105 protein-coding genes and 4 pseudogenes are annotated in these 111,910 nt (G+C 64.8%); 52 read left to right on the plus strand and 57 right to left on the minus strand.

All coding sequences use genetic code 11. The annotated features are described in order from the left end of the window. Positions 1-186 precede the first annotated feature (186 nt). From EAV90_RS06745 to EAV90_RS06755, 3 genes and pseudogenes are all read right to left on the minus strand, one after another. Positions 187-378: pseudogene (locus EAV90_RS06745) on the minus strand (inorganic phosphate transporter); the annotation flags it as partial. A gap of 25 nt (positions 379-403) precedes the next feature. Continuing rightward, a complete protein-coding gene (locus EAV90_RS06750; protein ID WP_122404190.1) occupies positions 404-1,846 on the minus strand; it encodes a UdgX family uracil-DNA binding protein in 1,443 nt (480 codons plus the stop codon). Next, positions 1,846-3,081 (minus strand): putative DNA modification/repair radical SAM protein, encoded by a 1,236-nt coding sequence (locus EAV90_RS06755; RefSeq protein ID WP_122404189.1) that lies wholly within the window; start codon positions 3,079-3,081, stop codon positions 1,846-1,848. Before EAV90_RS06755 ends, EAV90_RS06750 begins: the two co-directional genes overlap by 1 nt. 161 nt (positions 3,082-3,242) lie before the next feature. Here EAV90_RS06755 and EAV90_RS06760 point away from each other — a divergent pair, with 161 nt between their 5' ends. The 3 genes from EAV90_RS06760 to EAV90_RS06770 are packed head-to-tail and all read left to right on the plus strand — an operon-like array spanning position 3,243 to position 8,894. After that, the gene (locus EAV90_RS06760; RefSeq protein WP_122404188.1) at positions 3,243-4,031 is read left to right on the plus strand and encodes an ImuA family protein; all 789 of its coding nucleotides are present in this window, start codon (positions 3,243-3,245) and stop codon (positions 4,029-4,031) included. After that, positions 3,928-5,523 carry a Y-family DNA polymerase gene (locus tag EAV90_RS06765; RefSeq protein WP_162500364.1) on the plus strand — a complete coding sequence of 532 codons (1,596 nt, stop codon included), beginning with the start codon at positions 3,928-3,930 and terminating at the stop codon, positions 5,521-5,523. Before EAV90_RS06760 ends, EAV90_RS06765 begins: the two co-directional genes overlap by 104 nt. Beyond that, on the plus strand, positions 5,520-8,894 hold the full coding sequence (locus tag EAV90_RS06770) for an error-prone DNA polymerase (protein ID WP_129142951.1): 3,375 nt from the start codon (positions 5,520-5,522) through the stop codon (positions 8,892-8,894). The genes EAV90_RS06765 and EAV90_RS06770 overlap by 4 nt, the downstream gene beginning before the upstream one ends. 204 nt (positions 8,895-9,098) lie before the next feature. Here the strand turns inward: EAV90_RS06770 and EAV90_RS06775 are convergent, their stop codons facing one another. Both EAV90_RS06775 and EAV90_RS06780 read right to left on the minus strand, forming a co-directional pair. Further along, positions 9,099-9,869: an SDR family NAD(P)-dependent oxidoreductase gene (locus EAV90_RS06775; protein WP_122404186.1), complete on the minus strand. Its 771-nt coding sequence runs from the start codon at positions 9,867-9,869 to the stop codon at positions 9,099-9,101. 182 nt (positions 9,870-10,051) lie between these two features. Then, entirely contained in the window at positions 10,052-10,339 is a 288-nt protein-coding gene (locus EAV90_RS06780) for a hypothetical protein (protein WP_129142952.1), read from the minus strand. 109 nt (positions 10,340-10,448) lie between these two features. On the opposite strand from EAV90_RS06780, the gene EAV90_RS06785 reads away from it, so the two are divergent. From EAV90_RS06785 to EAV90_RS06795, 3 genes are all read left to right on the plus strand, one after another. Then, positions 10,449-11,849, plus strand: a complete 1,401-nt coding sequence (locus EAV90_RS06785) for a CoA transferase (RefSeq protein ID WP_122404184.1) — start codon at positions 10,449-10,451, stop codon at positions 11,847-11,849. A 145-nt stretch (positions 11,850-11,994) separates the two neighbouring features. Continuing rightward, positions 11,995-13,239, plus strand: coding sequence for an efflux RND transporter periplasmic adaptor subunit (locus tag EAV90_RS06790; RefSeq protein WP_122404183.1), 1,245 nt, complete (start codon positions 11,995-11,997; stop codon positions 13,237-13,239). A 29-nt stretch (positions 13,240-13,268) separates the two neighbouring features. Next, complete coding sequence (locus EAV90_RS06795) at positions 13,269-16,385, plus strand: efflux RND transporter permease subunit (RefSeq protein WP_122404182.1); 3,117 nt, start codon at positions 13,269-13,271, stop codon at positions 16,383-16,385. A 3-nt stretch (positions 16,386-16,388) separates the two neighbouring features. Here EAV90_RS06795 and EAV90_RS06800 read toward each other — a convergent pair whose 3' ends face one another. The 5 genes from EAV90_RS06800 to EAV90_RS06820 all read right to left on the minus strand — a co-directional run bounded on the left by EAV90_RS06800 (position 16,389) and on the right by EAV90_RS06820 (position 21,191). After that, positions 16,389-17,351: an amidohydrolase family protein gene (locus EAV90_RS06800; protein WP_122404181.1), complete on the minus strand. Its 963-nt coding sequence runs from the start codon at positions 17,349-17,351 to the stop codon at positions 16,389-16,391. 51 nt (positions 17,352-17,402) lie between these two features. Then, positions 17,403-17,960 carry a P-loop NTPase family protein gene (locus EAV90_RS06805; protein WP_122406759.1) on the minus strand — a complete coding sequence of 186 codons (558 nt, stop codon included), beginning with the start codon at positions 17,958-17,960 and terminating at the stop codon, positions 17,403-17,405. Between the two features lie 24 nt (positions 17,961-17,984). After that, positions 17,985-19,415: a TolC family outer membrane protein gene (locus EAV90_RS06810; RefSeq protein ID WP_122404180.1), complete on the minus strand. Its 1,431-nt coding sequence runs from the start codon at positions 19,413-19,415 to the stop codon at positions 17,985-17,987. A gap of 188 nt (positions 19,416-19,603) precedes the next feature. Then, positions 19,604-20,383, minus strand: a complete 780-nt coding sequence (locus tag EAV90_RS06815; RefSeq protein ID WP_122404179.1) for an enoyl-CoA hydratase — start codon at positions 20,381-20,383, stop codon at positions 19,604-19,606. Between the two features lie 145 nt (positions 20,384-20,528). Then, entirely contained in the window at positions 20,529-21,191 is a 663-nt protein-coding gene (locus tag EAV90_RS06820; protein WP_122404178.1) for a hypothetical protein, read from the minus strand. A 292-nt stretch (positions 21,192-21,483) separates the two neighbouring features. On the opposite strand from EAV90_RS06820, the gene EAV90_RS06825 reads away from it, so the two are divergent. Together EAV90_RS06825 and EAV90_RS06830 are read left to right on the plus strand one after the other, a co-directional pair. Beyond that, positions 21,484-22,029, plus strand: a complete 546-nt coding sequence (locus tag EAV90_RS06825; protein ID WP_122404177.1) for a sigma-70 family RNA polymerase sigma factor — start codon at positions 21,484-21,486, stop codon at positions 22,027-22,029. Positions 22,030-22,031: 2 nt separating this feature from the next. Continuing rightward, complete coding sequence (locus tag EAV90_RS06830) at positions 22,032-22,670, plus strand: NrsF family protein (protein WP_122404176.1); 639 nt, start codon at positions 22,032-22,034, stop codon at positions 22,668-22,670. A gap of 102 nt (positions 22,671-22,772) precedes the next feature. Here EAV90_RS06830 and EAV90_RS06835 read toward each other — a convergent pair whose 3' ends face one another. Then, a complete protein-coding gene (locus EAV90_RS06835; RefSeq protein WP_122404175.1) occupies positions 22,773-23,873 on the minus strand; it encodes a DUF2336 domain-containing protein in 1,101 nt (366 codons plus the stop codon). A gap of 62 nt (positions 23,874-23,935) precedes the next feature. Beyond that, positions 23,936-24,286 (minus strand): annotated as a pseudogene (locus EAV90_RS06840) (GGDEF domain-containing protein); the annotation flags it as partial. A 563-nt stretch (positions 24,287-24,849) separates the two neighbouring features. Between EAV90_RS06840 and EAV90_RS06845 the strand changes: the two are divergent. The 4 genes from EAV90_RS06845 to EAV90_RS06860 all read left to right on the plus strand — a co-directional run bounded on the left by EAV90_RS06845 (position 24,850) and on the right by EAV90_RS06860 (position 28,946). Continuing rightward, positions 24,850-25,419, plus strand: a complete 570-nt coding sequence (locus EAV90_RS06845; RefSeq protein ID WP_162500363.1) for a sigma-70 family RNA polymerase sigma factor — start codon at positions 24,850-24,852, stop codon at positions 25,417-25,419. Next, positions 25,416-26,111, plus strand: coding sequence for a hypothetical protein (locus EAV90_RS06850; protein ID WP_122404173.1), 696 nt, complete (start codon positions 25,416-25,418; stop codon positions 26,109-26,111). The genes EAV90_RS06845 and EAV90_RS06850 overlap by 4 nt, the downstream gene beginning before the upstream one ends. A 16-nt stretch (positions 26,112-26,127) precedes the next feature. Further along, the gene (locus EAV90_RS06855; protein ID WP_129142953.1) at positions 26,128-27,834 is read left to right on the plus strand and encodes a S8 family serine peptidase; all 1,707 of its coding nucleotides are present in this window, start codon (positions 26,128-26,130) and stop codon (positions 27,832-27,834) included. A gap of 485 nt (positions 27,835-28,319) precedes the next feature. After that, positions 28,320-28,946 carry a TIGR03809 family protein gene (locus EAV90_RS06860; RefSeq protein WP_129142954.1) on the plus strand — a complete coding sequence of 209 codons (627 nt, stop codon included), beginning with the start codon at positions 28,320-28,322 and terminating at the stop codon, positions 28,944-28,946. A 131-nt stretch (positions 28,947-29,077) separates the two neighbouring features. On the opposite strand, the gene EAV90_RS06865 is transcribed toward EAV90_RS06860, so the two are convergent. From EAV90_RS06865 to EAV90_RS06940, 16 genes are all read right to left on the minus strand, one after another. Further along, positions 29,078-30,445, minus strand: coding sequence for a TIGR03808 family TAT-translocated repetitive protein (locus EAV90_RS06865; RefSeq protein WP_129142955.1), 1,368 nt, complete (start codon positions 30,443-30,445; stop codon positions 29,078-29,080). A 96-nt stretch (positions 30,446-30,541) separates the two neighbouring features. Next, the gene (locus EAV90_RS06870) at positions 30,542-31,195 is read right to left on the minus strand and encodes a pyroglutamyl-peptidase I (RefSeq protein ID WP_129142956.1); all 654 of its coding nucleotides are present in this window, start codon (positions 31,193-31,195) and stop codon (positions 30,542-30,544) included. Continuing rightward, on the minus strand, positions 31,192-32,181 hold the full coding sequence (gene meaB / locus EAV90_RS06875) for a methylmalonyl Co-A mutase-associated GTPase MeaB (protein ID WP_129142957.1): 990 nt from the start codon (positions 32,179-32,181) through the stop codon (positions 31,192-31,194). The genes EAV90_RS06870 and meaB overlap by 4 nt, the downstream gene beginning before the upstream one ends. 51 nt (positions 32,182-32,232) lie before the next feature. Next, the gene (locus EAV90_RS06880; RefSeq protein WP_129142958.1) at positions 32,233-33,744 is read right to left on the minus strand and encodes a tripartite tricarboxylate transporter permease; all 1,512 of its coding nucleotides are present in this window, start codon (positions 33,742-33,744) and stop codon (positions 32,233-32,235) included. A 4-nt stretch (positions 33,745-33,748) separates the two neighbouring features. Beyond that, positions 33,749-34,252: a tripartite tricarboxylate transporter TctB family protein gene (locus EAV90_RS06885; protein ID WP_129142959.1), complete on the minus strand. Its 504-nt coding sequence runs from the start codon at positions 34,250-34,252 to the stop codon at positions 33,749-33,751. A 75-nt stretch (positions 34,253-34,327) separates the two neighbouring features. Beyond that, complete coding sequence (locus EAV90_RS06890; RefSeq protein WP_129142960.1) at positions 34,328-35,320, minus strand: tripartite tricarboxylate transporter substrate binding protein; 993 nt, start codon at positions 35,318-35,320, stop codon at positions 34,328-34,330. 130 nt (positions 35,321-35,450) lie between these two features. Beyond that, positions 35,451-36,224: a DUF3298 and DUF4163 domain-containing protein gene (locus EAV90_RS06895; RefSeq protein WP_129143085.1), complete on the minus strand. Its 774-nt coding sequence runs from the start codon at positions 36,222-36,224 to the stop codon at positions 35,451-35,453. A 32-nt stretch (positions 36,225-36,256) separates the two neighbouring features. After that, complete coding sequence (locus EAV90_RS06900; protein ID WP_122404164.1) at positions 36,257-36,553, minus strand: nucleotidyltransferase family protein; 297 nt, start codon at positions 36,551-36,553, stop codon at positions 36,257-36,259. A 37-nt stretch (positions 36,554-36,590) separates the two neighbouring features. Then, entirely contained in the window at positions 36,591-38,747 is a 2,157-nt protein-coding gene (gene scpA / locus EAV90_RS06905; protein ID WP_129142961.1) for a methylmalonyl-CoA mutase, read from the minus strand. A gap of 23 nt (positions 38,748-38,770) precedes the next feature. After that, complete coding sequence (locus EAV90_RS06910) at positions 38,771-39,235, minus strand: GFA family protein (protein WP_122404163.1); 465 nt, start codon at positions 39,233-39,235, stop codon at positions 38,771-38,773. Continuing rightward, entirely contained in the window at positions 39,232-41,103 is a 1,872-nt protein-coding gene (locus EAV90_RS06915) for a methylmalonyl-CoA mutase family protein (protein ID WP_129142962.1), read from the minus strand. The genes EAV90_RS06910 and EAV90_RS06915 overlap by 4 nt, the downstream gene beginning before the upstream one ends. 81 nt (positions 41,104-41,184) lie before the next feature. After that, positions 41,185-41,676 (minus strand): 2-amino-4-hydroxy-6-hydroxymethyldihydropteridine diphosphokinase, encoded by a 492-nt coding sequence (folK, locus tag EAV90_RS06920; RefSeq protein ID WP_122404161.1) that lies wholly within the window; start codon positions 41,674-41,676, stop codon positions 41,185-41,187. Position 41,677: 1 nt separating this feature from the next. Next, positions 41,678-42,046, minus strand: a complete 369-nt coding sequence (gene folB / locus EAV90_RS06925; RefSeq protein WP_018315750.1) for a dihydroneopterin aldolase — start codon at positions 42,044-42,046, stop codon at positions 41,678-41,680. Further along, positions 42,043-42,903, minus strand: a complete 861-nt coding sequence (folP, locus tag EAV90_RS06930; protein WP_129142963.1) for a dihydropteroate synthase — start codon at positions 42,901-42,903, stop codon at positions 42,043-42,045. The genes folB and folP overlap by 4 nt, the downstream gene beginning before the upstream one ends. 191 nt (positions 42,904-43,094) lie before the next feature. Then, positions 43,095-43,502: a DUF4332 domain-containing protein gene (locus tag EAV90_RS06935; RefSeq protein WP_122404159.1), complete on the minus strand. Its 408-nt coding sequence runs from the start codon at positions 43,500-43,502 to the stop codon at positions 43,095-43,097. A gap of 25 nt (positions 43,503-43,527) precedes the next feature. Further along, complete coding sequence (locus tag EAV90_RS06940) at positions 43,528-43,893, minus strand: DUF2267 domain-containing protein (RefSeq protein ID WP_129142964.1); 366 nt, start codon at positions 43,891-43,893, stop codon at positions 43,528-43,530. 349 nt (positions 43,894-44,242) lie between these two features. Here EAV90_RS06940 and EAV90_RS06945 point away from each other — a divergent pair, with 349 nt between their 5' ends. From EAV90_RS06945 to EAV90_RS06955, 3 genes are all read left to right on the plus strand, one after another. Next, entirely contained in the window at positions 44,243-45,862 is a 1,620-nt protein-coding gene (locus EAV90_RS06945) for a helicase HerA-like domain-containing protein (RefSeq protein ID WP_122404157.1), read from the plus strand. A gap of 173 nt (positions 45,863-46,035) precedes the next feature. After that, entirely contained in the window at positions 46,036-47,364 is a 1,329-nt protein-coding gene (locus tag EAV90_RS06950; protein ID WP_164936816.1) for a glycosyltransferase family 87 protein, read from the plus strand. Positions 47,365-47,388: 24 nt separating this feature from the next. Beyond that, the gene (locus EAV90_RS06955; protein WP_122404155.1) at positions 47,389-48,783 is read left to right on the plus strand and encodes a M20/M25/M40 family metallo-hydrolase; all 1,395 of its coding nucleotides are present in this window, start codon (positions 47,389-47,391) and stop codon (positions 48,781-48,783) included. 128 nt (positions 48,784-48,911) lie between these two features. On the opposite strand, the gene EAV90_RS06960 is transcribed toward EAV90_RS06955, so the two are convergent. Together EAV90_RS06960 and EAV90_RS06965 are read right to left on the minus strand one after the other, a co-directional pair. After that, on the minus strand, positions 48,912-49,691 hold the full coding sequence (locus tag EAV90_RS06960; protein ID WP_122404154.1) for a class II aldolase/adducin family protein: 780 nt from the start codon (positions 49,689-49,691) through the stop codon (positions 48,912-48,914). Positions 49,692-49,879: 188 nt separating this feature from the next. Then, the gene (locus EAV90_RS06965; RefSeq protein WP_122404153.1) at positions 49,880-51,529 is read right to left on the minus strand and encodes a glycosyltransferase family 39 protein; all 1,650 of its coding nucleotides are present in this window, start codon (positions 51,527-51,529) and stop codon (positions 49,880-49,882) included. A gap of 302 nt (positions 51,530-51,831) precedes the next feature. Here EAV90_RS06965 and EAV90_RS06970 point away from each other — a divergent pair, with 302 nt between their 5' ends. Together EAV90_RS06970 and EAV90_RS06975 are read left to right on the plus strand one after the other, a co-directional pair. After that, on the plus strand, positions 51,832-52,692 hold the full coding sequence (locus EAV90_RS06970; protein ID WP_122404152.1) for a DUF308 domain-containing protein: 861 nt from the start codon (positions 51,832-51,834) through the stop codon (positions 52,690-52,692). 146 nt (positions 52,693-52,838) lie between these two features. Next, complete coding sequence (locus tag EAV90_RS06975) at positions 52,839-53,255, plus strand: Ros/MucR family transcriptional regulator (protein ID WP_122404151.1); 417 nt, start codon at positions 52,839-52,841, stop codon at positions 53,253-53,255. Between the two features lie 139 nt (positions 53,256-53,394). Here EAV90_RS06975 and EAV90_RS06980 read toward each other — a convergent pair whose 3' ends face one another. After that, the gene (locus tag EAV90_RS06980) at positions 53,395-53,823 is read right to left on the minus strand and encodes a SufE family protein (RefSeq protein WP_122404150.1); all 429 of its coding nucleotides are present in this window, start codon (positions 53,821-53,823) and stop codon (positions 53,395-53,397) included. Between the two features lie 68 nt (positions 53,824-53,891). After that, positions 53,892-54,332, minus strand: a complete 441-nt coding sequence (locus tag EAV90_RS06985; protein WP_129142966.1) for a DUF5330 domain-containing protein — start codon at positions 54,330-54,332, stop codon at positions 53,892-53,894. Between the two features lie 411 nt (positions 54,333-54,743). Here EAV90_RS06985 and EAV90_RS06990 point away from each other — a divergent pair, with 411 nt between their 5' ends. The 3 genes from EAV90_RS06990 to EAV90_RS07000 are packed head-to-tail and all read left to right on the plus strand — an operon-like array spanning position 54,744 to position 57,718. Next, entirely contained in the window at positions 54,744-56,627 is a 1,884-nt protein-coding gene (locus tag EAV90_RS06990; protein WP_162500361.1) for a PAS domain-containing sensor histidine kinase, read from the plus strand. Beyond that, entirely contained in the window at positions 56,620-57,321 is a 702-nt protein-coding gene (locus EAV90_RS06995) for a peptidoglycan-binding domain-containing protein (protein WP_129142967.1), read from the plus strand. The genes EAV90_RS06990 and EAV90_RS06995 overlap by 8 nt, the downstream gene beginning before the upstream one ends. Before the next feature lie 52 nt (positions 57,322-57,373). Continuing rightward, positions 57,374-57,718, plus strand: coding sequence for a DUF1491 family protein (locus EAV90_RS07000; protein WP_129142968.1), 345 nt, complete (start codon positions 57,374-57,376; stop codon positions 57,716-57,718). Between the two features lie 155 nt (positions 57,719-57,873). On the opposite strand, the gene EAV90_RS07010 is transcribed toward EAV90_RS07000, so the two are convergent. Beyond that, the gene (locus tag EAV90_RS07010; RefSeq protein ID WP_129142970.1) at positions 57,874-58,851 is read right to left on the minus strand and encodes a DUF2336 domain-containing protein; all 978 of its coding nucleotides are present in this window, start codon (positions 58,849-58,851) and stop codon (positions 57,874-57,876) included. A gap of 252 nt (positions 58,852-59,103) precedes the next feature. On the opposite strand from EAV90_RS07010, the gene EAV90_RS07015 reads away from it, so the two are divergent. Together EAV90_RS07015 and EAV90_RS07020 are read left to right on the plus strand one after the other, a co-directional pair. Next, the gene (locus EAV90_RS07015; RefSeq protein ID WP_122404144.1) at positions 59,104-59,292 is read left to right on the plus strand and encodes a hypothetical protein; all 189 of its coding nucleotides are present in this window, start codon (positions 59,104-59,106) and stop codon (positions 59,290-59,292) included. A 16-nt stretch (positions 59,293-59,308) separates the two neighbouring features. Beyond that, positions 59,309-60,070 carry a hypothetical protein gene (locus EAV90_RS07020; protein WP_122404143.1) on the plus strand — a complete coding sequence of 254 codons (762 nt, stop codon included), beginning with the start codon at positions 59,309-59,311 and terminating at the stop codon, positions 60,068-60,070. A 48-nt stretch (positions 60,071-60,118) separates the two neighbouring features. Here EAV90_RS07020 and EAV90_RS07025 read toward each other — a convergent pair whose 3' ends face one another. Then, on the minus strand, positions 60,119-61,006 hold the full coding sequence (locus EAV90_RS07025; protein ID WP_129143086.1) for a LysR substrate-binding domain-containing protein: 888 nt from the start codon (positions 61,004-61,006) through the stop codon (positions 60,119-60,121). A 134-nt stretch (positions 61,007-61,140) separates the two neighbouring features. Between EAV90_RS07025 and EAV90_RS07030 the strand changes: the two genes are divergently transcribed. The 5 genes from EAV90_RS07030 to EAV90_RS07050 all read left to right on the plus strand — a co-directional run bounded on the left by EAV90_RS07030 (position 61,141) and on the right by EAV90_RS07050 (position 66,850). Further along, positions 61,141-61,902: an SDR family NAD(P)-dependent oxidoreductase gene (locus EAV90_RS07030; RefSeq protein ID WP_129142971.1), complete on the plus strand. Its 762-nt coding sequence runs from the start codon at positions 61,141-61,143 to the stop codon at positions 61,900-61,902. A 17-nt stretch (positions 61,903-61,919) separates the two neighbouring features. Next, positions 61,920-62,765 carry a transketolase gene (locus tag EAV90_RS07035; RefSeq protein ID WP_129142972.1) on the plus strand — a complete coding sequence of 282 codons (846 nt, stop codon included), beginning with the start codon at positions 61,920-61,922 and terminating at the stop codon, positions 62,763-62,765. Beyond that, complete coding sequence (locus tag EAV90_RS07040; RefSeq protein ID WP_129142973.1) at positions 62,762-63,772, plus strand: transketolase family protein; 1,011 nt, start codon at positions 62,762-62,764, stop codon at positions 63,770-63,772. The genes EAV90_RS07035 and EAV90_RS07040 overlap by 4 nt, the downstream gene beginning before the upstream one ends. A gap of 163 nt (positions 63,773-63,935) precedes the next feature. After that, on the plus strand, positions 63,936-64,961 hold the full coding sequence (locus tag EAV90_RS07045; RefSeq protein ID WP_129142974.1) for a TRAP transporter substrate-binding protein: 1,026 nt from the start codon (positions 63,936-63,938) through the stop codon (positions 64,959-64,961). Then, entirely contained in the window at positions 64,958-66,850 is a 1,893-nt protein-coding gene (locus EAV90_RS07050; protein WP_129142975.1) for a TRAP transporter large permease, read from the plus strand. The genes EAV90_RS07045 and EAV90_RS07050 overlap by 4 nt, the downstream gene beginning before the upstream one ends. Before the next feature lie 19 nt (positions 66,851-66,869). On the opposite strand, the gene EAV90_RS07055 is transcribed toward EAV90_RS07050, so the two are convergent. From EAV90_RS07055 to EAV90_RS07065, 3 genes are all read right to left on the minus strand, one after another. Beyond that, entirely contained in the window at positions 66,870-67,448 is a 579-nt protein-coding gene (locus EAV90_RS07055) for an amino acid synthesis family protein (protein ID WP_129142976.1), read from the minus strand. Positions 67,449-67,456: 8 nt separating this feature from the next. Further along, on the minus strand, positions 67,457-68,320 hold the full coding sequence (locus EAV90_RS07060) for a fumarylacetoacetate hydrolase family protein (protein ID WP_129142977.1): 864 nt from the start codon (positions 68,318-68,320) through the stop codon (positions 67,457-67,459). A gap of 93 nt (positions 68,321-68,413) precedes the next feature. Continuing rightward, a complete protein-coding gene (locus EAV90_RS07065; protein WP_063690882.1) occupies positions 68,414-69,115 on the minus strand; it encodes an FCD domain-containing protein in 702 nt (233 codons plus the stop codon). A 108-nt stretch (positions 69,116-69,223) separates the two neighbouring features. Between EAV90_RS07065 and EAV90_RS07070 the strand changes: the two genes are divergently transcribed. The 6 genes from EAV90_RS07070 (at position 69,224) to EAV90_RS40055 (ending at position 74,426) form a co-directional block, all read left to right on the plus strand. Then, positions 69,224-70,216 (plus strand): zinc-dependent alcohol dehydrogenase family protein, encoded by a 993-nt coding sequence (locus EAV90_RS07070; protein ID WP_129142978.1) that lies wholly within the window; start codon positions 69,224-69,226, stop codon positions 70,214-70,216. Between the two features lie 11 nt (positions 70,217-70,227). Next, positions 70,228-71,130 (plus strand): VOC family protein, encoded by a 903-nt coding sequence (locus EAV90_RS07075; protein WP_122404135.1) that lies wholly within the window; start codon positions 70,228-70,230, stop codon positions 71,128-71,130. A 130-nt stretch (positions 71,131-71,260) separates the two neighbouring features. Then, complete coding sequence (locus EAV90_RS07080) at positions 71,261-72,238, plus strand: tripartite tricarboxylate transporter substrate binding protein (protein ID WP_122404134.1); 978 nt, start codon at positions 71,261-71,263, stop codon at positions 72,236-72,238. A gap of 485 nt (positions 72,239-72,723) precedes the next feature. Further along, entirely contained in the window at positions 72,724-72,957 is a 234-nt protein-coding gene (locus tag EAV90_RS07090; RefSeq protein ID WP_122404133.1) for a hypothetical protein, read from the plus strand. A gap of 42 nt (positions 72,958-72,999) precedes the next feature. After that, positions 73,000-73,887, plus strand: coding sequence for a DUF1259 domain-containing protein (locus tag EAV90_RS07095; RefSeq protein ID WP_129142979.1), 888 nt, complete (start codon positions 73,000-73,002; stop codon positions 73,885-73,887). A gap of 221 nt (positions 73,888-74,108) precedes the next feature. Continuing rightward, on the plus strand, positions 74,109-74,426 hold the full coding sequence (locus EAV90_RS40055) for a hypothetical protein (protein ID WP_181956122.1): 318 nt from the start codon (positions 74,109-74,111) through the stop codon (positions 74,424-74,426). Positions 74,427-74,613: 187 nt separating this feature from the next. On the opposite strand, the gene arsC is transcribed toward EAV90_RS40055, so the two are convergent. The 4 genes from arsC to EAV90_RS07120 all read right to left on the minus strand — a co-directional run bounded on the left by arsC (position 74,614) and on the right by EAV90_RS07120 (position 76,645). Next, entirely contained in the window at positions 74,614-75,024 is a 411-nt protein-coding gene (gene arsC / locus EAV90_RS07105; protein WP_129142980.1) for an arsenate reductase (glutaredoxin), read from the minus strand. Then, positions 75,021-75,722: an aquaporin gene (locus tag EAV90_RS07110; RefSeq protein ID WP_129142981.1), complete on the minus strand. Its 702-nt coding sequence runs from the start codon at positions 75,720-75,722 to the stop codon at positions 75,021-75,023. The genes arsC and EAV90_RS07110 overlap by 4 nt, the downstream gene beginning before the upstream one ends. Further along, positions 75,722-76,081 carry an ArsR/SmtB family transcription factor gene (locus tag EAV90_RS07115; RefSeq protein WP_122404129.1) on the minus strand — a complete coding sequence of 120 codons (360 nt, stop codon included), beginning with the start codon at positions 76,079-76,081 and terminating at the stop codon, positions 75,722-75,724. Before EAV90_RS07115 ends, EAV90_RS07110 begins: the two co-directional genes overlap by 1 nt. A gap of 159 nt (positions 76,082-76,240) precedes the next feature. Then, complete coding sequence (locus tag EAV90_RS07120; RefSeq protein ID WP_129142982.1) at positions 76,241-76,645, minus strand: GFA family protein; 405 nt, start codon at positions 76,643-76,645, stop codon at positions 76,241-76,243. Between the two features lie 419 nt (positions 76,646-77,064). Between EAV90_RS07120 and EAV90_RS07125 the strand changes: the two genes are divergently transcribed. Continuing rightward, complete coding sequence (locus EAV90_RS07125) at positions 77,065-78,666, plus strand: hypothetical protein (RefSeq protein WP_129142983.1); 1,602 nt, start codon at positions 77,065-77,067, stop codon at positions 78,664-78,666. Positions 78,667-78,688: 22 nt separating this feature from the next. Further along, a complete protein-coding gene (locus EAV90_RS07130; protein WP_129142984.1) occupies positions 78,689-79,255 on the plus strand; it encodes a hypothetical protein in 567 nt (188 codons plus the stop codon). A gap of 107 nt (positions 79,256-79,362) precedes the next feature. Here EAV90_RS07130 and EAV90_RS39330 read toward each other — a convergent pair whose 3' ends face one another. After that, positions 79,363-79,869 (minus strand): hypothetical protein, encoded by a 507-nt coding sequence (locus EAV90_RS39330; RefSeq protein WP_164936817.1) that lies wholly within the window; start codon positions 79,867-79,869, stop codon positions 79,363-79,365. Between the two features lie 110 nt (positions 79,870-79,979). Beyond that, entirely contained in the window at positions 79,980-81,368 is a 1,389-nt protein-coding gene (locus EAV90_RS07145; RefSeq protein WP_129142986.1) for an MFS transporter, read from the minus strand. 65 nt (positions 81,369-81,433) lie between these two features. On the opposite strand from EAV90_RS07145, the gene EAV90_RS07150 reads away from it, so the two are divergent. Next, a complete protein-coding gene (locus EAV90_RS07150; protein WP_245509469.1) occupies positions 81,434-82,384 on the plus strand; it encodes a LysR substrate-binding domain-containing protein in 951 nt (316 codons plus the stop codon). 534 nt (positions 82,385-82,918) lie between these two features. Here the strand turns inward: EAV90_RS07150 and EAV90_RS07155 are convergent. Genes EAV90_RS07155 through EAV90_RS07165 form a run of 3 tightly spaced genes read right to left on the minus strand, consistent with a single transcriptional unit; the run spans position 82,919 to position 86,367 of the window. Then, positions 82,919-83,503, minus strand: coding sequence for a DUF1254 domain-containing protein (locus tag EAV90_RS07155; RefSeq protein WP_129142987.1), 585 nt, complete (start codon positions 83,501-83,503; stop codon positions 82,919-82,921). Beyond that, positions 83,500-84,078, minus strand: a complete 579-nt coding sequence (locus tag EAV90_RS07160; protein ID WP_122404120.1) for a DUF1214 domain-containing protein — start codon at positions 84,076-84,078, stop codon at positions 83,500-83,502. The genes EAV90_RS07155 and EAV90_RS07160 overlap by 4 nt, the downstream gene beginning before the upstream one ends. A 9-nt stretch (positions 84,079-84,087) precedes the next feature. Beyond that, positions 84,088-86,367 carry a transglycosylase domain-containing protein gene (locus EAV90_RS07165; RefSeq protein ID WP_122404119.1) on the minus strand — a complete coding sequence of 760 codons (2,280 nt, stop codon included), beginning with the start codon at positions 86,365-86,367 and terminating at the stop codon, positions 84,088-84,090. A gap of 292 nt (positions 86,368-86,659) precedes the next feature. Here EAV90_RS07165 and EAV90_RS07170 point away from each other — a divergent pair, with 292 nt between their 5' ends. After that, positions 86,660-87,175, plus strand: a complete 516-nt coding sequence (locus EAV90_RS07170; RefSeq protein WP_122404118.1) for a YcgN family cysteine cluster protein — start codon at positions 86,660-86,662, stop codon at positions 87,173-87,175. Positions 87,176-87,330: 155 nt separating this feature from the next. Further along, entirely contained in the window at positions 87,331-88,911 is a 1,581-nt protein-coding gene (locus tag EAV90_RS07175) for an MDR family MFS transporter (RefSeq protein WP_122404117.1), read from the plus strand. 3 nt (positions 88,912-88,914) lie between these two features. On the opposite strand, the gene EAV90_RS07180 is transcribed toward EAV90_RS07175, so the two are convergent. From EAV90_RS07180 to ku, 6 genes and pseudogenes are all read right to left on the minus strand, one after another. Then, positions 88,915-91,410 (minus strand): GAF domain-containing sensor histidine kinase, encoded by a 2,496-nt coding sequence (locus EAV90_RS07180; protein WP_129142988.1) that lies wholly within the window; start codon positions 91,408-91,410, stop codon positions 88,915-88,917. A 108-nt stretch (positions 91,411-91,518) separates the two neighbouring features. Continuing rightward, positions 91,519-93,153 (minus strand): thiamine pyrophosphate-requiring protein, encoded by a 1,635-nt coding sequence (locus tag EAV90_RS07185; protein ID WP_129142989.1) that lies wholly within the window; start codon positions 93,151-93,153, stop codon positions 91,519-91,521. 768 nt (positions 93,154-93,921) lie between these two features. Beyond that, positions 93,922-94,297, minus strand: a pseudogene (locus tag EAV90_RS07195) (thymidine phosphorylase); the annotation flags it as partial. A 164-nt stretch (positions 94,298-94,461) separates the two neighbouring features. Then, positions 94,462-94,626 carry a Flp family type IVb pilin gene (locus tag EAV90_RS07200; RefSeq protein WP_122404114.1) on the minus strand — a complete coding sequence of 55 codons (165 nt, stop codon included), beginning with the start codon at positions 94,624-94,626 and terminating at the stop codon, positions 94,462-94,464. Positions 94,627-94,909: 283 nt separating this feature from the next. Next, positions 94,910-95,146, minus strand: a complete 237-nt coding sequence (locus tag EAV90_RS07205) for a hypothetical protein (RefSeq protein ID WP_129142990.1) — start codon at positions 95,144-95,146, stop codon at positions 94,910-94,912. Between the two features lie 58 nt (positions 95,147-95,204). Continuing rightward, on the minus strand, positions 95,205-96,188 hold the full coding sequence (gene ku, locus EAV90_RS07210; RefSeq protein ID WP_129142991.1) for a non-homologous end joining protein Ku: 984 nt from the start codon (positions 96,186-96,188) through the stop codon (positions 95,205-95,207). A 231-nt stretch (positions 96,189-96,419) separates the two neighbouring features. Here ku and EAV90_RS39335 point away from each other — a divergent pair, with 231 nt between their 5' ends. The 13 genes and pseudogenes from EAV90_RS39335 (at position 96,420) to EAV90_RS07270 (ending at position 108,728) form a co-directional block, all read left to right on the plus strand. Next, on the plus strand, positions 96,420-96,575 hold the full coding sequence (locus EAV90_RS39335) for a hypothetical protein (RefSeq protein WP_162832009.1): 156 nt from the start codon (positions 96,420-96,422) through the stop codon (positions 96,573-96,575). Positions 96,576-96,788: 213 nt separating this feature from the next. Then, positions 96,789-97,463: a response regulator transcription factor gene (locus tag EAV90_RS07215; protein WP_129142992.1), complete on the plus strand. Its 675-nt coding sequence runs from the start codon at positions 96,789-96,791 to the stop codon at positions 97,461-97,463. Positions 97,464-97,557: 94 nt separating this feature from the next. Next, positions 97,558-98,934 (plus strand): sensor histidine kinase, encoded by a 1,377-nt coding sequence (locus tag EAV90_RS07220; RefSeq protein ID WP_122404111.1) that lies wholly within the window; start codon positions 97,558-97,560, stop codon positions 98,932-98,934. A 163-nt stretch (positions 98,935-99,097) separates the two neighbouring features. After that, a complete protein-coding gene (locus EAV90_RS07225) occupies positions 99,098-100,498 on the plus strand; it encodes a hypothetical protein (RefSeq protein ID WP_129142993.1) in 1,401 nt (466 codons plus the stop codon). A gap of 99 nt (positions 100,499-100,597) precedes the next feature. After that, the gene (locus tag EAV90_RS07230) at positions 100,598-100,867 is read left to right on the plus strand and encodes a hypothetical protein (protein WP_162500360.1); all 270 of its coding nucleotides are present in this window, start codon (positions 100,598-100,600) and stop codon (positions 100,865-100,867) included. A 131-nt stretch (positions 100,868-100,998) separates the two neighbouring features. Further along, complete coding sequence (gene ccmI, locus EAV90_RS07235) at positions 100,999-102,105, plus strand: c-type cytochrome biogenesis protein CcmI (RefSeq protein ID WP_129142994.1); 1,107 nt, start codon at positions 100,999-101,001, stop codon at positions 102,103-102,105. 37 nt (positions 102,106-102,142) lie between these two features. Beyond that, on the plus strand, positions 102,143-102,652 hold the full coding sequence (gene ccmE, locus EAV90_RS07240) for a cytochrome c maturation protein CcmE (protein WP_129142995.1): 510 nt from the start codon (positions 102,143-102,145) through the stop codon (positions 102,650-102,652). Then, positions 102,649-104,628: a heme lyase CcmF/NrfE family subunit gene (locus EAV90_RS07245; protein WP_122404108.1), complete on the plus strand. Its 1,980-nt coding sequence runs from the start codon at positions 102,649-102,651 to the stop codon at positions 104,626-104,628. Before ccmE ends, EAV90_RS07245 begins: the two co-directional genes overlap by 4 nt. Positions 104,629-104,632: 4 nt before the next feature. Continuing rightward, positions 104,633-105,115 carry a cytochrome c-type biogenesis protein gene (locus EAV90_RS07250; protein ID WP_129142996.1) on the plus strand — a complete coding sequence of 161 codons (483 nt, stop codon included), beginning with the start codon at positions 104,633-104,635 and terminating at the stop codon, positions 105,113-105,115. A gap of 212 nt (positions 105,116-105,327) precedes the next feature. Further along, positions 105,328-105,504, plus strand: a pseudogene (locus EAV90_RS07255) (methyl-accepting chemotaxis protein); the annotation flags it as partial. 221 nt (positions 105,505-105,725) lie between these two features. Beyond that, positions 105,726-107,303 (plus strand): Do family serine endopeptidase, encoded by a 1,578-nt coding sequence (locus EAV90_RS07260; RefSeq protein ID WP_129142997.1) that lies wholly within the window; start codon positions 105,726-105,728, stop codon positions 107,301-107,303. A 274-nt stretch (positions 107,304-107,577) separates the two neighbouring features. Continuing rightward, a complete protein-coding gene (locus EAV90_RS07265) occupies positions 107,578-108,258 on the plus strand; it encodes a response regulator transcription factor (RefSeq protein WP_122406751.1) in 681 nt (226 codons plus the stop codon). A gap of 86 nt (positions 108,259-108,344) precedes the next feature. Next, entirely contained in the window at positions 108,345-108,728 is a 384-nt protein-coding gene (locus EAV90_RS07270) for an ATP-dependent DNA ligase (protein WP_129142998.1), read from the plus strand. A 69-nt stretch (positions 108,729-108,797) separates the two neighbouring features. Here the strand turns inward: EAV90_RS07270 and EAV90_RS07275 are convergent, their stop codons facing one another. The 5 genes from EAV90_RS07275 to EAV90_RS07295 all read right to left on the minus strand — a co-directional run bounded on the left by EAV90_RS07275 (position 108,798) and on the right by EAV90_RS07295 (position 110,865). Further along, the gene (locus EAV90_RS07275) at positions 108,798-109,034 is read right to left on the minus strand and encodes a hypothetical protein (RefSeq protein WP_129142999.1); all 237 of its coding nucleotides are present in this window, start codon (positions 109,032-109,034) and stop codon (positions 108,798-108,800) included. A 174-nt stretch (positions 109,035-109,208) separates the two neighbouring features. After that, the gene (locus tag EAV90_RS07280; protein ID WP_129143000.1) at positions 109,209-109,451 is read right to left on the minus strand and encodes a hypothetical protein; all 243 of its coding nucleotides are present in this window, start codon (positions 109,449-109,451) and stop codon (positions 109,209-109,211) included. Continuing rightward, a complete protein-coding gene (locus tag EAV90_RS07285) occupies positions 109,444-109,809 on the minus strand; it encodes a hypothetical protein (protein ID WP_129143001.1) in 366 nt (121 codons plus the stop codon). The genes EAV90_RS07280 and EAV90_RS07285 overlap by 8 nt, the downstream gene beginning before the upstream one ends. A gap of 227 nt (positions 109,810-110,036) precedes the next feature. After that, complete coding sequence (locus EAV90_RS07290; protein ID WP_129143002.1) at positions 110,037-110,396, minus strand: ASCH domain-containing protein; 360 nt, start codon at positions 110,394-110,396, stop codon at positions 110,037-110,039. 220 nt (positions 110,397-110,616) lie between these two features. Then, entirely contained in the window at positions 110,617-110,865 is a 249-nt protein-coding gene (locus tag EAV90_RS07295; protein WP_129143003.1) for a hypothetical protein, read from the minus strand. A gap of 477 nt (positions 110,866-111,342) precedes the next feature. On the opposite strand from EAV90_RS07295, the gene EAV90_RS07300 reads away from it, so the two are divergent. After that, on the plus strand, positions 111,343-111,768 hold the full coding sequence (locus EAV90_RS07300; RefSeq protein WP_129143004.1) for a hypothetical protein: 426 nt from the start codon (positions 111,343-111,345) through the stop codon (positions 111,766-111,768). Positions 111,769-111,910: the final 142 nt, after the last annotated feature.

The raw sequence follows: 111,910 nt of genomic DNA on the forward strand, positions 1-111,910 counted from the left end.
TGCCGCAGCCGCAAGGATCACGCCGCCGAAAATCTCGCCCTCATCCGCAAGCTGGCCATCAATACCCTGCAGGCAACGCCCGGTCCTGCCCGCATCAGCCACAAAATGCTCCAAGCCAGATGGAATAGACTTCCTTCTCTCCGCCCTCGCCCATATGCGATAGCCCTAGTAAGAACGGGGAGAGGGAGAGATCACCTTGGATGCCGCGTCGGACGTTTTCTGGAACTGGGCGACTTGGGATTCCGGCAGCGCGCGGTTGAGCGCATAAGCAGTCGGCACGGTGCCGATCAGGATCAGCATGATCAGGCCCATGCCCTTCTGGCCGTCGTTCGAGCCGTGCGCGAAGCTGACGCCGGTGCAGGTTGCTATCAGCAGGCCGCCGCTCTGGTTTCCCTGCCAATACTCAGGCGGCCCGTGCAGCCTTCTTCTGCAAGCCGGCAGCGATCTTCAAATCATCGACAAAGCGCTGATACTCCAGCACCTTGGATTCCGGATCGGGCAGCCGCAGCAGATAAGACGGATGCACCGTCACCAGCGCCTTGCGTCCGTCGGGAAGGTCCATGAGCCGGCCGCGGTTCTTGCCGATCGGGGTGATCTTGCCGAACACGCTTTGCGCGGCGGTGGCGCCCATCGCCACGATGAGATCCGGCTGGATTGCCGAAACTTCCCGCTCATACCATTGCCGGCACGCCCGGATCTCAGGTGTGTTCGGCTTCTGGTGCAGGCGGATCTTTCCGCGCGGCACGAATTTGAAGTGCTTCACGGCATTGGTGACATAGACCTTCTTGCGGTCGACGCCGGCCTCCTCCAGCGCGCGGTCGAGCATCTGTCCGGCCGGACCGACAAAGGGATGGCCGGCGAGGTCTTCCTTGTCGCCGGGCTGCTCGCCGACCAGCATGACGTTGGCGTTCTTCGGGCCCTCGCCAAACACGGTCTGCGTCGCATCCTTGTAGAGATGACAGGCGCGGCAATGGGCGGCTTCCTCGCGGAGCATTTCGAGATCGTCGGCAGCTGGCTTGCGTTTCATCGGAGCCTCCGGCCGCTTCTGAGGCTTATGCGGATCGGTTGCGGCATTGGCGATCATGGCGCCGGTCATGCGCTCGGCGTCCTCTATCAAGGGCTTAATGATCGAAGCCTCGGGCAGGTTCCTCCAATATTTCTTCGGCATCTCGGCCTGCATCGCCTTCACCTTGAGCCGGGCCGGATTGAAGATGCTGGCGTAGTAGCGCCGCCAGGTTTCCTCCAGCCGGTCATCGCCCGGTGCCTCGCTCTTGCTGACACCCGGCGTGAACGAGAGCGCGTGGCCGTCCCAATGCGCGCATAGATCGGGCGTCAGGATCGACCAGGGCATGTCGACAAAGCGCTTGGCGAAGAACGGCGCGGCGAGCTCGACGATGTGATGCTCCGGCTCGAACCAGGCGACGTAATGGGCCTGGCGTTCGCGGCCGATCTCGCGGAAGCGGACGAAGGCATGCATCTTGTGCTCGTCGCGATAGACCGCTCTCGCCATGGAAGTGACCTGCGCGACATCAGGGTCGGTTGCGACCTCGATGAGATCGTGGTTGTCCTTCAGCCGGAACAGCAGACGATAGAGGATCGCAAAACGCTCGACATCGCGGTGCAGAATTGCGGCCTTGGCGAGCTCGACGAATTTTGCGGATACGTTGAAGGTGCCGTCGTTCACCTCGAGGATCGGAGACGGCGCGGATGGCGCGAATAACTCTGCTTCGCCGCCTCGCACGGTCCAGGTGACATCGCGCGGCTCCACATGATGTAGTACGAGCGTACGCGCGGCTTTGCGCCAGCCGCCGAAATCGGTTTCGGTGTCGAGGATGATGTACTGCATCAGAAGCCAAATCCCAGTTGCGTTGCTTTCGGCCTGAATCGTTCGATCAGCCCGGCAGCGTCGAGCTGATGCGGTGAGGGGCGGTGATCGCTGAGGACGATGAACGGCAGCGCCTTGTTTCGCGGCACGTGCAGTCGCGTGAGATCGGCCACGCGGATCGTGCTGGTGCGCCGCGTCGCGATGATACGTTCGACCGCCTTGGTGCCGAAGCCCGGCACGCGCAGCAGTTCCTCGCGGCTGGCGCGGTTGACGTCGAGGGGGAAGCGGTCGCGATGGCGCAGCGCCCAGGCGAGCTTTGGATCGATGTCGAGCGGCAGCATCGCGCTGTCGTCGACGATCTCGCCGACGTCGAAGCCGTAGAACCGCATCAGCCAGTCGGCCTGGTAGAGCCGGTGCTCGCGCAGCAGCGGTGGCTGTATCAGTGGCAAAGCGCGGCTCGCATCGGGGATCGGGCTGAAGGCGGAGTAGTAGACGCGCCGCAGCCGGTAGGCGCCGTAGAGATTGGCACTGGTGTGGAGAATGGTGTGATCGGAGGCCGCGTCGGCACCGACGATCATCTGCGTGCTCTGGCCGGCCGGCGCGAAGCGCTGCGGTTTTGCCTTGGTTTTTGCGCTGCGGCTGTCCTCGGCTTCGTCGAGCTTGAGCCGCAGCCGGCCCATGGTGCGGCGGATCGCGCGGACGTCCTTCTCCGGCGCGAATTGCTGCAGGCTCGTCTCCTCAGGCATCTCGATGTTGATGGAGAGGCGGTCGGCATATTTGCCGGCCTCCGCGATCAGCGCGTCGTCGGCTTCGGGAATGGTCTTCAGGTGGATGTAGCCGCGGAAGTGATGCTCCTCGCGCAGTTTTCGCGCGACGCTGACCACCTGCTCCATGGTGTAGTCGGGGCTGCGGATGATTCCGGAGGAGAGGAACAGGCCCTCGATGTAATTGCGCCGGTAGAAGTCGAGCGTCAGCTTGACCACCTCCTCGATGGTGAAGCGGGCGCGTGCTACGTTCGAGGAGGCGCGGTTGACGCAATAGAGACAATCGTAATTGCAGGCGTTGGTCAGCAGTACCTTGAGCAGGGAGATGCAGCGTCCGTCCGGCGCATAGGAATGGCAGATGCCCATGCCTGGCGCGGTCGAGCCCATGCCCTTGCCGTCGCTGGAATCCCGTTTCTCGGTGCCGCTGGAGGCGCAGGACGCGTCGTATTTGGCGGCATCCGCCAGAATCTCCAGCTTGCGTTGTACGTCCATCCTGGAATCCCCTTGATTCAGCTCATGAATCCCTGAGCGCGCAATTCGATTGACTCTGTGGCCGCCGTTAGCTTTATATTAGAACATATCATGAACAAATGAGCCAGCCGTTGGTTCTTCTTTTGAGGACCACGGCACCAATCTCTGAAGGAGCGGCGAGCATGAGCGGCGCACGTGGAAGCGCGCTTGCGATCTTGCGCGGCCAGATCGAGCGCATCGAGACCGCGGAGGTCGCGCATCAGCACGAGCGCGTCGCGCTCGGCCATAGCGAGGCCGACGCTGCGCTGAAGGGCGGGCTGGCGCGCGCGGCAATCCACGAGGTGTTTTGCGAAGGACGCCAGGGCGCGGCCGCCACCGGCTTCGTCATGGGGCTTGCTGGGCGCGTCTGCGCGCGTCGACCGCTGTTGTGGGTGCGGCAGGATTTTTCGGAAATCGAAACCGGCGCGCTGTCGATGAGCGGCCTCGCCGAGCTCGGGCTCGACCCGCGCCGCGTAGTGATGGTGCGTGCCGCCGATGTCGAGAGCGCGCTGCGCACTTCTGCCGATGCACTCGCCTGCGATGCGCTGGGGGCCGTCGTGATCGAGCTCTGGGGCGAGATCAGGCAGTTCGATCTCGTCGCGAGCCGTAAGCTGACGCTCGCTGCGCAAGGCTCGGGCGTTACCGGTCTGATGCTGCGCATGGCCGCGCAGCCGCTGCCCTCCACCGCGGAGACACGATGGATGTTGCGGGCGGCGCATTCGCCGCCGGGCTCGATGTGGAGCGCCTGGGGCGCGCCGGTGTTCGATGCCGAGCTCTTGCGCAATCGTCATGGCCCCTGCGGCCGGTGGATCATGGAATGGAGTTGTGATGAGTGCCAGTTCAGCGAGCCGTCGACGTATCCTCAGCCTGTGGCTGCCGCGCCTGCCCATCGACCGGATCCAGCGCTTCTTCAGCAGCGCCGGGCTGGGTAAGGCCAATCATGAGCCGAGCATCGTCGTCATCAAGGACAACAATGCGCTGGTGATCCATGCGCTGGACGAGGCCGCCGAGCGCCTCGGCCTGTACATCGGCCAACCCCTGGCCAATGCGCGGGCGATGTGTCCTGACTTGAAGGTGTTCGATGCCGATACCGTCGCCGATGCCAAGACGCTCAGCGACATCGCCGACTGGTGCGACCGCTTCACGCCGCTGGTGGCGTTCGATGCGCCGCACGGGCTGTTCCTCGATATCACCGGCTGCGCGCATCTGTTCGGCGGCGAAGCCGCGCTGTTGCGAACACTGGTCCGCGCGCTCGGCCGGCAGGGCTTTGCCGTCAGCGCGGCGATCGCGGGCACTTCGGTCTGCGCCCGCACGCTGACGCGGCAGGCATCCGGCACCATCGTGGCCGATGGCGGAGAGGCGGAGGCGATCAGCGGGCTGCCGGTGTCCGCGCTCGGTGCGGGCGAGGCCATCACCACCGGCTTGCGTCGCGCCGGCTTGAAGACCATCGGCGATGTCGCCTCGCGCGAGCCGCACGAGATCACGGCGCGGTTCGGTGCGCGGTTCTCAACCCTGCTCGCGCATGCGCTCGGACAGGGCGATGCGCCGATCAATCCGCGCAAACCGCTGCCCGATTACATCGTGGAGAAGCGCTTTGCCGAGCCGATCGCGACCGACACGATGATTGCGATGACGCTGTCGCGGCTCGCCGACACGCTTGTTACGTCCATGGAGAAGCAGGGCAAGGGCGCGCGGCGGCTGGAGGCCGCCTTCTTCCGCACCGACGGCGTGGTGCGGGCGATCACGATCGAGACCGGACGTCCGGTGACGCGAAGCGCCGTGATCGACCGGCTATTCCGCGAACGCCTCGATGCGCTCGCCGATCCCCTCGATCCCGGTTTCGGCTTCGATATGGTGCGGCTGTCGGCGAGCCGCACCGAGATCGTGGTGCAGGAGCAGCGCGATCTCGATGCCCATGTCCACGACAATGACGAGCTTGCCGCGCTGATCGACCGCATCGCCGCGCGCATCGGGGGAAAACGCGTCGTCGTGCACCTGCCGCAGGAGACCCATATCCCCGAAAGCGCGGTGCTGGTTGCATCGGCGCAGCATCATCTCACCTCTGCCATGCAGGCCGAATGGCCGGCGCGCACCGAGAGCGAGCCGCCGCTGCGTCCCTTAAGGCTGTTCGACAAGCCGGAGCCGATCAAGGTGCCGTTCGCGACCGTGCCTGATGGTCCGCCACACCAATTCACCTGGCGGCGTGCGCTGCATGCGGTGGTGAGGGTGGAAGGGCCCGAGCGCATCGCGATGGAATGGTGGCGGCAGGACGGCAAGCAGCTGACGCGGGATTATTTCCGCATCGAGGATGCCGAGGGCCTGCGTTTCTGGATCTTTCGCGATGGTCTTTACGAGGGAGAGGTGTTCGACGGCGACGGCAAGCCCGCTTCTCCCGGCTGGTATGTGCATGGTCTCTTCGCATGAATACGCCCGCTTATGCCGAGATCGGCATCACCACCAATTTCTCCTTCCTGCGTGGCGGCTCGGATCCGCGCGCCTATGTGCATCAAGCCAGCGCTTTGGGAATTCCGGTGATCGGCATCGCCGATCACAACACGCTCGCCGGTGTGGTGCGGGCCTACAAGGAACTCGACAATGACGAGGTGCTGCACAAGCCGAAACTGCTGATCGGCGCCCGCATCGTCTTCATCGACGGCACGCCCGACATCCTGGTCTATCCGCGCGACCGCGCGGCCTATGGCCGGCTGTGCCAGCTTCTCACCCGGGGCAAGCGCGGCGACGACATCACGCGGATCGAGAAGGGCGAGTGCCGTCTCACTTTCGTCGATCTCCTCGAGTTTTCGGAAGGCCAGCTCCTGGTCCTGACGCTACCGCATCGTTTCGACCCGGCGCAGGCGCTGGATGTTCTCGCAAAGCTCAAGGGCAGTCGCGCCGAGGGCGTGTGGCTGGCGGCGAGCCTGCTCTATCGCGGCGACGACCGCCGCCGCCTGGCGCGGCTCGACGATCTCGCGGTAAAAGCCAAAGTGCCGCTGCTCGCGACCAACGAGGTGCTCTATCACGATCCCGGCCGCCGGCCGCTTCAGGATGTGCTCACTTGCATCCGGGAGAAGACCACGATCGAGGCGGTCGGGCGAAAGCTCGAGGCCAATGCCGAGCGATTCCTGAAGACGCCGCGCGAAATGGCGCGGTTGTTCCGCGATTTCCCCGAGACGATCGCGGAGACCATACGCTTTGCGGACAGGATCGACTTCTCGCTCGACCAGCTCAAATACCAGTACCCGGACGAGCCGGTGCCGCCGGGCAAGACCGCGCAGGGACATCTGGAGGACCTGACCTGGGCCGGCGTGCAAAAGTATTTCGGTGGCGAGATCGACGACAAGCTGCGCGCCACCTTGAAGAAAGAGCTCGCGCTGATCGCCGAGCTGAAATACGCGCACTACTTCCTCACCGTGCACGACATCGTCCACTACGCGCGCAGCCAGAACATTTTGTGCCAGGGGCGGGGATCGGCGGCCAACTCGGCCGTCTGCTACGTGCTCGGCATCACCTCGGTCGACCCGACCAAGGTCGATCTGTTGTTCGAACGCTTCATCTCCAAGGAGCGGCTGGAGCCGCCCGACATCGACGTCGATTTCGAGCATTCGCGGCGCGAGGAGGTGATGCAATATGTCTATCGCCGCTACGGCCGCCACCGCGCCGCGATCATCGCTACCGTCATCCATTATCGCCCGCGCAGTGCCATCCGCGACGTCGGCAAGGCGCTTGGCCTGACCGAGGACGTCACCGCCGCGCTCGCCGACACCGTCTGGGGCAGCTGGGGCAAAGGCCTCAACGACATGCAGGTCAGGCAGGCCGGGCTCGATCCCAACAATCCCATGATCAACCTTGCGGTCGAGCTTGCGACCGAGCTGATCGAATTCCCGCGCCATCTCTCCCAGCATGTCGGCGGCTACGTGCTCACCCAGGACCGGCTCGACACCTATGTGCCGATCGGCAATGCCGCGATGGACGACCGCACCTTCATCGAATGGGACAAGGACGATGTGGACGCGCTTCATATGATGAAGGTCGACGTGCTGGCACTGGGCATGCTGACCTGCATCAGGAAATGTTTCGATCTGATCGACCAGCACAAGGGCGAGCGTCTTGTGCTGGCGAGTGTCCCGCAGGACGATCCCAGGGTTTACGACATGTTGTGTGCCGGGGAATCGCTCGGCGTGTTCCAGGTCGAGAGCCGTGCGCAGATGAACATGCTGCCGCGTCTGAAGCCGCGGACCTTCTACGATCTCGTCATCGAAGTCGCGATCGTGCGCCCCGGGCCGATCCAGGGCGACATGGTGCATCCTTACTTGAGGCGACGCAACGGGCTCGAGCAGGTGAGCTATCCCTCGCCCTCACCGGAGCATGGCGACAAGGACGAACTCTACAAGGTGCTGCACAAGACGCTCGGTGTCCCGCTGTTCCAGGAGCAGGCGATGCGCATTGCGATCGAGGCCGCACATTTCACCTCCGAGGAAGCCAACGGCCTGCGCCGCTCGATGGCGACCTTCCGCAATGTCGGCACCATCGGCCAATACGAGGAGAAGCTGATCGGCAACATGATCCGGCGTGGCTACGATCCCAATTTCGCCAAAAGCTGCTTTGACCAGATCAAGGGATTTGGCTCCTACGGCTTTCCGGAGAGCCATGCGGCGAGCTTCGCGCAGCTGGTCTACATTTCGTCGTGGCTGAAGCACTACCATCCCGATGCTTTCTGCTGCGGTCTGTTGAACTCCCAGCCGATGGGCTTTTATGCGCCGGCGCAGATCGTCGGCGATGCCCGCAAGAACGGCGTCGAGGTCCGTGACATCGACGTGTCCTACAGCTTTGCGCAGAACACGCTGGAAAATACAGATGGCAAATTCTGCGCCGTACGCCTCGGCTTCCGCCAGATCGACGGTTTTCACTGGCTTGATCCTGATGAGGAGTTCCTGAAAAACGAGCAGGCAAAGCGGCAAAGCAAGGAATATGTCAGCCAGAAAGATTGGGCCGACCTTATCATTGCCGCCCGCAATCGCCGTCCTTTCTCCTCGCTGGAAGACTTCGCGCGCGATACCGGCCTGCCCAAGCGCGCGCTGATCCTGCTGGCGGATGCCGACGCCTTCCGCTCGCTCGGGCTCGACCGCCGCGAGGCGCTGTGGCAGGTGCGGCGGCTGCCCGACGACGTGCCGCTGCCGCTGTTCGAGGCGGCGACCGCGCGCGAGCAGCCGGACGAAGGCGCAAGACCGCTGCCGGCGATGCCGCGCGCCGAGCAGGTGGTCGCGGACTACCAGACCATCCGCCTGTCGCTGAAGGGCCATCCGATGGAATTTTTGCGCGAGATGTTTACGCGTGAGCGCGTGGTCGCCTGCAAGGAGATCAGCCATGAGAACGAGCGGCGTCGCGTCCGCTGCGCCGGCGTGGTCCTGGTGCGGCAGCGGCCGGGCAGCGCCAGCGGCGTCGTGTTCATGACGCTGGAGGACGAAACCGGCATCGCCAACGTCGTGGTGTGGCCCAAGATCATGGAGCAGTACCGCAAGGAGGTGATGGGCGCGCGCCTCATCCTGGTCGAGGGCTACATCCAGAGCAGCCCCGAGAAGGTGACGCATCTCATCGCCCAGCGCATGGTCGACCGCTCGCACGATCTGGTCGGATTGGCCAATGATGCGCTCAGCCGCAAGCATCCGGTGCCGGCAGGAGCCACCGTGGTCGAACCGCTCAACGAAGACCCTCGCGCGCTCGCAGACATGCCGGCGCAAAAAATCCGCCACCCCCGCAACGTCCGCATCCTGCCGCCGTCGCGCGATTTTCATTGAAGACACGGCGCGCAGGATGCCGCCACATCTCATTGCGAGCTCGCGATCACGAGTTTGATGATGCGGATCGCGCGCCACACTCTCAGTCGTCATGCCCGGGCTTGACCTGGGCATCCACGTCTCTCCGAGTGCTCCGGCACCGCGTGGATGGCCGGATCAAGCCCGGCCATGACGGTGGAGGAAGCCGCGCAAATCAGGCTCACTTCAAAAATTCACCCGGTTCGAGATCGCGCCATCCACGACAAGGTTCGATCCCGTCGTGAACCCCGATACCGGGCTTGCCAGAAACACCGCCGCGCTCGCGATCTCCTGCGGCGTTGCCATGCGGCCGGTCGGATTGCGGCTCATCGCATCCTTATAGCGTTCCGGCATGTTTTTCTCGATCATCTCCCAGACGCCGCCCTTGAAATAGACGGTGCCGGGTGAAACGACATTCACGCGGATCTTCTTCTTCGCATATTGCCGCGCCAGTCCTTTGGCCATGTGGATCAGCGCGGCCTTGATCGGACCGTAGGAACTCGCCGTGTCCGCCTGCGCCGCGGAGATCGACGAGATGATCACGAAGGCCGCATCGCCGCTGCTGGCACCGCTTGTCTCGAGAAACGGCCGCGCCGCGTCGAAAGCGTGCACGGCGCCGAGAACGTCGAGCCGGAAATTCTGCTCCCAGGACGCGGGATCGTGTCCTTGCGCCATTGCGCCGGCATTGGAGAACAGCATGTCGATGCCGCCGAGCTCCTTTGCTGCAGCCTCGATCCAGGATTTCAGGGCCGTGCCGTTGGTGACGTCGACCGGGCCGCCGGTGGCGTTGATGCCGCCCGCCTTCAACTCCGCGACAGTGGCCGCAACCTGGTCCGCATTGCGCGCGCAGACCGCGACATTGGCGCCTTCACCGGCTAGCGTCGTCGCGATCGCCCGCCCGATCCCGCGCGTGCCGCCGAGCACGATCGCGTTCTTGCCTTTCAGACCGAGATCCATCTTGGACTCCTTCTTTGTTTCTTGGTCGCAGGAAGTGTAGCTGCTTGAAGGGACACGCAGAAGCCTTCAAATCATCATTGCGAGGAGCTCTTGCGACGAAAGCAATCCAGACTGGATGCCGCAGCAACGATTCTGGATTGGTTCGCTTCGCTCGCAATGACGTGGAAGGAGATGCGCTCGCCTCACTCCGGCGCCGCGCCCACTGGTGGGCCGCCGGGCGGCCGGTGCAGGAAGGTCAGCGATGCGTAGGCGCCGACCCAGGAGCCGAGCGCCGCGAAGGCGACATAGAATGCATTCTCGGTGTAGCTGATCACCGCGTAGGATGAGAGCAGGTACCAGATCGCGCTCCAGGTCGCCGCCGGCACGCGCTTGCGCGCGACCACGGCCGAGGTGAACATCACATAGACCGCGTCGGTGGCCGCCGTCGCGACGAAGACGGCGCCTGCGGTGAGGGGATCGATGGCGGCCATTGCATTCCCTTGTGTGCTGATGGATGGTCGCAAAAACTACAGCATGATCCGTGAAAGTGTGCAGCGGTTTTCCGAAAGATCATGCTCCTGGAAACGGAGAGAAGCGGCCATGCAAAGCCCCGCCGATATTCTTCGCAGTATCTGGACCTCCGTCGGCGGTGATGCGTCCGCCCTGGATCGCGTGCGGCTGACCGGCACCGAGCCACAGATCCCATCCTCGTTTCGTGTCGCCGTCGCCGGCCAGACGACGATAGCCGCCGCCGGCCTTGCCGCCGCCGAAATCTGCCGACTGCGCAGCGGTGAGACTCAGGATGTTCATGTCGACATGCGCCACGCCGTCGCCGAATGCCGCTCCGAGCGCTATCTGCGCGTCGATGACAAGCCGCCACCGCCGGCCTGGGACGCCATCGCCGGCGTCTACCGGACCGGCGACGGCCGCTTCGTCCGCTGCCACACCAATTTCCCGCATCATCGTGACGCCGTCTGCAAGGTGCTTTCCTGCGCGCCCGAACGCGAGAAAGTTCAAGCCGCGTTGATGCAGTGGCGCGGCGAGGATTTCGAAACCGCGGCCTACGCAGCAGGCGGCGTCGTCGCCTTGATGCGCGGCTATGACGAATGGGCGGTGCTGCCGCAGGCGCGTGCACTCGCCGAACTGCCGCTGGTATCGATCGAGAGGATCGGCGAGGCCCGGCCAAAGCCGTGGCCAAGAGGCGATCGTCCGCTCTCGGGTCTTCGCGTCCTCGATCTCTCCCGCGTCATCGCGGGCCCCGTCGCCGGCCGCACGCTCGCTGCGCACGGCGCAGACGTGCTGCTGGTGTCAGGGCCACAGCTGCCCGCGATTCCCTGGCTCACCATCGATACCGGTCGCGGCAAGCTCACCACCTCCATCGAGTTGAAGAATGAGGCCGGGCGTGCGCAGCTGCGCGAGCTATTGAAAGACGCCGACATCTTCTCGCAAGGCTATCGCCCGCGTGCGCTCGCCGCGCTCGGCTTTGCGCCGGAGGACGCAGCGCAAATCAATCCCGGCCTCGTCTATGTCACGCTGTCGGCCTATGGTCACACCGGCCCCTGGGCCGAACGGCGCGGCTTCGACTCTCTGGTGCAGACCGCGACTGGCTTCAATCATGCCGAAGGGCGGGCCGCCGGCATCGATGCGCCCAAGGAATTGCCGGCACAGATCCTCGATCACGCCACCGGCTATCTGATGGCGTTCGGCGCGATGATGGCCAAAGCGCGCCAGGCGCGCGAAGGCGGCAGCTGGCACGTGCGCGTGTCGCTGGCGCAGACCGGACGGTGGCTGTGGAATCTCGGCCGGCTCGACGGCGGGCTGAATACCACGGATCTTACGGGCGAGGCCGTACACGCTGCGTTCATCGAGAGCGTGCCATCTGGCTTCGGCACGTTGAAGGCAGTGCGCCATTCCGCACTGCTATCGAAGACGCCGGCGCGATGGGGCCGTCCGGCAATGCCGCTTGGCAGCCATCCGGCACAGTGGCCGGAGCGAAGCTGACGTGAAGCTGACGTGTCGCAAAATTTTAACGCAAACCGAAAGGTGCGAGGCGTTTTTTAGGTTGTTTGAACTCCCAATTCGGCAGTATTAGCGCGATCGACAAGGCAGGCGTCTGCCGAGATCGCCGCAGACACGACCGGGCTCCATGGCAGTTGAAAATACCAAGCGATTGCAGGTGTTTACAAGACAACGGATGATCGTGTCCGTAGTTTTACTAGCTCTTGCCGGTGCCGGGGCCTACGGCTTCCTCTATGCGGGGCCGAAGGAAAAGAAGCCCTCCGAGATCTCGAGCCAGTCACGCAAGAATGCGCAGACCTTCACGCCGACGCCGTCCGAATGGGCGACGCTGACGATCGAGCCGGTCAAGGCCAAGACCTTCCGCGCCGAATATGTCACCGAGGGCAAGGTCGCCGTTGACGAGGACCGCTCGACACCGGTGTTTTCGCCCTATGCGGGCCGGGTCACCAAGCTGCTGGCCAAGCCCGGCGAGATGCTGAAGCAAGGTCAACCGCTGTTTACGATCGAGGCCGCCGACACGGTGCAGGCCCAGAACGATTTCATCGCGGCGATGACTGCGCAGAACAAGGCGAAGTCGGCGATCGATCTCGCCGACATCCAGTACAAACGCGCCAAGGATCTCTACGAGGGGCACGCCATTCCGCTGAAGGACTACCAGCAGGCGGAAACAACCCAGATCCAGGCGCAGAACGACATGCGCTCCGCGGTGACGGCGCTGGAAGCCGCGCGCAACAAGCTGCGCATCCTCGGCTTCACCGACGAGACCATCAAGACGTTCCAGGAAAAGGGTACGATCAATCGGGAGATCACGATTTACTCGCCGATTTCCGGCACGGTCGTGCAGCGCAAGATCGGCCCCGGCCAATATGTCAGCGCCGGCGCCAGCGATCCGGTCTTCGTGGTCGGCGATCTCTCCACGGTCTGGCTCACCGCCTTCGTGCGGGAGAGCGATGCGGCCGCGGTGTGCATCGGGCAGGACATCAGCGTCAATGTGATGGCCCTGCCGGGCCGTCCGCTCGCTGCCAAGATCAACTACGTTGCCGCCGCGATCGACCCCACCACCCGCCGCCTGCTGGTCCGCGCCACCATCGACAACCAGGACGGGCTGCTGAAGCCGGAGATGTTCGCGAATGTCACGATCTATTCGGCCGGCGACCGCGCCGCGCCGGCGGTGCCGAAGCAGGCGCTGATCTATGAAGCCGACAAGGTTCGCCTCTGGGTCGCGCGCGAGGACAAATCGGTCGAGCTGCGCCAGATCAAGACCGGTCTCATCAACGGCAACCTCGTCGAAGTCACCAGCAATCTGAAGCCTGGCGAGCAGATCGTCACCAAAGGCAGCCTTTTCATCGACCGCGCGGCGTCAGGCAGCTGATCGACGACCCAAAGAAATTGAAGACCTGAATGGATCGTCTCGTCGCCCTTGCCGTCAACCGGCGCTTTCTGATGGTCGGCATGTTCGTCGCCGTGTTGATCGGCGGCCTGATCGCGTTCAACCAGCTCAACATCGAGGCCTATCCCGATCCGACCCCGCCGATGGTCGACATCGTGACGCAAAGCCCGGGCCTGTCGGCGGAGGAGATCGAGCGCTACATCACGATCCCGATCGAGACCCAGGTCGCAGGTCTGAAGAACCTCACCACCATCCGCACCATCTCGCTCTACGGCCTCTCCGACATCAAGCTCCAATTCTCCTTCGCCTATACTTATGACGAAGCGTTGCAGCAGGTGCTGAACCGCCTGGCGCAGCTCGCGCCGCTGCCCGGTAACGTGCAGCCGCAAATCTCGCCGCTCAGCCCGATCGGCGAAATCTTCAGGTATCGTCTCGTCGGCCCGCCGAATTACAGCGTGCTCGACCTCAAGACCATCCAGGACTGGATCCTGCAGCGCCGCTTCCGGGCCGTGCCCGGCGTCATCGACGTCACCGGCTGGGGCGGCAAGAGCAAGACCTATGAGCTCGAGGTCGATTTCAACAAGCTGGTCGCCAACGGCCTGACCCTGCCGCAATTGCTCCAGGCAGTCGGCAATTCCAACGTCAATGTCGGCGGCAACACCGTGGATATCGGCCAGCAATCGGCCGTGGTGCGCGGCGTCGGCCTGATCCGCTCGATCGACGATCTCGCCAATACCATGGTGGCGCAGACAGGCGGCAACCCGGTGCTGGTCAAGGACGTCGCCACCGTCACGGTCGGCCAGAAACCCCGCCTCGGCATCGCCGGCATCGACGAGGCCGACGACATCGTGCAAGGCATCGTCCTGATGCGGCGCGGCGAGCAGAGCTCGCCGACCATCAAGCGCGTCCACCAGCTGGTCCAGCAGATCAACAACTCCAGCATCCTGCCGCCCGGCGTGCGCATCGAGCGCATCTACGACCGTGGGGATCTGATCGAGCTCACCACTCACACCGTGCTGCACAACATGGTGGTCGGCATTTTGCTGATCGTGCTGTTGCAGTGGATATTCCTTGGTGATCTCCGCAGCGCGCTGATCGTCGGCGCCACCATTCCATTCGCACTGTTCTTCGCCGTGATCATCCTGGTGCTCCGCGGAGAATCGGCGAACCTGTTGTCAGTCGGAGCGATCGATTTCGGCCTGATCGTCGATGCCACCGTGATCATGGTGGAGGCGATCTTCCGGCGTCTGACCGAGACGACGCCGGTGTCGGAAACCGAGCAGATGTCGAATGAGACGCTGTTCGGCATGAAGAGCCATGCAATCCTCAGCGCCGCGGCGGACGTTTCGCGCTCAATCTTCTTTGCAGCGGCAATCATCATCGCGGCCTTCCTGCCGCTGTTCACGCTCTCCGGCGTCGAGGGTAACATTTTCGGGCCGATGGCCCGCACCTATGCCTATGCGCTCGCCGGCGGGCTCCTTGCGACGTTCACTGTCACGCCGGCGCTGTCCGCGATCATCCTGCCCGCCCACGTCCAGGAAACCGAGACGAAGGTCATGCTGATCCTGCACCGGCTCTACATGCCGGTGCTGAACTGGGCCGTCGCCAACCGCAACATCGTCCTCGGCGGCGCCGTCGGCCTCGTGGTGATGACGGTGGCACTCGGCCGGCTGCTCGGTCTCGAATTCCTGCCGAAGCTGGAAGAGGGCAATCTCTGGATCCGCGCCACGCTGCCGCCGACCATCTCGCTGCAGGAAGGCAATTCCTATGTCAACGAGATGCGCAAGGTGATCCGCGCGCGGCCCGAGGTCGAGTCCGTTGTGTCGCAGCACGGTCGTCCCGACGACGGCACCGACGCGGCCGGCTTCTTCAACGCCGAGTTCTTCGCGCCGCTCAAGCCCGCGAGCCAATGGCCCGGCACGCACGACAAGGAAGAATTGACCGCGCAACTGCTCAAGCAGCTCGACGATCGCTTCCCCGGTGTCGAGTTCAACTTCTCGCAATACCTCCAGGACAACGTCTCGGAAGCCGTCTCCGGCGTGAAGGGCGAGAACTCGATCAAGCTGTTCGGCAGCGACCTCCAGGCGCTCACCGACACCGCCAACAAGATCAAGTCGGTGCTGGCCACCGTGCAGGGCGTCACCGACCTTGCGGTGTTCACCTCGCTCGGGCAGCCGACCGTCCAGATCGACATCGATCGCGCCAAGGCCGCGCGCTACGGCCTTGCGCCGGGCGACATCAATGCCACCATCAAGGTCGCGATCGGCGGCGACACCGCCGGCGACCTTTATGAGCCTGGAAGTGACCGCCATTTTCCGATCATCGTTCGCCTCGCGCCGGAATACCGCCGGAGTGCCGAGGCGATCCAGAATTTGCGGGTCGGCGCGCCCGGGCCGAACGGCACCGTCACGCAGATCCCGTTGAGCGAGGTCGCCACTATCAACCTCGTCTCGGGAGCGGCTTACATCTATCGCGAGCAGCAGGAGCGCTATCTGCCGATCAAGTTCTCGGTGCGCGAGCGCGACCTCGGCAGCGCGATCCGCGAGGCGCAGCAGAAGATCGCCGATCAGGTGCAACTACCGCCTGGCTCGCACATGGAATGGGTCGGCGAGTACGGCAATCTCCAGGACGCGATCCGGCGACTGTCGATCGTGGTGCCGATCTCGCTGGCGCTGATCGGCATCCTGCTCTGGTTCAACTTCGGTTCGATGGCGGACACGCTGCTCGCGATGAGCGTGATCCCGATGGCGATCTTCGGCGGCGTGCTCGGGCTGTTGATCACCGGCACGGCGTTCAGCGTGTCCGCGGCAATCGGCTTCATCGCGCTGTTCGGCATCGCCGTGATGGACGGCATCATCATCATCTCGCAGTTCAACCAGCTCATCGAGGAGGGAATGGACCGCATGGGCGCGGTCGTGCGCACCGGCGAGCTGCAGCTCCGGCCCGTGCTGATGACCTGCGTTGTCGCAGGCGTCGGCCTGCTGCCGGCGGCACTGTCCGAAGGCATCGGCTCGCAGGTGCAGAAGCCGCTCGCGGTCGTCGTCGTCACCGGCATGATGCTGGCGCCGGTCGTGATCCTGGTGACCTTGCCGGTCCTGATCTCCTTTTTCTCCCGCCGCGCGCGCTGACCGTCAGAACCCGTAGAGCCGCGCCGGATTGTCGACCAGGATCTTCTTGCGCACCTCCGCGTCCGGCGCCCACACCGGGAGCTGGTTGAGCAGGCGGCCGTCGTCGATCTGATAGAGCGGCGCGATGTCGGTGGGCTTGCGTCCCTCGACGCGGCTCGAATCCGGATGCGGCCAGTCGGTGCCCCAGACGATGCGGTCGGCATTCGCCGTGATCAGCGCGCGGGCATAGGGCACCATGTCCTGATAGTCGGGCGCGAGCTTGGACGAACGATAGGCGCCGGAGATCTTCACGTAGGCCTTGCCGGACTTCACCAGTGCGACGAGATCGGAGAAGCCCGGCTGCTCCAGCCCGAGCGAAGCGTCGAGGCCGCCGAAATGGTCGAACACGACGGGCACCGGCGCCGTCTCGACCAGGTCCTTGATCGCCGAGATCATGGTCAGCGTGGTGTAGAGCTGCACGTGCCAGCCGCGCGTCCTCATGCGCTCGACGGCGGCGGTGAAGCGTGGTCGGCCGACATTGGGATCATTGACGCCGCCGGTCGCCAGATTGAGGCGGATGCCGCGGAAGCCGTCCTGATGCATCGTATCGAGCGCGCTCTCCGGCGTCTTGTCGTCGATCACGGCGACGCCGCGCGCGGTCGCGCCGCGCGCCTTCATGCCGAACAGAGTGGACGAATTGTCGGTGCCGTAGACGCTCGGCGTCACGATCACCACGCGCTCGATATGCAGCGCCTTGTGCAGCGCCGCCATTTCTTCCGGCGAAGCCGGCTCCGGCGTGTAGACGCGCCCGGCGAAGAACGGAAACTTTTCGACATCGCCATGAATGTGGGTATGGCAGTCGCAGGCATGCGCCGGCACGTCGAAATTGATCGGCGTCGCAGGCTGCGCCGCGCGGGCGTGGGCTCTGTTGGTCATGGCTACTCCGGCGGCGAGGGAGGCAAGCAGGACGCTGCGTCGATTGAGCATGGTTTCTCTCCCGGTTATTTTTTTGTAGGCGGGTGAGAGGAGACTATCACGTCAGCCGGGCAGCCGCTCCGCTTCGCTGCATAGCTGCTCGACGAGACCAGCAAGCGGACGCGAGCCGTCCACGCGCACGACCGGGCAGGACAGGCCCGCGAGCCAAGCCTCATCTTTTGCGAGACTGCGGCCCTCGCGGTCGCCGGCTTCGTAGCGCGAGGCCCATTCGACGAAAGATTCCGTTTCCTCATGACGCCAGCCGCCCTGCGCGACGGCATCAGCTCCGAAATGCGCGGCCTCGCGGCCACGCAGGCGCTGCAAGCGAAGCTCGCGTGGCGTCGTCACAAAGATGACGAGATCGAAGAGCGGGACGAGCTCGTTGCCCCAGCCGGTGACGGTTCCGCTGAGCACCCAGTCGAGGCGCGGCAAGAACATCTCGCGCATCAGGCGCAGGCGGTCGGCGGCGGGGCGGGTCGTCTGATAGGGCGGCACGGTCGGCAGCCAGAAATAGTCGTCGCTGTCGTGATGCGGCAGCGCCAGCCGGCCGGCGAGCGCGCGACCGATCGTGGTCACGCCGGAGCCCGAGGCTCCCATCAGATGAATGCGGCGGCTTTTCATCGGCATCCACCAGAGAGATTTAGGCTACTGCCCCGACGGCGTGCGCAGGCCGTGCCAGGCGTCGCGGACCTGGTGGTAGTGCACCTCGGGCAGATAGTCCGGCGTATTCAGGTTCAGCGTCTTGACATCGAGATGGCCGATGGCGCTGAGCAGCGTGTAGGAGGCGATCACCCGGTCGCGTTGCGCACCGATCAGGCGGGCCTTGGCCTGGATCAGATCGGCTTGCGAGTTCAAGACGTCGACCGTCGTGCGCTGCCCGCCGGCGGCCTCGCGCTGCACGCCCTGCAGCGCGACGGTCGCCGCCTTCACCTCGGACTCCGAGGCCGAGACCGCGATCTTGGCGCCTTCATTGGCGGCCCAGGCGCTGACCGCCGCCGTGCGCGCCTGATTGCGCACCTGGTCGAGCACCAGCCGGCTCTGCGCCGTCATCTCCTTGGCCTGCCGGGTCTGCGCCGCGGCCTGGCCGCCGTCATAGATCGGCGCGGTGACGTTGGCGATGATCGAGGCCTGGTCCTCGGCGAAGGTGCCGAGGGTCGGGTCGTTGTTGCGGCTCTTGCTGGCGCTGCCCTGGATGGTCGCGCTCGGCAGCAGCGTGCCTTCGGCGATGCGGATGTTGGTGGAGGCGACGTCGACGTCGAAGCTGGCGGCCATCACCGCCGGATGCTGGCGGATCGCCATCGTCATGGCGTCCTCGCGGCTCTTCGGCAGATAGCGGTCGATGGCCTCGGCAGGCTTGAGCTGCGACGGCGCATTGCCGATCACTTGCGTATAGGTGGCCTGGCTGACGGCGAGCGCGACCTCGGCCGCGTTGAGATCGGAGAGGCCGCGGTTGAGACGGGCCTCGGCCTGGGCGGTGTCGGTCGGCGTGACATCGCCGGCATTGAGACGGCGCTGGGTGACGGCGAGTGTCTCGCGCAGGAAGGCGACGTTGGAGCGCTGCGCCTCGACCAGCGACTGGTTGGCGAGCACGTTGGTGTAGGCGGTGACCGCATCGAGCAGCACGCCCTGGCCGACATTGCGCAGCGCCTCCCGGCCCGACTGCACCTGGAGTTCGGCGGCCCGTACGCCATTGGCGGTGCGGAAACCATTGAACAGGGTCTGCGTCACGGTGACGCCGATGATCCAGGGCTTCAGATTGGCGGTCTGGATGGTGTTGTCGGGCAACAGATTGCGCACCGATTGCAGGCCGGCGCTGAGGCTCGCCACGATCTGCGGCCGGTAGCCGGCAAGCGCCTGCGGCACGTTCTCGTCGGTCGCGCGCTGGCGCGCGCGCTCGGCATTGAGCTGCGGATTGGTCTGGTAGGCCTTGGCCAGCGCCTCGGGCAGAGCTTCGGCCCAGGCGGCGGAGGGCAGGGCGCAGGAGAGCGCCAGCGTGGTCCATGTCGCAAACACGGGACCCACGCCCCATCGATGCCGCGTCACCACGCGACCGGCTCTGGCGGTACGCCCAATCATGTAATCCCGCTTAACCCCCGGCTATCCGCCCCCACCGACGATGGCCTCTTAACTGTTTAGCCAGCCGAGGTCCCGCAGGCAAACTGCCGCGGGGAAAACTCCCATGTATTCCGTGCTTGTTGCAGCTCCGTCACAGGATTTCAGCGGGAAGGCGCCAGAGCCTTACACCAGCCTGACCGGTGTGCGCCCTACCGGTTCTTGTTCACCGGTTTGCGCTTCTCGATGAATGCCGCCATGCCCTCGGCACGGTCCTCCAGCGCGAAGGTGGAGTGGAACAGATTGCGCTCGACGCTCATGCCCTCGGCAAGCGTGGTCTCGAAGGCGCGGTTCACCGCTTCCTTGGCCATCGCGGCCGCAGGGCGCGACATCGACGCGATCTTCTCGGCTGCGGCGATCGTTTCGTCCATCAGCTTGTCGGCGGGTACGATGCGGCTGACGAGACCCGAGCGCTCGGCTTCCGCCGCATCCATCATCCGGCCGGTGAGGCAGAGGTCCATTGCCTTGGACTTGCCGATCGCCCGCGTCAGGCGCTGGGTACCGCCGATACCGGGAATGGTGCCGAGCGTGATCTCGGGCTGGCCGAACTTTGCGGTGTCGGCGGCGATGATGAAATCGCACATCATGGCGAGCTCGCAGCCGCCGCCCAGCGCATAGCCGGCAACCGCCGCGATCGTCGGCTTGCGGCAACGCGCGACGCGGTCGCCGCCGATCGCGGCGAAATCCTCGGAGAACATGTCGATGAAGCCCTTGGGCTGCATCTCCTTGATGTCGGCGCCGGCGGCAAAGGCCTTCTCGTTTCCGGTCACGACGATGCAGCCGATGGCATCATCGGCCTCGAGATCGTCCACGGCGGCGGCGATCTCGCGGAAGACGCCGAAAGAGAGCGCGTTGAGCATCTTCGGCCGGTTCAGCTTGATGATGCCGACCGCACCGATGTTTTCGACGATGATGTGTTCGAACGTGCTCATGCTCCACCCACGCTTTTGACTGAGCGGGCAATGTGCCCGCTGGCGCGGTGGGCTTCAAGGGGCTACCGGCCGCCGGAACGCGACGAGACGCGCGTTCCGGACGAGGTCCGCCAGGCCAGGTCTCAGGCCGCCAATCGGCCAGCAATCACGCCATGAACATCCGCGCGGCGGACGCCAGCGTCAGCAGCGTGCCGACGCCGATGAAGATCTTGCCGATCAGGGAGCTCTGGTCCCAGGCCGAGCTCTGCTGGCTGCTTGCCATCACCGGCGCCGGCCTTGGCTGCGCCTCGGTTGCGGCAATCACCGCCTTCTGCGCCGGCGGGTTCTCCTGTTGCAGGGCGCGATCGATGTCGTTGAGCTGATCGGGCGCGACGACCTGACTTTCGGGGGGCGCTGCGTTGGTATTATCGGCTGCTGCCTGGACATTGTCGTTGGCGCGGTTCGTCATCGCGGAGGCGGCAGCGGCAGGCGGCGTATCGGCGGCGAGCTGCGCATTGGCGTTGGCGACGTTGGGCGGCATCTGGCTGGACGCCGGCACCTCACCATCGGCCTTGGTGCCGTTCTTGGCCTCGTCGGCCTTTGCCGCAGCGTCCTTCTTGTCGGCCTTGTCGTCGGATTTTTGCACCGCCTTGCTGCTGCTGGTGCGGCGCGAGTCCTGGCGCCGGTGCTTGGCCGTATCGGCCTGCTTGTCCGCGCTGTCCGCTTTACTGCTCGCGGCCGAATCCGGCGCCGCCTGAGCAACGCCCCCGAACAGCAAGAAAAGCCCGGCCAAGACAATCAGGGCCGCGCGCGCGCTGGTCTTCATCATGTTGACGATCTCCCCAATTCCGCCCGTCCCGGCTGCGAACAGAGACCCCGGGGCGTGACGACAGCGGGGCAAAAAATGGGAATCTTCGAGTTGCACCCGGCAAAAACGGGGCAAAGCGTCCCCTCGCCACCGGCGGCCCGATGCGGGACGCGTCAATCGGTGTTATGAGCCGTCGCCGATGTTTGCTGTCGCATCGGTCGCGAGGTCCGGGTCTCGATCACGAATTCGTGATAAGCCCGGCGTCCCCGTAACAAATTGAAAGAGCGGCCGAATTGCATGGTGAGGGGCGCGGGTGCGCGGACGTGAGGACGAATGGACCGGCCTGATGCGGTCGGCCATGGCAGGCGATGATGCGGCGTATCATCGCCTGTTGAAGGCGGTCACGCCGGTGCTGCGCGCCGCCGCAAGGCGCGGCCTGGCGCGTGCCGGGCAGCCTCCCGACCAGGCCGAGGATATCGTGCAGGAGATTCTGTTGGCGGTGCATCTGAAGCGGCACACCTGGGACAGCGAAGCCCCCTTCGCGCCCTGGCTGTTTGCGATCGGCCGCAACAAACTGATCGACGCGCTCCGCCGGCGCGGCAAGCGCGTCTTCGTCAACATCGACGATTTCGCCGAGACGCTGCCGGGCGAGGCGCCGCAGGAGACGGCTTCGGCGGGCGAAGTTGCCGCGCAGCTGAGCACCTTGCCGCAGCGCCAGCGTGACGTGTTGCAGTCGATCGCGGTCGAGGCCGCCTCGATCAAGGACACTGCAGCGAAGTTCTCGATGAGCGAAGGTGCGGTGCGGGTCGCGCTGCATCGCGGACTCGCCGCGCTGACGGCCAAATTGCGGGACCATTAGTCATGGACACCGATCAACTCATTCGCTCGCTCGCAGCCGACAACGCGCACCGCGCGCCGCGCGTCGGCGCCATGCTGACCTTGGCGCTGCTGGTCGCCGCGCCCTTGTCGATCCTGATTTTTGCGACATTCCTCGGTGTGCGCGCCGACGTGATGAGCGCCATGCGCAATCCGTTCTTCGATATGAAGTTCGCGGTGACGCTGTCGCTCGCAATCCCCGCCATCATCGTTAGCCTGCATTTGTCGCGGCCAGAAGCCCTGCTGCGCGGCTGGGGCTGGCTGCTGCTGCTCCCTGTCGGCCTGCTTGCGGTGGCGATCGGCAGCGAGGCGATGATGGCACCAGCTATGCCGATGACGATGCGCCTGATGGGCAAGAACTCCCGGGTGTGCCTGGTCGCGATCCCTGCGATGTCATTGCCGCTGCTTGCGGGGGCGCTGTTCGGCCTGCGCCACGGCGCGCCGTCGCGGCCTGCACTGGCCGGTGCATTCGCCGGTCTGGTCTCGGCCGGGCTCGCCGCGACCCTCTATGCCTCGCACTGCACCGACGACTCGCCCCTGTTCGTCGCGACCTGGTACACGCTCGCGACGGTGGTCATGACCGTGATCGGTGCGGCGGTTGGTGCGAGGGTGTTGAGATACTAGGGCATGATCCGGAAAGATGTGCAGCGGTTTTCCGAAAAGATCATGCTTAAACAAGAACCTAAAACGCGATGACGATTCATCCTGATCTCGTCGCGCTTTAGTTCAGGCCACCGGCGTCGCGCTTTGCATGCGGTGGAAGCGCAGCACCTGCTGCGCCGTCGATGAGCGCAAGGCCTCGTAGGTGTCGCGTAGTGCCAGCATGTCGGTCTGCGGCCCGCCGGAGAGCTTCTCGCGCATGGCGATGATGGCGCGCACGCTCGACCATTGCATGCCCGCGACCTTGGCGAGGATCATCACGCCCTCGGTGCGGCTTTCGATCATCACAGTCTCGGCGGTCTCGACCGCGACGCCGGCGAGCGCGGCGAGCCCGGCATTGGTCTCGTCGAACTTGCCCTGTTCGGCGAAGGTCGTGACCTGGAATTCGTTGAGGCGGCCGTCCTCGTGCAGCGACTTCACCAGTGCGCGCGCCATCTCGGTCTGCCTGGTCATGGTGGCGGCGCGGACCCGTTGGGCCGCTTGCTGGACTGCGCTCGACACTTCGTCTGCGAGCTCGGGATGCGCGGCCGCGAGCTTCCTGCGCACGCTCGATGACGCCTTGGCGACCAGCCTCAGATAGTGATGACGCGGCAGGTCGGGCCGCAAGCCGATGCAGCTGGCGAGGTCGTCGTCGCGTTCGGCGCGCGTGACGAGGTCGTCGAGACTTCCCTCGGAGAACCGCGCGCCCGGATTGCTGACGGTTGACTGCACCACGTCCTCGTTGCCACGCGTCACCAGCACGTCGGTCAGCGCTTCCGACAGCATCCGCCGCAGCGAGATCGCCTTGAGATGCGCTTGGCTCCTGGTGCGCGCGATCTCGATCAGGGTCGCCTCGTCCAACCGTTCCGACTTCGACAGCACCGGGCCGGAGACCTCGATGATCTCGTCGAGCGCGAGCGTGCGGATGATCTGCGGTGGCGCGGACGCGATCGGTGCGAGGCGCTCGGCGAGCAGTGCCCTGGCCGAAATCTCGATCTGCTCGATCAGGCACTGGAACACGTCGTCGAACACCCGGATGTGGTCGTCGGAATAATCGACTGCATTGCCCACGAAGAGATCGGTGACACGGCGCAGCGTCTCGACCCGGCGCGCAACTGTGCCGTGCGAGAGGGCCGCCTGCAGTTCCTCGATCAGGTTCTCGGATGGTGTTGCCGATTTCGATCTCATTGCCCTGTCCTGGAGCGTTCGATCCGGCGGCGTCTTCTCACGCGCCGGAGGAAATGAATTGGTCAGCCCGTTGCAACGCGATTGCGCCCTTGCGCCTTGGCGGAATAGAGCGCGCGGTCGGCGCGCGCTAGAAACGTATCGGCAGTATCGTTGTCGTGCAGCGTCACGACGCCCGCGGAAATGGTCACGTGCATGCCCGGGGAAAACGCGCTCCAGTCGAGATCGGCAACGATTTGGCGCAAGCGCTCGAGCATGTGAGGTGCGGCTTCGCCGGACGTGCCCGGCAGCAGCAGCAGGAATTCCTCGCCGCCATAGCGGCCGAAACTGTCGGCCGGCCGGATGTTGGCGAAAATGCTGATCGCGAAGGTGCGAAGCACCTCATCGCCAATGGGATGGCCGTGGACCTGGCCGATATACATCTGGCGGCGCTGCCGGGCCCGGCGCGCCTGGACTTCGGGGGCCGTCGTCCCAGGTGCGAGGACAAGATCCGCGACCTCTGCGGCATTCCTCTCTGGAAAGGACGTCGCGGCCGTGCTCATGGTCCCGCCAATGATGGGTGTCAGCGCAAAATCTACGTGGCAAGCCTTTAGGTTTGGTATCCTTCTGGACCCGAATCCGAACCGTGCAGCACGGAAAAGGTGATCAGCCACCGCGAGAATTTTTACCGGGGATCATGCATCTTTCGCGATGCGGTCGAGCCAAAGCAGGGCTTGGCGCGACAAACGTGGTGCAGGGCTGCTATGGAACCGGAATTAGCCCGCCCCGCCTGTGCCGGGCGGCATTCCGCAGGGAAGCATCTTAGTATTATGATACCTATCTGGATCGATGCCGCTGACTTCGGCGGGTGGGGTAAGAAAAATGCGCAGATGTGGGGTAGCTCACATCAGCCCCAGTATGACTGCGGTAACCTCAACAATTTTGCGCCTCCCGTCGAACCGTCCACCGCATCGACCCGACCAACTTTGCGAGACGGCCATTGAGCGTGACACAGGCGGCTTCGGACGAGATCCTGATCGCCAGGATCGCTCAAGGTGACCGGCTCGCCATGCAGGTGCTGTACGGGCGGCACCATGTCAGGGTTTACAGGTTCGGACTGAGGCTCGTGCGGGACGAGCAGGCTGCGGAAGACCTCATCAGCGAGGTGTTTCTCGACGTCTGGCGTCAAGCCGGCAAGTTCGAGGGCCGATCCGCCGTTTCCACCTGGCTGCTGGCAATCACCCGATTCAAGGCCCTGTCTGCGCTGCGGCGCAGGAAGGATTTCGAGCTGGACGAAGAAGCTGCCAACGCGATCGAGGATTCGTCCGACGATCCGGAAACGGTGGTGCAGAAGAAGGATACCAGTGAGGCGTTGCGGGAGTGTCTGACGGGTCTCTCGCCGGAACATCGGGAGATCGTCGATCTCGTCTACTACCACGAGAAATCCGTGGAAGAGGTGGCCGAAATCGTCGGGATACCGGAGAACACTGTGAAGACGCGCTTGTTCTATGCGCGCAAGAAACTGGCCGAACTGCTGAAGGCAGCCGGCGTTGAGCGAGGCTGGCCATGATGGCTTTGAGCAAGAAGATGCTGGAGCAAGAGCCCAGTGAAATTGAACTGCTGCTGCCCTGGCACGCTGCCGGCACGCTGAACGCGCGCGATGCGCGCCGTGTCGAGGAAGCGCTGGCGCGCGATCCCGAGCTTGCCAAGCAATATGCCGCGATCCGCGGCGAGTACGAAGAGACGATCCATCTGAACGAGAGCCTAGGGGCGCCGTCGGCGCGCGCGATGCAGAAGCTGTTCGCAGCGATCGACGCCGAGCCGGCGCGGACGACCGGCTCGCTGCCGCTGTCGGCGCGCATCTCGGCCTTCTTCGCGAGCCTGTCGCCGCGCACGCTGGCGTGGTCGGCAAGCCTCGGCGCCGTCGCGCTCGTGCTGCAGGCCGGAATCATCGGGGCCGTGCTGATGAAGAACCAGCCGGCGACCTTCCAGACGGCTTCGCTCTCGACCAGCGCGCCGATCACACGCGAGCTCGGTAGCACGGCCGCGCCGGCGCGTGCGCTGGTGCGCTTCACGCCCGAGGCGCGCGTCGCCGACATCACCGCGCTGCTCGACAGCTACCAGGCTTCGATCATCGGCGACGCCAAAGGTGGCATGTTCCGCCTGCAATTCGACAGGGCGATGAGCCAGGACGAGCTCGCCTCGTTGCTCGGCAGGATGCAGCGCGAGAAGTTCGTCAACCTCGCCGTCGCGGCGCCCTAGGCGCGCCGTCGAGCCGATGACGCGCAAATCCGAGAGCAGGGTGCGTGCCGGGGCCTGCGCTTCATCGATCGGGGCCGCGCTTCTGATCGCCAACTGTCTTGGTGTCGAGGTTGCGCAGGCGCAGGCGATCATGCGCACGCCTACGATCAGCGTTCCCTCGCGCGCGCCGACCATCACTCCGAGCATCGCCCCGCGGGTCAGCCCGAACATCGCGGTGAGCGTCGACCGCGGCCCGCGGACGATGGCGACCATTCCGCATACCACGACGTCGCGCATCCGGCCGACGACGCCGGTGCTGCCCTACGCGCGTTACTCGCCCAACCTCTACCCGGCCTGCACCGCGCCCTACCGCGACGCCGACGGCGAATGTCTGGCGCAGGCGAATGCAGGCGGCGAGGGCACCGGGAAATCCGGCAAGAAGAGCGCCGGCAAGGGGCGCGGCAACGACACCCCGGTCGCGCTGACCTCGCGCAGCTTCGCAGGCGAATTCGTCGCCGAGATCGACGGCGTGCTGTCGGCGGCCGAGGCCGACGAGCTGGCGCGTCGCCACGGCCTGACCCGCCTCGCTTCCGAGAATTTTCCACTGATCGGAGCGACGTTCGGCCTGTTCCGCATCACCGACGGCCGTCCCTACGAAACCGTACGGCGCGAATTCGCGGCCGACGGTAGCGTGCGCTCGCTGCAGCCGAACTTCCGCTACGTGCTGCAGGACCAGAAATCGTCGACCACGACCGAGGGCGATCCTGCGCAATATGCGCTGACAAAGCTCCGCCTGCCGCAGGCGCATACGCTGGCACGCGGAGCCAACGTCACGATTGCGGTGATCGATTCCGGCATCGATGCCAAGCATCCCGAACTCGCCAATTCCGTCGCCGACAATTTCGATGCACTCGGCAGTGCCGAAGGGCCGCACGTCCATGGCACCGGCATCGCCGGTGCCATCGTCGCGCATGCCCGGCTGATGGGCAGCGCGCCCGAGGCCCGCATCATCGCCATCCGCGCCTTCGGGGGCGCCAACGGCGGCGCCGAGAGCTCGTCCTACATCATCCTGCGCTCGCTGAATTACGCCGCCGAGCACGGCGCACAGATCGTCAATATGAGCTTTGCCGGTCCGAAGGACGCGGTGATCGAGCGCGCCATCGCGGCGACCGCCGCGCGCGGCCTCGTGTTGATTGCCGCCGCCGGCAATGCCGGCGCGAAATCACCGCCGCTCTATCCCGCAGCCAATCCCAACGTGATCGCGGTCAGTGCGACGGATCAGCAGGACAGGCTCTTCTCCGCCTCCAACCGCGGCAACTACATTGCGCTCGCAGCCCCCGGCGTCGATATCTTCCTGCCAGCGCCCGACGGCAAATACCAGATGACGTCGGGGACCTCGTTCTCGGCCGCTTATGTCTCCGGCGTCGCGGCGCTGCTGCTCGCGCGCAACTACGCTCTGAAGCCGGAAGCGCTGCGCATGACGCTGGCAAAGACTGCGCGCGATCTCGGCTCACCCGGACGTGACGACCTTTTCGGCGACGGTCAGGCCGACGCATTTGCGGCGGTCACGGCCGTTCCCGCCGACAGCGCGACGCCGGTCGCGGCTGCCTCAGATACAACAAAACGTGAAGACGTGGGGAAGCGTCGCGACGAGCCCGGCAGCCGCGCGATCGAGCAACCCTCGCTGTCCGGCGCGGACGATAAATCCGCGGTTTCTCAGGCAGATAGGCCGGCGACGCGGTAGCGGCCGCGTCAATGATGCGGCAGAGGCCGAAGGTCAAAAAAGCAGACCCTGCATTGAACGTTCAGCCGGCTGCCACGACCAACTGATGTGGGAGCGGTCATCCCTCCCCATCAGTCATATCAGGCGCGAGCGCCCATCCACCCCAAGCGCCCATATGGCTCGACCCGTCCGGTTGTCCCCCCGGACGGGTCTTTTCTTTTCGGGCGTCCGATTTTTTGAAGCTTCGCATTCGTTCAGCTTGCGGTTGAAAGTCGCCAGCGCGTTGGGTTGCCGTCACTCGCGCAACGCGCCGCAAGTCCATTATGCTTGTGCGAAGCTTGACTCGAAAACACAGCAAATCTCCGCACGACTACGGTGATTGATGACGAATGCCGTGTCGTTGCTGGACAAGTCAAAACTTTTCCACAAAATATTCATGTCGCGTCTAAATTGATTCGTGTGCGTTTGCGTCCCCGCGTCCGTATTTTCTCCTGACGGGCTGGTTCATGACACATCGCCAAGGGTTTGTTCGCGACGCGGCTAGCAGCCGCCAAGTCGCGGCGCGCTGGTGCGCTCTCGCCGAGCAGCGCCTGCAACATCTCTCTGAAATGTTCGAGACCGGCCGCTGGCGCCGCTATCACTCCGAGATCGCGTTCCTCGAAAACATCCAGGAGGCCAAGCGTGCCGTCCAGACATGGCGCGCGCTTGCAACCGGCGGGGATGTCGCCGAGGCGGCTGCGAGCGTGACGCCCGCATTCGGTTGGTCGCCGGCGACGATGCCGCGCGTGTTTCCGCGCGAGCAGCAGCCGCAGACCGTGCAGCCAAAGGCCGTTCACATCGCTCCCGAGACCGCCATGCCGGTGAGGCTCGATCCGAAACCGGATGTGCTCGCGGAGATCACCGAAGCCCCGATCGCGCCGCTTGCTCCGATCGCACCGCGTGCCGCGCCCGCAGCAACGGCACCGCTCACCTTGCCTGCTGCCACGGCGCCGAGCGCGGCGCTGGCGGCGCTCCTGCCGCAGTTCTCCCCGCCCGCCACTGAGATCGTCGCAGCCCCCGAGCGCGTCGTCGAATTCACCTTCAGCCTCGATGGCCTGGAAGCGAAGTACCCGCTGCTGCGGAACGCGTTCTGACGCTCCGGAGCGTGGGCAGAGGGGAGCAACGCCATTTCTCGCTCCGTCATCCTTGAGGTGCGAGCACAGCGGCGCAACGCGCCGTTTTGAGAGCCTCGAAGGATGCACGGCCCGTCTTTCCGGCCGCGCGCCTACCGCCGCACCGCATTGCCGCCGACCACCACCTGCGCGAAACGCTGCGCTCCTTCGGCCGACAGATCGGAGGTCACCGCACGCGCGTGGTCGAGCCCGACCACGGCGCCGCGTGGCGTTTCCGAGATCATGTTGTTGTTGACGAGCGCGGTGCCGGCGCCCGGCATCACGGAGACGCCGACGCCGGCCAGCGCCTTGCGGATCACATTCCCCGTGATTGCTACATCGCGCAGATATTTGCCCCAGCCGGCGACGATGCCGTAGGACGGCGCGTTCTCGATCACGTTGCCGGTGACCGAGGTATCAGCCTCGATGTAGATGCCGACGCCGGCATCGTCGTCCGGCGCGGTGCCGAGCGGCCGCTTCGGCATCAGATTGCGGATGATGTTGCCTTGGACCACCGCGATGCGGCCGCCTTCGTTGAAATTGCAGACGGAGACGCCGACGGCGGCGCCGTCGACAATGTTGTTGGCGATCACCGCGGCCTCGAACGCGAATTCGGAATAGAGCGCGACCTCGCGCACGTCGCTGACGCTGTTGCCGCTGATGTGGATGTTCGAGGCCGAGTTGCCGCGCACCGCCGAGTAATCGCAGTTCCTGATGCGGTTGCCGCGCACGATCACGTTACCGGCGCGGAAAGCGTTGATGGCATTGCCGTACTGGCCCGAGCCGCCGGGCCCAGCCTTGATGTCCTCGATGCGGTTGTCGGCGACCAACGTGCCGTCATCGCCGATCGCGGTGCGCAGGATCTCGATGCCGTTGTCGTTGGTGCCGCGAATAGTGTTGCGGCAGACGCTGAGGCCCCGGGCATCGAACGAGACCACCGCCGTCACCGCGATGTCGGTGAAGATGTTGCCGGAGATGTCGCCCGCGACCTGCTCGAGCCAGATGCCGCTGCCGCCGGAGTTCGTGATCTCGCAATCGGTGATGCGGACATCGCGGCCGCCGAGGACGTGAACCAATCCGCGACGCGTCGGCAGTGGGATATTGCCGCCGTCGAAGGTGAGGCCGGTGAGACCGATCGCATCGGCGCCGTCGCTCTGGATCGCCGAGGCGCCGCCGGTGAACACGAGCTTGGTCGCGCCGCGCACGCCGATCAGTTGCGCGCCGTTCGGGAGCCGCAACAGACCGGTCCGGTAGGTGCCGGGCGGCAAGGCAAGCGGCGTTTGCGCCCGCGCGGCCTCGTCGATGGCGCGCTGCAGCGCGCGCGTCTGATCCTCGCTGCTGCCGGGTCGCACACCATATTGCGTGGCATCGCGGCCGAGCAGCGACGTCAGCGGCGCCGCGTGCGCGGCGTCAACAGGCATGGCCAGCGCACCGGCAATGCCCGCGGTTGAGGCTCCGATGAGGTGACGGCGATTGAGCATGACGCGTCCTCCGGCGGACGCGGGAGGTGTCCGCGCGGGATTGGGTAGCGCAGCGTGGCCGGGGCCGTGAGGATTGTTCGTGGTAGGGTTAAATGTTTACGCAATCGGGCTGCGTGTTTTCCTTGCCAGCCGCACCATCTCCATCAGCATGGCTTCCCCCGCATCCACCAGCTCCTCCAGCGTGATCCGCGGCGAGCCCTTGCGCCGGGTTGCGCCGCTGCGCGCAAGCAGGGGGATATGGATGAACGCCGCGAGCCGTGGCCCACCCGCCCTGACGTTCTCGATCGCGCGCCAGCTCAGGTAGTTGCAGAGATAGGCGCCGGCATCGCGCGAGGCGCGCGCGTCGATGCCGGTGCGGCGCGCCGCGCGCAGCAGCCTTGCGGTGTGCGGGCCGAACATCATCGCGTCCGCATGGCCGGCGATGCCGCGCTTGCTGGAGCGGGTGTTGGCAGCATCGGGCCAGAGCATGGTGACGGCGTTGCGCGCGCGGGTCTCGATGCGCAGGTAAGGCGTGCGGGCCGCGAGGCCGAACATCAGCAGCGCGTCGGGCTTTCGCGCCGCGAGCACCTCGGGTAGTTGCCGGTCGACCGCGGCATAGGTCACCGGGAAAATGTGGCTCGCGATTGTGACATCGTCGAGAGCCGGGCGGCGCAGTTGCGTCAGCCGCGCCACCAGCGGCTGGGTCGGGTTATAGGGCGCGCCGGGAAACGGACCAAACCCAGTGAGGAGGATGCGGAGCTTGTCGCTCATTGCAGCAACTCCAGGATCTGCTCGGCGGCAAGCGCCGGCGTGAGATGACCGTCGGCGACTTCGGTCTCGATCTTCCGGACTTTCGTGCGCACCGATGCGTCGCTGCGCAGCCGCGCCAGCATGCGCTGCTCCAGCATCGACCACATCCATTTCACCTGCTGCTCGCGCCGCCGTGCGGCGAAATCGCCGGAGGCGTTCATCGCCTTGCGGTGATCCAAAACCTTCTGCCAGATCTTTGCGATGCCATCGCCTGTGAGCGCCGAATAGGTCTCGACCGGCGGATGCCAATGCTCGGATCGCGGTGCCAAGATATGCAGCGCGCCGCGATAGTCGGCAGCGGTGGTCTTGGCGCGCTTGAGATTGTCGCCGTCGGCCTTGTTGATCGCGATCATGTCGGCGAGCTCGACCAGGCCCTTCTTGATGCCTTGTAGTTCGTCGCCGCCGCCCGGCAGCATCAAGGCAAGGAAGAAATCGGTCATGTCGCAGACGGCGGTCTCGGACTGGCCGATGCCGACTGTCTCGACCAGCACGACGCCGAATCCGGCGGCCTCGCACAGCAGCATCGCCTCGCGCGTCTTCGCGGCGACGCCGCCGAGCGTGCCCGAGGAGGGCGAGGGCCGGATGAAGGCATCGTCCGATGCCGCGAGCCGCGCCATCCGCGTCTTGTCGCCAAGGATCGAGCCGCCGCTGCGCGCCGAGGACGGATCGACCGCGAGCACCGCGACCTTGTGGCCCTGCTCGATCAGATAGGTTCCGAGCGCATCGATCGTCGTGGATTTGCCGACGCCGGGCGAACCGGTGATGCCGACGCGAAACGCCTTGCCGGTGTCCGGCAGCAGCATCTGCACCAGCTCCCGCGCCAGCGTCTGATGATCGGCGCGCCGGCTCTCGACCAGCGTGATGGCCCGGGCGACGGCCGCGCGACTGCCGGCGCGCAAGTCGCGGGCAAGGGATTTGATATCCAGCGAGGCCTTCTTCTCAGTCATGCCCTGCTTTACAACGCCGGGGAGAGACAGGCGAGGGCCGCCCGCCCGATATCACCGGGATGTCGCCACGACCGTCTGCGGCTGCTTCAGCTTGCGCCATACCCACACCATCACCGGCCAGAGCAGGGCGCCAATCGCCATCGCGGCGAGGATGGCCGCCACCGGCCGCTCGAAGAACGGCAGGATGCTGCCGTCGGACTTGATCAGCGAGGTGACGAAGGCCTGTTCCACCATGGTGCCCATGACGATGCCGAGCACCATCGCGGCGACGGGATAGCCGTTCGCCTCCATCACATAGCCGATCACGCCGAACGCGGCGACGGTGACGACGCCGAACATGTTGTTGCCGATCGCGAACGAGCCGACCGCGCAGCACAGCATGATGATGGGCATCACGGTCGAACGTGGTGCCAGCAGAATGTAAGCGGCGACCCGGATCATGGCGATGCCGAGCGGGATCATCAGGATGTTCGCGATGATGAACATCAGATAGATCGCATACATGCTCGACGCCTTCTCGGTGAACAGCGTCGGGCCGGGATTGAGCCCCTTCATGTAGAGTACGCCGATCGCGATCGCGGCGATGGTGTCGCCGGGGATGCCGAACAGCAGCGACGGCACCCAGCCCGAGGCGATGCTGGCATTGTTGCTGGCGCCGGCTTCGACCAGGCCCTCGACATGTCCGGTGCCGAACTTTTCCGGCTCCTTGGAGAAGCGCTTGGACATCGCGTAGGACACCCAGGCGGCCATGTCGGCGCCGGCGCCGGGAAGCACGCCGATGATGATGCCGACGATGTTCCCGCGCGTCATCTGCCAGTGATACAACTTCGTCAGCTTCCACTGGCCGGCCATGATGCTTCCGAACTTGCGCCGCGGCAGCGGCGGCGGTTCCGGCGTCAGCATCGCCCGCATCACCTGCGCCACCGCGAACACGCCGACGAGGGCCGGGATCGGCTCGATGCCGCCGAACAGGTCGGTGATGCCGAAGGTGAAGCGCGGCACGCCGCCGGGGTTCTCGATGCCGATGCAGGAGACGAGCAGGCCGATGAACATGCCCGCGATCGCCTTCACCGGCGAGGAACGCGCCACCAGAGTGGCGCACATCAGGCCGAGCAGCGCCAGCCAGAAATATTCGAAGGTCGAGAACGACAGTGCGATCTCGGCGAGCGGCGGTGCCAGGATCATCAGCGACAGCACGCCGGCGATGCCGCCCACCGCGGAGAACCAAACGCCGGCACCGAGCGCAAGCTCGGCCTGGCCCTTGCGCGTCATGGCGTAGGCTTCGTCCGCGTAGGCGGCGGACGCGGGCGTGCCGGGAATGCGCAGCAGCGCGCCGGGAATATCGCCGGAGAAGATCGCCATCGAGGACGCCGCCACGATGGTCGCGATCGCCGCGATCGGCGAGAGATAGAAGGTCACGGGGACGAGCAGGGCGGTCGCCATCGTCGCCGACAGGCCCGGCAGCGAGCCGATCACGAGGCCGTACACGGAGGCTGCGAACATCGCGATGATGACCTCCCAGGTGGAGATCAGCGCGAAGGCGTCAAGCAGGGTTTTCAGCATGGGATTACCAGGGCGTCGGCAACAGGCCGGCGGGCAGCGGCACGCGCAAGAGCTTGCCGAAGATGAGGTGGATGGCGAAGGGCGAGAGCGCCGCGAGCGGCAGCGCCAGCTTCCATTTCGCCCCGAGCGCGGTCGAGGTGACGTAGACCATGATCGCCGCGGTGATGATGAAGCCGAGCCGGTCGGCGGCCAAGACGTAGAACAGCAGCAGTGCCGGCGGCAGCAAGGCGCGCAGGCCGTAGAGCTTGCCTTGGAGTTTTCCTTGCGGCGGCGGGGCGGCTGCCTGGCCGTCCTCGAGCGGGACGAGCTCTTCCTCCTCCTCGAAGGAATGACCGACGCCGAACACGATCGCGAGCCCGCAGAGTGCGAGGCCCATGCCAATCAGCAGCGGAAACACGTTGGGGCCGACCGGCTGGCCCGGCACCGGCGGCAGGATCCAGCCACCGTAGGCAGCTGCAGCGCCGAGTACGACGAGAAACGATCCCGTGACGGAGTCGGGAAGACGCATGGGAGGGGTCCTATGGGAGGTGCGCTCCCTCTCCCCGCTTGCGGGGAGAGGCGATCAGAGCGTCGCAGGTGCGGATCACGCCTTGCTCAATCCGGCCGCCTTCATCGCTTCGCCCATCTGGGCGTCGCCCTTGTCCATGAAGCCGGCGAAGTGAGCGGCATCGCCCCACACGGTGCCGAAGCCGCGATTGCTCATGAAGTCCTTGAACTCGGCGGAGTCGTAGACCTTCTTCAGTGCCGCGGTGAGCTTGGTTGCGATCTCCGGCGGCAGGTTCTTGGGCGCGCCGATGCCGCGCCAGGCGCCGGTCGCGTAGTCGATGCCCATCGCCTCCTTCAGCGTCGGCACATCCTTGAAGATCGGGTTGCGCGCAGGCGCCATGATGGCGAGGCTCTTGGCCTTGCCCGCCTCGATGATGGCGCGCGCTTCCGGCACCGAGCAGGTGGTGAGGTCGAGGCCGCCGGCGGCGAGATCCTGCATCGCGGGCGCCGCGCCGTTCGACGGCACCCAGGCGACCTGGTTGGCGGGCAGGCCCATGGCCTGCATCCAGCCGACCAATGCGAGATGCCAAATGCCGCCCTGGCCAGTGCCGGAAGCCTTGAACTTGCCAGGAGGCGCCGCCTTGATCGCATCGGCGAGCTCCTTGACCGTCTTGTAGGGCGAGGAGGAGGAGACCTGGATGCCGGGGGGATCCTCGTTCATCAGCGCCAGGGGGGTGTAGCTCCTTGGCGTCAGGTCGGTCAGGCCCTGCCAGTGCATCATCGAGATTTCGACCGTGAGCATGCCGATGGTGTAACCGTCGGGCTGCGCGGTCGCGATCGCGCTATGGCCGACGACGCCGGAGCCGCCGGTGCGGTTGACCACGTTGAAGGGCTGGCCGAGGTCCTTCTCCAGCAGCGCCGCGACGATGCGCGCGGTGGCATCGGTGCCGCCGCCCGCGCCCCAGGGCACGATCACGGTGACCGGACGCGCCGGATAGGCTTGTGCAAGGGCCGGCCTGAAGCCGAATGCGGCGGATGCTGCAACTGCAGCGGTCGAGGCCGCAAACGCGCGGCGCGAAATCTTGGACATGAATGCCTCCCAGCGGCGCCCGTGACGTCGGGCGCTCTTCTCAACAGCGGCATTCTAGTCGGCTTTGCGGCGGGGCCGCAAGGTAGCGCTACCAACGCGTTGTGAGCAACGCGCGCCGGCTCAAGGCTGATTACTGCCCTTCGTCCCCGTCGGTCTTCGGCCGCTGGCCGCCGAAAATTCGCAGACCTTCCGGCGAGAGATGGGGCTTCAAGGCTTCCCACGGAACGAAGGCGCCGTATGCGCCCTCGACATAGGGGCCGACGGCATAGGGTGGATAGTAGAACTTGAGGCCGGCGCTCTTTCCGATCTCGGTTGACGGCGCGAGGGTCACTGCGCCGATCTTCAAGAGGCTTGGCTTGATATTCTTGACCCAATCGTCGCCGTCCACGTCGGGCACATCACGCTTCTTCTTCTCGATCCTGAGCGAGGCGATCACGGCCTTCGTCATCGCCTTCATGGTTGGGCCGTTGTCGGCGGTTTCGTTGAAGAATGGGCGGATCGAGATGCGCTTGTTCTCGGTTCTGTCCCACAAGATCGTGTTGGTGTCGGAATTGGGATGCGCGCCGAGAGTGTCCGTATATTCGGACCTGACGATGCTGACATAGCGGCCCCCGACCACCGAATCGACGGTGTAGTTGCGCTCGAATTCCCAGGCGCGATCCCTGAAGAGCTCCGGGTCGGTCTTGCGCGTGGCCGCCGCTTCCGCCGCGCTCTTGTCGAGCCACTTTCTCCCCTCAGCGAGGCAATCGGCCGCGAGGGCAGGATCGGCCCTGATCGTGTCGTCGAGCAGGACGCGCGCCGCGATGTTCTTGGTCTTGAGGACGGCATCGAGCTTGGGATCGGCGGCGAGGGCGGAAAACACGCACGTTGCGCCAAGCGCCAGGGCGACGCTCAAACCGGTCATGAACTTCAAGGATGGTGCTCCTCGCGTGAGCGTCAGAATATTTCCAGAATGTCGTCTGCGCTGTGTGGCGCAAAGCGGGGCGACATCGAGCGGCGAACGGTTGCCTGCGCCCGCAAACCGGTCGCGTCCTCGATGATGTGTTCGACATCGATCAGGTTTAGTAGCGAGAAAGTGGTCTCAGGTTCGACCTCGACCAGAATGTCGATATCGCTGGCGGCGCGGTAGTCTTCGCCTGCCCGCGAGCCGAGAATGGCAAGCTTCGAGACGCCCTTGCCTTTGATGGCGTCGGCGTTCTTGCGTATCGCCGCGATGATTTCGTCGCGTGTCATGGACACAATCTGGCCGGCTACACGGCCAGTCCATCATCTACTCCGCTGCCTCGCTATGGCCGAGCCGGGCATTCAGCTTGCGGATCAGCTCCTCGGCCGCATCCGCGATCACCGTGCCGGGTGGGAAGATGGCCTCGGCGCCGGCCGCGTAGAGCGCATCGTAATCCTGCGGCGGCACTACCCCGCCGACGATGATCATGATGTCGTCGCGGCCCTGCTTCTTCAGCGCGGCTTTCAATTCCGGCACCGCGGTAAGGTGGGCGGCGGCGAGCGATGAGACTCCGAGAATGTGGACGTCGTTCTCGACGGCCTGCCGTGCGGCTTCGTCAGCGGTGGCAAACAACGGCCCGATGTCGACGTCGAAGCCGATATCGGCAAATGCCGACGCGATCACCTTCTGGCCGCGATCGTGGCCGTCCTGGCCGATCTTGGCGACCAGGATGCGCGGGCGGCGGCCTTCCGCCTCCTCGAACGCGTCGATCAGCGCCTGAACCTTCTCGACCCGATTGCCCATGCTGGACGCCTCCCGTTTGTAGACGCCGGTGATGGACTTGATCTCGGCGCGGTGGCGGCCGAACACCTTTTCCATCGCGTCCGAAATTTCGCCGACGGTCGCCTTGGCGCGTGCCGCGTCGATCGCGAGCGCGAGCAGATTGCCATTGCCTTCACCGGCCGAGCGCGTCAGCGCGGCGAGCGCGGCATCGACGTCCTTCTGGTTGCGTTCGGCTTTCAGCCGCTGGAGCTTGTCGATCTGAAGCCGGCGGACATTGGTGTTGTCGACCTTCAGGATCTCGATTTTGTCCTCGTCGGTCGGCCTGTACTTGTTGACGCCGATCACCGCCTGCTTGCCGGCATCGATGCGGGCTTGCGTCTTGGCCGAGGCCTCCTCGATGCGCAGTTTTGGCACGCCGGCTTCGATGGCTTTTGCCATGCCGCCGAGCTCCTCGACCTCCTGGATGTGGCCCCACGCCTTGGCCGCGAGGTCGCGCGTCAGCCGCTCGACACAGTACGAGCCACCCCAGGGATCGATGATGCGGTTGGTGCCACTCTCCTGTTGCAGGAACAGCTGGGTGTTGCGGGCGATGCGCGCCGAGAAGTCGGTCGGCAAGGCCAGCGCTTCGTCAAGCGCATTGGTGTGCAGCGACTGCGTGTGGCCTTGGGTGGCCGCCATCGCTTCCACCGTGGTGCGCATCACATTGTTGAAGACGTCCTGCGCGGTCAGCGACCAGCCCGAGGTCTGGCTGTGCGTGCGCAGTGACAGCGACCGCGGGTCCTTCGGATTGAACGGCTTCAGCAGCTTCGCCCAGAGCAGCCGCGCCGCGCGCAGCTTGGCGACTTCCATGAAGAAGTTCATGCCGATCGCCCAGAAGAACGACAGCCGCGGCGCGAAGCGATCGACGTCGAGGCCGGCGGCAAGGCCGGCACGCAGATATTCGACGCCGTCGGCGAGCGTATAGGCAAGCTCGAGATCCTGCGTCGCGCCGGCCTCCTGCATGTGATAGCCGGAGATCGAGATCGAATTGTACTTCGGCATCTTTTGCGAGGTGTAGGCGAAGATGTCCGAGATGATCCGCATCGATGGCGCGGGCGGATAGATATAGGTGTTGCGCACCATGAACTCTTTCAGAATGTCGTTCTGAATGGTGCCAGAGAGCTTTTCCGGCGGTACGCCCTGTTCCTCGGCGGCCGCGACGTAGAGCGCGAGGATCGGCAGCACCGCGCCGTTCATGGTCATGGATACGCTCATCTGGTCGAGCGGAATCCCCGCGAACAGCGTGCGCATGTCGTAGATGGAGTCGATGGCAACGCCGGCCATGCCGACGTCGCCGCCGACGCGCGGATGATCAGAGTCATAGCCGCGATGGGTGGCGAGATCGAAGGCGACCGAGAGGCCTTTCTGCCCCGCCGCGAGGTTGCGGCGGTAGAACGCGTTGGAATCCTCAGCCGTCGAGAAGCCGGCATATTGCCTGACGGTCCAGGGCTGATTGACGTACATGGTCGGGTAGGGCCCGCGCAGGAACGGCGCGATGCCCGGATAGGTCTCGAGGAAATCGAGCCCGGCGAGATCCGCCTCGCCATAGACGGGCTTCACCAGAATGCCCTCGGGCGTCAGCCACGGCTCGGCGCTGCCGGCTGGCGCAGCGGGGGCGGTCCGGTCGAAGGCGACGTCGGCGAAATTGGGAATGCGGCTCATGGCTTCAACCATATCAAAAGCACTCAATCATGATCCGGATGCTGATAGCTGACGATGGTCGCCATCTTCTCCGGTCCGTAATTCTGCTGCGTGGTCTGGCTCGGCAGGTTGGCGATGCCGACCACCCAGCCGAGGCGGGATTCGGTGCCGAACTGCCGCGTCGGGATGACGCGGTCGGGGTGGTCGAAGGTGCCGGTCATGATCTCGATCCGGTCGCCGTCGATGCGGCCAAAACTCAGTGGCGTGCCGCAGCCGGCGCAAAAGCCACGCTCGGCGATGGTGGAAGAGCGGAAGAACGAGGGCTGTCCCTTAGTCCAGGCAAAGTCCGTCTTGTTGATATCGGCAAAGGAGGCGAACGGCGCGCCGCTCGCCTTCTGGCACATCCGGCAATGGCAGATCGAAATCCTGGTCGGTGCCGTCATGACTGCAAAGCGCACGGCGCCGCATTGGCAGCCGCCGGTGAGAACGGGTTTGCCGGTTTCAGTCATGGCTGCTCCATCCGTCGATAGGCGTCTTGCAGCGTCTCAAGCGCGTCGCCTCCGGCGAAGACAAAGCCCGTGACGCCGGCCGCGCGCAGCGCCGCCTCGCCATCGGTCGGGCGGCCTGCCAGATAGATATGTCTGCTGCCCACCGTTTGCAGCGCCCGGGCGGCCGGTTCCGCCTGACCGGCATAGACCTTGTCGCTGGAACAGAGGCAGGCGAGCTCCGCGCCGGAGGCCTTGAAGGCGGCGGCCAGCTTGGCCGGATCGGTAAAGCCCTCGCTGTCGATGGCCTGGATGCCGCCGGCTTCGAAGAAGCTTTTGGCGAAAGTCGCGCGCGCCGTGAAATCGGCTGGCGTGCCGAGATTGGCCAGGAAAACCTTTGGCCGCGTGCCCCGCACCTTCAGCGCCGCGTCGGACTTGTCGCGCAGCGCCTCAAACGGTTCCGCCAGCCGGATCGGCGGCAGCGCCTCGAACTTGTATCGCTGTTCCCCATAGGGCGGAAGGACGATCGGCGTTGCCTTCAGTACGGTGGCTTCGCTCTCATGGAGATTCGGAAACTCGCTGGCACCGGTCAGCACGTCGCGGCGCTTTGCGATATTGGCGTCGCGCGCCTTTCGCGCGCCCGCGACCTTGCTCTGGAACACGCCCTGCTGAAGCGCCGCGAAAGCGCCGCCGGCTGTCTCGCTCTCCTGGAACAGCGCCCAGGCCGCTTCGCACAGTTGCCCTGTCAGCGTCTCGATGCCGCCTGCGCCGGCTGCGGGATCGCTGACCTTGGCGAGGTTGCTTTCTTCCAGCAGCAGAAGCTGGGTATTGCGCGCCACGCGGCGCGCGAACGGATCGGGCAGGCCGAGCGCCAGCGTATGCGGCAGCACGGTGATCGCGTTGGCGCCGGCCAGTCCTGCCGCGAACGTTGCCATGGTCGCGCGCAGCATGTTCACGTAAGGATCGCGCTGCGTCAGCATGCGCCATGCCGTATCGGCGGCGATGAACAGCGGCTTTGGCGCGAGCCCGCAAGCGGTCTCGATGCGCGCCCACAACAGCCGCAGCGCGCGGAATTTGGCCATGGTCAGGAACTGATCGGCATCCGCAGCAAGGCGCGCATAGACCATGCCCTGCGCCTGCTCGAGGGGGATGCCGGCGCCTTCGATGGCGCGTAAGTAAGCGACGCCGCAGGCAAGCACGAAGGCAAGCTCCTGCACTTCCGAACCACCGGCATCATGGATCACGCGCCCGTCGGCGGACGCAAACGGTCCCTTGAAACGGAGTGCGGCCAGGCCCTTGATGGCGCCGGTGATGGCCGGAACGATCTCGTCCCAGGTATAGGGGCTGTGGCCCCACGCTGCGGCGGCCGCGAGCGGATCGAGCCCGAAGCGGATGTTGCAGGCTGCGGGATCGAACCCCTTGCTCTCGACATATTCCGCGACATGGATCGCGGCCATGCGCGATTGCGGTCCGATCTCGAGCTCGATGCCGATCCCTGCGTCGAGATGTATCCCGCTCAACACCTTGGCAACGGCGTCGGCCGTAGGTTCCAGGCCAAATCCATGGGCCGCATTGCCGCCGGCGAACACCAGCGCGAGCCCCGTCGCGCCGTTCTCCAGATCCTGCAAGGCCTGCGCATTCGCGAGCGCCGTATCGGGATGGTCGATCCGCTGCATGATCTGCCACGGCGCCGCCGCCGGCCGGCCGACCACGGGCGCAACGCCCTTGGCGCGCGGATAGAGCGGATCGATCTTGAGACCGTCATAGGTCTTGCCGACCAGCTTCTCGAACGGCGCGCCCTTCAGCACGCCGTCGACCAGCTTGCGCCAGTCCTCGACGGTGGCTTTGGGAAAATCCGCCGCCAGCGGCAGGTCGTCAGTCACGGAGGTCATGCGGCGATGGGCTCCCGAAAATCTTGTTATTCGCAGGCGAAATTGCCACGGCCGACCGTCCCTGCAAACGGTTGTTTTTGGTTAGCCGGTATCCGGAAGCCGCTCAATGCCTTGCGTCGAGACGCTGGCGAGCCCGTCACGCACGCGAATGCCTGAGATGATGCGGTCGGGCGCGATTTCGGCCAGCGGCACCAGCACGAAGGCGCGCTCGAACAGGCGTGGATGCGGCAGCGTCAAATCCGGCTTCTGCAAACTGACGTCGTCATAGGCGATCATGTCGAGATCGAGCGTGCGCGGGCCCCAGCGCCGTTCCTTGGTCCGCGTGCGGCCGAATTTCTGCTCGACTTTCTGCAGCACGAACAACAGCGCGTGTGGATCGAGACTGGTCTCGATCTCGATGCAGGCGTTGATGAAGGGAGCCTGGTTCTCATCGCCCCAGGGCGGGGTCGTATAGTCCGACGAGCGCGCGATCAGCGCGGCCTGCGCCATGCCGCAGATATGCGCGATCGCCTTGGCGAAGGTCGCGCGGACATCGCCGACATTGCCGCCGAGTGCGATCAGCACGCTCGCCATATTACGGATGCCGAGAGCGGGTCAGCATGATGCCGACGTCGTCGAAGATCGCAGCGATCGGCGCGTGCGGCTTGTGCACGGTGACCTTCACCGCGCGGATGCGCGGGAAGTGCGACAGGATGGCATCGGCGACCGCGCCGGCGGCGCGCTCCAGCAGCTTGTAGTTGGTGTTCTTGAACGCCGCCGTCGTGGTCGCGACGACATCCGCGTAGGACACGGTGTCGGCGAGCCGGTCACTGCGCGACGGCTCCGACAGATCGGTGTAGAGTTCGAGGTCGATGACGAAACGCTGGCCGACCTCGGTTTCGTGATCCATCACGCCGTGGCGGGCATGGATCGACAGGCCGGTGACGAAGATCGTATCGGTCATTGCTTGCTCTCGATTGCATGCGCCACCCGCAGGGCCTGCAGGGTTTCGGCGATGTCATGGGTCCGGATGATCTTCGCACCGCGTTGCGCGGCGATCAGATGTGCCGCGATCGAGCCGGCGAGCCGCTCCGATGGCTCCGACGGCGACACCGAGGCGATGAAGCGTTTTCGCGAGGCACCAACGAGGGTCGGCAGGCCGAACATGTCGAGTTCGCGCAAGCGCGCCAGCGCGATCATGCTCTGCTCGGCCGTCTTGCCGAAGCCGATGCCGGGATCGAGCACGATGCTCTCGCGCGCGATGCCGGCTTTTGCGGCGATGTCCAGCGAGCGCAGGAAGAATGCTTTCATGTCCGCGACGATATCGATGGCGGGATCGACACTGTCGCGGTTGTGCATGACGATGACGGGGACGCCCCTTGCGGCGATCAACGGCGCCATGTCGGCATCCCGTTGCAAGCCCCAGACGTCGTTGGCGATCGCCGCGCCCTGATCGAGCGCGAATTTCACCACCTCCGCTTTCATGCTGTCGATCGAAACGGGCACACCGAGCGCCACGACGCCAGCCAGCACCGGCTTCAGCCGCGCGAGCTCTTCCGCCGCCGTGACCGGCCGGGCGCCCTTGTAGGGCCGGGTGGACTCGGCGCCGACATCGATGATGTCGACACCATCGGCGATCATCGCCTGCGCCCGCGCGAGTGCCTGATCTGGTGCGATGAAGGCACCGCCGTCGGAGAATGAATCCGGGGTGATGTTGAGCACGCCCATCACTGCAGGAAGAGGCTGTTCCAGCAGCGTCCGCAGCACATCGGCCCCGGCCGAGCCGGCCGGCGGGACGGAAGGGGAGGGCGAGGCATTCATGCGGCCCGCTTTGCGCGGTTGGGAAGGGGGTGTCAAGACCAACACCCTCCCTGTCATTGCCCGCGAAGGCGGGCAATCCAGTATTCCGAGGCAGTGCGGTGATACGGAGGAGCCATGGCGTGCTGGATACCCGCCTTCGCGGGGTATGACACCGACAGCTAATGCTGCAGGTCGTGCGCGAGACGTCCGGTCTAATACGTGATCTTCGGCGGCAGCTTCTTGGCCTTGGCGATGATGTCGCCGACCGACTTCTCCGACGGCAGGATGCGGACCAGCTTCTTCTTCTCGTTGGCTTCGCGCATGCTCTGCGCCAACCTTGCCGGATTTCGATAGGCGAGCTCGCGCACGGTGGTGACGCCGGCGGCGCGGACCAGACCGACCTTGGCCTTGCCCATGCCGGGAATGCGCATGTAGTCGGAGACGTTGGCCCACTCCAGCAGCGACTGCTCGCTGATTCCCGTCTTGGCGGAAAGCGCCTTGCGGCCCTTCACGGTCGAGGCCGCCTCGAGCAACGCGTCGGTTGTGCGGATTCCTTGCGCCTTCAACTTGTTGGCTGCAAAGGCAGGCAGGCCCTCAATCTCGGAGATCGGATATGTCATGATGCTCGATGTGAAATGCGTGCCTTCAGGCGAACTGCCTGAGGCCCGGCGTCCCCGCAATGATCTTGCCCATCTGATCCGCTCCGATTTCGTCGCGACCGTAGCGGAAAAGTTCACGGGCGACATTTTGAATCTCGGACATGCCGAGCCCCAGACCCATCAGGCGGGTGCCGACGGCCATCAGGCCGCCGCCCATCAGCCGCGACAGGCCGCCGCCGCTCCTGGATGCCTCGATCGCAGCTTCCGCTCCGGAGATTTGGTCGATCAGGGCCTGCACGCTGTCGGAAGGACCCTCACTGCGGAGGAAGCCCAGGATGATGCCGACGGTCTTTTCAGCGACAGCACCATCTATGCCGGCGCTTGCCGCCAGCCGTCCGATCAGCTCGTCCATAAGACCCGCCCCTCAGCCGGTTTACATGCCGGAGTATTGCTTTCGAAAAATGATCTTGAGCCGGTGTGATGTGAAATTCAAGCGATGAACGCACGCGCCGCCGCGATTCAGCTTCGAACGCGCGAAAGGTGTTGCAGTCGTGCAAGAGCCGAGGACGAATCGGCGATAAATTGCCGCGTTGCGAACGGCTCGTTCCCACTTTCGGCTTATGTCGATCGTTCTCGTCCGACAATGTCGCATGCTTGGGCGCGTTGAACGGTTTCAATCGGTGCACGAGATGCGTTAAACTACGGAACTGGTGCATTTGAGTTTCAATACGGGAAACTCGGCAGAGAGATCAGAGAGAATAATGACCGCACAGGACAGCAAGCTCGGCGATACCGACGAGAAGATCTTCGTCGGCAAGGGAGACGAGCAGGCTTGGCTGACGCTGGCGCTCGCCAATCGCCACGGCCTCGTCACGGGTGCAACTGGAACCGGTAAGACCGTATCGCTGCAAGTGATGGCAGAAGGATTTGCGCGCGCCGGTGTTCCGGTCTTCGCAGCCGACATCAAGGGCGATCTCTCCGGCATCTGCCAGGTCGGCGAACCCAAGGATTTCATCGTCAAGCGCGCCACCGAAATGGGGCTGTCATTCCAGCCCGATCAGTTCTCGACGGTGTTCTGGGACGTATTCGGCGAGCAGGGCCACCCGGTGCGCGCCACCGTCACGGAAATGGGGCCGCTTCTGCTTGCGCGCATGCTGGACCTGAACGATGTGCAGGAAGGCGTGCTCAACGTCGCCTTCCGCGTCGCCGACGACAACGGCCTGACTTTGATCGACATGAAGGACTTGCGGGCGCTGCTCGATGCCATCGTGCCCGACAGCGGAAAGAAGGGGGCGGATGCGGAAGAGGATCCGCTCGCCGCCATCCGCAAGGCCGCTCAGGGCTTCGGCAACGTCACCAAAGCGACCGTCGGCACCATCCAGCGCCAGCTTCTGGTGCTGGAGAACCAGGGCGGCACCAAATTCTTCGGCGAGCCGGCGCTGACGCTGAAGGACTTCATGAAGACCGACCGCGACGGACGCGGCATGGTCAACATCCTGGTCGCCGACAAGCTGCTCCAGAGCCCCAGGCTTTATGCGACGTTCCTGCTGTGGATGTTGTCGGAGCTGTTCGAGGAGCTGCCCGAAGCTGGCGATCTGCCCAAGCCGAAGCTCGTGTTCTTCTTCGACGAAGCGCATCTGTTGTTCAACGACGCGCCCAAGGCGCTGATGGACAAGATCGAGCAGGTGGTGCGTTTGATCCGATCCAAGGGTGTCGGCGTCTATTTCGTGACGCAAAACCCGATCGACGTGCCCGACCGCGTGCTCGGACAATTGGGCAACCGGGTGCAGCACGCGCTGCGCGCCTTCACCCCGCGCGACCAGAAGGCGGTCGCCGCTGCGGCGCAGACCTTCCGGCCCAACCCGAAGCTCGACACCGCGAAGGTGATCATGGAGCTCGGCAAGGGCGAGGCGCTGGTGTCCTTCCTCGAGGGCAACGGCACGCCTTCGATGGTGGAGCGGGTGATGATCCGGCCGCCGTCGGCCCGCATCGGACCGATCACGCCGGACGAGCGCAAGGCGATCATGGCTGCAAGCCCGGTGAAGGGCAAATATGACACCGCCGTCGATTCCGAGTCCGCCTACGAGATGATTCAGAAACGCATCGCCGCCACGGCGGCCACGGCGGACGCTCCGGCCGGCGGAGGCGGCGGCATCCTGGGCCAGATCGGCTCGATCGTCGGCACCATCTTCGGTACCAACGTCAAGCGGGGCCGTCTGTCGACCGGCCAGGTCATTGCGCGAGACGTGACGCGATCGGTCACCAATCAGGTGATCGGCGGACTGGCCGCCAATGTCGGCAAGTCGATTGGCGGCCAGCTCGGCGGCTCGATCGGCCGCACCCTGGTCCGCGGCGCGCTCGGCGGATTGCTGCGGCGATAGGCAGAGCGCCTGGTTTGAGGCAGTCGCCGTATCCGGTCATGAAGCTCTAGGACTTTGACCGTCGCCTGATATTTGCTCGTCCGAGCTACCACGGCGCACAATTTCAGGTGAGGGGCTCTGCAAGCCTTCGCCGGTCTGCTAGGTCCTGTGTCGTCGCCGTTCAGGACCACACCGTGAACCCGCCCGCCCAATTAGGCAAGCCTGACGCAGCCAGACGCCCGTCGCTGGGTGCGCCGCTGGATCTGCTTTTTCTGTTCTGCTGCGTCCTCCTGACCGCCGACGTGCTCGTCCCCGAGATTTTAGGGCACGGCAAGACCAAGGACTACTCGCTCTGGTACTGGGCCGGACAGCAGGTCCTGGAGGGTGGGCCGCTGTATCCTGCCACAGCCGTCGAGCATTTCGATTTCATCTATCCACCGCTGCCGGCAATCCTGTTGGCGATCCCGAGCTGGTTCGGCAAGATCCTGCTCTATGTCGTCCTGTCGATCTTGAACGCCGTGGCGTGGTGGTACACCGCGGCGTTCTCCCAGGTCATGACCGGCTCGGACCGCGCGCCGGGTCGTTGGCTCGAGGCGCTGCCGGTCGCCGTCACCGTGACCTTCGTGTTCGACATGTTCGACCTCGGCCAGCCGAACCTTCTCCTGCTGGCGATGATGCTCTACGGCTTCTGGAGCTTGCGGCATCAGCGATCGTGGCTGGCCGGCTTCATGTTCGCGCTCGCCGCCGCCATTAAGGTGTTCCCGATCGCCGTGCTGCCCTATCTGGCCTGGCGGCGCAAATGGGCGGCCCTGGTCAGCACGATCGTCTTCACCGGCATTCTTCTCTATGTCGTGCCGGCACCGATCCGCGGCTTCGAACGCAACGCGGCCGAGCTGGCGACCTGGTACCAGGGCATGGTCGGGACCAGCTCGGAAAAGGGCTTTGGCCAGCGTCGCGAGCAGAACTGGTCGTGGGTCAACCAGTCCCTCATTGCCGTCACGCATCGCCTGGTCCGGCCGATCAACTACAATCAGGACGATCCCAACAAGCCGCCGCGCACCATGAACGTGATCGACGTCGACTACAGGACGGCGAACTGGATCGTGCTTGCGCTGTCGGCGCTGCTCGGGCTCGGCTTCGTTGCGATCATGCCGCGGCAAGCGCGGCGGACGGCGCGCTCGGATGCCGAGGAGCTCGGCATCTTGTTCTGCCTCATGACGGTAGCCTCGCCCTTGGCCCGGCAATACTATTTCATGTGGCTGTACTTCCCGGTGACGGTGTTGATGCATCGCGCCGCATTCGACGAGCGAGCGCAGGTGCGCCTGGGAACCTGGCTCGCCCTGGGTGCCGCCGGCATCCTCATGCTGCTGTCATTGCCGTGGTTTCCGATCGCCTTCCAGGCTTGGGGCAACAACCTCGCTGCGACCGCGGTCCTCGCAGGGTGCCTCGCCTGGCACATCAGGCATCCGCCGCTTGCGGCTAGTCCCGAGGCCGCGCCGGCGCTAAAACCCGGGACCTCTTGAGCCCAACAACTTGGATTCGCAATCATGGCCAATGCGCAGCTCCAATCCGTGCTCGACCACATCGACAAGGATTTCGACAACAGCCTGGAGCGCCTGTTCTCGTTGTTGCGGATCAAGTCGATCTCGGCCGATCCGGCCTTTGCGGATGATTGTAAGGCCGCGGCCGAGCATCTCGCCAAGGACATCGCCAGTCTCGGTGTTGCCACCGAGGTGAGGCCGACCGCAGGCCATCCGGCCGTCGTCGGCAAGACCGGCGCGGGCGGACGGCCGCACGTGCTGTTCTACGGCCATTACGACGTGCAGCCGGTCGACCCGCTCGATCTCTGGCACCGTCCGCCGTTCGAGCCCGTCGTCACCGATCATGCCGATGGCCGCAAGATCATCGTCGCGCGCGGCGCCGAGGACGACAAGGGTCAGGTGATGACCTTCGTCGAAGCCTGCCGCGCCTGGAAGAAGGTGACGGGCTCACTGCCGATCGACATCACCTTCCTGATCGAAGGCGAGGAGGAGGTCGGCTCGAAGAATTTCGTGCCCTTCATCGAGGCCAACAAGGACGAGTTCAAGGCCGACTACGTGCTGGTCTGCGACACCGGCATGTGGAATCCCACCACGCCGGCGATCACGACCTCGCTGCGCGGCCTGCTCTATGAAGAGCTGAAGATCACCGCCGCCAATCGCGATTTGCATTCCGGTGTGTTCGGCGGCACCGCGATGAACCCGATCCGTCTGCTCACCAAAATTCTGGGCGGCCTGTTCGACGACGACAACCGCATCACCATCCCCGGCTTCTATGACGGGGTGAAGGATACGCCGCCCGACATCCTGGAGCAGTGGAAGAAGCTTGATTTCACGCCCGAGACCTTCCTCAAGCCGGTCGGGCTGTCGCTGCCGGCTGGCGAGAAGGGCAGGCTCCTGGTCGAGCAGGCCTCGACGCGTCCGACCTGCGACGTCAACGGCATCTGGGGCGGCTACATCGGCGAAGGCTCCAAGACGGTGATTCCCTCGCATGCCTCGGCCAAGGTCTCGTTCCGTCTGGTGCAGGGCCAGGACCCGCAAAAGATCCGCAAGGCTTTCCGTGATTACGTGACGGCGCGCATTCCCGGCGACTGCAAGGTCGAGTTCGGCGACCATTCCGCCGCGCCCGCAGTTGCGCTCGACTGGACCATGAAGCCGCTCGCTGCCGCCAGCAAGGCGCTGGCCGACGAGTGGGGCAAGGAGACCGTGCTGATGGGATCGGGCGCCTCGATCCCGATCGTCGCCGACTTCAAGCGCACGCTCGGCCTCGACTCGCTGCTGGTGGGCTTTGGCCTCGACGACGACAACATCCACTCACCAAACGAGAAATACGACCTGCGGAGCTTCCAGAAAGGCATCCGCTCCTGGGCCCGCATCCTCGCCGCGCTGGCGGAGGTGAAGTGACCGCGTAGCGCGCCCCGGAATGACGGGCGTGATGAACAAATAAAAACGCCGCCCGGAATTGGGCGGCGTTTCATTCCAAAACGTGCAGAGGTCGTTCGAAAACTACCCTACACGAAATCGCGAAAATCTCAAGACCGGTAGCCCGGAAGCTCGCGGTCGAGCTTGCGCAGCAAGGGCGGCCACACCAGGGTGGTGGCGCGCAGCTCGGCGCGGTCGCGATTGGACAAGAGCTCGGTGTTCTTCTCGATCGCGATCTCCTCGACCGGATAGACCGGCGTGCCCAGCGCACGCGTCCGCACCTGCATCGAGCAGGCGCGCTCGAGATGATACATGCGCTCGAAGGCGGAGGCGACCGAGCGGCCGACCGTCAGCGTGCCGTGATTGCGCAGCAGCATGTGGTTGTGGTTGCCGAGATCCTTCTGCAGCCGCGGCCGCTCGTCGTGATCGAGCGCGATGCCTTCATAGTCGTGATAGGCGAGGTCGTGGGTGACGAGCTGCGCGGTCTGGTTCAGCGGCAACAGGCCTTCCGCGCTGCTCGACACCGCAGTGCCGTCGAGCGTGTGGAGATGCAGCACGCAGATCGCGTCCTCGCGCACTTCGTGGATCGCCGAATGGATGGTGAAGCCGGCCGGGTTGATGCTGTATTCGCTCTCGGACAGCTGGTTGCCGTGCAGATCGACCTTGACGAGGCTGGAGGCCGTGATTTCCTCGAACATCAATCCGTAAGGATTGATCAGGAAGTGATGATCGGGACCGGGGACGCGCGCGGAGATGTGGGTGTCGACCAGATCGTCCCAGCCGTACAGCGCGACCAGGCGATAGCAGGCGGCGAGATTGACCCGTTGCTGCCACTCCGCCTCCGTCATGTTCGACGGCACTTCCCTCAGGCGCGCTTCCGCTGGCGACATGGCAATTTTCTCCGAACATCGTTGTTGCAGGAAGCGACCGTAGTCTTGGGCGGGGCTGGGGGCAAGGCGCGAAGAGCGTGGCTGTCGCGCGTAGCCCGCATGGAGCTTTCACCGTAGCTCGAAGAGCGAAGGCGGAAGCGCCCGGATTTCGCTTGCACTCCGTCCGGGCTACGTACAGGAGAAAATTATTACGGCGCCGGGATCGACAGCAGGCTGGAAATGCTGCGGCCGCGGATGTCGTAGACGCGGGCGAATACCACGTCGTCGCGCTTGATCTCGACCATGACGGGCGCGGTGAGACCCTTGCAGTAGAATTCGCCGAGCGTCATGGCGAAATCGGCTGCGTTGGAATCCCAGCCGATGGTGAAGTCGGGCCCAAGCGCGACCTGGGCCGGGCGCTGCGGACCACACACCGCGACCTTCCATTTGCGGTTTGCAGGCGGCACTTCCTGGCGCTCGACCAGCTGCTCGCGCAGTTCGTCGGAGGCCTGCTTCAGGGCGAGACCCCAATAGTCCAGCATGAAGCGGTCGTCGGCGCCGCGCACGGTTCCCGCGATGTGATTGAAGTGCGTGTACTGATAGGGGTGCAGGCGGATCATCTCGGCGAGCGACAGCGCAAGGCCAAAGCAGAAGGTGCCGAGCAGGACCGGCTGCCAGATGCGGTGATTGGCGCGCAGGCGCTCCATGGCCCAGGCGAAGGCGACACCGCCTAGCACCGCCATCGGCGGGATCACGAAGACGAAATGGCGGATGCCGTTGTACAGGGCCGGGCGCTTCACCATCGCGATCGCGAGCGGCAGGGTCGCAGCCAGCGTCAGCATCAGGAGAATGGTCTTGCGGCGCGCCGGAACGTCGTTCCGCGGCAGCAGCGCAAAGGTGCCGACCACGGCGCCGCCCATCAGCACCAGCATCACTTCGGGCAGCTGCAGCGCGAACAGCGTCGGCAGATAGGACCAGGGCATGTCGGGCACCGACACGATCGCGCCGTCGAACATCTCCTTCCACGGCTTCTCGAAGAAATGCGAGAAGTAGGTCAGCGCCTCGAAGGGATTGCCGGGTTCCATGATCGACCACGGCCAGATCAGGCCCATCACGAGGTAGCCGAGCGTGAGGCCGGGCAGCAGCACATAGACGACATGGGCGAAGCGGCGGACCGACTCGCGCAAACCTTCGGTGCGCAATTCCTCCAAGAACAGCGGCATGAAGCCGAGCACGGCGTAGACCAGTGCGAGCCCGCCGAGAACACGGCAGCCCAGCGAAAGGCCGGCACCCAGGCCGACGATCAGGACCGTGCGCGGCGACGGCTGCGGATATTCCTCTGCGAGCCGGACGAGGCCGAGCATCAGGATGATCATGGCCACCGCGAAGGGTGCATCCTTCGGGTTCATGAACATGTGGCCGTAGAAGATCGGGCAGAGCGCGAGCAGGAGCAGTGCCGCGAGGCCTGCGAGTGGTCCGCCGATGCGGCGGCCGAGCCGCCAGGTCACGGCAAGCCCGATCACGCCGACGATGGCGCCGACCAGACGGCGGGTCTCGAACAGCTCGAGCGGAATGACCTTGTGGAGCAGGGCCGCGATCATGTCGAAGCCGCCGCCATACATGTAGAGGTTGGCGAAGGAGAGCGCCGCCGTGTCCCTGAACCCGGAACCGAACATGCGCAGCAGCAGGTCGGCGTATTCCGCGTGTGTGTAGTCGTCCCAACCCAGCCCGTAGTCCCGGAAGGTCAAGCCCGCAATGACGGCGACCGCGGCCAGCACCAGCATGGCGAGATCGTCGCAGGTTCGTTCGACCGAGCGCCGCTGAGGCGCGTCGATCGCCGAAGTCGTGATGGATGTCATGGCTATCGGTGCCCCGGAATCCCCTTTTGGCCCTGCTGGTGCGCGCGGGCCTGCTCCCCGGACTCCGTATAGCGCAGTTCCATTACCAAGTAATTGGGCATTATGGCTAAATTCCTGATGCGACGCAGCAATTCCGGTTACTTGAGAGCAGCCCAGCAGTAGCGAGCCGGAGCTGAAGGGAATGTGAATAAGTCCCTGATTTCCTTCCCTTTAGGAACACTGCCTAGAATTGGCCGTTGGCGAGGAACATCGTATGGCGGTATCGTGGCCCAGCGGCGGCTGCGCGGCCGGGGGTGAGTTCGATGAATTTGGCATTGTTGATCGTGGGGATTTGCGCCGTCCTGGCGGGTCTCCTTGCGATCATTTTCGGCCTGACGATCAGGGAATTCAGCCTCGGTGGGACTCTCATAATCTCCGGCACCATTGGCGTCTGCTCCGGAATGTTACTGGTCGGCCTGCATCTGGTGCTGCTTGAGCTCAAGAGCGTCGCTCGCCGGCTGGCGGGCGTGGTCGCCCCGTCCGAGGTTCGGGTGAGGCCCGTGCTGCCGGGCCTCGCCGTGCCTGGCGCGGTTGCGCCCGAACCGGTGCCCACCGCGGCGGCGAGAATCGAGCCGGCGCCACCGCCGTCCGCAGGTCCGCCGCCCTGGCAGAGCGAAGCTGCTGCGCGCGAGCGTCCGCGCGTCGAGGGAGCGCAGGAGCCGGAAGCTCCTACGCCGCCCGCCGCTCCAGAGGCGCCCCGCCGCCGCAACCTGCTGTTCGCCTCGACCTCCCGCAAGGAGCGCGAGCGCGCGGAGGCGAAGACCACTGAAGGTGCGCCGCCGCAGCCGCCTGCGGAGCCCCGTGAGGCCCCGGACCTTCCGCCTGCGAGCTTTGACGTTGCCTGGCCGAAGCCGGACCGGATGCGCTCGCCGGAGCCACCGGCCGCCCCGCGCCGTCCGCCGCCGCGCTCCCCGCCGACCTTTGCGGAGGCCGTCCCACCGCCTGCACCCGAGCCGCCACCACCTGCCGAGCCGACACCCGTGACCGTACTCAAATCCGGCGTCGTCGACGGCATGGCCTATTCGCTCTATTCCGACGGCTCGATCGAGGCACAGATGCCGGAAGGCATGATGCGCTTTGCCTCGATCGACGAGCTCCGCGCGCATCTTGACCAGCGCGGTTGAGGTCACGCTTGCAAGTAAAGCGGCGCCGTTCATCAGTAATCAACGCACCGTCGTCAGTTGTCCTATTTCAGCCGAATGTATTCTTGACACGGAATACTGTGATGTCGTCAATCCCGTGAGACTTAAGCGGGAGAAGGAATGGGCGCATGTCGGACGCGGGGGCGAAGAATTTCATCGAGCTGACCGCGAGCATCGTGTCGGCCTATCTCAGCAACAATCCGACGCCGGCGGCTGAGATTCCGAACCTGATCAGCCAGGTGCATGGGGCCCTGGTGCGGGTCTCCTCAGGCCGCACCGAGACCCTACCGCTCGAGCCTGCCAAGCCGGCCGTCTCGCTGAAGAAGTCGATCGCGCCCGACTATCTGGTCTGTCTGGAAGACGGCAAGCGCTTCAAGTCGCTGAAGCGCCATCTGCGCACGCAGTACAACATGACGCCGGAGCAATACCGCGAGAAGTGGGGCTTGCCGGCCGACTATCCCATGGTCGCGCCGAACTATGCGGTGGCGCGCTCGCAGCTGGCCAAGCAGATGGGCTTGGGGCAGCAGCAGCGGAAGCGGAAGTAAAGCTGCTGCAGCTTGCAACGCACTCCGCCCTCATCCGGAAGGAGACCGCGAAGCAAGCGTCTCGAAGGATGGCTGCGGGCGAAGGGCGGGGCTTCATGGTTCGAGACGGCGCTGACGCGCCTCCTCACCACGAGGATTGTCAATAAGCTTCCGCGAGCGCTTCTTTCGCGTCGGTCTTGATGCGCTCGACCATCGAGCGCAGGCCGTTGGAGCGCTGCGGCGTCAGATGATCGCGAAAACCGAACTCATTGAACACGGCGATGGCGTCCGTATCGAGGATCTCCTGCGGCGTGCGGCCCGAATACAGCGCAAGGACGATCGCGACCAGCCCGCGAACAATATGGGCGTCGCTGTCGCCGCGATATTTCAGGATCGGCGCGCCATTGCTGCGATCTATCAGCTTCTGCAGCCAGACCTGGCTGACGCAGCCCTGCACCTTGTTCGCGGCGGAGTGTTCCGCCTCGGGCATCGGTTCCAGGGTACGGCCGAGCTCGATGACATACCGGTAGCGGTCGTCCCACTCGTCCAGAAGCTCGAAATTATCCCTGATTTCGTCGATCGTCGTCATCTTGGCCCACAGTTCCCGTTAAGGCCAATATAGGGACGCGAGGACGTGAAATCGATAGGGTTTGGGCGCTAATTCGCTGGACCTGGCCCGCGCCATTCCAGCGCGAGGTCGTCCTGGGTCAGGGTATCGCGCGGCGCCTCGTTTGCGGCAGCGTCGCCCTCGCCGGCCATCGCGATCGAGCCGGTGTGGTCGGGGGCCTTCTTGTTGTCGTTCTTGCCGTCGTTCTTGTCGTTGGTGATCTGCTCTTTCTTGTCGTTGATGATCTGGTAGAGCTTCTTCGCGCCGTCCTGGGCTCGCTGGCCGATGATGGTCGCGGCCTGGCCACCGACCTCGCAGGCCGCCGGCTGGCGCTTGCAGAACTGGGTCATGTCGGAGACGGCCGCAGTCGCAGCCTGCACCGCGTCGGCGGCGCCGATCTGCGGCAGCTTCTCCGATTCGGGCGTCTTGTCCCGCGGCAGGAGCACCAGCACCAGCCCGAGCCAGAATGTGATGCGAAGCAGAAAGCGCATCTTATCGACCTGTCCGTTAGAATCCGCCCGCGGCGATCTCCGCGGATGCCGGACCTAGCAACCCTCGATAAATCGCAAGTGATTGCCTTGAGCTTAATTCGCGGAAAATTGACGCAAAATTCTTTGGAAGCGGCGGTCTCGTAAATTTTCGATTGATGCCCGGGCCCGTGATTTTGCTGGCCGCAACGCGTCCACCAATTCGAAACCATGCGGACGACGATGAAACCCTGTGTTCACCATCCGTAGCGAAGACGTCGCCAAATCGTCTAAAAAGCTCCGCGATAACGCGGTGTCCGGCCGCATGCGGCGCCGCCTTAGCACTCGTTTAAGGTCGCTCTGACACGGTGGCTCAACGACAAGGAGGCGTTCCGGCGCGTCTTCCAAAGACGATTGAGCCGAAGCGCGAGACCCGTGACAGTTTTGAGTATCATCCGCGATTGTCTCGATGCACTGCTGCATCCCTCCGCGCGCTACGATGCGCTGATGCGAGCGCGCCATCGCGCCTTCATGGCACCGCGGCTGCTGGGCAGTCTGGCAGCTTTTGCCGCATTCCCTGTCTATCTCGCCATGCGTGGCGCGCCGAGCGCGATCGAGGTTGCGGCCTTTGCCTGGCTGATCGCGCCAATCATGTTGTCCTGGTTCCTGTCGCGCACCGGCCGTTACGAGGGCGCGCACGTGCTATCGTCGCTGGCGCTCGCCGGAATGATCATGGCGGTCGCGGTCACGACGGGCGGCATCGAATCATTCGCCGCGGTCTGGCTGGTCGTGGTTCCCCTCGAAGCTGCGCTGTCGGCCTCGCGCCGCGTCGCGGCGTTCGCCTCGCTGCTCGCGCTGTCCTGCGCCGGGATTCTGATCCTGATCAGCCAGCTCGGTTGGTTGCCGGTGCAGGAGCCGAGCGCGGCCGAGCGCGGCGTGCTGATGGCCTTCGGCGTCACGTCCGCGACCCTCTATGCCGCAGGCCTCGCCTTCGGCGCGGAATCGCTCGCGCGCACCAGCGTCGCGCTCTTGTCGCGCGAAGAGGAGCGTTACCGCCTGCTGGCGCGCAACATGAGCGACGTGATCTCGCGGCATCAGCGCAATGGCGCGGTGCAGTTCATCTCGCCGGCTGTGGAGACCATGCTCGGCATGCAAGTGGCGCAATTGCTCGGCCACGGCCTGTTCGACCGCGTCCACGTCGCAGATCGGCCGGCCTATCTCACGGCACTGTCCGACGCGGCGCGCGGCGACATGCGCAGCGTCGAGTTCCGGCTGCGGCGCGAGCCTGTCGGTTCCGAGCGCGGTCAGGTCGATTTCATCTGGGTCGAGATGCGCTGCCGCCCGCTCGATCAGGATCTGGGCCGCCGGGATACTGATCGTGGGTCCACGCGCGAAGCCGAAGTCGTCGCCGTGATGCGCGACGTCACCGACCGCAAGCTTTCCGAGCAGGCGCTGGATCAGGCGCGCAGCGCCGCCGAGGCGGCCGATGCCGCCAAGACGCGTTTCCTCGCCACCATGAGCCACGAGCTGCGCACGCCGCTCAACGCCATCATCGGCTTCTCCGAGATGATCGCGCAGGAGCAGATCCTGATGCTGGGTGCGGCCCAGCGCAAGGAATACGCCCAGCTCATCAACGATTCCGGCCAGCATCTGCTCTCGGTCGTCAACGGCATCCTGGACATGTCGAAGATGGAATCGGGCAATTTCGAGATTTCGTCGGAGCCGTTCGCGCCGCGCGCCTCGCTGCTCCATTGCTGCAATCTGCTGGCGCTGAAGGCGCGGGAGAACGGCATCGACCTGATCACCGACGCGCCGCAGGACCTGCCCGTCATGACCGGCGATCCCAGGGCCTTCAAGCAGATCGTGCTCAACCTCGTCGCCAACGCCATCAAGTTCACCGAGCGCGGCGGTCAGGTCTGCGTATCAGCCGGCGTGTCTGGTTCGCAGCTGACGCTGCGCATCAGCGACACCGGCGTCGGCATCGCACCTGACGACCTCAAGCGCATCGGCGCGCCGTTCTTCCAGGCCGGCAAGACCTATCAGCGCCGTCACGAAGGCACCGGCCTCGGACTTTCGATCGTCAAGAGCCTCGTGGCGTTGCATCTCGGCGAATTGACGGTACAAAGCAGGTTGGGCGAGGGCACCGCCGTCACCGTCAAGCTTCCGCTCGTCTACACGCCGCCGCAAGACAGGCTGGTCGATGACAAGGCGAACGCGAGCAAGATCGCGATGCTGACGCCGGCGTTGCGCCAGGACCTTCAAGACCAAACTCTCGACCAGTCTCAGGACCAACCCGCTCTGGTGAAGAAAAGTGCCTAAGAAGTCTGCGAAGGACGAAGCCGCTCCGCGCCGCCGCGGCGCCAAGACCGCGGTCGTTGACGTCGACACCGAGCGCAATCTCGTGATGCGCGTGCTGCTGCACAGCCCCAAGGATACGCTGGCCGGCCTCGTCGCCGTCGCCGCGATCACTGCGATCGTTGCCAATGCGCTGTTCCTCCAGACCGGCCGGCACCCCGCGCCGATGTTCGGCACGGTGATCAATCTTCCCGCGCCGTCCTCGGTGCCGCTGTCCAATCCCATGCCGCGTCCGCGCCCCGTCGGCGCCGATACCTCGCCGCTCGAGCCGAGGGCGACGGAGTTTCGGGTCGAGCCGAAGCCTGTCGAGCGTGCCGCCGAGAAGGCGCCCGAAAAGCCCGTCGAGGCGACGGCCTCGACGCGTTCGAACGATCCGATGACCAATCTGGTCAAGGCCACGACCGCGACGCCGCCCGCGGCCTTGCGTCCGCCCGCGCCGATTCCGGCGCAAAGCGCCGCCGCGCGACGTATCGCCGGCGTGCAGCGCGCGCTGTCCGAATATGGCTACGGCAATTTGAAGATCACGGGCGCCATGAGCGGCGAGACCCAGTCCGCGATCCAGAAGTTCGAGCGCGAGCACAAGATGCAGGTTACCGGGCAGGTGTCCGATCGGCTGCTGCGCGAGCTCGCCGCTGCGATCGGCCATCCCGTCGAATAGCCGCACGAGCTGAGGCTGGCGTGAGACCTCGCGCTGGCCTATCGTCGGATTCATGCGTTTGAAATCCAACATTTGGGTGGCGGCTTACTTGCGCCGCTGCCAGACCGAGGGCGTGTTCGGTGCCGTGCGGCGTCGTGGTGCCGAGGAGGCGGGCGCGGTGTTCGTGAAGGTGTCGCTGCTCGACGGCAATGCGATGCTGTATGCGCCGGCGCCGCAGACCGTCTATGACGACGGTCGGCCCATCGATCGCCTCTTCGTGCCGGTCGCGCCGCAGCCTCTGCCGGAGCACACGATCGAGGAGCGGCTGACCAAGGAGATCCGCTTCGATCCCGACGCGTGGATCGTCGAGACCGAGGATCGCGCGGGCCGGCATTTTCTGGAATTGGCGAAGACGTAGCTGTCGCCACAACGTCATTGCGAGCGCAGCGAAGCAATCCAGAATCTTTCCGAGGAGGGACTCTGGAGTGCTTCGCTGCGCTCGCAATGACGAGATTGGAAGTCGTTTCGTGCCTAACGCTCAGCGTCGCCACCTGCTGAGGCGGCGCGAGCAAATCAGCGATCCGACGATCCGCCGGTCCCGGTGCGCACCGTCGGACTGGAGCCCGGCTGTACGCCAGGCCGCGTCTGGTTCGCGCCCGCGCGCGCCCGCTGGCGTTCGCCGTCATGCAGTGACGGTTGATACTTCGCCCGCGTCACCGCGAGCGTCGAGCCGCGCCAAGCCGCCACCATCACCAGCGCCGAGCGGTCGCCGAGGCGGTCGTAGAGCCGCGACAGCCGGTACACGGCGTTCACGGACGTGCCGATCTCGGGCTTGAAGAACAGCAGGATGCGCTGGAAGACCGGGCTAGGCATGTCGAGCGCGCGCGCGGCAACCGCGAGCGCCTCGCCGCCGGCATCGTCGACGATCTGGGCTGCGACGCGCGAGGGCAGGATCAGGCTGTCGCCGAGCTCGAAGGTGAAGTTCTCGGCGTCACCCGCGATCGCCGCCATCTCCAGGATCTGGATCGCGCGCTTGGCGCGCGCGGTCGGAATGCGGGGAGCGGCCTTCAGCGGGGTCTGCGCCAGATTATGCAGGATCAGCGCGCGCTCGGAGGCGCCGGCGCGGAAGAACATGTCGTGGATCTCGGCCGCCTCCTTCGGCTGCATCGCCATGTTCGAGGCCATGCGCTGCTCGGCCTCGCTCGGCGCGCGCGCCGGAGCGGGTGCGTGGGGCGGAGCGGGAATCTCCCGCGCCAATGGAATCCTGCGGCCTTCCTGGGTCGCGACCAGCCCGAGCTTCTGCAGGATCGGGACGGGCGTCTGCGGATAGACCGCGAGCCGCGCCTTGACGGCCGCGCGCGTCGCATCGTCGACCTGGTCGATCAGCCGCGTGGCGAGCTCGACGAACTGCCGCTGCTCGTCATCGCTGTGGGTGCTGGTCTGGACATAAAGGTCGGTCAGCACGCGCAGCAGCGTCGGACGGACATCGACACCTTCGCGACGGGACAGGGTCATCAGCCCGTCGAATCCGGGAAACAGCGACTTGGTCATGGAGGCGTACGCAACTCGGGAAAGATACTTGGGGCGAGCCTAGCGCAAGTTCTTTTAAAGCCTCGTTAAGGAAAACGAGGCGTGAAGCCGGCCCTGCAATTTGAGGCGTTGTCGTGCCGCAACGGGACGGCGCGCCCGTCCGTGCGGTTACGGTCCACGGGACGCGTTTACACCCCGTTAACCATGAGCTGATCTTAATGAATGCATGTTGCAGGGGCGCGTTCGGTCGCGCGGCAATTGAAGAGAGCTGGCATGGGGACCATCATCGAATTTCCGGCCGGTCGCCGGGTGGGCTCGTCGGGGGATGTCGCTCCGCGCGTGGACATGGGAACGGTCCTGATCCTTCCCGTGATCCGCATCGAGCGTGAGGCGGACGAAACCAGCGGCGATCGCGGGCCGGAGCAGGGCGCAGCGCCGGGGCGCCGTCGCCGCCGTCGCTGACATCCGGTTTCATGCGATGCCGGACTCCATCCGCCAGATCCGGCCTGTGCTGTCGGCCGTCCTGCTCGCGCTGCTCGCAGCGACTCTCGGCGCGTGCAGCGGCGGTGATTTCGGCCGCACCCGCGCCGACATGCGCAGCGACGACATGCATCGCTGGCTGGGCGCGGAGGTCACCTCCAGCGTCGGCGTGACGCCCTCGCAATTCCAGCTCACCGACGAAGAGCGCCAGCTGCGCGACCTCGCTTATCCCATGATCGAGCCGCCGTTGTCTCGGCCCGCCTGGAAGAGCGTGTTCGGCGACTACAAGCCGCTGCCCTCGCCCTGGCGGCAGAAGATCGTGTTCGACCGTACCATGTACGGCCGCACGCTGATCGACGAGCCGCACCGCTCGCATTCCTCGCGCTATGCGCAGCTGATCGAGGACGTCCGCAACGACATCACCCGCTTCGAGCCGTTTTTTGCCAGCGCGATCCGCGTCATCGATCTCGACAGGAAACGCAATGCCAGCATGGCGCGCGTCTCTGCGCTGTCGCCGAGGGAGAGGGACGACGCGGTCGCGCGCATGCAGGAGAACTCGCTGATCATCCAGTGGGTGCAGCAATGCCTGGAGCAGCGCATCTCGTCCTACCGCTGGGCGCTGGAACGCCTGGTGATCCAGGCCCCCGACGGCATGGCCGCCGATGCCGACCGACTGATCGGCGAACTCGCCGCCCAAACCGCCAATCCGCCGGTCCAGGCACAGCCGCCTTACGGACGCGCGGTCGTCTCGAAGGGCTGACCGGTCCTGCCTGCGCGTCTGCCACCGATGCACAGTATCAAGCGCCGGTCAAAGGGAGCCGCCGGCTCCAATCTCACGCGTGATCCACGCGGCGAAAACGCGGACGGGCCGCCGCTGCCGGCTTGCACGCGGAAAGACGAGATGATGGCCAACATAGCGGATATCGACCGAGCGTCCGGCGAGGGGGGCGACCAATCGCCTGGTCGCGATTTCCTGTTCGGCCAGCCGGGTTGATTCCAGCGTCACGCCGAGGCCGCTCGACGCCATTGCGATCGCCAGGAAGCTGCGATCGAAGCGCATGCCGTGAATCGCCGGCGCTTCGAGCCCGTTGGCGGTGAACCATTGATGCCACTGCACCTGCTTCACTTCCGAGCGGATCAGGACCTGATCGAACAGGTCCTTCGGCTTGCGGATTTTCTTCGCCAGTGCGGGCGTACAGAGCGGCGTCACGGTCTCTTCGCCGAGCGGAATGACTTCGACCCCCTCGGCTCTCGGCTGTCCATACACGATGTCGATGTCGAAATCGTCGTTGCTGAACCGGGCATATTCGGTGTTGGCGGCGAGGCGTACCTCGAGCTTGGGTTCGGCGGCCATGAAGCGGGCGAGGCGCGGAGCGAGCCACTGGGCGGCAAAGCTCGGTGCGCAGTGCACCCTCAGCAATTGCGGGCCGCGGCCGGCGACCTCCTCGATGCCGCGGCGCAAATTATCGAAAGCGGCGCCGGCATGGCGCATCAGGTTCTCGCCCGCTGGCGTCAGGCGGACCGCGCGGGCACTGCGTTCGAACAATATCGTGCCCATCGCGCTTTCGAGCTTGCGAATAGCGTGGCTCACCGCGCTCGGCGTCAGATGAAGCTCGTTCGCCGCATCGCGGAACGAGCCGGTGCGCGCAGCCGCCTCGAAAGCGCGGACAGCGGATATCGGGATGCTGGATAGCAGCATCCGACGAGTGAACCAAATTCACCCATGCAAGACAACAGCGCGTTTGTCGGAAAGCGGGCAGGGGCATTATCAACCGGTCAAGAACAATGGCGCCCCTCGGGAGCCTCGGCACAGCCTTCAGGGAGGATCAGATGCTGCTTCGCGGCAAGACTGCAATCATCACCGGCGCGGCTTCGCCGCGGGGCATCGGCCTTGCCACGGCCCGGCGCTTTGCCGCCGAAGGCGCCCGGGTCGCCATTCTCGACATCGATGGTTCGGCGGCGGAAGACGCAGCGCGCAACCTCGAACCCGTCAATGGCCAGCCGCATCTCGGCCTCGCCTGCAACGTCACTGACAAGGACGCCTGTATCAAGGCCGTCGAGGCGGTCATCGGAAAGTTCGGCCGGATCGACATCCTCATCAACAACGCCGGCGTGACCCAGCCGGTGAAGCTTCTCGACATCACGCCGGAAGATTGGGACCGCATCCAGGACGTCAACCTCAAGGGCATCCTGTTCCTGTCGCAGGCCGTGATCCCGCACATGCAGAAGCGCAGAAGCGGATCGATCGCCTGCATGTCCTCCGTCTCCGCCCAGCGCGGCGGCGGCATCTTCGGCGGGCCGCATTATTCGGCGGCCAAGGCCGGCGTGCTCGGGCTCGCCAAGGCGATGGCGCGCGAGTTCGGGCCCGACGGCATCCGCGTCAATTGCGTGACGCCCGGCCTGATCGGCACCGACATCACCGCAGGCAAGCTCACGGACGAGATGCGGGCGAAGATCCTCGAGGGCATACCGCTCGGACGGCTGGGCGAGGCCGCCGACGTAGCCGGCATCTACACTTTCCTCGCCTCCGATCTGTCGGCCTACGTCACCGGCGCGGTCATTGACGTCAACGGCGGCATGCTGATCCACTGAGCGAGGAGGGGAGACACATGGCAACACCGACACTCGCAAATGCGCTGACGCTGGCACAGCGCGCCCGCAACATCCGCCGCAATGCCCTGCTCATGGGCGAGGTTCAGGGCCAGGGCTATATTGCGCAGGCGCTCGACATCGCCGACGTGCTGGCGGTCGCCTATTTTCACGCGATGCGCTTTCGGCCCGAAGATCCCGCCTGGGAGGAGCGCGACCGCTTCCTGCTCTCGAACGGACATTATGCGATCGCACTTTATGCGGCGCTGATCGAGGCCGGGATCATCCCCGAGGCGGAGCTGGAAACCTACGGCTTCGACGAGAGCCGTCTGCCGATGTCGGGCATGGCCTCTTACACCCCGGGCATGGAGATGTCCGGCGGCTCGCTCGGCCTTGGGCTCGGCATCGCCGTCGGAATGGCGCTCGGGTTGAAGCGCAAGAAATCCGCGGCGCGCATCTACACGCTGTTCTCGGACGGCGAGCTCGACGAGGGCTCCAAATGGGAGGCCATCATGTCGGCGGCCCATCACAAGCTCGACAATCTGATCGCAATCGTCGACGTCAATAATCAGCAGGCTGATGGTCCCTCCAAGCAGATGCTCGGCTTCGAACCGCTGGTCGACAAGCTCGAAGCGTTCGGCTGGTTCGTGCAGCGCGTCGATGGCAATGATCTCGCCGCCGTGGTGGGTGCTTTCGATGCCGCGATGGCACATGCCGAGCCGAAGCCCCGCATGATCGTCGCCGACACCTTGATGGGCAAGGGCGTTCCCTTCCTGGAGCAGCGTGAGAAGAATCATTTCATCCGCGTCGAGCCGCATGAATGGCAGCTCGCGCTGTCTGAACTGAACGCGGGAGAGCAGCCATGAAATCCGCCGGATCGAGCTCTTCGGCCAAGCCGCGCCTGACCACCTCTGCGATGATCGCTTCGATCGCGGCGGAAGGGCAGCGCACCAAGCCCGCTCCCTTCGGCCACGCGCTCGTCGAACTCGCCCGCAGCCGCGAGGACGTGGTCGGCATGACCGCCGATCTCGGCAAATACACCGACCTGCACATCTTCGCGCAGGCCTTTCCCGATCGTTACTACCAGATGGGCATGGCCGAGCAGCTCCTGTTCGGCGCAGCCTCCGGACTCGCGGCCGAAGGCTTCATGCCATTCGCGACAACCTATGCGGTGTTCGCCTCGCGCCGGGCCTACGATTTCATCCACCAGACCATCGCGGAAGAAGACCGCAACGTGAAGATCGCCTGCGCGCTGCCCGGCCTGACCTCGGGCTACGGACCGAGCCATCAGGCGGCCGAGGACCTCGCGTTGTTCCGTGCGATGCCCAACATGACGGTGATTGATCCCTGCGATGCGCACGAGATCGAGCAGATCGTGCCGGCGGTCGCTGCTCATCGTGGACCGGTCTATATGCGGCTGCTGCGCGGACAGGTGCCGCTGGTGCTCGACGAGTACAACTATCGCTTCGAGCTCGGCAAGGCCGCGCTGCTGCGCGATGGCGGCGACGTCCTCATCATCTCCTCGGGCATCATGACCATGCGCGCGCTGGAGGCGGCGCAGGCCTTGTCGGATGACCGCGTCAACGCGGCTGTCCTGCACGTGCCGACGATCAAGCCGCTCGACACCGAGGCGATCCTGCACGAGGCCGGCAGGCCCGGCCGCCTCGTCGTCGTCGCCGAGAACCACACCGTGATCGGCGGTCTCGGCGAGGCCGTGGCCTCGCTCCTGATGCGTTCGGGCGTTCATCCGGCATTCCGCCAGATCGGACTTCCGGACGAGTTTCTCGCCGCCGGCGCGCTGCCGACGCTGCATGATCGCTACGGCATCTCGACCGCCGAAGTGACGCGGCAGATCAAGGAGTGGCTGCGCTAGCCCGCAGCCACCGTTCACCATCGACCAGGCCAACATGCTTCGCAGCGCTGCTGTGGAGAGGGACAGCTGCCGTCCAATGCCGGTGCACCGAGGGCCGGCCGGCAGCCACGGCAGTGGCGAAAGCCATCGCTGCAGAACAATCCAAGCTCAACAGGAGGAATAGATGATTCCGCGGAAACCAATCACCCTCACCCGTCGCAAGCTGCTCCTCGCCGGCGCGGCCGTGCCGTTGTGCGCCATTCTCACGCGTCCCGCTTCGGCCGCCGAATTCACCTACAAGCTCGCGACCGGTCAGGATCCGACGCATCCCGTCAATATCCGCGCCAAGGAAGCTGCCGACCGCATTCGCGAGGCAACGAGCGGCCGGCTCGAGATCAATCTGTTCCCGGCCAACCAGCTCGGCTCCGATACCGACCTGCTCACCCAGGTCCGCAACGGTGGCGTCGAGTTCTTCAACCTGTCGTCGCTGATCCTGGCGACGCTGGTCCCGGCCGCGGGCATCGTCAATCTCGGTTTTCTCTTCACCAGCTATGATGCGGTCTGGAAGGCGATGGATGGCGAGCTCGGCGCCTACATCCGCGCGCAGATCGCGAGGACGCCGATCATGGCGGTATCGAGCCCCTGGGATAACGGCTTCCGCCACGTCACCTCGTCCGGCCGCGAGATCAGGACGCCCGAGGACCTCAAGAACTTCAAGCTGCGCGTGCCGGCCGCCCCCAATCTGACATCGCTGTTCCAGGCGCTCGGGGCCGGTCCCGCGCCGATCAACTTCAACGAGGTCTACTCCGCGCTCCAGACCAAAGTGGTCGACGGTCAGGAAAACCCCCTGCCGATCATCGCGACCGCCCGGCTCTACGAGGTGCAGAAAACCTGCTCCCTGACCGGGCATGTCTGGGACAATTACTGGATCCTCGGCAACAAGCGTGCCTTCGAGAAGCTGCCCAAGGACGTGCAGGCGATCGTGACGCGCGAGTTCGACCGTTCGGCCAAAGACGAGCGCGCCGATATCGCGAAGCTGAGCGAATCGCTGCGCGCGGACCTCACCGCCAAGGGCATGCAGTTCATCGAAGTCGACCGTGGTGCGTTCCGGCAGGCACTCGCCAAGACGAGCTTCTACTCCGATTGGAAGGGCAAGTTCGGCGAGGAGGCTTGGGCGCAACTCGAGAAGGCGGCGGGCAAGCTGTCATGACGGCGCGCAACCATACGCCGAGCATCGACGAAGGCGCCGCTGTCGCGGAACCTCAATCCGGTGTGCGCCTATGGGCCGTCAGGGCCAACAAGGCGCTTGGTCATGTGGTTGCGATCCCGGCTGCACTGCTGGTGCTGGCCGAGATCGTCGTGCTGTCGGCCGGCATCGTCGGACGATATGTGTTTCACGCCCCGATCATCTGGGCGGACGAGCTCGCCGGCATCTTGTTCCTGTGGCTCGCCATGCTGGGATCGGTGATCGCGTTCCAGCGCGGTGAGCACATGCGGATGACGGCCATCATCGGCATGCTCAGTCCCGACGCACGCGCATTCCTGGACGTCGTTGCCGCCGCGGCATCACTGGCGTTCCTGCTGCTGGTGATCCACCCGGCTTACGAATTCGCGGCCGACGAGGTGTTCGTCACCACGCCGGCGCTCGAGATCGTCAACAGCTGGCGGGCGGCGGCGTTACCCGTCGGAATCGGATTGATGCTGATCGCGGCTGTCCTGCGGCTCGTCCGCATCTCGGGCTTGCGCAGCCTGCTCGCAGCCGTCGCGCTCGTCGCCGGCATCATCGCCGCGCTCGTTCTCGTCGCACCGGTGCTCAAGCCGCTCGGCAACCTGAACCTGCTGATCTTCTTCGTGGTCATCGTCGGCGCCATGGTGCTGGCGGCGGTGCCGATCGCGTTCGCCTTTGGACTTGCGACCGTCGGCTATCTCGCGCTGACGACGAACACGCCCGATGTCGTCATCATCGGACGCATGGACGAAGGCATGAGCCATCTGATCCTGCTTGCGGTGCCGCTCTTCGTGTTCCTCGGCCTGCTGATCGAAATGACCGGCATGGCGCGCGCCATGGTCGGCTTCCTCGCCAGCCTGCTCGGGCACGTGCGCGGCGGTCTGCATTACGTGCTGGTCGGAGCGATGTATCTGGTGTCGGGCATCTCGGGCTCGAAGGCGGCGGACATGGCCGCCGTGGCGCCCGTGTTGTTTCCCGAGATCACCAAGCGCGGCGCCAAGCCCGGCGATCTCGTCGCGCTGCTCGCGGCAACCGGCGCCCAGACCGAGACCATTCCGCCGTCGCTGGTGCTGATCACCATCGGCTCGGTCACTGGGGTGTCGATCGCCGCCCTGTTCACCGGCGGCCTGCTGCCCGGCATCGTGCTCGCCATCGGCCTCTGCACCGTGGTGTGGTGGCGATACCGGGGCGAGGACCTGTCGCATGTGAAGCGGGCGACGTGGAGGGAGATCGGCCGCGCCTTCGTCATCGCCATTCCGGCGATGGCACTGCCCTTCGTCATCCGCGCCGCGGTGGTCGAGGGCGTCGCGACCGCGACCGAGGTGTCGACGATCGGAATCGTCTACGCGGTTCTCACCGGACTGCTGATCTATCGTCAGTTCTCCTGGCGCCGGCTCTATCCGATGCTGGTGGAGACCGCGTCGCTATCCGGCGCGATCCTGTTGATCATCGGCGCCGCGACCGGGATGGCGTGGGCGCTGACGCAATCGGGCTTTTCGGCCTCGCTCGCAAAGTTCATGACGGCGCTGCCGGGCGGAACACCTGTCTTCCTCGGTGTGACCATCCTCGCCTTCGTCATTCTCGGCAGCGTGCTCGAGGGCATCCCGGCCATCGTGCTGTTCGGGCCGCTGCTGTTTCCGATCGCCCGCCAGGTCGGCGTGCATGAGGTGCACTACGCCATGGTCGTCGTGCTCGCCATGGGCATCGGCCTGTTCGCACCGCCGTTCGGCGTCGGCTATTACGCGGCCTGCGCCATCAGCCGCATCAGTCCCGACGAGGGCATCAAGCCGATCGTCGGCTATATCGTCGCCTTGCTGATCGGCACGCTGATCGTCGCGGCGATCCCGTGGATCTCGACCGGTTTCCTGTGAGGCGGAGACGGGCGGCGCGTCAGCGCTGCCCGTCGTGCACGGAAATCTCCGACGCCTTGAGGCCGCCGATGCGGGCGTGGGGGCGGCCGCCGGTCGCCATCACGAGGCCGAAAGCGATCTCGTCACGCCGTGGTGCATCCCACAGCGTCATCTCGGCGGTGCCGAAATGGCTGCGGACATAGGCGGCATGGATGTGACCGAGCGGCACCATCAGGCGCGTGCCTGCGCCGCCGATGGTCTTCGCCGCCGGCACGATCGCCTTGGGCTGTCCCAGCACTTCGCGCATGCCGTGGCCGCCGGCTTCGTGCCAGACGGCGCCGTGCTCGAGCTCGCCGTCCTCGCCGACGATAATGACCTTGCCATAGGCTTCGATGCGCTGGGCGCCGCCGAGCTGCGCGATCAGCCCGGATGCGAGCTCGCGTCCGAGCTCACGCAAGGACGCCTGGAACGGCATCAGATCAGGCTCATAGTGACCAGCGAAGGGATTGCGAACGACTGCTATGGCCGTCCCGACCAGCAGCGGCTTCTCCAGCCGCGGGCCGCGCTCGTGCCAGACGGTCTCGACGCTGAGCGCGGTCTTGCGAGTGTCGTGGGACATGCCGCGTCTTATGCCTCGTCCACGACGGGATTGCGGAGCACGCCGATGTTCTCGATCTCGACCTCGACCACGTCGCCGGGCTTGAGGAAGATCGGCGGTTTGCGGGTGAAGCCGACGCCGGCGGGCGTGCCGGTGGCGATGACGTCGCCGGGCACGAGGTCGAAGATGGTCGAGCAATATTCGATCAGCCGCGGGATCGAGAAGATCAGCATCGAGGTGTCGGAGGACTGCACGGTCGCGCCGTTGACGCGGGTCTCCAGCTTCAGCTTGGTGGGATCGCCGATCTCGTCAGGAGTAACCAGCCACGGCCCGAACGGGCCGGTGCCGACGAAGTTCTTGCCCGAGGCGATCTGCTGCGCGTGGCGCTGCCAGTCGCGCACGCTGACGTCGTTGTAGATCGAGTAGCCCGCGACGTGATTCCAGGCGTCGGCCTGGCTGATGTGGCGGCCACCCTTGCCAATGACGACGGCGAGCTCGCCCTCCCAGTCGAAATTGTCGGAGACCTTGGGCCGGATCACCGGCGCGTTGTGCGCGACCTGCGAGCGCCAGACCCGCAGGAAGATCGGCGGAAACTCGGTGATCTCGCGCTTCATGCCGAACGCCACCGCCTCATTGTGGTGGTCGAGATAGTTGCGCACCGCGCAGACGATCTTCTCCGGCCGCGGGATCACCGGCAGGTATTTGATATCGCCGAGCGCGAGGGTCGGCTTGTGCCCGGCGACGATGGCCGCACGGCGTGCGTAGTCGTCGCTGCCAAGGAAGTCGGCGAGCGTGGGGTACTGGGGCAGGGCGCGGCTGAGATCCACCACGCCATTTTCGACAACGGCGCCCCAGCTTTCCCGATTTCCGTCCAAGAACGACAGCAGCTTCATGGTTCCGTCCCAAGGTTTTGATTTTCGATGAGACGCATTATTTTCGAAAATTATCCGCGACGCAAGCCCGGAGCGCGGAAATGCTACCCGCCCCTATTCGGCGTCGAGCAGATGGCCGGCGTACGTCGCGACGTTGTCGGAGGTCGAGCGGATATGCGCCTCGATCAATTGCACGGCGAGATCGGCATTGCGCGAGATCGCGGCCTGCATGATGGCCTGGTGCTCGCCGGCCTTGTCGCGCGGGCGAGGCCGGAAATTGGCCGAGAGGTGCCGGTAGCGCTCGGCGCGATCGAACAGCTCGGCGCGAATGGCGAGCAGCGTCGCCGAGCCGCAGGCGGAGACCAGCGCCTGATGGAACTGGCGATGGGCGATCTTCCATTCGGGATCGCGCAAGGGATGTTCGGGATCGCGCTGCTCGATCCGCTTCAGGCGATGCAGCGTCGAGATGACAGCGATTTCCCAGTCATCGTCGCCGCGCTCGATCGAGCGGCGGATCAATTCCACCTCGATCAGGACGCGGGCATCGGTGACCTCCACCAGATCCTGGCGGCTGACCGGCGCGACGCGGAAACCGCGCTGCTCCTGGGCGTCAACCAGGCCTTCGGCGGCCAGCGCCGTCAGCGCCTCACGCAGCGTCGTAAAGCTCGCGCCAAAGCGTTCGCGCAGCACGTCGAAGCGCAGCGGCTCGCCCGGCGCGAGGCCGCAGGCGATGATCTCCTCGCGCAGCCGATGGGTGATGTCGGCGGCGATGGTCTTGCCGAATTCCTTGCGGGGGCGAATGGCGCTGTCGGGCATGGGCCTGCCAATGAATCGATGGCTCAAGATGCCGCGGCAACGACCATCTTGCAATAATTTTCGTAAACGGTATGATTTTCGAAAATATGATCTGGGGAGCATAAACAAATGAGGGCAGTGCTGGTGCGTCAGCCGGGCGGGCCGGATGCACTTGAGGTGGTCGAGCTTCCAGTGCCCGTGCCGGGCGCAGGCCAGGTGCAGATCCGGGCCGAGGCGTTCGGGGTCGGGCAGCCCGACGCGCTGATCCGGCGCGGCGTCTACAAATGGATGCCGCCATTGCCGGCCAATCCCGGCAACGACGTCGCCGGCCGCATTTCTGCCCTCGGCCGTGATGTCGAGGGCTTTGCGATCGGCCAGAAGGTACTGCTGAGCGCGCGCGACCTGTCTCAGCGCGGCGGCTGCTACGCCGATTATGTGGTCGCACCCGCAGATGCCATCCACCCGCTGCCCGACCATGTCGATCTGCAAGCCGCCGTGTGCCTGTCGAACTACCAGGTCGCCTACGCGCTGCTGCACGAGTGCCGCCATCCGCGCGCGCCCAAAAGCGTGCTGGTGATCGGGGCTGCCGGCGGCGTCGGCACCGCGCTTGTGCAACTGGCAAAGCTCGCGGAGATGACCGTGATCGGTACGGTCTCGACCGAGGAGAAGGCCGCGTTCGCGAAGGCGAACGGCGCCGATCACATCGTCTTCTACCGCAGCGAGGATGTGGTGGCGCGGACGCGCGAATTGACGAAAGGCGAGGGCGTCGGCCTCGTGCTCGATCATGTCTGTGGGCCGGAGTTCACCGCCTATCTCGGCGCGCTCGGCAAATGGGGCACGCTGCTGTCGTACAATGCCTTCGCCGGATTGCCGGAAGAGAATCTGATGGCGGCGATGCGCAACCATCTCGACATCTGTCCGGCCGTGCGCTGCTTCTCCTTCCACATCTACGACCATGATCGCGACGGCCGCCGCGCCCTGATGCGCAGCGTGATCGAGGCGCTGAGCCGCAATGCGATCAAGCCGGCGATCTCGGCGGTGCTGAAGCTCGACGAGGTCAGGAAGGCGCATACGCTGCTGGAGCAGGGCTCCGCGCTCGGCAAGATCATCATGACGCCATGAGGGGGTGGACGATGACACAAGCGCCCATTGCACGCTTTACCCGGTTGCGGCACGCGACCTTCACCTCGCCCGATCCGGAGCGGCTGCTCGACTATTACCGCGTCGTGATCGGTCTCGGCCTCGTCGCCCGTGATGGTGGCCGCCTATTCCTCGCCAACGAGTCCGAGCAGCTCTCGCTGGTGATCGAGCGAGGGGACGCCGCGCTGCAGAGCATCGCCTTCGAGATATCCCCCGATGTCCAGATCGAGGCGCTGGGCGCAGCGCTGAAGCAGGCCGGCTTGCGGCCCGAGCTTCACAGCGATCCCCTGCCTGGCGTGTCCCGGCTGCTGTCCTTCAGCGACCCCGAGGGAACGCGCTTCGAATTGATCCAGGGCTGGACGCCGACGCCCGCGCAGGAGCGGATCGGCGGGCTCGCCGTCGCCAAGCTCGGCCATGTCGCGCTGCGCACGCCCGATCCGCAAGCCGCTTCGGAGTTTTATGCGAACGTGATGGGCCTGCGGGTCTCAGACTGGATCGAGGACCGCTTCGTCTTCATGCGCAGCGGCTTCGAGCACCACACGCTCAACTTCGCTCGCGCGCCCGTGCGCAACCTGCATCATTTCGCCTTCGAGCTACGGGGCCCGGACCACATGCATCGCGCCTGCGATCATCTCGCGCGGCACAAGCTGCCCGTGCTCTGGGGCCCGGTTCGTCACGGCCCCGGCCACAACACCGCGATCTACCACCGCAATCCCGACGGCCATCTGGTCGAACTGTTCTGCGATCTCGACCGCATGACCGACGAGGCGCTCGGCTATTTCGAGCCGCGCCCGTGGCACCGCGATCGTCCGCAGCGGCCAAAAGTCTGGGTCGGCCTGCCGCGCGACGTCTGGGGCATGGCGCCTTCGCCGGAATGTACGGAGTTCGCGCGCTAGACATGATCCGGAAAAGTGTGAAGCGGTTTTCCGAATAGATCATGCTCACACTTTAACGAATTTGAGTTCGAACGAGAGATCGCCGCACGCGCTGCGGCCAAAGACATAACAATCAAGGGGAGAAGCATCCATGCGTGGGATGAAGCGACTTGCTGCGGCCATTTTTCTGCTGAGTGGTTGCCTTGCAACCACTCTTGCGGCGGCGGATAACTATCCATCGCGCCCGATCCGCCTGGTGCACGGATTTGCCGCGGGCGGTGCGGCCGATGCGCTGTCGCGCATCATCGCCGACGGGCTCTCGAAGAAGCTCGGGCAGCCGATCATCGTCGAGGCGAAGCCCGGCGCGGGCGGCAACATCGCGGCGGATGCGATCGCAAAGGCCGCGCCCGACGGTTACACGATCGGTCTCGTCACCGGGGCGCATGCGATTTCCGCGGCGACCTACAAGAGCCTCGCCTACCAGCCCGCCGAGAGTTTCGAGATGATCTCGACGCTGGTCTATTACGCGCTGGTCATCGCCGTGCGCAACGACTACCCCGCAAAATCGCTCGGCGATCTCATCACCATCGCGAAGGAGAAGCCGGGTGCACTCAGCTTCGGATCGGTCGGCTTCGGCAGCACGCATCATCTCGCCGGGGAGCTGCTGAACGCGGCGGCCGGCGTCGAGATCGTGCACGTGCCGTATCGCGGCGATTCGCAATCCATCACCGCGCTGCTCGGCGGCGAAGTGCCCATCATCGTCGGCACGCCCGTCCTGCTGGCGCCGCAGATCCAGAGTGGTGCGATCCGCGGCCTCGCGGTGACCTCGCCGACGCGCACCGCCCTGCTGCCCGATGTCCCCACGGTTCAGGAAGCCGGCATCAAGGGCTACGACGTGCGCACATGGGCAGGGCTCCTGGCTCCGAAGGGCACGCCGCCTGCGATCATGGCGACGCTCAATGCCGCGACGCTCGAGGTGCTCAGGGACCCCGAGATCAAGCAGCGTCTCGAGACGGCTGTCGGCGGCGAGGTCCGTGGCAGCTCGCCGGCGGAGATGAAGGCGCTGATCGAGACCGAGATCGTCAAATGGACCGGGGTGGTGGAGCGGGCGAAGCTCCCGAAGATCTGATCTGCGAAAGCTTGCCGCTGCTCCGCTATGCGCCCGAACCCACGCCTGTCGTCCGGAGCATGCGTTGCCGTCCGCGCGATTGCGGCCGGTGCCTCCTCGGGAATCGCAAAGCACGAGCTCGCGTTGATCTCGCACAGCACGTAGCTGTCGGCGCCGGCCGCATCGACATGGTCTTCCGGTTTCAAGAGTGCTGTGGTTCCAAACGAAGCATGAAATTCTTTGTGAGGATTCCCGGGAAGGGGTGAGTTGACAGCTCGGCCAGCCGGTCTTCTACTCGGCCTGTCGGGGATGTGCGATCTCCCCGTGAGGCGACATGCCCAAGAATCGCGTCCTGATCTTCACCAGGGACGCCGCATGTCATCCGACACCCCGATATCATCCAACACATCATTTCGGCTCGTCAGTCCGGCGCGGCGCGCCGGACTTGTCGATGCGTAACCTTGCGAAACGGACTTCACCTGGGGCGGGGACACAGGAGAACGACCATGCGCACACGGACAATCCTCCACGCTTTCCTCATTCTGGCGCTGACGGGCGGCGCTTCGGCCGCACGCGCGCTGACCCAGGACGAACTCATCGCCAGGATCAAGGCGGCTGGCTACACCGAGGTCAGCGACATCAAGTCGACCGCCGAGGGAACGACCGCCAAGGCGATCAAGAACGGCAAGCAGGTGCGGCTCGTTGTCGACAGCAGCGGCCAGATCAAGGAGCGGAACTGAGACGGCTCCGGAAACCCAATTCGAGCTCAAGGGAAGAGATCAATGCGCAAGACAATCTCGGCGCTGATGGCCATCGGCGCCTGCTTCATCGCGACCGCTCATGCACAGGATGTCGACTGGCAGAAAGTCGATGATGCGCTCGGCCGTAAGCCGGCCGTCACCGGCGATGTGCATCGCTACGGTTTTCCCCGCACCGACCTCACGGTGACGCTCGATGGCGTGACCATCAAGCCGGCGCTGGCGCTCGGCGGCTGGGTCGCGTTCAAGCCGGCCCATGGCGGCGTCATGGCGATGGGCGATCTGGTGCTGCTCGAATCCGAGATCAGCCCGGTCATGACGAAGATGATCGCGAACGGGCTGGAGATCACGGCCGTGCACAACCATCTGCTCGGCGCGAGCCCGGCGACGTTCTACATGCACGTGGCCGGACACGGCGATCCCGTCAGGATCGCAACGGCTCTCAAGGAGGCGCTCGCCGAAAGCAAGACGCCGCTCTCCGTGCCGGCTCCCGCGGCCCCGCCGTCTGCCGTCGATCTCGACACCGCGCAGCTCGACCAGATCATCGGCGTCAAGGGACAGGCCAATGGCGGCGTCTACCAGTTCAACGTGCCCCGCCGTGATCCCGTCACCGAGCAGGGAATGCAGCTGAGCCCGGTCGGGCCGCTGGGGGTTGCGACCGCCATCAACTTCCAGCCGACCGGCGCGGGCAAGGCGGCCATCACCGGCGACTTCGTGCTGACCGGCGACGAGGTCAACCCGGTGATCAAGGCGCTGCGATCGCATGGCATCGCCGTGACGGCGTTGCACAGCCACATGCTGGACGAGCAGCCGCGCCTGTTCTTCATGCATTTCTGGGCCAACGACGATGCGATCAAGCTCGCGAGCGGCGTGCGTGCGGCGCTGGACAAGACGGCCAGCACCAAGAGTTGAGCTCAGGGGAGGGAGCTACGAGGGAGGGGAGCTGCAGACGATGATGCTCGTCGAGCGAGGCGCGTGCTTTACGGAGTCGAAGTCATTCAGAGCATCAATTCAGTGCATGGGCGTGGAGCAAGGCGCCTTATTCGAGCGTTGTCCCGTGCAGCGCCAAGGGTTGCGATCGCTTCTGAACTCGGGTGCTGGTCTGACCCTTTCGTCGAACCGAGGAGGAAACCATGCGCGTTCTTGCAATGACAACGGCAGTTCTGCTGTCCTGTACTGTTGGTCCTTCGCTTGCCGCCGAATTGGAGAAGGCCCCGGCTCAGCCAGGTCCGGCCGCCGCTCCGGTGCTGCCGGATCAAACGCCACGGCAGGCCGAGCAGACCCGGGGGCAGGACAAGAGAGATGCCGAAGACGTCCAGATTGGCCGTGACTGGAAAGCGCAAGGTGGCAACGAAGCCGAGCACATGGGGCGAGCTGAGCCGTCCGGGCAGGATCATCAAACAGTGGGTCGAGATTGGCGGACTCATCCTGACGATCGTGAGCGGCAGTGAGTCGATAGCCGTCCCGCACAATCGCAAGCGCTCGCTGTGGTGCGGACAAGTTCAAGGATCCATTCGTTGGATCAGAGCGGAGCGCGCATCCATTTGACCATCATGATGGTTCGAAGGTGCAATTCCGAAACATTCGCATCAAGTCGGTGGTGCCGGGGGTGGTCGACCTGCCGATCCCGAAAGTCGCTTACTTTCGTCCGCGCGGTTCGACCACTTCGCCGTCTTCCTTGACGAAGCGGCCGACAGGATTGTCCAGGAGATCGATCACGGCTTCCGACGGCCGGCACAAGCGCGTGCCCTTCGGCGTCACCACGATCGGACGGTTGATGAGAATGGGATGGGCGACCATGAAATCGAGCAGCTGGTCGTCCGTCCATTTTGGGTCATCCAGGCCGAGCTCCTTATAGGGTGTCCCTTTCTCACGCAGCAGCGCGCGGACCGGAATGCCCATTGTCGCGATCAGCTCCTTGAGCTTGTCCCGCGACGGCGGCGTCTTAAGATATTCGACGACGACGGGCTCGGTGCCGCTCTGCCGGATCATCGCCAGCGTGTTGCGCGAGGTGCCGCAGGCGTGGTTGTGATAAATGGTGACGGTCATCGGGTTGTCTCCGTGATTGCGACTGAGGCGGACGCGCGTGAGCGTCCGAGCAGCCAGTTCATCAGCAGCATGCCGGCGAAGGCGCCGCACAGCTCGGCAAGGATGAAGCCGGGCAGGTCGGCGGGACGGATGCCGGAGAACGTGTTTGTCAGCGACCTCGCAATGGCCACGGCCGGATTGGCGAACGAGGTGGAGGCCGTGAACCAATAGGCCGCGGTGATATAGAGGCCCACCAGCCAAGGCACTGCCGTCCGCTGAAACCGGATGCCGGCCAGGATCGTCGCAACCAGCCCGAAGGCGGACACCGCTTCGGCGAACCATTGCGGCCCTCCGGTTCGAATTTTCGTCGAGAGGTCGAGTAGCGGCAGGGCGAACATCAGATGCGCCGCCACCGTCCCCGCGATGCCGCCGGCGATTTGCGCGATGACATAGAGCGCAGCCTCGTTCGCCGGCAGCTCGCGCTTGCCGGTGAAGACCAGTGTCACGGCGGGATTGAAGTGTGCGCCTGAGACCGGGCCGAGCACCGTGATCAGGACAACCAGAATGGCGCCGGTCGGCAAGCTATTGCAGAGCAACGCAAGGGCGACGTCCTTGGTCAGCGTTTCCGCCATGATGCCGGAGCCGACCACGGTGGCCACGAGAATGCCCGTGCCGAGCGCTTCGGCGGCGAGGCGCCGCGAGAGAGCGAAATTGTCCATCAGCGGGCTCGCCCTCTGGGTTTCGGTGAGCAGCACGATTGCAGGGTCTCGACGACAGGCTCGCAAACTTCCGGCCGGCCGCCGCAGCAATCGCGCAGCAGGAAGACGGCAACATCACGAAATTCGCCGAGACTGGCGCGATAGATGATCGAGCGGCTGTGCCGCTCCGAAGACACGAGGCGGGCGCGGCTCAGTATCGACAAATGCGCCGACAGCGTGTTTTGCGGGACTTCCAGCAGGCGCGCGAGGTCGCCGGCCGCAAGACCTTCAGGCTCGTGTCTGACCAGCGTCCGGAACGCCTCCAGACGGGTGGGTTGGGACAGCGCGGCGAGTGCCAGGACAGCTTTTTCTATTTCCATATATCTGGAGTTATGGAATTATGGGCGCCGCGTCAACCGGAGATCCGGTCCGGCCATTCATGCGCTTTATCGGTTCGCAGCCGATCGGCTCGGAACCCTGCGCCACGAGCCTTGCCAATCCGGGGATGACCGCAAAAGAGCCGGCGTCGTCCTCCGCCGCTAAGGTTGCGGAGCAAAGCGGTCGAATGCCGGCAGTTCGTGCGCCCGCTTCATCCAGCGCAGCCGCTCGGCGACCTGGATCTGCATCGTCGCAGGCACGGCCTCGGGATCATCGTAAGTCGCGCTCTGGATGTCGACGATACCAGGCATGCTGGCGTTGAAATAGAACAGGCCGGTTCCGCAGTCGGCGCAAAAGTGCCGCCGGACATGTTCCGAAGACCGGTACACCTTCGGCTCGCCCTTCGTCACCTTGACGGCATCCTCCGCGTACATCGTCCAGCCGACGACTGGGGCGCCGGCGTGGAGCCGGCAATCGCGGCAGTGGCACAGCGCGTGGACCATCGCGTCGCCCTGGACCTCATAACGGATTGCGCCGCAGTGACAGCCGCCGGTGATGGTGCTCATGCGTACCTCCGATTCAAGATCGGTTTTTCAAATCGATAGCTCACGACATTTGCGACTGCAACGCGGCGAGTGATTTGCGATTGCGTCCATCTGTCGCCTGACAGCTCCTGCCATCGGAGCCACCCAGACCGCGGGAAATGCAGGGAGGCGCCGCAGTTCCGCGTCCCGAGCTTGAATGAGTCCCGACGCGCTGTGCCGCACGGCTGCGTTTCGGCCAATGCCGGTCAGGATACGATTTCGCACACGGGGCGGATGGAGCCTGACAGGCGTGCTTCCCTAACGCTCCTATTGACTCGCATCGCGAATGAGCAAATCCTTCCAACACGCAATTGCCATCGCCCATTTCAGCACGACGAACTTCGGCGCTTCGGCCTTTGTCGGCGCCATCCGACCAAATTAGAACAGAAACGGAGGGGCCCATGCGCGCGCTCGCCTTGAGAACGGTCTCTCTTCTCGCCATCGCGACCCTGTGCTCGATCTCCGCCACACCTGCGGCACGCGCGGAGGACGGGACCGACCAGCAGTTTGGTAAGGTCCACTTCCAGACCTCCTGCAACGAGGTGGCGCAGCGCCGCTTTGACCGCGGGATGCGCTATCAGCACTCGTTCTGGTACCGGCCCGCGAAGGAGATTTTCGAGGAGACGTTGCAGGCCGATCCCGACTGCGCGATCGCCTATTGGGGCATTGCCCTGAGCCTGCTGTACAACCCGCATTTTCCCGCCCCGAAGGAAAACCTCGCCGAGGGCCTCGCGGCGCTGCAGAAGGCCAAGGCACTCGGCGCCAAGAGCGAACGCGAACGTGACTATATCGACGCGCTGCTGGCCTTCTATTCGGGCGACGAAAAGACGACGTTTGGCCAGCGCGCGCAGGCCTATCTCAAGGCAACCGAAGCCGTCGCCGCGCGCTATCCCGACGATGACGAGGCGCAGATCGCCTACGCCATCACGCTGAATGTCACGGCCTCACCAAACGACAAGACCTATGCCAACCAGCTCAAGGGCGCGGCCATCCTGGAGCCGATCTTCAAGCGGCAGCCACGGCACCCCGGCGTCGCCCATTACCTGATCCACCTCTACGACTATCCGGCGATCGCCGAGAAAGGCCTGGACGCCGCCAAGCGGTATTCCGAGATCGCGCCGGCGGCGCCGCACGCTTTGCATATGCCGTCGCACATCTTCACGCGCGTCGGCTACTGGAACGAATCCATCGAGGCCAATAGCCGTTCCGCCAAGGCTGCCAAGGAGGGCAAGGATCCCAGCGAGCAGCTGCATGCCGACGACTATATGGTCTACGCCCTGCTCCAGCTTGCGCAGGACAGCCGAGCCCGCGACGTCATCGCGGACATGGTTGCGACCACGGGCTATGCACCTTTCGTGCGCGCCGGTCCCTACGCGATAACGGCCAGCCAGGCGCGCTATATGGTCGAGCGCGGTGATTGGCAGGGCGCCGCCGCGCTGAAGGTCGAGCCGAGCCGGTTTGCCTATGTCGATGCGATCACCTGTTTCGCCCGCGCCCTTGGCGCCGCGCGCTCCGGCAATGCAGACGCAGCAACGGCTGATATCGCCAAGCTGGCGGAGCTGCGCGACAAGCTGCAGCAGGACAAGGACGCCTATTGGGCCGAGATCGTCGACATTCAGCGGCAGGTCGCCACGGCCTGGCAGCTCAATGCCCAAGGGAAACAGGCGGAGGCGTTGGAAGCGATGCGCCTTGCCGCCGATGCCGAAGACAAGACCGAGAAATCCATCGTGACGCCGGGACCGCTTGCCCCGGCACGCGAGCTTTACGGAACCATGCTGCTCGAGCGCGGCATGGCGACGGAAGCATTGGCCGCGTTCGAAAGGACCATGCGCAAGGAGCCGAACCGCTTCGGCGCGACGATCGGCGCCGCTCGCGCCGCCGAGAAGGCGGGTGATGCGGTGAAGGCACGCCAGTACTACGCGAAAGTCGTCGACATGGCGCGCAATGGCGACTCCTCGCGGGAGGACCTCGCGGCGGCGCGAAAGTTCATGGCTCAGAATTAGTAGAAGTGCCGCGACAGCTGCCATGCGCCTGACAAGCAAATTTATTGCGATCAGCGCAGCCGCCGCAGTGCTCTGCGCAGCCGCTGCGTTCTGGATATCGCGATCCGGCGAACCGGCCCGCGCAACAGCGGCGTCCGGCGATGTCCGCCCGGTGTGGACGGAAACCGACTGGCCTTTCGCCGCAGATCCCTGGGGGAAAGGAAAGGCGTTTCGCTGCAAGGCCGAGGATTGCGGCGGCGAGGTCCAGCTCTACGTTCGCGCCAAGCTCGGCTTCTGCAATTGCGCCACCGGCATCGCCGACGATGGCGACCTCGAGCAAATGGGCGACCTGGCGCTGATCGGCAAGGCAACGCCAATCGCTGCCGGCCGAGAGATCGTCGTCGGTGCGATGCGCGGCCGCAGCCGGGCTTATCGCATCGAGGGACATCGCAATGCCGCGCTCTCACTCGCCTTCAATCAGCGCTGCGACATGGTGGCCGCGACGGCCTTGGTTGGACCGGGCGCGCCCGCGTCACTGGAGCCGGCGGTGCTGGCGTTCCTCAATAGCGACCGCATGTTGAAATGGGCCGAGATCGCGCTTGGGTTATGACGCAAGGCAATTCGGCTTCCGTCGCCCCGAGAACCGCATTCTGATCGAGCTGCCACGACTATGCCTGGGACAAGCCCAGCGTACGTTGAGACTGCAATTCGCAGAAACTACTGTCGTGCCGCGCCGCTGGCCCCGGGGATTTGCCCCCCGAACTTTGACGGGCCGGTGCCACTGACGCTCGTCGGCCCGCCGGCCGTCCCATTCGGGTCGGTTCTGGCGGCGGTCCGGCCGGGGCCGTGCATCATGTTCATCGAATTGAACCACCCGTGGTGGTGATGGCGTTTGGCGCTATGGGCCGAGGCATAGCCGGTCGAGCAGGCCAGTAAGATCGCCAAAGTAAGCGTTGCTGCTTTCATCTGTGTTTCCTCTCCAGTTGAGGAAACGGCGTGGGCAAGCGACTTGTTCCAAGCTGGTGCCGCGCCGCTTTCGCCAAGGAATCGGCGCCATCCACACCCACGACAGTATCGACTGCGCAAAGCGAGATCTCTGCGAATGGATATTTCGAATGAGGCCGTGATCCGGCGACGGTCGATGCCATCCTGCGTGAGTTGGACGGGGTCGATGTGCTCGTCAACAACGCCGACTTCGGCTTCTACGGCCCAGACCGTATTCATGCGACATGAGGGCGTCCTCGGATGTGTTTGATCGACAGCTGGGGGTCTCACGCCGGAAATGATGCGCAGCAGATCGCAGACCATTAGCCGACCTCCACAAGCCGGCTCCGCTACCTTTCCGGAAGGCGCGGTGGAAGCAAAATCACGGCTGCCAGCGTTCCCAATGCGCACGCCAAGCCAGTGCCCACGAAGGGCCAGAAGTATGCCACTGCTCGATCCGAGGAACTCAGTAGCGCTCCAAACGCCGCGATACCGACGGCAAAGCCCGCTTGTCGCATGACGATGGTCACCGCCGATGCCATGCCGGCTTGCTCACTAGGAACCAAGGCAACGACGACACCGGACAACTGAGGATGTGCCAGGGCGGCGCCGAGTCCGACGACAATCATAGCCAATATCACTGGCCATTGATTTGGGGTGCCGTTGGCTGTCAGCGCCGCAACGAAACCTGCGCTCCCGATGGTCATGATCGCGAGAGCCAATGTGAAATACCATCGCCATCCGAGCGCGGTTACAATTCTGCCCCCGAGCGGTGGCACGAACAACATTGGCAAGGTTGCCGCCAACATGACGATGCCGCCCGTGTCGGCGCTCACGCCAAGGGACGCGCTGAGAAACGGCGGCAGGTAGACGAGCATGGCCCAGTACCCGATCGAAACCGCGGCGAGAAGCACAGCAATCCCAACCATCGCGGGACGCAAAAAGACGACTGGGTCGAAGATGGGCTGCGCACGCCTTCTTTGTTGAAGGGCGAAGACGAAAAATAGCACGAGTGCAAGGCCACAGCCGACCACGAGCGTCATCCTTGCAGTCCGACCGTAGAGAAGAGCCTCTATCAGCACGAAAAGGGCAGCTGTCAGAATGACCATCCCGACGAAGTCGAGCGGACGAGGTGAAGGCTCCTTTGCTTCGCCAACAAGATGGGGGATGCCCCAGGCAACTAAGACGCAAGCCGGAACATTCGCCAGGAATATCCAACGCCATCCGAGCCAGGACGAGACAATGCCGCCGAGCGCGGGGCCCAATGCCATCGCAGTTCCGGACATGACGCCGAGCCAGGCGAAAGCGCGAGTCCGCGCCTTCGCCTGCGGATAGGCCGATGCAATCAGCGCGATGCCACCCGTGATCACGAAGGCGGCTCCGATACCTTGAAACGCACGCGCAAGGTTCAACGACATGCCGTTCCAGGCCGACGCGCACGCGATGGACGCCACTGCAAATATGAGGTTGCCCCACAGCATCGCTGCCCGACGACCATATCTGTCAGCCAGCGCGCCGGCCACCAGCAGCGACGCCGTAAATGCAAGGCTGAAAGCATCCATGACCCAGGCATATCCAGCAATATCGAGCTGCAGCTCGCGAGCAATGGCCGGCAAAGCCACCACAACAGCGGTCACGTCAAAGTTGGTTAGGAATGCGGCCAGACCCAGCCCAAGCGCCGGCCACATGGACGGTAGGACGGCTTCTGCGGTAGCGCCGTGCGGGGAGAGTGGTGACATGGGATGGGTCAATCGCGACTGGAAATGTTGCCACGAATTGAACGGACTGTTGGGTTCACGTCAGCATGAATCTGGTTCATACCGGTATCATGAGAATTCTTCCTCCCTTTGATGGTCTTGTGGCGTTCGAGGCGGCCGCGCGTCATCGCAGCATGACGCTTGCTGCCAATGAGTTGCGCCTCACGCAGAGTGCGATCAGTCATCGCCTGAAGAAGCTCGAAGCATTTGTCGGCGCATCGCTGTTCAATCGCACCGGCACCGGATTGTGTCCGACGGCGGCCGGCATCTCTCTGCTCGAAGACGTCGGCAGGCTGCTCGACGACATGTCGGGCCTGAGGGCCCGATCTCGGGCGGCCTCGCGGCCGGCCACCCTGAAGATCGGGATCGGTGCGGCGCTGTCGCAGTATTGGCTCGTGCGCCGTTTGCCGAACTTTGCTGCGTCCAACCCGGATATCGGGATCGAGTTGCATGTTGCGGAAAGTGAAGCTCAGGCGCGGGCGGCAGATGTGGACGTATTTGTCTCATGGATGCCGAAAGCCGGTGCGCGCGCGACATCCACGCAGCGATTGCTGTTCGACGAGCAAGTATTTCCGGTGGCAGCACCACGCCTAGTTCCGCGGGGCCGCCAACTCTCGAACCCGGAAGCACTGGTCGACCTTCCTCTGATCCATAAAGGGCCGGGCGGTCGCAACGACGGTGCCGAATGGTCGTGGCATGTGTGGTTCGAGCGATTGAGGATCAGAACGCCGGTGCCTGAGGCCGTGCGGTTCGGCTCGCTTGGTATGGCGCTCGCTGCGGCGATCGAGGGGGCGGGCGTGGTCCTCGCTCGATCGCTTTTGGTGCATGATGCGCTGGCCGACCGCCGATTGTGCCGGCTGCTGCAGTCGAAATGGGACATGCCATCCAGCAAAGCGCACTTTGTCCGCTGGCCGCCGGTGCTGACAGGAGACAAGCGCGTGAAGGCCTTTGCCAACTGGATCATGGACGAAGCAGGCCGAACATCGTCGGCATCCTGAATGGTACGTGATTTCCGCGAGCGGCGCGGGGCACTGGTACAAGGGCAGCCGAGGGGCGGCGCTCGCAGCCGAGTGGTGCACTAAAGCATGATCCGGAAAAGTGCGAAGCGGTTTTCCGGAAAGATCATGCGTAAACAACAAGCTAAAGCGCGATGACGATTCATCCAAATTTCATCGCGCTTTAGTCGCCTCGAAGCGACAAACAATCTGAAGGAAACAGAGCGCAAATGGAGCGAACTGCAAATGGAGCGAACTAACGAGCATCGCAAACGCTCCTTCACATTATGACCTGCTGCTGATTTTGCTCCGTGCTCCCAAATGAAAACACCCGCGACGGATTGCTCCGCGCGGGTGTGACGAACTCTCGATGATGCCAGTATGCCCCTGTTTTGCCCGACGAGTCAAAGGGAGCGTACACGTCCGTCCGGTGGCTTCGTCATCGCCGACCGAAGAACGTAATGATTTCAATGCCCCCGCTACTGTGCATGGGGTTGTTTTCGCAGTTTTTGTCTTGCACCGCCGATATGGCCGCGCTCAACGGCGGCTGCGCGGCGTCTCGGCCTTGGCCGGCGGCTCGGTCTGGGGCGCGCAGGTCGCAGCTGCAAGCGTTGCTTGCGCCTGCTGCATCAGGCCGGGCTCCGGGGCGAGTGCCTTCATCAGGATCAGGCCGGTGGTGCTGGGAGAGTCAATGATCAGGCGGTCGGCTGCGGTGACCTCTTCGTCCTCGGGCAGCTCGTTGTGCTGCGCTTCCGTCATCAGGTCGAGCTCGATCACCTTCTTGCCGGCCGAGCGGTCGTTGATGGCGTAGTAGGCGATCTCGTTACGGGTGTAGAACGACACCGAGGTGTAGGCCTGGCTCACCGGCACGGTGAGCTTGATCGGCCCGCCCGAGAGGTCATAGCGGCAAATCGCCAGCGCAAAGGCCGGGTCCATGAACGGCATCGGCGAATTGTTGGGGTCGGCGAGGGGAAGCTGGGTGACGGCGTTCGCCTTCGTCATCGGCGTCAGCCGCGAATAGGCATCCTGCGTGGCGATCCGCGGCAGCGCCAGCACGCTGACGAGATGGACCACGAGGCCCAGCACCACGCCGGCGATGATGGTGAACGCGAGCCGGATCATGAGCAGCCCACCGTGGTGATGCTCGGCATCGGCGCATCGCGCTGGGTGCGCGTCGCAACGCCGACCGGCGTGTCGTAGAGGCGCAGCATCAGCGCGTAGCGCTCGATGCCGCCGGTCGGCAGCCAGTTGCCGGCGCGCGAGCGCGAGGCGATGCGGATCTCGAACGAGCCGTCGGAGGAGCGCACGATCTCCTGGCTGGTGAAGCCGTAGCGGGCAAGCGAGTTGGCGACGAGATGGCCCTTGCGGTCGTACAGCGTCAGCGTCCAGAACCGCGCCGGCGGCGTCACGCCGGAGACGACGACGTCACAGCGGCCGTCGAGCGCCTTCTTCTGGTCGTCGGTGGTGGCGGTGAAGGCGACGCCGTCGCCGGTGCCGATCGGCAGCTCGCCGTTGCGAACGATGGTGGCACGCGAATAGGGGTCGACGTCGGCAGTGCCGGTGCGCGGCCGCGCCGTCCAGGCGCCGATGGTCAGTGCGCCGATCTCGGTGCCGCGCGTCGTCGTCATCCAGGTCGCACCCAAGCCGACCACCGTCGCGAGGAGAAGCGCCGTCAATGTGATCAGGATCAGCCGCACGGGTTTCGATCAGTTCTTGCGCGGAGCGGATGCGTTGGCATTCTCTTCCGCATAATTCTGCGGGAAGGCGAGCGCGCTCGTCGACGAGGCCGGCTTGCTGTCATTTGCCGTCGATTTGTTCGCAGTCTTGGCCGCATCATCAAGCAGCTTCTCGACGCGCACAAGGATGTCGGCGCCGCGCTTGGTCAGTACCGGCGGCGGGCCGGGCTTGGTCTCCAGCACCTTCGGCGCCGCATTGGCTTGCGCGTTGCTCACAGGCTGCGGCGGCAGCTTCTGACCCATGCCGATGCCGGGGATCTCCCGGACCTCGACGCCCTGATGCGCGGCGACCATGATGTCGTGCCAGGTCTGCGCCGGCAGCGAGCCACCGGTCATGCGGTTGGTCGGGGAATAGTCGTCGTTGCCGTACCACACCGCACAGGTGAAATTGCCCGTGTAGCCGACGAACCAGGCGTCGCGATACGCATTGGTGGTGCCGGTCTTGCCCGCAGTCGGAATGCCGTCGAGCGCCGCGCGTCGCGCGGTGCCTTCGCTGACGACGTGGCTCATCATGCCCGCCATGTCGGCGGCGATGTTCGGCGGAATCGCCTGCTTCGGCTTCGGGCCGTCGCGATCCCATCGCCAGACGAGATCGCCGGCGCCGGTACGCACTTCGAGCACCGTATGCGGCGTCACCGCCTTGCCGCGGTTTGGGAAGGTCGCGTAGGCGACGGCATGCTCGAGCACGGTGACTTCGTCCGAGCCGATCGGCAGCGACGGCGTGTCGGGCAACGGCGCCTTGATGCCGAAGCGGCGGGCGACTTCGACGATCTTGGCGCGGCCGACCTTGGCCGGGTTCGGCGCCTTCGGCTGCTCCCGCCGGCCGATCTCGATCGACAGCTTCACCGGTACGACATTGATCGAGCGCGTGATCGCCTGCGTCAGCGTCACCGAGCCGGAATAGGAATGGCCATAGTTCTGCGGGCACCAATTGCCGATGCAGACCGGGCCGTCGACCACGATCGAGTTGGGCGTGAAGCCGTTCAAGAGCGCCGTGGTGTAGACGTAAGGCTTGAACGACGAGCCGGGCTGGCGATAGGCGTCGGTGGCGCGGTTGAACTGGCTGGCGCCATAGTCGCGGCCGCCGACCATGGCGCGGATGCCGCCATCGAGGTCGGCGACGACGGTCGCCGCTTGCGTTGCGTGATAATCGCGGCCGAACTGGCGCAGCTGGTTCTCGATCGCGTCTTCGGCGGCCTTCTGCACGTTGGTGTCGATCGCGGTGCGGACCACGAAGACGCGCTCGGTGTAGGACTTCGGGAAGGTGTCGACCAGCTTGCGCATCTCGTCGAAGGCATAGTCGAGATAATAGTTCGGCGATGCCTCGTCGCGGCGGTCGACGGCGAAGGCCGGGTTGCGGCGGGCGCCGAACACCTGGCCCTCGGTCATGAAGCCGGCATCGACGAGGTTGTCGAGTACGACGTTGGCGCGGGCGCGGGCGGCGGGCAGGTTGATGTGCGGGGCGTATTTCGTCGGCGCCTTGAACAGGCCGGCGAGCATCGCCGCTTCCGCCAGCGTCACGTCGCGCGCCGACTTGTTGAAGTAGAAATGCGCCGCGCCGTCGACGCCGAAGGTGCCGCCGCCCATATAGGCGCGGTCGAGATAAAGCTTGAGGATCTCGTTCTTGGTCAGGCGCCATTCCAGCCAGACCGCGAGGAAGGCTTCGTTGACCTTGCGCTCGATGGTGCGCTCGTTGCTCAGGAACAGGTTCTTGGCGAGCTGCTGGGTGATCGAGGAGCCGCCCTGGCGCACGCCGCCGGCCTGGGCGTTGGTGACGAGCGCGCGCGCGGTGCCGGCGATGTCGATGCCGAAATGCTCGTAGAAGCGGCGGTCCTCGGTCGCCAGCGTCGCCTTGATCAGAACGTCGGGGAAATCTTCCAGCGGGATCGAGTCGTTGTGCTTGATGCCGCGGCTGCCGATCGGGCTGCCGTAGCGGTCGAGGAACGTCACCGCGAGATCGGACTTCTTCAGCCAGTCCTCGTCCGCGGTCTCGCGGAAGGCGGGAATGGCGAGGGTGAGCATCACGACCAGACCGCCGAGCCCGAGGGTTGCCGCCTCAGACAGCGGCTCGATGAACACCCAGCGCTTCCAGCGCCCGACATAGAAGCGGTCCATGAAGGTCGAGTAGCGCTCGTAGAGCTCGCGGATGCCCTTGGCCGAGGAAAACAGCGAGGAGTCGATGCGCGCATCGAGGTCGAGGAAGAAATTCCGGACCCTCTGCTTCCAATGCGGTGGTATGATCTGGCGCACCTAGAACCCTTGAGGCTTGCTTCGAAAGCGTTCAAGCACCCGGCCGGGGCGGCATCGAGACGTCTTGCGGGAATGTTGCGGCAAACCCAAGGCGCCCGGCCAGCATCCGAGGGACTTGCTGTTCCTTCTAGCCGAGCGTGGCCTATAAACCAATGGTCACGCTCGGGATTTTGAACAACAGGTCCAATTGACCCCGGTTCTTTACGGGCTTCAAAGGGGCCTCGCTTGCACCCTTGCCGCCGCGCGCCCTAGATGGGGTTGCCGTAGCTCTTTCGAATTGTTGTTGAGGCGTATGACCGCAGCTCCCAAACGACCTTCCGGCCAGGAAGGATTCTTCTGGAAAACCAAGACGTTGGAAGAGATGTCTGGGGACGAATGGGAGAGCCTGTGCGACGGCTGCGGTCGCTGCTGCCTGAACAAGCTCGAGGACGAGGACACCGGGCATATCTATTTCACCCATATCGGCTGCAAGCTGCTCGATGGTGCCAGCTGCGCCTGCAAGGACTATCCGAATCGTTCCGACAAGGTTCCGGACTGCGTCCGCCTGACCCCGGCCAATGTCCGCACCCTGAACTGGCTGCCGCCGAGCTGCGGCTACAAGCTCGTCGCGGAGGGGCGCGACCTCTATTGGTGGCATCCGCTGGTGTCGGGCGATCCCAACACCGTGCATGAAGCCGGCGTCTCCGTGCGCGGCCGGGTGGAGGGCAGCGAGGAAGAGGTCCCGGACGAGGAGCTCGAGGACCACATCGTGCAATGGCCGGCGACCTTGCCGAAACGGGCCCGCCTGAAGCGACGCCCGAAGGACTGATCCGCCGCGCGATCGGATCACGTCTTCGGGATGGCCCCGGGGCGGGATGCACCCATGCGCCGCGGTGCCTGCCTGGGAAAAGCTTTGCTGTCTACATTGCGCTGCATAGAACGATTCCTTCGCGGCGTTGCGCCGCCACATGACGTCCGATCGAGATGAACAAGTTCGAACGGCAGAGCGCTGCCGACGTCCAAACGTTGCCTGAGGACATCGCCGAAGAGCTGTCCCGCCTTCCCAGCGAAGTGTTGAGCGTCGATGATGCGCCGTCCATCGCGCCGCCGGTGCCGCTGTCACGGGACGAGGTCCGCACCATCGTCATCAGCTTGATGCTGACCATGTTTCTGGCAGCGCTGGACCAGACCATCGTGGCGACTGCGCTGCCGACCATCGGACGCCAGTTTCAGGACGTCTCCAATCTTTCCTGGGTGATCACCGCCTATCTGCTCGCCTCGACTGCGGTCGCGCCGGTGTTCGGCACACTGAGCGACATCTACGGCCGCCGCGTCATGATCATCATCTCGCTCAGCCTGTTCGTCGCGGGCTCGGTGCTGTGCGCGATCGCGCCGAACATGCCGATGCTGATCCTGGCGCGCGGGCTTCAGGGCCTCGGCGGTGGCGGCATCATGCCGGTAGTGCAGACCGTGATCTCCGACGTCGTCAGCCCGCGCGAGCGCGGGCAATACCAAGCCTATTTCTCCAGCGTCTGGATGGTCGGCGGCATCCTCGGCCCGGTCATCGGCGGCGTCTTCGCCGAGCATCTGCACTGGTCGATGATTTTCTGGATCAACCTGCCGCTTGCGGCCGCCGCGCTCGCTCTGCTGCTGCCCAAGATGAGCAAGATCCCGGTGTTCCACCGCAAGCGCAAGGTCGACTGGCTCGGCGGGGTTCTGCTGATGGCTGCCGCCGTCGTCTTCATGCTGGTGCTGACCTGGGGCGGTACGCGCTATGCCTGGCTATCACCGATCGTGCTTGCGATGGTGGGCGCCGCCGTCGCGCTCGCGATGACATTCGTGTGGCACGCCCGGCGCGCCGACGAGCCGTTTCTGCCACTGCCGTTGCTGACAGGATCGGTGGCGCCTTTCGCGCTGACGGCCGGCGGCTGCGGGTTGGGGGCGATCACCGGCCTCACCGTGCAGCTGCCGCTCTATTACGAGCAGGTCTATCATCTCACCGCCAGCGAGGCGGGGCTTGCCCTGATTCCGCTCGCGGCGGTCTCGACCTGCGGTGCGGCGATTGCCGGCCGCACCATGGCGCGGGCCAAGCACTACAAGCGCGTCGCCATCGTCGGCACGTCCTGGGCCGCGCTGTGCGGATTCGGGCTCACGGTCACCACCTTGCCGCTCTGGGGCCTGCTGTTGCTGATGGCCGCGTTCGCGCTTGGGCTCGGCACGACGTTCCCGGTGTGCGTGGTCTCGTTGCAGAATTCGGTCGCGCGTCCGCAAGTCGGCACCATTACCGGTGCGATGAACTTCTTCCGCTCGCTGATGTCCTCGTTCACGGTCGCCGCGTTCGCAGCGATCCTGCTCATCGCACTCGGTACCGACCTCCCGCTCGCCGGCGAGCATCACGCCGCGGGCGCCGTCGCGATACCCGCCGACGACATGCGGCACGCTTTCCGCTACGTGTTCGGCGCCGCCACCGCGCTGATGACCACCGCTGCGCTGTGCCTGATCGCGATGGAGGAGCGGCCGCTGGCCGGGCCCTCGGTCCAGCAATCCGTCGAGATGGCCGAGTAAGTCTCAGCGGCTTGCGCCCGGGAAGCTGCTCTTCCGCGGCAGCCGGATCGTGAACTCCGTAAACGCGCCGGGCTCCGTCGCGACGTCGATCGTGCCGCCGTGCTGCTTCACGACGATGTCGTGGCTCATCGACAGCCCGAGCCCGGTGCCTTCGCCGGCCGGCTTGGTGGTGAAGAACGGATTGAACATCTTCTCCTTCACCTCGTCCGGAATGCCGGTACCGTTGTCGCGGATGGTGATCTCGATGTGATCGCCGCGATCTCGCGTCGCGGCGATCACCGTCGGCTCGTAGTCGGCGGCGACATCCGCCTTGCGCCTGGTGACCGCGTGGAAGCCGTTCGAGATCAGGTTCAGCAGCACGCGGGTGATCTCCTGCGGAAACACTTCGGCGTGTCCCGCCGCAGGATCGAGCTCGCGCTTCAGCGTCACGTGGAATCCCGGCTTCTCGGCGCGTGCGCCATGATAGGCGAGGTTGAGGCTCTCCTCGACCAGCGCGTTGATGTCGCTCAGCCCATGCTCGCCGCCGCCTTCGCGCGAATGCAGCAGCATGTTCTTGACGATGGAATCGGCGCGGCGGCCGTGCTGCACGACCTTCTGCAGATTGTCCTTCAGAAGCCCCGTCAGCTCGTCGACCTCCGCGCGGAGATCGCCTGCGAGGGGGACCGGCGCGAGCACCTCGTTCAGCTCCGCAGTCAGCTCGGCGGAGAGCGATGCGAAATTATTGACGAAGTTGAGCGGGTTCTTGATCTCATGGGCGATGCCGGCAGTGAGCTGGCCGAGCGAGGCCAGCTTCTCGGTCTGAATCAGCCGGTCTTGTGCTGCGCGCAGATCATCGAGCGATTTGGCAAGCTCGCTGGTGCGGTCCTGCACCTCGTTGAACAGGCGGGTGTTCTCGACCGCGATCACGGCCTGGTCGGCAAAGGTCTTGAGCAGGTTGATCGCCTTGTCGGGGAAATGCCCGGGCTCCCGCCGCGTGACGGCGATGGTGCCGATCGTGACGCCGTCGCGCAGCATCGGCACCACCAGGATGCTGCGATAGCCACGCGTCCGTGCCAGCTCCTTCATGGCCTCGGTGAGATCAGGCTCGTTCTGCATGTCGCTGCGGAAGGCATACTCGCCGCTCCTCGCCACCCGGCTGTGAATGCCTGACGAAGATAGCGGCGTCGGGAAGGAGCTGAGCAGATCGGCATTGCCGGCTTCGTTGTCGGTGGTGAAGGCGGCCAGATGCAGCATACCGTCAATGACGCGAGTGACGGTAGAGGAGTGCCCGCCGATCAGCGCCTTGGCGCTGTCGGAGATGGCCTGGAACACCGGCGTGACATCCGACGGTGAGGCCGCGATCACCTTGAGGATGTCGGCGGTCGCGGTCTGACGTTCCAGTGCCTCCCTGGTCGCGTTGAACAGGCTGACATTCTTGATCGCGATCACGGCCTGGTCCGCGAAGGTCTGCAGCAGCCGCACGTGATGCTCGGCGAACGCGCCGGTCGCGCGGCGCGTGGCGATGATGATGCCGATGGCCTCGCCCTCGCTCATGAGCGGCGTGAACAGCATGCTGCGATAGCCTCGGGCACGCGCGATGTCGCGCGCGGCCGGCTCGAGCTCGGTGTCGGGAAGTTGCGCGGCGGCGCCATTGGCCACGAGCTGGTAGGGCGGGAACTGTGCGAACGGCACCGGGAAGGAAGCCTGGAGCACGCGATCGCCGGCCGGATCGGTCGGCGTGAATGCCGCAAGATGCGCGGCACCGTCGATATAGCGCAGCACCGCGGTGGAGAAGCCACCGATCAGCCGGTTGGCATTGGTGGCGATGGCCTCGAACACCGGCTGCACGTCGGACGGGGAGGCCGCCATCACCTTCAGGATCTCCGCAGTGGCGATCTGGCGTTCGAGCGTTTCTTTGGTCTCGTTGAACAGTTGCGCATTCTCGATCGCGATCACGGCCTGGTCGGCGAAGGTCTGGAGGAGTTGTACGAGGTCAGCCGCGAACGCGCCCGGCTCGGCGCGCGTGACGCTGATCATGCCGACCGGCGTGCCCCGGTTCATCAGCGGCATGAACAGCACGCTGCGGAAGCCGCGCAGCCGCGCCAGCTCCCGGTTCAGCTCCGGGACGTCGGCGGCCTCGCTGTCGGGAAACTGGATCGTCTCGCCGCCACGCACCAGCGCAAAGGTCGGGAAGTCCGCGATCTTGCGCGGGAACGACGCCTTGAGCCTTTCGTCCGCCTCCGCGTTGGTCGGCGTGAACGCCACGAGATGCAGCTCGTCGGCGATGAATTGAAGCACGGTGGCGGAGAAGCCGCCGAGCAGGCGCTTCGAGCTGGACGCAATCGCCGCAAAGACCGGCCGGGCGTCGGAGGGCGACGCCGCGATGGTGCGCAAAATCTCGGCGCTTGCGCTCTGGCGATCGCGTGCAATCGCAAGCTCACTGCGCAGCTGCGCATTCTCGGCTGCGGCCGACTGCAATCGGTGCTCGAGTTCCTCGATTTCGTTCGAAGGGGTAGTCATTCCTCATCCGGCTTGATGCCGCGACATGCGCGGCACCGGGCCGGATTATCACATCTTCTGTGGCTGGAGCCAGCGCCAGTGGTCTTGCCATTGGGGTCCCTGCCGACCTCACGTCCCCGGCCGTGATACCTCGGTCTCCTTGCTGGTGATGAACTCCAGTAGCACCGGCACGCCTTCCCTTGTCTTCTGGATACCCCGCTTGATGGCGGGCACGATGTCCTCAGGCCTCTCCACCCGCTCGCCATAGCCGCCGAAGGCGCGTGCCATCGCGGCGTAGTCGCCTGAAATGTCGGTCGAGCGATACTTTTCGGTCGAGACCGGCATCACCTTCAACTCGATCGCCATCGAGAAATTGTTGAGCAGGATCGACATGATCGGGATGCGTTCGCGCACCGCGGTCTCGAAATCCATGCCGGTGAAGCCAATCGCCGCATCGCCCCAGACGTTGATGCAGAGCTTGTCGGGTCTTGCCAGCTTGGCGCCCATCGCCAGCCCAAGACCATAACCGAGCTGCGTCGTCTTGCCCCAGCCGAGATAGGTGAGGGGCTCGACCGCCTTCCAGAACGGCGAGAGCTGGTCGCGCGGGCTGCCGGCGTCATGCGTGATGATGGTGTTGTGGATGTCGACGGTGTGCTGCAAGTCCCAGAGTACGCGATAGGGGCTGAGCGGCGCGTCGTTGCTGGCCAGCTTCGGCATCCATTTCGCCAGCCACTCCTTGTGCGAGGCCGCGATCTCGGCCGCGACCGCCGAGGCATCGCGATCCGCGGTGACGGTCTTGCCGATCTCCTCCAGCAGCGCGTCGAGCACGAGCCCGGCGTCGCCGACGAGGCCGATCTTGGCTTCCACATCCTTGTTGAGATGATTGGGATCGAGCGTGGAATGGATGATGGTCTTGCCCTTCGGCATCGCGACGCCGAAATTGGTCTCGGTGAAGGAGCAGCCGATGCCGAAGATGACGTCGGCCTCGCTCAGAAACTTCGGCACTGCCCGCGGCACGGCGAGCCCACCCGAGCCGAGCGAGAGCGGATGCGTTTCCGGAAACGATGATTTTCCGCCGAGGCTGGTGGTGACGGGGATCGCCAGCCGCTCGGCGAGCCGTTTCAGCTGCGGCCAGGCCTGCGCGTAGTGCACGCCCTGGCCGGCATAGATCACCGGCCGCTTTGCATTCACGAGCAGGCCTGCTGCTTCCTTGACGTGAACAGGATCGGCGCCGTAGCGGGTGCGCAGCACCGGCGTGTAGTTCAGCGGCTCCGGCACTTCCTCGTTCCACATGTCCGAGGGAATTTCGACGATGACCGGCCCGCCGCGTCCGTTCTTCAGTTTCGTGAAGGCCCGGCGGAAAATGTTGGCGACCTCAGTCGCGAGGATGATCGGCTCGGACGATTTCGCAAACGGCTTCATCGCCTCGCTGGAATTGAAGTTCGGCTCGATATGCGACAGCCTGCGCTGATAGCCCATCGGCAGCACCAGCACGGGCACGGATTCGCCGAAGCACTGCGCGACGCCGCCCATCGCATTCTCGGCGCCCGGCCCATGCTGCATGCAGAACGCGCCGATGCTGCGCCCCGACGTCACCCGCGAGATCGCATCCGCCATGTGAATGCCGACGCGCTCCTGCCGCACCATCACGGGGCGGATCTCGGCCTTGGCCGCATGCTCGATGAGATGGTTGACCGGATAGCCGCAGAGGATCTCGATCCCCTCGCGCCTCATGATTTCCGCAATGGCGGTGCCGAGCTTCATGGCGTCTCTCCCTGGCAAGGCCGGTTGATCCGACCGATTGCAGGAGAGAGGATCAGGAAATGTTGGAGCGGTAAAGCGCGTGCAGCTAGCGCTGCGGTAGGGCTGCCATGCAACAAGTTGCCGAATCCCGGGGGGAGCGCAGCCCCATCTCGGACGATGTTATCCGCGGAGCAGCTCGCCGGAGTTCGCTGCGCTCCATTCCGTCAAGAGCTTGCCATTTGCCGATCGGCTTCGACCATGCCCGACAAACGTCTTATTTGCAGTTGCGGCAGATCGTCAGCTTGCGTTTCAAGGCGTCATCTTCCTCATCGACTGATGACTGCCCCGTGACCCCACTTGTGCCCAGATTGGGTTTGGAGCCCTTTGCTGTGCGCGCCCTCACGGGCGGCGCCACCTGCTTTGGGGTGTCATTGTCGTCGAGGGTCCCTACGCTGAAGCCATCGTAGTCGGCGGCTGCATTTGGCGTCGTCGGAAACCCGCCGATCACCGGTGTCGAAGCCTCTCTGCCTGACGTCGCCGGCGGAACTCTGGAATGTGTGGCGCTTGCGCCTGGCGGTGATGCGGGCGGAGCAAGGGAAACCGGCGGCGTGACCGTAGTCTGTCCTCTGGCGCTGTCGTGCGGCCAGGCGACAAACATGAGGCCGAGAGCCAAGAGCATCACGTTTCTCATCCGCATCCTTAGCAGCGTTGGTTGATCGATTGACAGCATGGCTCGTCGAGCCCGCTCCGCTGAAGAATATCAGCACTCAGAGGACCGTCAAAGCGCCGCAGCCTGGGGCACAGGCGGATGCCGGCGCCCTTCTCGAGCGATGCGCCGGCGATGCGGGCGAGACGGTTCAGACGCAGGCAGTCGATTGCGGATCATGTGCCGCCCTGACGTTGAAACTGAGCGGTCCCAGCTCGTTGCTGCAGGTCGAGGGCCCCTGGGCGTCGATGATCTTCTGCATCTGCTTCAGCGCCGCGCCGCTGTCGAGCAGGTCTCGCGCCCGGGCATGGCCGGCGCCGCCCTATCGTTGCCGAGCACTGCCATGACGTCGTTGGCCTCGAGGATCGGCCCGATGCCGTCGCCGATCGGCTGGCTTCCGTCGGCTATGATCACCGCGACCGCGCGGCCGAAGCGGTCGCCGACGAATTCGAACAGCTTAAGTTGGGAGTGCGGGAAGGTCTGGATGCATGGACAGGCCGGCAGGAGGGAGTCGGGCCTCCATGCTTAGACCTCGCCGTCCTGATGCTGTTGACCCAGATCATGGCCGTCGGCCGGCGGACATGGCGAGCGCGGCGCGTCGTTAGGCGGGACTGGGCCAGCCGCTATTTGATAGCCGAGTTGACCAGGTTGAACTTGCTGTTCAATAGCGCGCCGCCGGTGTTGTTCACGGCGACCACGATTGCCAGTGCGATCCCGGCGGCGATCAGACTGTACTCGATGGCGGTGGCGCCATTCTCATCTGCAAGGAAAGACCTGAGCAAACGCATTGCCAACTCCTGTTCATCCGATCGAACGGATGGCCGCCTCGTCAGCGAACTCGCAAATAGATCGAGTAAGTCGTGTGCGCACCAAAAGAATTAAATCCCGGGCAATCGCACCTCCGCTCATACGACGGCATTCATTAAATTAAGGTTCCGTCGATCCGTCCAAGTGGATTGATATCGGCAAGCGGCCGCACGGCTGCGCCGGCGCAGTGTCCACATAATCGTGCCCCTTAACCGATTTTTGACCCTGTTCGTCAATGCGTCGGCAAGCATACTCGGATCGCTCTCATCCGCGCGAGGCGTCCGCATTCAGCGCCCGCAACATGGCGATGCGGGCGAACATCAGCCAGGCGCCACCGGTCTCGGCCGCATTGATCAACGTCTCGATCGCGGTCTGCCAGTGCGCCTCGTGCTGGACGTCGTCGGGCAGCTGCATGATGTAGTCCGCAGCATCTTGCAGCGTGAGCAGTTTGCGCTTGTTGCTCACGCGAACGGGATCGTCGAACGCCGTCGACCAGGGCATGTCAGGCCGCCCGATCGGCGAGGAGAGACATCACGGCGCGATCGTGGGTGTGATGCTGCTAGCCGGCCTTCTTTGCCCGCGCCGGAGCCCGCACCGGCTTGTCGGCCTTCTTCGTGGCCTCCTTGGGCGCGGTCTTTGCCGCGGCGTCCTTGCCGCCCTTGCCTGATATCGGAAGCAGCATCTCGCGCTGGCCCTCGACGCGCTTCTTCGGCTTCTTGCCCTTGGCGGTCTCCTTAACGACCTTCGCAGCAGGGGGAGCCTCCTTCTCGCTCGCGAGGCTCTTCTTCAGCGCATCCATCAGGTTGATGACGTTGCCGCCCGTCTTCGGTGCGGCCTTCGCGGTAATCGGCATGCCGCTGCGCTTCTTGTTGATGAGATCTATCAGCGCGGTCTCGTAGTGATCCTCGAACAATTCGGGCTCGAACGCGCCGGACTTCTTCTCGACGATGTGTTTTGCAAGGTCGAGCATGTCCTTCGTCAGCTTCACGTCCTGGATGTCGTCGAAATATTCCTTTTCGCTGCGGACCTCGTAGGGGCAGCGCAGCAGCGTGCCCATCAGCCCGCTCTCGAGCGGCTCCAGCGCGATGATGTGCTCGCGGTTGGTCAACACCACGCGGCCGATCGCGACCTTGTCCATGCTGCGGATGGTCTCGCGGATCACCGCATAAGCGTCGTGGCCGACCTTGCCATCGGGTACGAGATAATAGGGGCGGATCAGGTAGCGGTTGTCGATGTCGGTCTTGGGCACGAACTCGTCGATCTCGATCGTGTGCGTGGAGTCCAGCGCGATCTCGTCGAGCTCGTCCTTGGTGACCTCGATATAGGTATCGGTGTCGATCTTGTAGCCCTTGACGATGTCCTCGGAGGTCACCTCGTCGCCGGTCTCGGCGTCGACCTTGAGGTACTTGATGCGGTGGCCGGTCTTGCGATTGATCTGGTTGAACGAGACCTTCTCGGTATCCGAAGTGGCCGGATAGAGCGCGACCGGGCAGGTCACGAGCGACAGACGCAAAAAACCCTTCCAATTGGCGCGGGGGGCCATGGGCTACTCCAGACGCAACAGAGGACAAGTCCTGAGGATAACATCGCCCAGGTGCGAATCATAGCAAGCGCCGGCGCGGAATCTCGCAACGGCGTTAACCGCCGCCTGCGCCATGTTGCCGGTTGGGCCCATGGTCCGGAACATCGCCCGAGATCGCGCGTTGCTCCCCGGCAATTCGACGCCGCGAGGGAGCGCGGCAAACCGGCGCGACAGCCACAGATTGAGGTCACCATGGCTACCACGCGAGAGCAGAACCGGATCGTGGAAACTCCGACCGAGGCGCGCCAGGGCGAACCCGGGCCTTCGGTGGCGGCGCTTCTCGCCATCTCGACGGGACTTGCGATCCTGATCCTTGCCGTCGTCTGGTTCGTGTTCTTCAGAACCTGACGGCCCGAACCGGCCGGCTCGCCGCGTCACGCGGCCATTGCGCCCGCCATGCCGTCGGCTCGCCCGGCTGCGCGGCGGGCGCACTCGCGTCAGTGCATGAGAAATCGTATATGACCAAAAAGTAACGCGGCCGGTTCCCGGCGTTCATATTCAGTTCACGCCGGAATTGCTCATCTGGAGCGGTGTTCGTGCGGTCTATTTCTGGAGAGAAGCGTGCGCCTGCTCGTTGTCGAGGACGACCCCGATCTCAATCGCCAGCTCACCAAGGCGCTGACCGACGCCGGCTATGTCGTCGATCGGGCCTTCGACGGGGAGGAGGGGCACTATCTCGGCGACAACGAGCCGTATGACGCCGTGGTGCTCGATATCGGCCTGCCGAAGAAGGACGGCATCTCGGTGCTGGAGGCCTGGCGCCGCAACGGCCGCACCATGCCGGTCCTGATCCTCACCGCACGCGACCGCTGGAGCGACAAGGTGCAGGGCTTCGACGCCGGCGCCGACGACTACGTCGCAAAGCCGTTCCACCTGGAGGAGGTGCTGGCGCGGATCCGCGCGCTGCTGCGCCGCTCCACCGGCCATGCCCAGAGCGAGCTGAGCTGCGGTCCGGTCACGCTCGATACCCGAACCGGACGAGTCAGCGTGTCGGGCAATCCCGTCAAGATGACGTCGCACGAATATCGGCTTCTGGCCTACCTGATGCACCATTCCGGCCGCGTCGTTTCCCGGACCGAGCTGGTCGAGCATCTCTACGACCAGGACTTCGATCGCGACTCCAACACCATCGAGGTCTTTGTCGGACGCATCCGCAAGAAGCTCGACGTCGATATCATCCAGACCGTCCGCGGCCTCGGCTATCTCCTGACCCCGCCGCCTGCGTCCGGCGCCTGAGGCGTTCTCGGGCTTGACGGCAGGCCGAACAGGGCCCTTGGTCCGGTCATGACGTCCGACGACCTGACTTCCAGCCCCTGCCGGGACCGTTCCGATGGCCGCTAGCTCCCTTGCGAACCGACTGTTCTTGTCGGCGACCGCTTGGCTCGTGGTGATCCTGGCCATCACCGGCGTGGTGCTGTCGTCGGTCTACAAGAACGCCACCGAGCGCGCCTTCGACCGTCGGCTCAATCTCTATCTGCGCACCTTGATCGCCGAAGTCGCGACCCCGGACGAACCGCCGGACCGTCAGTTCCAGTCGCTTGGCGAGCCCCTGTTCGAGCTGCCGTTGTCCGGCTGGTACTGGCAGATCACCCGGACCGACACCGAGAAGCCGGAGGTGCGCTCCTCGCGCTCGCTCTGGGACAAGAAGCTGCCGAAGCTGGAGGAGCAGGGCGCCGAGCTCACCGCCGCCGGCATCCGCCTCGCTTATGTCGACGGGCCCGAAGGGCAGAATCTGCGCATGGTGGAACGGCCGGTCGATCTCGGTGCCGACGGCAAATTTCTCGTCAGCGTCGCAGGGGACGACACCGAGATCTTCGATGAGACGCGAAGCTTCGACTACTATCTCGGCGGCACCTTCACCGCGCTCGGCATCGTGCTGCTGCTCACGACCGTATTCCAGGTCCGCTTCGGCCTTGCACCGCTCAAGCGCATTTCGGAATCGATCGCCGACATCCGCTCTGGGCGGGCCGAACGGCTCGAGGGGGAATTCCCGGTCGAGATCGCACCGCTGGCGCGCGAGACCAACGCGCTGATCGAGGCCAATCGCGAGATCGTCGAGCGCGCGCGCACCCATGTCGGCAATCTCGCCCATGCGATCAAGACGCCGCTCTCGGTTATCGTCAACGAGGCCGGCGCCCACCCGTCTGATCCATTCGCTACCAAGGTGATGGAGCAGGCGGACGTCATGCGCGACCAAGTTGCCCATCATCTGGAGCGTGCACGCATTGCGGCGCGGGTCTCGGTGGTCGCGACCGTGACGGAGGTGGCGCCCGCCATCGAGGCGCTGCGGAGGACCATGGAGAAGATCCATCGCGACCGCGGCGTCGTGGTCGAGGCCAAGGCCGACCCATCCGCGAAGTTCCGGGGCGAGCGGCAGGATCTCGAGGAGATGGTCGGCAATCTCGTCGACAATGCCTGCAAATGGGCGGCCTCGCGCGTCTTCATCGAGGTTCTGGTCGAGACGCCGCACCAGGCCGGCGCCGGGCCGCGTTTGCGGATCATCGTCGATGACGACGGCCGCGGTCTGTCGGAAGCGGAGCGCGCCCAGGTCGCCCGGCGCGGCCAGCGGCTGGACGAGTCCAAGCCCGGATCGGGCCTCGGCCTCTCGATCGTGACCGATCTCGCCGCGCTCTATGGCGGCGGCCTCTCCCTTGGCGCTGCGCCGATCGGGGGCTTGCGGGCGGTGCTGGTCCTGCCCGGAATATAGTCCTTTGTTCCAATGGGAGTTTTCGGCTCGGGCGCGCCCGATCCGCAAAGCCCATGAAGGCATTGGGGCGAACGTCCTCAACGGCTTCTTAAGGCGCGGCCTCCTATGATTGCGCCCGGACGCATCCCGTTGTCCGCCATTTTACCGTGCATTACCCGGGCGCATGAGCCAGACATCGATCGAGCGGCTGAGGGAATATCTCGCGCAGCTCCCGCCGCAGTCGCAGGCGCTGCTGATGCGGGAGTTCGAGCGCGCCCTCGAGCGCGGCCAGGACACGGCGGTGGCAACCCTCGTGCTCGAGCAGCTGCGCAAGATCGTGCGCAAGACGGAAGCCGAGGAAGCCCCGCCGCCACGGACGGACGATCTGTCGCGGCTGTTGTTCCAAGTGGTGGAACCCTTCCTGGTCGAGCCGGGGACGCCGATCCGGGTCGGCCAGATCCGCCGCTCCTCGCTGCAGCCGATCTGGCAATGGCTCGGCCGTGACGGCGCTTCAGACAAGGTGAGCGAATTCGAGGCGGCGCTCGCCCGTATGCCGCCTGACGGTGCCGGGCAAATCGAGGCGCTGGCGCACAAGCTCCAGGCGGTAGCCACGGACGCGATCATGGAGCTGACGGGGCCGGGCGGCGGCGACAAGTCGCGGGCGCTCGCCCGTGTCGGTCCCCCCAACGTGATCGAGGATCTCTATTCGATCGGTGCGGTGCTCCAGGTCCGGGACGCCATCGCGACGCTCAACGAGAAGCTGCCGCGCACCTTGCGGACCTTCGGCGATTCCCAGATCGCCTCGGTGACTTCGGCGCTCAACATTCCGGTGCTCCAGACGCCGCAGATGCTGCCTTTCGCCTTATCGGTCGTCGTGCAGCGGATGACCGCGCCGTGGCAGATCATCCGCCTTGCCATCAAGATTGCCGCGTCGGACGACGAGATCCGCGTCGCGGCGACACCTTACGGCGTCGCCGTCACGATCGCCCTGCACGATCTGTCCTGCATTGCCGCGATCCTGCGCACGGACATCAAGCGCGGCCATTTCGACAATGTCGCCGCCAATCTCAAGACGCTGCACGACGGCGTGCGCGGCCTGCGCACCGAGCTCGACCTGCGCAACGATTCCGCCTGGGGCAAGCAGCTGACCTCGATCCGGGCCGACATCTCCAATGCGCTGCAATCCGAGATCGACAGCGTTCCCGGGCGCGTTCGCCGCATCCTGCGCCAGCGCCCCGAGAAGGACATTCCGCCGGGCGCGCGGATCGACGGCACCGAGGTCGAGGAAACCGTGGCGCTGATCGATTTCGTCGCGACCTGCCGCAACTATGCGAGCGAGCTTGCGATCAACGAGGTGACGCTGCGCACCTATTCCGACCTCCAGCAATATGTGGAACGATCGACCGAGCAGCTGGTGCAGTCATTGCGCGCCGCCGATCACAAGGTCCGCGCCTATCGGCAGCAGCAGGTGCAGGCCGCGATTCGCTTCTGCCAAGTGCTGTTCGGAGACGATTACGCCTCGTTGATGAGCCGCGCGGCAGAAAACGCGCTCACAGGCGAGCGCAAATCGTCGCGCGCAGGCTGACCAGGTGCATACCTTCGCAATCACAATTTATGATTGACGGTGCCGTTGGCGCGCCGTACGGTCCCCGTGCAAGTCTGGGGAATTTCTATTTGTGGGCGCATGAAACCCGTTATCAGCTCCATCGAAATTGAGAACCGCGTTGTCGTGGCCAAATATCAAAGGCTCATGGTTGGGGCCAAGGTGGTGCTGGTCGAGAAGGCAAGCGATCGGCAGCTGCCTGAGACAATCACGAGGGTTGCATCTCGGGTTCCCGTCGGAGCATTGCGCATCAGATTGCCCGATGCAATCAAGCCGGGAACATACTTCCTGAAGGCCTTCAACGGGCACGGCGAGGACGCGGCGCAAAGTATCGACTTCGAGATCGGCTAAGCCGTTGGATTTTCACCGCTTCGGGACCGCATGCGGTCGCGCCGAATTGACAATTGTCAATTGCCGCCTCGTCCGGCCGTGGTGTAAAGCCACCTATGGGCGCGGTTCGTGCGCCGCCGGAAGCTTGCCAGATGACGCTATGGTTCGTGTTCGCGCTGATGACGGTCGCGGCGATTTTCGCCGTGCTCTGGCCGCTCGGCCGCACCAGCCGCGCGCAGGATCAGGGCAGCGAGGTTGCGGTCTACAAGGACCAGTTGGCCGAGATCGAGCGTGATCTCAGCGCAGGATTGATCTTGGCGCCGGAGGCCGAGGCCGCGCGTGTCGAGATCAGCCGCAGGCTGCTCGCGGCGGCTGCCAGCGAGCCCGCGACCGCGCCGACGTCGAGCCTCAAATGGCGCCGTGCGGCGGCCGTGCTGGCGTTCGCCGGCCTGCCGCTCGTTGCGGTCGGCGTCTATATGCCGCTCGGCTCACCCCGACTACAGGACTTTCCCCTCGCGCAGCGGGAGCGCGGGTCCGGCATGGCGCAGTCGCTCGAGAACCTCGTCGTGCAGGTCGAGCAGCATCTGGAGAAGAATCCGACCGAGGGGCGCGGCTGGAACGTGCTCGCGCCGGTTCTGAAGCGGCTGGGCCGCTTCGACGACGCCGTGCGCGCCTATCGCAACTCGCTCACCTACAATGGCGAGAGCGCAGAGCGCCGGTCCGATCTCGGTGAAGCGATCTCGGCTGCCGCCGGCGGCGTGGTGACCGTCGAGGCCAAGGCCGAATTCGAGCGAGCACGCGCGTTGAACGCCGACGATCCCAAGGCGAACTACTTCCTGGGCCTCGCCGCCGAGCAGGACGGCCGCAAGGACGATGCGGCCAATATGTGGCGCGCGCTGCTTGCGAAAGCGCCTGCGGATGCGCCGTGGCGTGCCCTGGTGCAGTCCTCGCTCGCGCGAGTCGGTGGCGGCGGCACGATGCCGGCCTTGTCCGACGAGACGATTGCTGCCTCCAAGGATATGGCCGAAGGCGATCGCAACGCGATGGTGCGCGGCATGGTCGATCGTCTGGCCACGCGGTTGAAGCAGAACGGTGATGATGTCGAGGGGTGGCTGCGTCTGGTGCGCGCCTATCTCGTGATGGGGGAGCGAGACAAGGCGATGGGCGCCTCGGCTGATGCCCGGCAGGCGGTTGCCGGCGACACCGAGCGGCTGCGCCAGCTCAACGAAGGCCTGAGGACTCTCGGGCTCGGCGGATGACGAATGCACGACGAGAGATGCGGAGAACGGATACGCCATGACGCGCAAGCAGCGACGTATGACCATCATCGGCGGCTCGCTCGCCGTGCTCGCGCTCGCGGCCGCGCTGGTGCTCAACGCGCTTCGCGACTCCATCGTGTTCTTCTCGACGCCGAGCATGGTCGCTGAGAAACATATCGAACCGGGCAAGCGGTTTCGCCTCGGCGGCTTGGTGCAGCCCGGCTCGCTCCAGCGCAGCGACAATCTCGCGGTGACGTTCGAGGTCGCCGACGGCAACGCCAAGCTGCCGGTCGCCTACAAGGGCATCCTGCCCGACCTGTTCCGCGAAGGGCAGGGCGTGGTCGCCGAAGGCGCGCTCGACGCCAATGGCGTGTTCAAGGCCGATACCGTGCTGGCCAAGCACGACGAGACCTACATGCCCAAGGACCTCGCCGATGCCCTGAAGAAGCAGGGGCACTGGAAGGACGATTACGGCCCCCAAGCTTCTGGTGCCGCCAAACCTGCGGCGACGACCGCGCAGGGCAATCCGCAGGGAGCGGTGCGGTGATCGCCGAATCCGGACATTACGCGCTGGTGCTGGCGCTGGGGCTCGCACTGATCCAGTCCATCGTGCCCCTGGTCGGCGCGCGCCTGCGCGATGCTGCCCTGATGAACGTGGCGCGCTCAACGGCGCTGGCGCAGCTCCTGTTCGTCGGTGTGTCGTTCGTTGCGCTCGTGATGCTGCACGTGAATTCGGATTTCTCCGTCGCCAACGTCTACGAGAACTCCCACTCGATGAAGCCGCTGCTCTACAAGATCACCGGCGTGTGGGGGAACCATGAAGGCTCGATGCTGCTGTGGGTGTCGATCCTCGCGCTGTTCGGCGGATTGGTCGCGAGCTTCGGCAACAATCTGCCGCTGTCGCTGCGCGCGCATGTGCTGGCCGTGCAGGCCTGGATCGCCAGCGCGTTCTATCTCTTCATCCTGATGACCTCGAATCCGTTCCTGCGCATCGTCAATCCGCCGATCGAGGGGCGCGATCTCAATCCCGTGCTCCAGGATATCGGCCTCGCCGTGCATCCGCCGATGCTCTATCTCGGCTATGTCGGTTTCTCGATCTCGTTCTCCTTCGCCGTCGCGGCATTGATGGAGGGCCGGATCGATGCGGCCTGGGCGCGCTGGGTGCGGCCCTGGACGCTGGTTGCCTGGATCTTCCTGACGCTCGGCATCGCCATGGGCTCGTACTGGGCCTATTACGAGCTCGGCTGGGGCGGCTGGTGGTTCTGGGATCCGGTCGAGAACGCCTCGCTGATGCCCTGGCTCGCCGGCACCGCGCTGCTGCATTCGGCACTGGTGATGGAGAAACGCAATGCGCTGAAGGTCTGGACCATCCTGCTCTCGATCCTGACCTTCTCGCTGTCGCTGCTCGGCACCTTCCTGGTTCGCTCGGGCGTCATCACCTCGGTGCACGCCTTCGCCACCGATCCGACCCGCGGCGTGTTCATTCTGCTGATCCTGTGCCTGTTCATCGGCGGCAGCCTGTCGCTGTTCGCGGGCCGCGCAACGTCGCTGAAGCAGGGCGGGCTGTTCGCGCCGATCTCGCGCGAGGGCGCGCTGGTGCTGAACAATTTGCTGCTCACAGTGGCTTGCGCGGTCGTGCTGTTCGGCACGCTCTATCCGCTGGCGATGGAGATGCTCGCCGATTTCAAGATGTCGGTCGGCGCACCCTTCTATAACCTCACCTTCGCGCCGCTGTTTGCCCTGTTGCTGCTCGCGGTGCCGTTCGGGCCGATGCTGGCGTGGAAGCGCGGCGATCTGCTGGGCGTGACGCAGCGTCTGCTCGCTGCAGGTGTTGCCGGGCTCGTCGTGGTTGCCATCACCTGGGCCTGGGTGCGGGGCGGCAGCGCGCTGGCGCCGCTCGCGATCGGGCTCGGCGTTTTCGTCATCGCCGGCGCCGTCACCGACCTCGTCGAACGGACTGGGCTGGTTCGTCTGCCGTTCGCAACGGTGCTGCACCGGGCGCGCGGCCTGCCGCGGTCAGCCTGGGGCACGGCATTTGCGCATGCCGGCCTCGGCGTCGCGCTGATCGGAATCGTCTGCGAGACCACCTGGAACAGCGAATATATCGCGACGATGAAGCCGAACGACGTCGCCCATGTCGCCGGCTATGACCTGAAGCTCGACGGGCTGTTCCAACGCCAGGGCCCGAACTACCGCGAGATGATCGCCGAGTTCAATGTCAGCCGCGAGGGCGAAGCCATCAGAGTCATGACGCCGTCCAAGCGCAGCTTCACCACCCGCGGCTCTTCGACCACCGAGGCCGCATTGCTGACGCGCGGCGCGAGCCAGCTCTACATTTCGCTCGGCGACGCCACGGAAGGCGCCATCGCCGTGCGCATCTATTACAAGCCGTTGGTCCTCCTGATCTGGTGGGGGCCGGTGCTGATGGCGTTTGGCGGCGTGCTCTCGCTCTCCGACCGCCGCCTGCGGGTCGGCGCGCCGAAGCCGGCGCGGGCCAAGCAGCGCCTCCAGCCGGCGGAGTGATCCGATGCGCCGGATGATGACCGCGCTCATCGCCTTGATGCTGCTGGCTTCACCAGCGGCCCACGCTGTCCAGCCCGACGAGATCATGTCGGACCCGGCCAAGGAATCGCGCGCGCGCGAGTTGTCGCGCGAGCTTCGCTGCATGGTCTGCCAGAACCAGTCGATCGACGATTCCGATGCGCCGCTGGCACGCGATTTGCGGCTTCTGGTGCGCGAGCGCATTGCGGCCGGCGACAGCAATTCGCAGGTGCTCGATTTCCTGGTGGCGCGCTACGGCGAGTTCGTGCTGCTGAAGCCGCGCTTCGAACGGCAGACCCTGCTGCTGTGGCTGCTCGGGCCGGCGCTGCTGATCGGCGGCGGCCTGGCGCTGTGGCTGCAAATCCGCCGGCGTTCGCGGAGTGGTGCCGACGTACCGGCCCCGCCGCTCACGCCTGAGGAAGAAGCGCGGCTTGCAGCATTGATGTCGGACGAAGCCAGGCCGTCGTAGCTGCGCAGTGATACGTAGGCCGGCCGTCGCCCGCGTGTTTCATCCTATGCTGACCTTCGTCTGGAAGCTTGTCGCGAGATTTGATTCCAGACTCTGAGTCCCCCGACGTTCGCGAAGAGCAATCTGACGATCCGCTTCCTGGTCGGCGTGTCGCTGCATTATTGTTCCTGCTGGGCATCGGCGGCGGCACCGGTTTCATCGCGGTGCTCTATGATGCCGCGCGCGGCACCCTCGACGTCTTCAACCGTATCGTCCAGATCACCTCGACCTTCGCGGAGACCGGCCGCATGGCCGCCGAGGCGCGGGATTCGGCGGTCGACCTGTCGCAGCAGGCCGAGACCTTGAAGCGCGAAGTCGACGCGTTCATCGTCAGCGTCAGGGCGAGCTGAGCGCCAAAAATCGCGCTTCCGCTTTGGTTACGGGAACTCGATTAAGTTCCTGTAAGACCACGATTTTTGGCCTGTGCTAAACTGCCGCATCTGTCTCGTCCCTTCATTACAAAAGTTTAACCCCGCCGCCAGCGCACGGTAAGGCGGGAATCCCCATCTTCAAGTCCGCAAGGTGCTGGGATCCGGCACCAAAAGGAATTCAAGGCCCTGGAGATTTCTGCATGACCGATCGTATCGACCTCTCGAACCTTCCGTCGTACCGGCCGCCGCGCCGGTCGGTGTTTTCCGCGCGCAAGCTGGCGCTGATGGCTTCGGTCGTCGCCGGTCTCGGCGCGGCCGTCTATGGCTTCAGCCCATCGACCTCGCCGGCCGACCTGTTCTCCAGCCCGGCGCATGCGCAGGTCAACAACGAGGTCCGAAAGGTCGAGCGTCCGATCGGTTTCGCCGACATTGTCGAGCGCGTGAAGCCGTCCGTGATCTCGGTGAAGGTCAACATCAAGGAGAAGACCGCGAGCAACGATGACGGTGATGATTCCTCCTCGCCGTTCCAGCCGGGCTCGCCGATGGAGCGCTTCTTCCGCCGCTTCGGCGGTCCCGATGGTTTTCCGGGCCTGAAGGGCGGCCGCGGCCGCGTCGTGCAGGGCCAGGGCTCCGGCTTCTTCATCTCCGCTGACGGCTATGCCGTCACCAACAACCATGTGGTCGACGGCGCCGACAAGGTCGAGGTCACCACCGATGACGGCAAGACCTACACCGCCAAGGTCATCGGCACCGACCAGCGCACCGACCTCGCTCTGATCAAGGTCGAGGGCAGCTCCAACTTCCCATTCGCCAAGCTTGCCGACGGCAAGCCGCGGATCGGCGACTGGGTGCTCGCGGTCGGCAATCCCTTCGGTCTCGGCGGCACCGTGACGGCGGGCATCGTTTCGGCCAGCGGCCGCGACCTCGGCAATGGTCCCTATGACGATTTCATCCAGATCGACGCGCCCGTGAACAAGGGCAACTCCGGCGGTCCGGCCTTCAACACCGATGGTGAAGTGATGGGCGTCAACACCGCGATCTACTCGCCCTCCGGCGGCAGCGTGGGCATCGCGTTCTCGATCCCCGCCAACACGGTGAAGAGCGTCGTCGCCCAGCTCAAGGAGAAGGGCTCGGTCAGCCGCGGCTGGATCGGCGTGCAGATCCAGCCCGTGACGTCCGATATCGCCGACAGCCTCGGCATGAAGAAGGCTGAGGGCGCCCTGGTGGCGGAGCCGCAGGCGAGCGGTCCGGCCGCCAAGGCCGGCATCGAGTCCGGCGACGTGATCACCGCGGTCAACGGCGAGACCGTCAAGGACGCCCGTGAGCTTGCCCGCACCATCGGTGGCATGGCGCCCGGCGCCTCCGTGAAGCTCAACGTGCTGCACAAGGGCCAGGATAAGGTCGTGAACCTCACCCTTGGCCAGTTGCCGAACGCGGTCGAGGCCAAGGCCGATACCGATAATGACAGCGGCAAGGGTGCCAGCAAGGGCACCGACGTGCCCAAGCTCGGCATGACCGTTGCGCCCGCAAATTCCGTTGCCGGCGCCGGCAAGGAAGGCGTCGTCGTCACCGAAGTCGATCCGAAGAGCGCCGCGGCCGAGCGCGGCTTCAAGGAAGGCGATGTGATTCTCGAAGTCGGTGGCAAGAGCGTTGCCACCGCGGGCGAGGTCCGCGACGCCATCAACGCGGCGCGGACCGACAACAAGAACAGCGTCCTGATGCGCGTGAAGAGCGGCGGCCAGTCGCGCTTCGTCGCCGTGCCCATCGCCAAGGGCTGAGCCTTCTGGAGGTCTACGAGATGAAGGGCATCGCCGGCATCAGTCGCCCCCGCCGCCGGTGCCCTTCGGGGAAGCAGCGCAACGTTTGCTTCCCTCATCTACCTTCCGGTGGAATTACGCCCCCCTCCGTCGGAAGGCCTAGGGCGGTGAGGTCCCCCCAGCTTCACCGCCCGCCTTTTTCCCGCTTCGAGACTCCCCCGCTCGGCTTGCATGCGATTGCCGCTCGCGCCATGTTTAGAGAAGGTTGACCTCCTTGACCGCCGCTGAACGCACGATGCGCCTCCTCATCATCGAAGACGACCGCGAATCCGCCGACTACCTCGCCAAGGCGTTTCGCGAAGTCGGACACATTGCCGACCACGCCGCTGACGGCGAGGAAGGCCTCGCCATGGCCGAGAACGGCGATTACGACGTGCTGGTGGTCGATCGCATGCTGCCCAAGCGCGACGGCCTGTCGCTGATCGGCGCACTGCGCGACAAGGGCAACACGACGCCGGTGCTGATTCTCTCAGCGCTCGGGCAGGTCGATGACCGCATCAAGGGCCTGCGTGCCGGCGGCGACGACTATCTGCCAAAGCCCTATTCCTTCGCCGAGCTGCTGGCCCGCGTCGAAGTGCTGTCGCGCCGTCGCGGCGGCCCGGCCGAAGAGACGCTTTATCGCGTCGGCGACCTCGAGCTCGACCGGCTGTCGCATCGCGTCGCCCGCGGCAAGGACGAGCTGACCCTGCAACCGCGCGAATTCCGCCTGCTCGAATATCTCATGAAGCATGCCGGCCAGGTGGTGACCCGCACCATGCTCTTGGAGAACGTCTGGGACTATCATTTCGATCCGCAGACCAACGTGATCGACGTGCACATCTCGCGGCTGCGCTCCAAGATCGACAAGGGCTTCGAGCGCCCGCTGCTGCACACGATCCGCGGCGCCGGATACATGATCCGTGACGGCATTAGATAAAACATAGTATTTTCAATAGGTTAGTATTATATCGGCTGTGGCGCTTACCGGCCGATTACCGGCGCAGACGCGCGCTCCCGATCGCCATGCCAGCCGCTTTCGAGTTTCTTCTCCCCACCGCTGCCAAGGACGTCCCCTCGGGTCCCGACTGGATCCACGAGGTGAAGTACGACGGGTACCGGCTTCGGGTGGAGCGGGACGGCGCGCGCGTCCGGCTCATCACGCGAGGGGGCCATGACTGGACCCGGCGCTTCCCCTGGATCGCGGAGGCTGCACTCAAGAACAGGATCACACGCTTCGTGGTCGATGGCGAGGCCGTCGTGCTCGGCGTCGACGGTGTGTCCGACTTCGACGCCCTGCACTCCCGCAAGTACGATGACGAGGTCCAGCTCTACGCCTTCGACTGCCTAGCGCTGGACGGCGACGACCTTCGGCGCTTGCCGCTGACCATGACAAGGAGGAAGCTCTAAAGCGAAGTGGGCTCACCTACTTGCTGCGACTAAAAACTTTTCATGCCGGAAAGGTGTGAGCCGCGGCGATCAGAACACGTTCGCGACATGCTCTAGCAGCTCTACCCACTCGCCGGGCTCGAACGTTACGAGACGGAAGTCGCCGGCCTTTGACCAACGGATTTCGAGCACCTTGTGGCCGATGTGCCGAATTTGGATCCGCGAAAACTCATCGAGCCGCGTCGGTCTGAATGGCGTCAGGAGCGAGCCGGACAGCCCTCGCTGCGCGAATTCGCGAAACTGCTTCTGCTCGCCTTCGACGGTCATGTTGCCGACGAGCTCCTCGAACCTCAGCACGTCAAACGCCAGCCGCCCGAGCTCTTTGGCTCGCTTCAATCTGGCTTGGCGGTCGCTCGCTCTCATGGGCGGGTCTCTCGGACGAGGAGCGGCGGCTCAGCGCCGCCGCTCCGGTTCGCTTGATCTCCTTTTCGCCTTACCGGCTCAGTCGGGGTGGCACCCCAGACGTTCCATCGCATAGGACATTCGGGCGAGCACAACGTTGAGCTCGGAGGTGGCGGCAATCTGGTCTTGCGCATCGAGCAGCCCGTCGAGCATGTCATCCAGAAGACCCGTCCGTTCCTCCCTCATGGCGACGATCGTCCGGTCAAGTTGCTCATCATCGAGATGATTGATGGCTCGGGCGAGCCGAAGCCATTGATCAATAGAGCGATCAGCCTCAGACATATGCCGCCTCCTTCCCGCCAGAGGAGGAGAGCTGGTGACGCAGGTGATGCTTCGCGGCGGGAACGGCGAGCGTCCAAGCGGCCGGGAGGTCGTCGCTGTGCTGATCGAGAAAGCATGCGGCGCGACGAAGTAGCCGAAGAACTCGCCGCTCCGCGACAAGACGAATTTGCGGGGCATGACTACCATCAACGATAGCGTTCATCTCCGAGAGCGCACAGGAAATCTGAAACATCACGCCGGTTATGCTTTCCGGCGTGAGCTCTTCCGCCTTGGCGACCAGCGCCGCCATGCGACGCCGGGTTAGTTCGTCATCGACCGAACGCCATTGTTCAGCGAGCTGGTTGTAACGATGTGTCAAGTTGCTGCACCGGGCAAAGTTGCATTTCATTCTCCTTCTGCGCGATTTGCGCAGCAAGAAGAGAAGTAACGGCGTGCCCCAGAATGCCAACGGAAATGCCACACTACGTTTTGTGGCTGTGGACACTACGAAGTGTAGCGAGGAGTTGAGATCCGCATGCAGTCACAGGAGAATTCTACGAACGACACTCCGGCCTGCGATACTACGATTTGTAGTGCGAAGAAACTTTAGTCGGAGATCGTGGCGAGCGAGCTGGATCGCGCATATCCGAGCACTTCCAGTAGCTCCGCCGGCGCGCTGCGCAGCGAGAGCGCGCCCTTCCATCTGACGAAGGGCAGCGGTCGCGAGTTGTGGAGCACGAATGCGAAGTGGTTCGGCGCGTACCAGCGGCTCAGATGCGGCCGGACGCAATCGACGATCTCGGTGATGCCGATGACGCCCCCGAGCTGCTGCTCGCACGCGAGACGCACGCCGAAGCGCCTCTCGATCTCGTCCGGCCGGATCGCGTCCGGACGCTGGGTTGCGTGGATCAGGACCGGGCCGCGATAGGTCGTCGCCCAGGAGCGGTTCTCGACGTCCTTGAGCACGGTCGCGCCGGACTGGACGTCGATCCCGCCGGTGATGATGAGAGCCGCCCAGGCTGGCGTATCGAGATTATCTTCATGCCCCGATCAGACTATTGACTGACCTCGCGAAGCCAACGGAAAAGCCGCCGTTCTAACAGCTAAACCAGCAACTTTGGAGCGCACCAGCCGCCCGGAACTCGCTGTGCTGAGGATTAGCCGGCTCGCCTTGGGTTCGCTGTTCTCAGGGATGCAAAGGCGCGCAAAACCAGTCCGCCCCTGCGCGCGAGCGGCTGTCCATTCCCTCTTCGACCCGCGTGCCGTTGAGATAGAGGTACGTGCATCGCTTCCGGTAGGCCGGCTGTCCGTCACTATTGAAGGAGCCGACCATTTCGATTGAGGAGCCCACGTAGACGCCTTGATTGAGAAGATATCCGATCACGAGGACCACGATTAAGCCGAAGAATGCCCAGCCGACTGGTGGTAACTTCATTGCCAGAGCCCCAACCTTTGCGTGTCTTTGGCCGATCGTTGCCGGATCTCTTTCGGCCCGTCAAGTTGTCTGCGCCGTCCGCTCCCCTCAGGGAGAGCTCGTGCCCTTCGCCAAGGCTTCCAGTAGCGCCGCCTTTTTCGCCTCCATGAATTCCACGTAGCGCAGCGACGGATCGACCGCACGCGCGGCTTTGAATGTGTGGTTCAGCTCCCGCAGCTGGCCCTTGGACGCGAGCCTAGCATTGATCTCCGAGACCGGCGCGCGGGTTCTAGGTCTCGTTTTTACGTCGGCTTGTTAGGGAATAACGGACGCGCTGGGGGTAGAGACGACCGCCGCTTGTGACCCAATTGAGACATCGTTCCGCGCGGCCGCCTACTTGCTCGTTCCCGAGAAAAGTTGACCCAGATCAACATGGCTCGCACGAGAGCGCGTTACTTGCGAGCCGGCTCGGGAGGCGTTTACCTGAAGGAGGAGCAAATGAAGCCACTTTCTGAACAACTCGCCGAATTGTCGGTGCACGCAAAAAATACCGAAACTGCCTTTGCTGCCGCACAAAAGGAAGCGCGTGACAAGATCGAAGCGCGGAAAGCAGAGGCGCTTTCGGCTGCAAAGATGGCAGTCGAAAAGGTGAGCCAGCAAATCAAGTCGGTCGGCGAGTCTGCCGGCAGAGACAGGCAAGCGCTGCAAGCAAAAATCACCGCGGACGTGAACACCTTGAAGGCGTACGCGCTCCAGGCAAAGCATGATATCAAGGCCAACCTTGCCGAGGAGCGCGCAACGCTTCTGGAAGAAGACGCCGGTTTCGCGATCGATTACGCCATAGCCTCGGTTGAACAGGCACAACTCGCCGTCCTCGACGCGATCGACGCTCGCCGTGCCGCCGAGCAAGCTAGGCGCAGTTAGCATCAGGAACTCTCCAAACCGAGGCCGCCTCGGTTGGCGGCCTCTTTCATATCGGGCCAAGCTACGACGTCGCCTATTGGGCCCTTTGCGGCTGATCCCGGCACCCGTCTTGAGGTCGGCCGTCACGGGTAGTCCCGGCACG

The organism is Bradyrhizobium vignae (assembly GCF_004114425.1).
Taxonomy (GTDB): domain Bacteria; phylum Pseudomonadota; class Alphaproteobacteria; order Rhizobiales; family Xanthobacteraceae; genus Bradyrhizobium; species Bradyrhizobium vignae.

What these genes read in the sequence shown, in the direction of transcription:
- EAV90_RS06750 (WP_122404190.1), bottom strand. Translation starts at nt 1,846, where the DNA reads ATGCAGTACATCATCCTCGACACCGAAACCGATTTCGGCGGCTGGCGC.
- EAV90_RS06755 (WP_122404189.1), bottom strand. Translation starts at nt 3,081, where the DNA reads ATGGACGTACAACGCAAGCTGGAGATTCTGGCGGATGCCGCCAAATAC.
- EAV90_RS06760 (WP_122404188.1), top strand. Translation starts at nt 3,243, where the DNA reads ATGAGCGGCGCACGTGGAAGCGCGCTTGCGATCTTGCGCGGCCAGATC.
- EAV90_RS06765 (WP_162500364.1), top strand. Translation starts at nt 3,928, where the DNA reads ATGAGTGCCAGTTCAGCGAGCCGTCGACGTATCCTCAGCCTGTGGCTG.
- EAV90_RS06770 (WP_129142951.1), top strand. Translation starts at nt 5,520, where the DNA reads ATGAATACGCCCGCTTATGCCGAGATCGGCATCACCACCAATTTCTCC.
- EAV90_RS06775 (WP_122404186.1), bottom strand. Translation starts at nt 9,869, where the DNA reads ATGGATCTCGGTCTGAAAGGCAAGAACGCGATCGTGCTCGGCGGCACG.
- EAV90_RS06780 (WP_129142952.1), bottom strand. Translation starts at nt 10,339, where the DNA reads ATGGCCGCCATCGATCCCCTCACCGCAGGCGCCGTCTTCGTCGCGACG.
- EAV90_RS06785 (WP_122404184.1), top strand. Translation starts at nt 10,449, where the DNA reads ATGCAAAGCCCCGCCGATATTCTTCGCAGTATCTGGACCTCCGTCGGC.
- EAV90_RS06790 (WP_122404183.1), top strand. Translation starts at nt 11,995, where the DNA reads ATGGCAGTTGAAAATACCAAGCGATTGCAGGTGTTTACAAGACAACGG.
- EAV90_RS06795 (WP_122404182.1), top strand. Translation starts at nt 13,269, where the DNA reads ATGGATCGTCTCGTCGCCCTTGCCGTCAACCGGCGCTTTCTGATGGTC.
- EAV90_RS06800 (WP_122404181.1), bottom strand. Translation starts at nt 17,351, where the DNA reads ATGCTCAATCGACGCAGCGTCCTGCTTGCCTCCCTCGCCGCCGGAGTA.
- EAV90_RS06805 (WP_122406759.1), bottom strand. Translation starts at nt 17,960, where the DNA reads ATGAAAAGCCGCCGCATTCATCTGATGGGAGCCTCGGGCTCCGGCGTG.
- EAV90_RS06810 (WP_122404180.1), bottom strand. Translation starts at nt 19,415, where the DNA reads ATGATTGGGCGTACCGCCAGAGCCGGTCGCGTGGTGACGCGGCATCGA.
- EAV90_RS06815 (WP_122404179.1), bottom strand. Translation starts at nt 20,383, where the DNA reads ATGAGCACGTTCGAACACATCATCGTCGAAAACATCGGTGCGGTCGGC.
- EAV90_RS06820 (WP_122404178.1), bottom strand. Translation starts at nt 21,191, where the DNA reads ATGATGAAGACCAGCGCGCGCGCGGCCCTGATTGTCTTGGCCGGGCTT.
- EAV90_RS06830 (WP_122404176.1), top strand. Translation starts at nt 22,032, where the DNA reads ATGGACACCGATCAACTCATTCGCTCGCTCGCAGCCGACAACGCGCAC.
- EAV90_RS06835 (WP_122404175.1), bottom strand. Translation starts at nt 23,873, where the DNA reads ATGAGATCGAAATCGGCAACACCATCCGAGAACCTGATCGAGGAACTG.
- EAV90_RS06850 (WP_122404173.1), top strand. Translation starts at nt 25,416, where the DNA reads ATGATGGCTTTGAGCAAGAAGATGCTGGAGCAAGAGCCCAGTGAAATT.
- EAV90_RS06855 (WP_129142953.1), top strand. Translation starts at nt 26,128, where the DNA reads ATGACGCGCAAATCCGAGAGCAGGGTGCGTGCCGGGGCCTGCGCTTCA.
- EAV90_RS06860 (WP_129142954.1), top strand. Translation starts at nt 28,320, where the DNA reads ATGACACATCGCCAAGGGTTTGTTCGCGACGCGGCTAGCAGCCGCCAA.
- EAV90_RS06865 (WP_129142955.1), bottom strand. Translation starts at nt 30,445, where the DNA reads ATGCTCAATCGCCGTCACCTCATCGGAGCCTCAACCGCGGGCATTGCC.
- EAV90_RS06870 (WP_129142956.1), bottom strand. Translation starts at nt 31,195, where the DNA reads ATGAGCGACAAGCTCCGCATCCTCCTCACTGGGTTTGGTCCGTTTCCC.
- meaB (WP_129142957.1), bottom strand. Translation starts at nt 32,181, where the DNA reads ATGACTGAGAAGAAGGCCTCGCTGGATATCAAATCCCTTGCCCGCGAC.
- EAV90_RS06880 (WP_129142958.1), bottom strand. Translation starts at nt 33,744, where the DNA reads ATGCTGAAAACCCTGCTTGACGCCTTCGCGCTGATCTCCACCTGGGAG.
- EAV90_RS06885 (WP_129142959.1), bottom strand. Translation starts at nt 34,252, where the DNA reads ATGCGTCTTCCCGACTCCGTCACGGGATCGTTTCTCGTCGTACTCGGC.
- EAV90_RS06890 (WP_129142960.1), bottom strand. Translation starts at nt 35,320, where the DNA reads ATGTCCAAGATTTCGCGCCGCGCGTTTGCGGCCTCGACCGCTGCAGTT.
- EAV90_RS06895 (WP_129143085.1), bottom strand. Translation starts at nt 36,224, where the DNA reads ATGACCGGTTTGAGCGTCGCCCTGGCGCTTGGCGCAACGTGCGTGTTT.
- EAV90_RS06900 (WP_122404164.1), bottom strand. Translation starts at nt 36,553, where the DNA reads ATGACACGCGACGAAATCATCGCGGCGATACGCAAGAACGCCGACGCC.
- scpA (WP_129142961.1), bottom strand. Translation starts at nt 38,747, where the DNA reads ATGAGCCGCATTCCCAATTTCGCCGACGTCGCCTTCGACCGGACCGCC.
- EAV90_RS06910 (WP_122404163.1), bottom strand. Translation starts at nt 39,235, where the DNA reads ATGACTGAAACCGGCAAACCCGTTCTCACCGGCGGCTGCCAATGCGGC.
- EAV90_RS06915 (WP_129142962.1), bottom strand. Translation starts at nt 41,103, where the DNA reads ATGACCTCCGTGACTGACGACCTGCCGCTGGCGGCGGATTTTCCCAAA.
- folK (WP_122404161.1), bottom strand. Translation starts at nt 41,676, where the DNA reads ATGGCGAGCGTGCTGATCGCACTCGGCGGCAATGTCGGCGATGTCCGC.
- folB (WP_018315750.1), bottom strand. Translation starts at nt 42,046, where the DNA reads ATGACCGATACGATCTTCGTCACCGGCCTGTCGATCCATGCCCGCCAC.
- folP (WP_129142963.1), bottom strand. Translation starts at nt 42,903, where the DNA reads ATGAATGCCTCGCCCTCCCCTTCCGTCCCGCCGGCCGGCTCGGCCGGG.
- EAV90_RS06935 (WP_122404159.1), bottom strand. Translation starts at nt 43,502, where the DNA reads ATGACATATCCGATCTCCGAGATTGAGGGCCTGCCTGCCTTTGCAGCC.
- EAV90_RS06940 (WP_129142964.1), bottom strand. Translation starts at nt 43,893, where the DNA reads ATGGACGAGCTGATCGGACGGCTGGCGGCAAGCGCCGGCATAGATGGT.
- EAV90_RS06945 (WP_122404157.1), top strand. Translation starts at nt 44,243, where the DNA reads ATGACCGCACAGGACAGCAAGCTCGGCGATACCGACGAGAAGATCTTC.
- EAV90_RS06955 (WP_122404155.1), top strand. Translation starts at nt 47,389, where the DNA reads ATGGCCAATGCGCAGCTCCAATCCGTGCTCGACCACATCGACAAGGAT.
- EAV90_RS06960 (WP_122404154.1), bottom strand. Translation starts at nt 49,691, where the DNA reads ATGTCGCCAGCGGAAGCGCGCCTGAGGGAAGTGCCGTCGAACATGACG.
- EAV90_RS06965 (WP_122404153.1), bottom strand. Translation starts at nt 51,529, where the DNA reads ATGACATCCATCACGACTTCGGCGATCGACGCGCCTCAGCGGCGCTCG.
- EAV90_RS06970 (WP_122404152.1), top strand. Translation starts at nt 51,832, where the DNA reads ATGAATTTGGCATTGTTGATCGTGGGGATTTGCGCCGTCCTGGCGGGT.
- EAV90_RS06975 (WP_122404151.1), top strand. Translation starts at nt 52,839, where the DNA reads ATGTCGGACGCGGGGGCGAAGAATTTCATCGAGCTGACCGCGAGCATC.
- EAV90_RS06980 (WP_122404150.1), bottom strand. Translation starts at nt 53,823, where the DNA reads ATGACGACGATCGACGAAATCAGGGATAATTTCGAGCTTCTGGACGAG.
- EAV90_RS06985 (WP_129142966.1), bottom strand. Translation starts at nt 54,332, where the DNA reads ATGCGCTTTCTGCTTCGCATCACATTCTGGCTCGGGCTGGTGCTGGTG.
- EAV90_RS07000 (WP_129142968.1), top strand. Translation starts at nt 57,374, where the DNA reads ATGCGTTTGAAATCCAACATTTGGGTGGCGGCTTACTTGCGCCGCTGC.
- EAV90_RS07010 (WP_129142970.1), bottom strand. Translation starts at nt 58,851, where the DNA reads ATGACCAAGTCGCTGTTTCCCGGATTCGACGGGCTGATGACCCTGTCC.
- EAV90_RS07015 (WP_122404144.1), top strand. Translation starts at nt 59,104, where the DNA reads ATGGGGACCATCATCGAATTTCCGGCCGGTCGCCGGGTGGGCTCGTCG.
- EAV90_RS07020 (WP_122404143.1), top strand. Translation starts at nt 59,309, where the DNA reads ATGCCGGACTCCATCCGCCAGATCCGGCCTGTGCTGTCGGCCGTCCTG.
- EAV90_RS07030 (WP_129142971.1), top strand. Translation starts at nt 61,141, where the DNA reads ATGCTGCTTCGCGGCAAGACTGCAATCATCACCGGCGCGGCTTCGCCG.
- EAV90_RS07035 (WP_129142972.1), top strand. Translation starts at nt 61,920, where the DNA reads ATGGCAACACCGACACTCGCAAATGCGCTGACGCTGGCACAGCGCGCC.
- EAV90_RS07040 (WP_129142973.1), top strand. Translation starts at nt 62,762, where the DNA reads ATGAAATCCGCCGGATCGAGCTCTTCGGCCAAGCCGCGCCTGACCACC.
- EAV90_RS07045 (WP_129142974.1), top strand. Translation starts at nt 63,936, where the DNA reads ATGATTCCGCGGAAACCAATCACCCTCACCCGTCGCAAGCTGCTCCTC.
- EAV90_RS07050 (WP_129142975.1), top strand. Translation starts at nt 64,958, where the DNA reads ATGACGGCGCGCAACCATACGCCGAGCATCGACGAAGGCGCCGCTGTC.
- EAV90_RS07055 (WP_129142976.1), bottom strand. Translation starts at nt 67,448, where the DNA reads ATGTCCCACGACACTCGCAAGACCGCGCTCAGCGTCGAGACCGTCTGG.
- EAV90_RS07060 (WP_129142977.1), bottom strand. Translation starts at nt 68,320, where the DNA reads ATGAAGCTGCTGTCGTTCTTGGACGGAAATCGGGAAAGCTGGGGCGCC.
- EAV90_RS07065 (WP_063690882.1), bottom strand. Translation starts at nt 69,115, where the DNA reads ATGCCCGACAGCGCCATTCGCCCCCGCAAGGAATTCGGCAAGACCATC.
- EAV90_RS07070 (WP_129142978.1), top strand. Translation starts at nt 69,224, where the DNA reads ATGAGGGCAGTGCTGGTGCGTCAGCCGGGCGGGCCGGATGCACTTGAG.
- EAV90_RS07075 (WP_122404135.1), top strand. Translation starts at nt 70,228, where the DNA reads ATGACACAAGCGCCCATTGCACGCTTTACCCGGTTGCGGCACGCGACC.
- EAV90_RS07080 (WP_122404134.1), top strand. Translation starts at nt 71,261, where the DNA reads ATGCGTGGGATGAAGCGACTTGCTGCGGCCATTTTTCTGCTGAGTGGT.
- EAV90_RS07090 (WP_122404133.1), top strand. Translation starts at nt 72,724, where the DNA reads ATGCGCACACGGACAATCCTCCACGCTTTCCTCATTCTGGCGCTGACG.
- EAV90_RS07095 (WP_129142979.1), top strand. Translation starts at nt 73,000, where the DNA reads ATGCGCAAGACAATCTCGGCGCTGATGGCCATCGGCGCCTGCTTCATC.
- EAV90_RS40055 (WP_181956122.1), top strand. Translation starts at nt 74,109, where the DNA reads ATGCGCGTTCTTGCAATGACAACGGCAGTTCTGCTGTCCTGTACTGTT.
- arsC (WP_129142980.1), bottom strand. Translation starts at nt 75,024, where the DNA reads ATGACCGTCACCATTTATCACAACCACGCCTGCGGCACCTCGCGCAAC.
- EAV90_RS07110 (WP_129142981.1), bottom strand. Translation starts at nt 75,722, where the DNA reads ATGGACAATTTCGCTCTCTCGCGGCGCCTCGCCGCCGAAGCGCTCGGC.
- EAV90_RS07115 (WP_122404129.1), bottom strand. Translation starts at nt 76,081, where the DNA reads ATGGAAATAGAAAAAGCTGTCCTGGCACTCGCCGCGCTGTCCCAACCC.
- EAV90_RS07120 (WP_129142982.1), bottom strand. Translation starts at nt 76,645, where the DNA reads ATGAGCACCATCACCGGCGGCTGTCACTGCGGCGCAATCCGTTATGAG.
- EAV90_RS07125 (WP_129142983.1), top strand. Translation starts at nt 77,065, where the DNA reads ATGCGCGCGCTCGCCTTGAGAACGGTCTCTCTTCTCGCCATCGCGACC.
- EAV90_RS07130 (WP_129142984.1), top strand. Translation starts at nt 78,689, where the DNA reads ATGCGCCTGACAAGCAAATTTATTGCGATCAGCGCAGCCGCCGCAGTG.
- EAV90_RS39330 (WP_164936817.1), bottom strand. Translation starts at nt 79,869, where the DNA reads ATGAATACGGTCTGGGCCGTAGAAGCCGAAGTCGGCGTTGTTGACGAG.
- EAV90_RS07145 (WP_129142986.1), bottom strand. Translation starts at nt 81,368, where the DNA reads ATGTCACCACTCTCCCCGCACGGCGCTACCGCAGAAGCCGTCCTACCG.
- EAV90_RS07150 (WP_245509469.1), top strand. Translation starts at nt 81,434, where the DNA reads ATGAATCTGGTTCATACCGGTATCATGAGAATTCTTCCTCCCTTTGAT.
- EAV90_RS07155 (WP_129142987.1), bottom strand. Translation starts at nt 83,503, where the DNA reads ATGATCCGGCTCGCGTTCACCATCATCGCCGGCGTGGTGCTGGGCCTC.
- EAV90_RS07170 (WP_122404118.1), top strand. Translation starts at nt 86,660, where the DNA reads ATGACCGCAGCTCCCAAACGACCTTCCGGCCAGGAAGGATTCTTCTGG.
- EAV90_RS07175 (WP_122404117.1), top strand. Translation starts at nt 87,331, where the DNA reads ATGAACAAGTTCGAACGGCAGAGCGCTGCCGACGTCCAAACGTTGCCT.
- EAV90_RS07180 (WP_129142988.1), bottom strand. Translation starts at nt 91,410, where the DNA reads ATGACTACCCCTTCGAACGAAATCGAGGAACTCGAGCACCGATTGCAG.
- EAV90_RS07185 (WP_129142989.1), bottom strand. Translation starts at nt 93,153, where the DNA reads ATGAAGCTCGGCACCGCCATTGCGGAAATCATGAGGCGCGAGGGGATC.
- EAV90_RS07200 (WP_122404114.1), bottom strand. Translation starts at nt 94,626, where the DNA reads ATGCGTTTGCTCAGGTCTTTCCTTGCAGATGAGAATGGCGCCACCGCC.
- EAV90_RS07205 (WP_129142990.1), bottom strand. Translation starts at nt 95,146, where the DNA reads ATGCCCTGGTCGACGGCGTTCGACGATCCCGTTCGCGTGAGCAACAAG.
- ku (WP_129142991.1), bottom strand. Translation starts at nt 96,188, where the DNA reads ATGGCCCCCCGCGCCAATTGGAAGGGTTTTTTGCGTCTGTCGCTCGTG.
- EAV90_RS39335 (WP_162832009.1), top strand. Translation starts at nt 96,420, where the DNA reads ATGGCTACCACGCGAGAGCAGAACCGGATCGTGGAAACTCCGACCGAG.
- EAV90_RS07220 (WP_122404111.1), top strand. Translation starts at nt 97,558, where the DNA reads ATGGCCGCTAGCTCCCTTGCGAACCGACTGTTCTTGTCGGCGACCGCT.
- EAV90_RS07225 (WP_129142993.1), top strand. Translation starts at nt 99,098, where the DNA reads ATGAGCCAGACATCGATCGAGCGGCTGAGGGAATATCTCGCGCAGCTC.
- EAV90_RS07230 (WP_162500360.1), top strand. Translation starts at nt 100,598, where the DNA reads ATGAAACCCGTTATCAGCTCCATCGAAATTGAGAACCGCGTTGTCGTG.
- ccmI (WP_129142994.1), top strand. Translation starts at nt 100,999, where the DNA reads ATGACGCTATGGTTCGTGTTCGCGCTGATGACGGTCGCGGCGATTTTC.
- ccmE (WP_129142995.1), top strand. Translation starts at nt 102,143, where the DNA reads ATGACGCGCAAGCAGCGACGTATGACCATCATCGGCGGCTCGCTCGCC.
- EAV90_RS07250 (WP_129142996.1), top strand. Translation starts at nt 104,633, where the DNA reads ATGCGCCGGATGATGACCGCGCTCATCGCCTTGATGCTGCTGGCTTCA.
- EAV90_RS07260 (WP_129142997.1), top strand. Translation starts at nt 105,726, where the DNA reads ATGACCGATCGTATCGACCTCTCGAACCTTCCGTCGTACCGGCCGCCG.
- EAV90_RS07265 (WP_122406751.1), top strand. Translation starts at nt 107,578, where the DNA reads ATGCGCCTCCTCATCATCGAAGACGACCGCGAATCCGCCGACTACCTC.
- EAV90_RS07270 (WP_129142998.1), top strand. Translation starts at nt 108,345, where the DNA reads ATGCCAGCCGCTTTCGAGTTTCTTCTCCCCACCGCTGCCAAGGACGTC.
- EAV90_RS07275 (WP_129142999.1), bottom strand. Translation starts at nt 109,034, where the DNA reads ATGACCGTCGAAGGCGAGCAGAAGCAGTTTCGCGAATTCGCGCAGCGA.
- EAV90_RS07280 (WP_129143000.1), bottom strand. Translation starts at nt 109,451, where the DNA reads ATGTCTGAGGCTGATCGCTCTATTGATCAATGGCTTCGGCTCGCCCGA.
- EAV90_RS07295 (WP_129143003.1), bottom strand. Translation starts at nt 110,865, where the DNA reads ATGAAGTTACCACCAGTCGGCTGGGCATTCTTCGGCTTAATCGTGGTC.
- EAV90_RS07300 (WP_129143004.1), top strand. Translation starts at nt 111,343, where the DNA reads ATGAAGCCACTTTCTGAACAACTCGCCGAATTGTCGGTGCACGCAAAA.